Genomic DNA, 115,343 nt, shown 5'->3' with positions numbered 1-115,343 from the left:
GGCAGACGAGAATGTTCGGGGTGATCCCGATCGAGCGCAGTTCCTTGACGGAGTGCTGCGTCGGCTTCGTCTTCATCTCGCCCGCTTTGCCCAAGTACGGAATCAACGTCACATGGATGTACATGACGTTCGCGCTCCCCAGATCGAATCGAATCTGACGAATCGCTTCCAAGAACGGCAACGACTCGATGTCCCCGACCGTTCCGCCGATCTCCGTGATCACCACATCTGCGTTGGTATCACGACCCCCGCGGAAAATTCGTTCCTTGATCTCATTGGTCACATGCGGAATGACCTGCACCGTGCCGCCGAGGTAGTCGCCGCGGCGTTCCTTGGTGATGACCGAAGAGTAGACTTTCCCCGACGAAATCGAGTTGTTCTTCGACAAGTTGATGTCGATGAAACGCTCGTAGTGTCCGAGGTCGAGGTCCGTCTCCGCCCCATCGTCCGTGACGAAGACCTCACCGTGTTGATACGGACTCATCGTGCCCGGGTCCACGTTGATGTATGGGTCGAATTTTTGAATGGTGACTTTCAGTCCGCGATTCTTCAGCAGTCGCCCGAGCGATGCAGCCGTAATGCCTTTGCCGAGAGAGGATACGACGCCACCTGTTACAAAAATGTATTTTGCCATGCCTTGCTGTGCCCCCTATGTACGCTTCTTGTCCTTAGTTTCCCTTATCCGTTACGAAAAACACCTTTGCTATCGTAACTTTGTACTCGAACGTTGTCAATAGGAGGCCAGCGAAAAGAGCCGCACCCCGGTGGCCCGGTTTGCGGCTGGAACGTTGCGTATTGCTTTTTTAGAAGTCGTCTTCTTCCTCGTAGGAGTCGAAGTCTTCCTCTTCGGTTTCTTCTGCTTCGCCTTCTTCAGCGGCGCCCTCTTCTTCTTCTTCTTCGAAGTCTTCTTCGCCCGCTTCGACTTCTTCTTCATCAGCGTCGTCATACTCCGCTGCGAAGGCATCGTCTTCGGTCTCTTCTTCGTCGAAGGAGTCTTCCTCTTCGTCGTAGAAGTCGTCGTCGTCCTCGTCGAGGTCTTTGCGCACGAACTTCTTGCCGCCGCCGGCGACTTTTTCCTTGTCCGTCGGGTACCAGCGTTTCAGGCCCCAGACGTTGCTGCCGATGCAGAGAAAGCGTCCGTCGATGTTGATTTCCGTATAGAGACGCGCGATCACTCCGTTGACCTGTTCCTTGGTCAAGCCCTTCAAGCGAGCAACTTCCGCCATCAGATCTGGGAAATTGAACGGTTTGTTGGTTTGTTTCAAGATCATGTACGCCAGGTCAACCAAGGACAATTCGCTAACTTGCTCGGGACTAAGCTTGATTGCGTGAGCTTCTGCCAAAGTCAGCACTTCCTTTCTATGTACCCCAGAAACTGCCACATGATAGTCTAGCCAGCTTCAGGAAGAATCATTCAATCCGTATAGAGAGCAAAAGCAATTATACCATACAGAATTTCGATGGGAAAGTGTGAAAGTCTCATTTTTTCAAAATCTGCATCACATCCTGCACGAAGACCGACTCCTGAAACTCCCACGCAATCCGAGTCCCGCTTTCCTTAGCCCCCGGACGAAAATCTGCGATCGTCTGCCCCCGGCACCGTCCGTTCTCCGTCACCACATCCACTTCACGCCGAATGAACCGCACCGCCTCCTCCCGATGCAGAGCAAACACCGGCAGAAGGTCGTGCAGCGGCGCACCGGAGCGCTTCGGGTCTCGTCCTTGGTAATACTTGAAGTACGGCTCGAAAACAGGCACCAGCGGCGTCTGTGCCACCATCTCCGGCGTGAGCACCGCCTTCTGCGTCACGTTCAGGGGAAAAAGTGTGACATTCGCGTTGCTCGTCAACACCAATCGTGCCGCGACAGGGTCTCCGAACATATTCGCCTCTGCCACCTCGGAGACGTTGCCCACGCCAAACGCACCGCCCATCGCAAAGACTTGCATCCCCCGCCATCTCTCTCCGTACAGAAGCTTCAAAACCGCAAGCGACGTCATCCGCCCCAATTCCACCACGACGACCTCCGGGGTCAGAATCTTCATCAACTCCGGCAACTCGGCCGCCTGCTCCACCACCAACGGCAACTCCAACAACCCAAGTCCTTGCGAACCGTGAATCTCCGGATAAAATTTCGGATTCTCGCCCGTCATCCCCCGCTCACAGCCCGCAAACACCGGGATGTCCTCCCGTCCCAATTGTCGCAACAACCATTTGACATTGCGCACCGTGATGTCCCTCGGCATATTGCCATACCCGCCGACGATCCCGACCACCTCTACCCGCGGGTCGCGCACCGCATACCACAGGGCGAAGACATCATCCACTCCGCCGTCCACGAACAGCACCGCTTTTTTTCTCATACTCCACGCCCCCTTTCCTTTGGATGAGTGTCCCTCGTTTCGGTAAAACTAACCAAAAAAGGGTGAGGCACTTCCCATGACCAACCAGCCCCTCCCGGCATCACTGAAAGCCGCCGTCACATTCGTCCAAGATTCGATGCCCGTCACCGCCGACCTCGTCGTGCGCACGCTGCACGGGCACAGTCTCGGGGTGCTGTTCGTCAACTCGCTGGTCGATTCCGACACCCTGCAACGGGCGATTCTCGCCCCTCTGCAACGACTGGCCGGCCGTTCCAACACCCTGCCGGAGCTGATGGAACTCCTACCGCTTGGCAATCTGCTTCTGACCCGCAACGCAAGCGAAGTCCTCGACTATCTCTTGCGCGGCTGGGTGTACCTCCATCTGCACGGCCACGCCCAAGCCTTGCTCGTGCAAGCAGACATCACTCCGGAAAAATCGGACCCGCAGCGCGAATATGCAGTGATCGGACAGCAGGCCGCCTTCACAGAGAACCTCGACAACAACGTGACGTTGATCCGCAAATTGCTTCCTGACACCAGTCTATGCCACGAATCCCTGACGATAGGCACGCGCAGCAAGACTCGTGTAGGCATGATGTACATCGGAGACGTCGCCAACGAGCAGAACCTCAACACTCTGCGCCAACGGCTTCAGGAGTTGGAAATCGACAGCGTCATCTCCTCCTCCGTTCTCTCGCAATTGATCGACGACAATTCGACGTCCGTATTCGCGCAGATGCTCCTCACCGAGCGACCCGATTTCGTCGCCTACGCCATGAACGAGGGCAAAATCGTCCTGCTCCTCGACGGCAGTTCGCTGGCAGTTCTCGCTCCCTGCACACTCTGGGATTTCATGAAAACGGCTGAGGACTACAACACGCGCTGGAACCTCGGGATGTTCATCCGAGGCTTGCGAATTCTCGCCATGCTCTCTTCGACACAAATTACCGCTCTCTATGTGGCAGCGCTGACGTTCCACTACCAAGTCATCCCCGTCAATTTGCTGGACTCGCTGATCGAGTCGCGGTTGCGCGTGCCGTTTCCTCCGCTCTACGAAGCGTTGTTGCTGGAATTCATCATCGAACTTCTGCGCGAAGCCGGGGCGCGCTTGCCTTCCAAAGTCGGGCAAACGATGGGCATCGTCGGCGGTATCGTCATCGGGGAAGCCGCCGTGCAAGCCGGCTTCACCTCGAACATCTTGATTATGTTGGTTGCGCTCGGAGCCCTCGCGTCGTTCACATCGCCGAATTACATTTTCGGCATGGTCATCCGCGTGTTGCGCTTCCCGATGATCATCCTCGCCGGATGGTTCGGTGCGCTTGGCATCGCGTTGGGCGGTGCGTTTCTCCTGCTCCATCTCTTGCGCATGAGTTCGCTCGGGCACCCGTATCTCTGGCCGATGTACCCCTTGCGTCTGCGAAATTGGCGCGAAGCTCTCTTGCGCATGCGCGCTCCCGCCTATGCCAACCGCTCCGACTACGCACAAGGCGCGGACAAAAGCCGATTCTCCGCCGCCAAAGCCAAACAAAAGCGCGACATCGACGAATGAAAGGAGACCCCGCCTTGGACGTTCCCGCTCACGTACCCAAACGATTGATGGTCAACGCCTATCTGCTTTTTTTCGTCGTCCATACCAACCAAGTCGGTGTCGGCGTGCTCGGCTTTCACCGTCTGATCGCCAAGTACGTGCGCCAAGACGCGTGGATCGCCGTGCTGCTGGCGGGGTTGTTCGTCCATCTCGTGTTTTGGGTAATGGTTCGCACGCTGCGCTTGTTTGAACCGACCGACCTCTACGGACTCCACCGCGCCGTCTGGGGCAAGTGGCTGGGCACCGGGCTCAATGTCTTTTACCTGCTCTTGATGGCCGCTCCGACGCTCGTCATCATCCAGACGTACACCGAAGTTTTGCAGACGTGGATCTCGCCCAACCTCTCGTCTTGGTTTATCTCCCTCGCGCTGCTCGGGTTGGTGGTCTACGGCTTGCTCGGCGGTCTGCGGGTGATCGTCGGGTTTTGCGTACTCAGCCTCTTCCTCACGGTCTGGATGGCGTTGCTCGCCTACTATCCCTTGCAATATGCCGTCTGGACCCACCTGCAACCGGTGTTGGAAGCAAACGCATCCGACATGATGACCGCCGTGCAAAAAATGAGCCTCACACTCTCCGGCTTCGAAATCATCTACTTCGTCTACCCCTACGTCCGTGAACCGAGACAAGTCATGCGCTACGGACAATTGGGCGTTCTCTTCACCAACCTGCTCTATTTGATCGCGATGTTGACGGCGACCGTGTATTTCTCACACGACCAACTGATGCGCAACATCTGGGCGCAACTCTCGATTCTCAAGATCATTCAAGTCCCGTTCTTGGAGCGTTTTGAATACGTGGTCATCCCCCTGTGGGTATTCGTGGTCTTGCCCAACATGCTTCTCTACACATGGGCCTCCACACGGGGCCTCAAACGCGTGTTTCGCCTGCAACAAAAAAAGGGCGTCTACGTCGTCGCCCTCCTGCTCTTCGGCCTTGGCTTCCTGTTCAAAACGCGACAGCAAGTCAACCACCTCAACGACCTGTTCAACGACCTGTATCTCTACGCCGCGTTTCTCTACCCGCTCGTGCTCTACCCGGCTGCGCTGATCCGGAAAAAATGGCAACAACGTCGGGAGGTGCGCTCCTCATGAAGTCTCGGCACTTTCTCTCGCTCACGCTCGCCCTGAGTTTGCTCACAACCGGCTGCATGCGCACCAACATCCTCGAACAGACGGGTCTGATCGTCATGGTCGGCTACGACGAGGCCGGCGACGGCAAGATTCGGGGCACGTCCTTGCTCTACCAAGTCGACCCGCACGCCAAGGAAAAAACGCAGGTCATCGCCTCCGTCGCCTCTTCCAGCAAAGGCTCCCGCGACGTCAACAACCTCGGCATGGCGAAGAAAATGGTCTCCGGTCAGTTGCGCGTCGCCCTCTACAGCGACGAACTCGCCCGCAAAAGCGGGATGCTGGAACTTGCCGACACGCTCTCCCGCGATGCCAACGTCGGGCGGATGCTCTATGTCGCGGTCTGCAAAGGCAAAGCAATGGACCTCATGTCGTTTCGCTATCCCGAGACCGCCAACTTGGGGACGTTTCTCTACCAAGACATCAAGCAAAACACACACGAAGGCATCATCCCGTCCTCCACGCTTCATGAGTTCATCCGCGATTCCTACGAGCACGGGCGAGACCCGGTCGTCCCCATTATCGAGAAGCAGGAGAAAAAAATCACCATCTCCGGCATCGCCCTGTTTCAAGACGACCGCATGGTGGGAGAGACCCCCGCGCACAACGGCTTCTACATCAAAGCGTTCCGCGACTCCTCCCGCCCGTCCTACCTCGAGGTGAAGATGAAAAACGCACCGCTCCGGCCGCTTTTCAGAACCACGCCGAAAAAGGAAGAAACCACCGTGGTTTTCGCCACCCTCAACCAAAAAGGCGAGATCAAGTTGACCGACCCGGCGAATTTGAAGTTCCAGATTTCGTTGCACGTTCGAGCGGAGATGTTGGAGATCTCGGAGCAAGTGGACCTCTCCAAACCGGACACCGAAGCCAAAATTGCCGACGCGCTCTCTCAGCAGATGACGCAAGAACTGCAACAACTCCTCACCCACCTGCAAACGTTAAAAAGCGACCCGATCGGCCTCGGCGAAATCTACCGCAGCACCGTCCGCCACAGCAACCTCAACCGAGACAAGTGGCACACCATGCTCGCCAAAGCCCACCTCACCCCAAAAGTGGACGTCACCCTCGTCCGCTCCGGCGTCGTCGAGTAAGCCCCCGCGTCAGTCGCGAAAAAAACCGCTCGGCACGTGTGCCCGAGCGGTTTTTTCTCTATCCCAGCAGTTTTTTCAGTCCGTCGAGGATCGTTTCGCCCCAGCAGGGGTAGTCGTGTCCTCCTTTGAAGATCGTACGGGTGAAGTCGTAGCCTTTTTGTTCGAGGACAGAGGTGAATCGGTCGAAGCCGTCGTGCATCTTGGCCGCTTCAAAAGCACCCATGTTGGCGTAGATGGAGAGCGGCGCTTTTTCAGACGCGGCGAACTGCGCCGTCAACCATTCCGGGTGCTCCTCATCCGGTCCCCACCAGTACGAGCCGGACAGCGCGATCACGTTCCCATACAACTCCGGATTGCGATGCGCCATATAGAGCGACATCAACCCGCCGAGGCTCGACCCTGCGATGACCACACGCTTCGGATCGGACGTCACATGAAACTGCTCCCGAAGCCACGGCACCAATTCCTCCGCGAACGCACCGGCATACGTCTCCGAACACGTCAACTCCGCCATGCGCTTGTGCGTCGTGTTCACATACGCGACCACCATCGGCGGCAGTTCCCCGTCTGCAATCAAGTTGTCGAACGCCAGCGGCGTCTGCACCGTGTCGATGTACGCAATTCCATCGTGCAAGATCACCAACGGGTACTTCTCTCCGTCCACGTCATACCCCGCCGGCGTGTACACATACACACTGCGCTCGCTTCCGTGAATCTCGCTCTTGAAGCGGTGCTCCACCACTCTACCCTTCGCCACCTGCTCCCGCTCCCCATAACAGGGTGAGATCGGCTTCGACGGAAACACGACGAGCGAGTACGTTTTCCCTTTGAAACCCTCATAATCTCGATACGGGTTCAGACGAGACGTGTGCGGATTCAACGGGTCGGTCACGAACACCTCGTTGCGCGCCGCCCAATCGCCCCCGAACGTATCGTTCAACGAAACCAGATACGTCGTCGGCAAACACGGCTCCGACTCCACCGTCCGGTACCAAATATCGGTCCCCGGCACGAGAGTCAGCTTGCAAGTTTCCGGATGTACGCCAGCAGGACCCCCCGCCACGAACACGACGCCCTCTTCCTCGGCCGCTCGTCGCACCACAAACGTCACCAGCGCAACGTCCTCCGTGACATCCTCCAGCAACGGCGTACCTCGTTCCTTCATCTCCTCCCAGAACGCTTCCACCACGCCGGGCTGACCGGATGCCAAGTCCTCCGTCAAACGCGCCATGCGCGGGCTGCGCATCGTCTCCACCATACATTCTCATCCCCTTTTAGGAGATATCTTCCATCTTGCCGTATAAAATTCCTTTCCCCTGCAAAAAATGACACCAGCAACCTCACACCAAGAGGGGGTACGAACTTGAACCCATACGTTTACTCCTACACCGGCATCGCGATCGCCGTCGTCGTCCTCGTGGGTCTGACCATCTGGTGGACGTACGCCAAGTACAAACGCAAAGCCTGACCCCACGCAGCAAAAAAACCGCCTCTTCCTCACCGGAACGGGCGGTTTTTTCCTGTTCACGACTCTACCAGAGCCAATGACCGACACGACTCCAAAACGACTCGATGTCACGGACGACGAACTCTTGCACTTTGGTCACCCAAAATTCATGATACATCTCTGCTTCCCTCCAACTTCTCTCTGAACTCACGCTACTCAGGATATTGTCGAAAGGTCGCAGAGGTGCACGAAAAATAAAAACAAATAAAAAAGCCCAACTCTCCATTTAGAGAGCTAGGCTTTTTCTTCGACAGTTGACCTTAGGCAGCCGAGACGGTCGAAGAGACGTACGCGCAAGCAAGCATGACGACGACCGACAGGAACATGAAACCTGCCAGACCCTTGCGGCGTTGCTTGACCATGGACATCATGGTGAAGAAGGACAGAATCGCGAGCAGAACGAAGCATACCGCGACGGAGATCGGGTGAAGAGTCATCCCTTCGTGGAGCAACATAGATAGTCACCTCTTTTTCAAGATCATATGTCATCGAGAACGATAAGACCGTACTACAGACTATTTTATTATAAAGAACAAGATCAGGTTGTGTCAAAAGCGGGAACTTTATTCCTGCAAAAAAGACACCCCGTTACAGGGTGCCTCGATATCACAACGACTAGCTGCGACGACCGCCACGGCCACCGCGCTTCGACTCGTTGCGTTTAAGGGCAGACAGACGATCTTCGCTTTCCTTGAGGAAACGGGTCAACTTGTCTTCGAATTGCAACGGGCGCTCGGGGCGATTGCCGCCACCACGACCACCACGGTTGCCGCCGCCCATCGGACGACCTCCACCACGCGGACCACCACCGCCGCCAGCACCAGGCGGACGATCTTCGCGCGGACGGAACTCACGCTTCGGCGGAGCTTCTTGGCCCGGAACCGGTTCTTTGGCTTGGCGGATCGAGAGACCGATCTTGCCATCCTTGTCGACATTGATTACTTTGACGGTCACTTCGTCATTGACTTTCAGGTGTTCATTGATGTCCTTGACGTAAGTGTCCGCGATCTCGGAGATGTGAACCAGACCCGTCACGTTACCTGGAAGCAACACGAACGCACCAAAGTGCGTGATACCGGTTACTTTCCCTTGCAGTTTGCTGCCCAATTCAATGGCCATGTAGAAAAAGCTCCTCCTTAAGGAATAACGAACATATTTCTAATCAAATTATACCGATAGACGGGGAAAAAGACAAGAAGCGGCTCAGGGTTTGGTCGCTTCTTGCTTCGGTTCTACAAATAAAGTTTCCCCGTCCTTCACCATCATAAACTTCGAACGCGCAAGTTGTGCGATATAGTCGGGGTCCTGCAACAGCTCCACACGCTTCTGCAAATCGGCGTTGGTCTGCTGTGCCTGAGACATATCGTGGTTCAGCGCCGTCTGTTGCTGATCCAGACGCTTCAAATCGGGCGACTGGACAAAGAAAAACACGTAGACCGCCCAGGCCATCATCCCAAGCAACAAGATGCGGCGCGGTTTCAACTTCATCCGGCGTTTCGCGGCGGTGTTGCGGGCAGCGGCAGGCGAGGCGGCTCCCAGCTTGGTCTCCTGGTCTTGTGTCATGCTGTATACGTTGGTCCGTCCCTTGCTCATCTCCTGCACAGCCTCCCGTTCTACTTCTTGGTTTCGTCGTCATCCTCTTCTTTGTCGACTAACCAATTCGCCACGGCTTTCAGAAATCCTTTCCATTTTCGCCTTCCGCGCTCTATTAATTTTTGAATGGGTTTGAATACCGGCTCGATCAACGGCTGGACCGTCCATTTGTACAGCGTGCGTCCGCTCCACTCCAGCAGGGTGAGCAACGGGCCGAACGGCCAGAGGATCACTTTTTCCAGCATGGAGGCGAGTCGGTCGATGCCCCGAACGACGGCGAGAACCAGCGACCACAGCCATAGCAGCGGCGTGATGACCGTCAGGAACAAGAATCGTCCGATCACTTGCAAGATGTACGTAATCGTCTTGATGACGCCGACCGTCGAGCCGACGACGAGTTTGCGCAGCAGCAGGCGGTAGAGGCCGAAGCCGATCAACATCACCAAGAACACGTACAGACGCACATCGCCGTCGTTCGCCCAGTGGATCGCCCAGAGCACGAGCAGCAGGGCGAAGATCCAGAACGCAAAGTCGAGGATCGGACCCAAGAAACGCAGGTACTTCCACTCTTTGAGCACGGTTCGGTACACATCATAAGCGGCACCGAGCACGGCGCCGCTGGTACTCATCGCAAAGACGGTCAGGTATTGCGTCCAGAGGCTCATGCGACGCGCCCCCTACCGGAACAGTTTGCTGAAAAACCCCTTGGCCTTCTCCGCCGGCGTCACGCCTTCGTCGAAGTAGCCGATGTCGTAGATCAAGCCCTCGATCGCGACAAAGCCATTTTCCAAGTTCAGCGTTTTGATATGCAAGTTCTCGCCGCGCACCGCCACGAACCCGTATTGGGTCGCCAGCACGAATTCGTGCGCGTCGAAACTCTCGACGTTCATGACCCCGTTGACCTCCAGGCTCTGCCGGTTGCGAAGGACCAGCTCGTGTTGTTGATAGAGTTTGTTTCGAGGGTTGTTGCGTTCTTCTGCCATCATTCCAATCCTCCCCACAGGCTCTTGATATGTACAAGATATGGCCCCGGAAACAAAAAAAGACCAAGCCTGTGACAGGCTTGGTCTCTTTTCTAGTCTTCATCGTCAACGAATTCCGGTTCCACGACTTCGCGGCGGGTTTCGGAAACGATCGTGTACATCTGAGCTGCGAGGTCTTTCTTGGCGGACTCTTGGAGCATCTCCACTCGGGCTTCCACGATCTTCTGCCCGAACTTGATCGTCAAGGTGTCACCGGCTGCGACCGAGGTGCTCGCTTTGGCGGGACGACCGTTGATGGTGATGCGGCCTTGGTCGCACACTTCCTTCGCCAAGGTGCGGCGCTTGATGAGGCGCGAGACCTTGAGGTATTTATCGAGACGCATCGACTACTTCGTCGCTTCTTTGAGCTTGTTGCCCGGTTTGAATGCCGGGATCACAGATTCCGGGATCGTGATTTCTTGGCCCGTTTGCGGGTTGCGGCCGGTGCGAGCTGCACGCTTGCGGGTTTCGAAGGTGCCAAAGCCGATCAGTTGGACTTTGTCGCCGGCAGCGAGTGCCTCTTCGATGGATTCGAGAAAGCTGTTAACCGCGAGTTCCGCGTCTTTTTTCTTCAGGCCGGATTTCTCGGCAACCGCCGAGATGAGTTCCACTTTGTTCATGGTACGTATGTGCCCCTTTCGCAATAACACTCATGGTATGTGTGTGGCAAAATTAACAAGTTGTGAATTCCATGCTTCTTGCGGAATTCCTGCAAAGCGACGTTATTTTGCGTGTTTTTTTGCCTCGTTCCAGAGAGCATCCATCTCATCCAAGGTGCTTTCTTGCGGGGTTTTGCCTTTTTCTCGCAGGGCGTTCTCGATGTATGCGAATCGTTCGCGGAACTTGCGGTTGGTTCGCGACAGGGCTTCTTCCGGGTCGACTTTCAAGAAACGGGCGAGGTTCACGAGGGCGAACAGGAGGTCTCCGAGCTCGCCTGCGTGGTCGTCCGTCGTCTCTTGTAATTCAGTTATTTCTTCTTTGACCTTTTGGTATACGTCCGAGAGATTATCCCAGTCAAAACCTACATCGGCGGCCTTTTTTTGGATCTTGTACGCCATTGAGATCGCTGGTAGAGAACTAGGGATGGAGTCGAGGAGATGCTCGATCACTTCGCCCTTGTCCGCTTTTTCTTGCGCTTTGATCTCCGCCCAGTTCGCGACGACGTCCTCGGGAGTTTCCGCTTCGGCGGCGTTGAAGACGTGCGGGTGTCGGCGGATCATTTTTTCGCTGGCGAGGCGGATGACTTCGTGGATGTCGAACGTGCCTTCCTCGCTGCCGATTTGGGCGTGCAGGACGATTTGCAACAGGATGTCGCCCAACTCGTCGGCGAGGTCGAACGGGTCGTCGCGGTCGATCGCATCGGCGACTTCGTACGCTTCTTCGAGGACGTAGGGTCGAAGCGTTTGGTGCGTTTGTTTGAGGTCCCACGGGCAGCCGGTTTCCGGATGGCGCAGGGCGGCGATGATGTCGACGTACCGCCAGAGTTGGCGGTTGATCACGTTTTCTTCAAGCGTGGCGGACAGGTAGACCGTCGTCATGTGGTCGATCCAATCGAGACGGTCGATTTCGTAGAGCGGCATCGTTTCGACGCGTTCCAAGCCTTCGACACCGACGGCGCGGGCGACGGTGACCGGATAGTCGTCCGGATATTGGGTCATGAGCGTGAGTTTGACGTCGGAAGCGACATCGCGAGAGTAGACTTGCGCGATGACGGTGTGCAGGCTCGGGTTGAGTTGGCGCGGGAGCAGAGCTGTGCCGTCGAGGAACAAGAGCCCGTCTGTCGGGTCGACGCCGACGTTTACGAGCAGGTCGTCAAGGAACGAGTGTCCCGGCCCGATGACGATCTCCACGCCGTGCTGCGGAGCTTGTCGGCGCAAGTTCTGCACGGTGATTTCGGCAACGCCCGGATGACCGGGCACGGCGTAGACGATGTGGCCGTTTTTTTGTGCGTGGTCGAAGAGATGGTTCGCGATGTTTTGGTAGACCTCGGCGAATTCCTCCGCCTCTTCGTAAAACGAATCAAGCGCAACAAAGACGATCCCCTTCTCACGGAGATCGTCTACAACCGGATGGCGTTCCGTGCGCAGAAAAATCGCGCCGTTCGCCGCTTGTTGCGTTTCGAGAATTTGAAAGGAGCCAAGCGGAAGCCCGGTCCAAGAACCGGGCCCGAGGCCCACGATGGTGATCTGTGCCATTGTGTGTGTTCACTCCAAGTCGTGAAATCTATGTCAGCGAAGCAAGCCGAGCCTGGTGAAGAATCCTGCGAGTTTCGGCCCGAATTTTGGCACCGCCGTGATGTCGGTGCGGGTGACGGAGCCTGTGACCATGAGGGCGACGACGTAGACGAGGCCGGCCGTTGTCATGGCGGTGAAAGCGGTCAGAGCGGCGATCATTCGGCCGTCTGAAGTGAATTGTCGGAAGTACGGTGCCAGATGTTCCACCACTCCATACGCGGCGACGGCGAGGAAAAACGTGGCAAGCAGCGGGCGGAACAGCATCGTCCGCAAGTTGAACACGACGCCGGTGTGCTTGTAGAGCGCGAACATGTTGAGGAACGTCGCGATCAGGTAGGAGATGACCGTCGCGAGAGCCGCGCCGTTAATCCCTAGTATGGGTACGAGCAAGAAGTTGAATCCAAGTTTCGCAAGCGCTCCGATGAACAGGTTGCGAACGGGTATGTAGACTTTGCCGACGCCTTGCAGAATGGCGGAAGACGTGAGCTGAATGCTGGAAAAAAGCGTGGCGGCGGCGATGGCGATGATCGCTTGGGTGCCTTCGTTGTTTTTGAACAGCATGATGTCGATCGGTTCGGCCAGCAACGCAAGTCCGACCGAGGACGGCAGAGCGACGAGCATGGTCAGACGCATCGCCATGTCCATGCGGTAGGAGACCAGTCGTTTGTCGCGCAGAGCAATCGCCGCCGAGATCGCCGGCATCAGAGCGGTTCCGATGGCAGACGCGAACGTGGTCGGCAAGAGCATCAATTTAAACGCACGGCCCGTGAGCAAGCCGAACATTTCGGTGGCTTGCGCTTGGGAGAATCCGCATTTTTTGAGCAGGTTGACGACGGTGATGACGTCCACGTTGTTCATCAGCGGCACGACGAGAGCGCCGAGCGAAACGGGGAGTGCGTACCAGCAGAGCTTTTTCACAACTGTCCACGTGGGTTGGGCAGGGACTTTGTTTTTGAAGCGGGCATCGTGGCGGAAATAGTGGCGGCGTGTCCACATGAAGACGAGAATCGTCAGGAACCCCGCCAACCCTCCGGTAAAAGCGCCGAAGGCCGCACCGGCTGCGGCGAACGCTTCTCCGTAGCCCCATTGGAGGATCAAGGTGGCGAGTGCCAGAATCGTGCCGACGCGCACGAACTGTTCGACGAGCTGCGAAGTGGCGGTCGGCTCCATGCGTTGCCAGCCTTGGAAGTATCCGCGCACGGCGGACATCAGCGGGACGACGAGCAGGGCGGGGGCGATCATTTTGATGGCGTAGACCGCTTCGTGATCGCCGAACCAATCGGCAAATTGACCTGCGCCGAAGTAGAGCACGAGGAAAAACAGAACCCCCGTGATCGAGAGGAGCACGCTTGAGACGCGGAATACTTTTTTTGCACCAGCATAATCCCCGAGGGCGATGTGTTCGGCGACGAACTTCGAGACCGCGACCGGAAAGCCCGCCGTCGAGAGGATGAGCAGGGTCGAGTAAATCGGATAAGCCATTTGATACAGCCCGATCCCCCGGTCGCCGATGATGTTTTGCAAGAAAATCGTATAGACAGACCCGAGCAGCTTGGATAGAATCCCCGCAATGCCCAGAATCAAGGCCCCGCGTAAGAACAAATTGCGCTCTGACATTGTGCCGTCCCCTCCCAGTATACCATCTCTTCCCATGATATGAGGACAGGTCGGGAGTTAGGACTGGCTTTCGAAATGGAGTCGCCGCAAGCCCAGCCTCTTTACCATAAAAAGGGCACTTTCCGGGAACTCTACTTTTATCCTTGGCACGTCGAAAGCAACAGGAGTGGTTGTTTCTATGGAAGAGATGGTTCTGCGGACGATTGAACACTATGGGTATTTTGCGCTGTTCGGCACGTTGGTGATGGGGTTGATCGGGTTGCCGGTGCCGGATGAGTTTTTGTTGACGTTTTCGGGGTTTTTGGTTTCGATGGGTCGGATGAATTGGATCGTGGCGGTGCTTGTCGCGAGTGCAGGCAGTGCCATTGGGATGACGGTGAGTTTTTGGATCGGGCATCGCTTTGGGCTTCCGTTACTTGAAAACTATGGACGCAAAATTCACATGACCCCGGAGCGGGTGATGCGTGTGGAGCTGTGGTTCACCCGCTTTGGTAGATTCGCCGTGCCCATCGGCTATTTCATCCCGGGCGTTCGGCATCTGACCGCCTACTTCACCGGCCTCTCGAAGTGGAGCTATCGGACGTTCTTGCTCTACGCTTCCCTCGGAGCGCTGGCGTGGTCGACCGCTTTCATCTCCATCGGTGTCCTCGTCGGGCATCGTTGGCGGGAAGTCACCCTGTACCTTCATAAGTACATGCTCGCAGCCCTCGTCCTGCTGGTCCTCGGTGCCGGTGTGTGGTGGATCGTTCACCGCCGTAGTAAGATAAAAGCAGAAAGGGAGTGAACCTCAACCATGCAACTCAAACAACTGGGCCACACAGGTCTGCACGTATCCCGTTTGTGCTTGGGCACGATGTCATTTGGCCGTTGGATTGACGAGGCGGCGTCTGTGGCGTTGTTGGATCGGGCCCTCGAACTCGGAATCAACTTCATCGACACGGCGAACTTCTACGGCAAAGGGCAAGACGAGCCCGTCGCATACGGCACCGGAGCTTCGGAGGAAATCCTTGGCCGCGCTCTGAAAAAACGCCGTCACGACGTCGTACTCGCCACCAAAGTCGGTCTGTCCATGGGCCACGGTCCGAACTCTTCGGGGCTTTCCCGCGTTCACATCCTGCGCGAAGTGGAGCAATCGCTGCAACGTCTGCAAACCGATTACATAGACCTCTACCAAGTCCACCGCTTTGACCCGAACACGCCGCTTGAGGAAACTCTGCGTGCTTTGGATGATCTGGTCCGCCAAGGAAAGGTCCGTTACATCGGTTGTTCCAACTACGCCGCGTGGCAGATCGCGAAGTCGCACGGGATCAGCGAACGGCACAACCTCGCGAAGTTCATCTCCGTGCAACCGCAGTACAGCTTGCTGGCACGAGATGTGGAACGTGAGATTCTGCCGTTTGCCGAGTCGGAGGGTGTCGGTGTGATCGTGTACAGCCCGATGGCGCGGGGGATGCTTTCGGGCAAGTATGCCTCTGCGACCGACGTCGTTCCGGAGAGCCGTGCCGCGCATGGAGAGCGCATGTTGCAAACTCTGTTCTCCGCACGCAACTTCACGCTCGTCGAAAAACTCAAACCCCTCGCGGAAAAAACCGAACTGCCTCTCGCGCAGTTCGCTCTCGCTTGGGTGCTCAACAACCGGACCGTCACCTCCGCGATCATCGGAGCCACCAAAATGCACCACATCGACGACGCCGTCAAAGCCCACGACGTGAAGCTCCCTCCCGAAATCCTCGAAGCCATCGAGCAAGCCATCAACGAAATCAACGCCTAAGACCCTCACCTCTCGAAAAAAAAGCAGCCTGCCGGACTGATCCGGCAGGCTGCTTTTTTCATACGCGGCTATTGTTCGAGGTCTTCTTCTACGGCTTCGAAGTGGCCGGATTTCTCGACTTTGGTTTTGAGATAGTGTTCGTTGAATTCGGAGACATCGCCCCACAGCGGCTTGCGTTCCGAGACGTTCAATCCGGCACTCAGGAGCGCTTCCAACTTGCGCGGGTTGTTCGTCATCAGCGTGACCGGTTTCTGCCGCAACGCCTTCAACACCGAAATCGCGTCTTCGTAGTTGCGAGCATCGTCCACAAACCCCAGCGCGAGGTTCGCCTCCACCGTGTCATACCCCTGCTCTTGCAGAATGTACGCCATCGCTTTGGCGTACAGTCCGATCCCCCGCCCTTCATGGTTCGCGAGGTAGAACAACGCCCCGCACCCATGTTCGACGATTTCCTTCATCGACTGCTTGAGCTGATACCCGCAATCACAGCGCTTGCTCCCGAAGATATCCCCCGTGTGGCAGATGCTGTGGAAGCGAATCAACGCGTCCTCCGCGTGCTCAAAGTCCCCATACACCAACACGCTCGACTGCTGATGCTCCGCCAATTTCGCATCGGACAACTTCTCGATCATCGCCGTTGGATCAAGCGTCAACTCCGTGCAGTTCAACCAGCAATACCACTGGAAAACCACCGTCTCTTCAAACAAATTCACAGGCAGCCGAATCGGCCCGACCAAGTACGTGACGGCTTCATTTCCTTGGAGCACTTGGATTTTGTCGCGAAGCAGCTCTAACGCATGAGGATCGATCATCTGGAGACCCCTTTTTTGCTGTTAGTATATCCAACTCGCGTGCTATCTGCTTTTGACAAGCATTTCCACCGCTTCTTTGATCACTTTGTCGGCCGGACTGCCCTTCTCCATCTCTTCGCGAATGCAGGCTTCCAAGTTGGTGCCGATCACATACCCCACCGCGCGGTCAATCGCCGAACGAATGGCGGTGAGCTGGGTGACGACGTCGCGGCAGTCTTTCTCCTGTTCCATCATGCTCAGCACCCCGCGGACTTGTCCTTCGATGCGGCGCAGGCGGTTTTTGATGGAATCGTTGTATTCCACAGGGACTTCCTCCTCAAAGTTACGAATGATGAACCGCGCAACGGTTCGGGCCGATCTCCAAATCGGTGGCAACTTCCGTCGTGACGTGGATCTCGCCGCGGTTGATGCCGACGATTTGCTCATAGTTCGGCGGCGTTGCGCCGGACGCACCCGCCACTTTTTCGGTAAACGCGTCACGGTCCGCCGTGCGCATGACTTCATTGCTGGCACGGATGGCACCGAGAGTCGCGCCGACGTAGCCTTGCTCGTTGATTTCTTTGAGATCGGCAAAGTGTGTCGGGAGCACGACGATCTCGTCCGACAGGTTGGCAATCTGGTTGAACACCGTGTCGTAGAGCGATTGCGCCCACTCGCGAGCTTTGCCTCCCAAGTCGGGACGGCCCAGACCCCCGACGAAGATCGTGTCGCCGGAGAGCAGGAATCGGTCGTTGACCAGCACCGATGTAGAGCCCGGCGTGTGGCCCGGTGTCGGGATCGCGAGGACTTTCGCTTCAACGGTGCCGATGTGCAGAGTCGCGTGTTGTTCGAGAGCTTCGTATTGCAAGGACGACGAGCCTTGCAGTTCGCTCGACGAGATGTAATACTTCGCACCTGTCGCGAGGGCGAGTTCGTGACCGCCCGAGATGTGGTCGGCGTGCAAGTGCGTGTCGAGGACGTGGCGAATCCGGACGTTCTGACTTTCGGCGAGTTGCTTGTATTCGTGGACGTGACGGCCGGCGTCGACCACCAAGGCTTCATTGCCCGAGATGACCATGTAGGACAGGCACCCTTTTCCCAAACGGTTGAGTTGGATGAGCTTCATGTCTTGGTCTTCGTGGACGGTCACTTGGTGGTAGAACTGGCTCCATGCGAGCATTCCTTCTACTAAATAGCTGACATGGAAGCCTGCTTCGTCGAGCTGCTCGGCGACGAGTCGGGCGCTGTTGCCCTTGTTGCAGATGATGACGATTTCGGTGTCTCGCGGGAGGTTTGCCGCCGCTTTTTCATGATCTGCGAGGAAGTCGGCGTACGGGATGTTCACCGATTGGAGGTGCTGCCCTTCGATCTTCCAGTTGAGATAGTCGGCTGACGTTCTCACGTCGAGGAGGAGCATCGACACTCCGGCGTTGATTTTTTGGTGCAGGTCTTTCGCTTGGATGGTTTGTACGGTCATTTGGTTCACCCTCTATTGAATAAGATATCCCGCCAATGCCAGGAAAGATGTGTCTTGCCTGCAAACAACTTTCTACATACCCCTACAGGTATAATGATGATTTTATTTTACGTCGACGTTTCAAAAAGTCAACCCCGCCTCCCCTGCTTACAAAAAAAGCGAGCCTGTGCAAACTCCACAGACTCGCATCCATTTGGAGAGGCTTGAGAGTTCCTTTGAATTCTCTTCCTCAGACCATCCATCTCCCATTGTATCAAACGATTGTGATGGAACTGTGAAGATTTACTCCATTTTCATACCGACCCGTCTAATTTTCACGTCATAGTGAATTTCGATCTTGGCTTTGGGAAACTCGTCGAGCCAGTTGATTTTCTTGAACTGCTCGTGGTACCGGGCCCGCACTTTGTTGCCGAGTCCGAAGACATCGACGCCGTACTTGCCTTGGGTGTCTGCGATCAACTTGGCGGCGCGGGCGTTGAGTTCTGCACTCAGCGCTTTTTCAATTTCGGTGAAGGACTCGTCGTTTTTGAAGTTCATCTCGCAATTCGATTCGATGATGTCCACTTCAACCTGAATTTGTTGGCTCATCTTGTATGACTTTCCGTACGGTTCGACTTGGGTGTTGACGTGAATTTTTTTCGGATGGGCGGTGGTGTATTCGGTCCAGGTACTTCCGTTGGACTTCTTGGGACAGGGGACCGTGATGTTCCCCCCGATTTTCTCATCTTTGCTTTGGAGGAGAATCCACGCCTCTTTTTCTTCAATCTGACCTACCATGCGATCGTCTCGGAACAGGGCAAGACCACGCCAGTTGACATCGTTCTTGGTGGGAAGGATGTAGTTCGATGTGGCTTCGATTCCTGACGACGAACGATCCACAAACCAACTCCCCAGCGTGATGTCGGGAATCCGCCCGGACTTCGCCCCGTTTTCCAGCATGTCCATCACATACACGATTGGGATTTGCTCCAGTTTCGGATCGGACTCCAAGAGTTGCTTTGCGTCCCCCTTGGTGATGACCATCCAGAGCAGACGGCGCATCTGCGGGTTGCGTCGCAAGGAGTCCACGATCCCCGCCATGTCCGACGTCCGTGCCACTTTTTCACTGATCGCGATGACGCGGGTGTGACCGTAAAAAAGCTCTTGGTTGAGCCTCGATTGCACCACCCGCATCGCATCGGCCATCGACGCGCCGGTCGCCGACATCACTTTGACCGCCCGCTTCCCGCCTTCGCCGCCCGATCCCCCGCCCGACCCTGCAATTCTGTTGGCAATGGGAATTTGGAACGAGACTTTAATCAACGGCTGGCCCCCCGCCTCGCGCTCTTCGCTGTCGATCCCGAGCGCCACAACCGAGGTGCGCTCTTCCAGTTCTCGGCGGTCCCAACATCCGACCAACAGAACCGAGGTCAACACCGCAATCAGCAGGCACGCGAACCATGTCCTACCCCGCTGCACGGTCCTGCACCTCCTGCGGCTTGTCGGTTTCCCGCTCGTCCAATTTTCGGATCATGGCGATGAGGAGGAGGCACAGGGGCAAGAGACAGGCGATCACGAGCCCGAAGTACCCGACCCAATCCAAGACCATGAACAACTGCTTGATGTTGCGCGGTCTCATCGCAATGAAATAGAGCGCAACGCCGAGGACCAACGCCGTCCACTTATGGTTGCGAATTCGAAACAACTGCGAGAAGGACCACACCGCGCAAAAATTCCAGTTGCCGGCCGTCGTGAACACGGCCGCGACCCACACGCCCAAGAAGATCGCTTCCAACCGCTCCAAGATCAGCCCCGGTGCTTTGACAGACTTCACCAGTTCCAGTGTGGGCCACGCTTGTTTCGCCAGCTCCTCAAACCCAAATGCCATGATGCCCGCGATGACGATCAGCGTGTAGAGAACGCCGGGGATCGCCACTCCGAACGCCTGGTAGCGCAGAATTTTTTTCTCTCGCTTGAGATGACTGTTGAACATCGTCATAACGTCAAACCCCAACAAGCTCGTCAGGGCGGGAACGATCCCGAACGAAACCCCTTTCCAATCGGAGGGAGAAGGGAGAATCGGCATGATGTACTCGAACCGCGCTTTTTGATACGCCAGCAACGAGATGATCAAAACCGGAAATACGATGATCGGCAGCAACACCTCGTTCACGCGGGCCACCAGTTCCACGTCGTAGATCACCATGAAAAAACACAAGATCAGCATCGAACTCACCGTCACTTCCAGCGGTGTGTTGGTGAGAACGGCGCTCACAACCACTTCGCCGAAGATCCGAACCACCATCGCGGTCACGACAGACCAATACACGACGTAGAGCATCACCACGGGAAAACTCAAGATGTTCCCGACCCATTTGTTGCGTTTGCTGCCCAAAATGACGCGACTGTACCCGACGATGGTTTTGTCGGGAAACCGTTGCCCCAACTTGTAGATGATGACCACGGACAGAAACGCGATCATCAGGCCGATGACGACCGATAACCAAGCCAAGTGTTCCGCACTGTCGGCGGTGGATCTGGGCAGGGACAGAACGCCTACGCCGATGATCGTGCTCGCGTTTAGGCCAAGCGCTTGTGCCGGCGTAATGGTATAGGGGGCATCAATTTTGTTGCCCTTGGTTGTCCGGCTCATTGGGTTTTTTCACTCCCTCCGCTGATGTCGCAAGCGTTCTCGTCAGTTCCGCTTTTCGTGTGAATACGTTCGGTCGTTTCCACATCCTGTACAGAGGGATTCGAATGAAGCTGTCCCCCATCGCCAACAAATTGCCCGGGGTGAACGGAGCCAGATAGGGCACGCCAAACGATTTCAGCGTACAGAGATGAATGATGATCAAGATCAGATATTGCATGATCCCATAGAGACCGAACGTCGCGGCAAAGATCATGGCGGGGAATCGAAGCATGCGCAGGGCGATGGCGGCGTTGTAACTCGGTGCGGCAAAGGAACCGATCGTGGTCAGCGCGACGACGATGACCATAATCGGAGAGACGATCCCCGCCCGAACCGCCGATTCCCCGACGATGAGCGCTCCGACGATGCCGATGGTCGGACCGATCGGACCGGGGAGTCGGACGCTCGCTTCCCGCAGAATCTCGATGGAAATCTCCATGATAAACGCCTCCACAAAGGAGGGAAAAGGCACCGTCGCCCGCCCCGCCGCCATCGCGATGACGAGTTTGGACGGAATCATCTCCGGGTGGTACGACGAGAACGCAATGTACAGAGAGGGCAGCAACAACGCAAGCGTCATCCCGCCCGCTCGAATCAACCGCAGCATCGTGGCGATCAAGAACCGCTCATAGTAGTCTTCCGGGGAGTGGTAGAACTGCGTCAACACCGCCGGCGCGATCAGGACGAACGGAGAACCGTCCACGATGATGACCACTTTGCCCTCCAAGAGATTCGCCGCCGCTTTGTCGGGACGTTCCGTATTCTGAATCAAGGGAAACGGCGACCAATGATTGTCCTCGATGAACTGCTCGATGTTGCCTCCGTCCAAGATGCCGTCCACTTCGATTTTTTGGATGCGTTCCCCGACTTCACGGACAACCCCTTCATCGGCCACCCCGTCGATGTACACGAGGCAGACGTCCGTGTTGCTCCGCACGCCCACGGTATACGTGACGACCCGCAGGTCGGGGTCTTTGATTCGGCGTCGAAGCAGGGCGGAATTGACACGCAACGTTTCGGTAAACGAGTCTCGCGGACCGCGCACCACGTTCTCCGACATCGGTTCTTGGACGCCGCGTTTTTCCCACCCTTTGGTGTTCAGCAGCAGCATCTCTTCGCAGGAATCGACGAGGAGTGCAGAGTCTCCGGCGAGCACGATCTTGACCACGTCGCGCATCCGGGCGGTTTTTTTCGCTTCCCCGATCGGCAGAACTTGTTCCAAAAGCAGGTCGATGAGGTTCGTCGAGGTGCTGAGGAAGTCTCGTTGCTCCATGCCGCTCATCAAGGACTTGAGAATGTGTTCGTCGATGATGCGAGCGGAAATCAAGCCGTCGAAATACACGAGGGCCGCTCGGTGCTCTTGGTTGTTCCCGAAGGTAAATTCTCGGATCACCAGATCGTTGCTCGATCCGAGAATGTTGCGAATCTGGGCGAGGGAATCGTTTAGTGACGTTGACGTTTCAGGTTCGGGGAGGGTCTCCATTTTTTCTAAAAAGCGATCGTTTTGCAGTTTTTCCTTGCGATAGTCCTTGGTTTTCCGAGGGCGTACAAAACGAGTCATGTGTGGACGTCTCCTTACCAATCAATGGGTATCCATATCGATTAACATGATCTTCCTGCCCGCGGGTTATGTACCCACGCCAAAAAAGACCCCCTTCTCCACGAGATGGGGGTCTTTTTTACGATGAGGTAGTAATTATTGCTCCATTTGTTTGGCGAGGAAGCCGGCTGCCGTTTCGGCGAGTTTGACTTCGAGTTCGCTCATTTTGATGTTGTCTTCACGAGAGAGGATGATGACGGAGCCGATCGGGTCGCCGCCGGCGATGATCGGCGCGATGACTTGGGCGGAGAAGGGTTCGGCTTTTTCACGGGTGATGGTGAACTCGCCTGCGGTGAAGTTGGAGACCGTTTTGCGATCTTCCATCGATTTTTCGACGTCGTTGCCAATCGGCTTTTCGAGGAAGTCGCGCTTGGAAGCGCCGGCTACCGCGATGATGACGTCACGGTCGGTGATCAAAGTGATGTGACCGAGGGTTTCGCTCAGGGATTCTGCATATTCCTTCGCAAAGTCACCCAGTTCGCCGATCGGCGAGTATTTCTTGAGGATGACTTCCCCGTCGCGGTCTACAAAGATTTCAAGCGGGTCACCCTCTCGGATGCGGAGCGTTCTACGGATTTCCTTCGGAATTACGACACGGCCCAAATCGTCGATTCTGCGTACAATACCGGTTGCTTTCATTTCTTCGATTCGACCTCACTTTCCGTTGGGAAGGTTATGTTTTTCGGTGATAGGTTGGCGTATGTGTTTTCTACTAAATTACTATCATCGTTGGCATTATCTTGTCCATTTGTCAGCGATTTTACCAAGGGTCTGCGGTTGGAAACTGTTGGTTGATTGTGGGAGCCTCCTTTCATTTCGGCCTCTTTTTCGAGGGGAAAGTGAGGATAGTATGGAGCGGAAGCAGGTCGTTTATACACGAATTGCCAAGACATAAAAAATCCACCCTCTCAGGTGGATTTCGGAGTTTACTTGGGTAATGTGATCTGAATTCCAGCATTTTGCTCCGTTTGTTCATAGTAGGCTTGCCATGCGGCGTTCTGTTTGTCGGCCAGCGCTTTTTGCTCCGCATCCTTCTGCACGTCGGCAAGCGTTGGACTGTTTCGCTTGTCCACACGCAAGATGTGCCACCCGTAGGCGGTATGAACCGGATCGGTGATCTGCCCCACCGTCGCTTTGCCCGCCGCTTGGCGGAAGTCGTCTTCGAACGAGTCGAACGTCACGTCGGCCATCGTGCCGCCGTTGAGTTTGGCGGTCGGGTCGAGCGACGAAGCTTTGGCGATGGTGGCGAAGTCTTCGCCTTTGGCGAGACGGTCTTTGATTTGTTTCGCTTGCTCAACGGTTGCGACGAGGATGTGCGAGACGGTGCCCGTCATGAACAGGGACGGGTCGTGCTCGAAGTACGCTTTCACTTCGTCGGGGGTGACGTGGACGTCCTTGGTTTTCACTTGCTTGTACTCGCGCAGGTAGTAGTCGTCGAGGACGAGTTGCTTGATGTCGTCGTCGGTGAGTTTGTACTGTTTCATCTCCGCGTCGAACTTCGTGCGGTCGCCGTTGAAGACCATGTCGGTCACTTGGTCTTTGTATTGCTCGATGTCGCCGGAGACGGAGCTTTCGTCGATTTTGACGCCCGCTTTTTTCGCTTCGTCGACGAGGATTTTGTGCAGGGTGATGTACTCGGTGAGGAAGCTTTTTTTGTTGTCGTCCGATTCTTGGTAGGTCGGGAGCAACAGCGAGCGTTGGAAATGGAACTGCTTTTCAAACTCCGACTGTAGGACTTGTCCGCCGCTGTACGTGGCGACGACGCCGGAATCGGTGTTGCAGCCCGTCGCCGGGAGCAACGCGGCGACGAGCAACAGCACGGTGGGGATGGCAAGCCAGAGGCGTTTTTTTCGACGGGTGGGTTGTTTGGGTTGTTTAGGGCGAGACATTTTCCAAGTCCTCCTGACGTTTTGGAACGACCTTGTACAGTTCCATGAACTTCAAGAGCATGGTGAGGATCTCTTCGTCTTTGAGCCCCTTGGATTTCAGGGTGACGATGATCTGCTGTTGCGCGGTGAGCTTCATGCGGTTCGGGAACTCGCGGGTCATCGCGAACAGCTTCTCGCCGTCGATTTCCTTGTTCTGCGATTCGTGGAGCTTGAGCAGGATGTCGCCCTGCGGCGTCTGCTTGATCTCGGTGAAGCGGTACTTGATCGCGTACGCTTTGAGCAGCGAGACGCTCAGCAAGTTGCGGACTTCCAGCGGAATGTCTCCGAAGCGGTCCTCGACTTCCTCTTCGAGATCGCGCACTTCGTCGAGGGTGCGCGCGCCCACGAATTTTTTATAGATTTCGATCTTTTGCATCGAGTCTTCAATGTAGGTGGTCGGCAAGTAGGCGTCGACGGACAGTTCAACGGTCGGGTCCGGCCACTTCTCTTCTTTGACCCCACCTTGCTTCAGTTCTTCAATCGCCTCGGCGAGCATCTGGCTGTAGAGGTCGAAGCCGACCGACGCGATGAAGCCGTGCTGTTGCGCACCGAGCAAGTTGCCCGCCCCGCGAATCGAGAGGTCGCGCATGGCGATCTTGAACCCGGAACCGAGCTCCGTGAATTCCTTGATCGCTTGCAGGCGTTTCTCTGCGGTTTCGTTCAGCACTTTGTTGCGTTGGTAGGTGAAGTAGGCGTAGGCGATTCGGTTCGAGCGCCCGACACGGCCGCGCAACTGGTAGAGCTGCGAGAGGCCCAGATGGTCGGCATCCTGCACGATCAGGGTGTTGACGTTGGGCACGTCGAGCCCGGTCTCAATGATCGTGGTGGAGACGAGGACGTCCGCGTCGCCGCTCAGGAAGTCGAGCATCGTTTTTTCCAGTTCGTCTTCGGCCATCTGCCCGTGTCCGACGAGGACTTTGGCGTCCGGCACCAACTGTTGGATGTGGTTGGCGGTCTCTTGAATCCCGTTGATCTTGTTGAAGAGGAAGTACACTTGCCCGCCGCGCCCCATCTCGCGCTCGATCGCTTCTCGGATGATGCCGTCGTTGTGCTCCACGACGTACGTTTGGACAGGAAAACGGTTCTCCGGCGGCGTCTCGATGACGGAGAGGTCGCGCACCCCGATCATCGACATGTGCAGAGTTCGCGGGATCGGCGTTGCCGTCAGGGTCAAGCAGTCCACGTTGGTCTTGAGCTGCTTGAGTTTCTCCTTGTGCGTGACGCCGAAGCGTTGCTCTTCGTCGATGATCAGCAGGCCGAGGTCTTTGAACTGCATCGTCTTGGAAAGCAGACGGTGCGTGCCGATGACGATGTCGACCGAGCCTTCCTTCATGCCTTTGGTCACTTCGGTGATCTGCGCTTTCGAACGGAAGCGCGAGATCAATTCCACACGGACCGGGAAGCCGGACATCCGCTCGCTGAACGTTTGGAAATGCTGTTGCGCGAGGATGGTCGTCGGGACGAGGATCGCGACTTGCTTGCCGTCCATCACCGACTTGAAGGCGGCGCGAATCGCGACTTCCGTTTTGCCGTAGCCGACGTCGCCGCACAGCAAGCGGTCCATCGGGCGGGTGCGCTGCATGTCTTTTTTGATTTCTTCGATGCATCGGATTTGGTCTTCCGTTTCGCTGTACGGGAACATCGCTTCAAACTCGCGCTGCCACGCCGTGTCGGTGGAGAACGCATGGCCTTTGGTCGCTTCGCGTTCGGCGTAGAGTTTGATCAGGTCTTGCGCGATGTCTTGGACGGCCGATTGGACTTTGGTGCGCACGCGCTGCCAATCGGAGCCCCCGAGGGCGTAAATTTTCGGTTCCTTCTCTTCGGAGCCCACATATTTCTGCACAAGGTCGATTTGTTCGACAGGGACGAACAGCTCGTCCTTGCCTTTGTATTTAATATGCAGATAATCCTTGTGTATTCCGAGAATATCCTTGGTCTGGATGCCCATGTACTTCCCGATGCCGTGGTTGATATGCACCACATAGTCCCCGACTTTGAGGTCTTGGTAGGACTTGATCTTCTGCGCGTCGGAGAGCGTTTTCATCTTGCGCGACTTTTTCTTGGTTGTAAAAACTTCGGTCTCGGTGATCACCGCGAGTTTGAGCGTTGTCAGTTCAAAGCCGGTCGCAAGGTTCCCGATCAGAATCAAAGGCCGCGTGTGGGTGCCGTCCCATTGGGTGACGATGTCCGCTTGCATCAGGTAGTCTTCGAGCACGCGATGCAGTCGCTCCGCACGCTCTGGGTTGGCGGCGAGGAACACGACTTGGAAGCCGGTTTTCGTCCAGCGGTCGACTTCCGTTTTGAGGACGGTCATCTGCCCGTGGAAGTTCTGCATGGAGCGCGTCTGCGTGTTGATGACCGCTTGCACGTTCAACCCCGGAATGGCGCGCGTGAACAGGGAGAAAAAGAGCTTCTGCAATCTCCGGTCGCTGAACAGCAAGTTGCGGTTGTTCTCCGTCAGCAAACCCGGCAACATCTCGCCGTGTTCGAGCGCGGAGAGATACCACTCCTGCTCTTCGCGTTCGATGACTTTGATCGTCTCGCGCAGGCGGGCCGGTTCGTCGAACACCCACAGAGTATGCGGGGAGAGATAGTCCATCACCGTCGGCTTCTGCGGGTCGAGCAGTTCAATGTAGCGAACGAGGTTCGGCGTCGGGATGCCTTCGAGCATCGCTTCGATGTCGACGCCGATGTTCTCGCGGAGTTTTTCGAGGATGCTCTCGTCTTTGACTTTGTTCATCTGCTCGTGGAGGCGAATCTGGAGCGCCCCCGCCGCCGCGCGAATTCGCATCGGTTCGGCGATGAACTCGCGGATCGGGTAGAGGACGACTTCGGCCATTTTCTCCGACGAGCGTTGGGTCGAGGCGTCAAAACTCCGGATGGAGTCGATCTCCACGTCAAAAAATTCGATCCGCACCGCTTCGTCTCGTGTCAGCGGGAACAGGTCGAGGATGCCGCCGCGAACGGAAAACTCCCCCTTGGACTCGACCATCTCGGCGCGTTCATAGCCGAGGTAGACGAGATGTTCCAAGAGTTCGTCGAGGTTCACTTCGTCGCCGACACGAAGGGTCCGCGACGCTTTTGCAAAATTCTCGGGGCCGACGAGCGGTTGGTGAAGGGCGGCCATCGGCGCGATGATGACGGGAGCTTCGCCTCGTACAAGCGCTTCCAAAACGGAAAGTCGGTTCGACGCGAGCTCCGGCGAATACGCCATGACGTCGGCAAAGCCCATCTCCCGGTCGGGAAACAGGCGCACGACATCGTCGGGCAGCAGTTCCAGCATGTCTTCGTACATTTGCTGGGCGCGGCCCATGTTGTGGGTGACAATCAAGAGCGGGCGCGCCAAAGAACCTCGCAATCCCGCGAGGCAAAGATGTTGGGCCGACCCGGTCAGCCCTGTGATCAGTTGTTCCTTGAGCCCTTCCAGACAACCGTTCAGAACTCGCTGAAAGTCCTGGTCGGTGCGCATGACTTGTACAAGAGATTGCACGTTGTTCCCCCTCCAGCAAGCAAAAAAAGCCTTGAGCATCGCCAAGGCTTATAGGTTCTCTCCGTTACTGCAACGGGTTGCTGAGCAGGTTCAACTCCGGATTGGCTTCCAGAGCTTCCTGACAATGTTCGCAAACCGTCTTCACGTAGGTTGAATCTTGAATCGAATTATAAGAAATTATATCGGCGGCTTCATCGGGCGTCAAGGAATGCAACCCGAGGCGCACATCGTGGACGTGCGAATTCGGCAGTTCGCCGACTTGATGTTGGCAATGACGGCAATAGTAGATGATGCTCATACGGTCCACCTCCTCCGTAAAAGCATACCCACTTTTTGCCGTGTTTAGCCGCGCCTACCCGTTGTAGCGGTTCATGGCGATGGTGAAGTTTTGGTCGATGATACAGTCTATGACGTCCGGAATTTTTGAGACCGCTTCGTTAATCAAAATTTGTTCCTCTTGGCGGAAATTCATAAGGACGTGCTTGATGGCGTCGCTGCCCGGTGCCGGGCGACCGATCCCCATGCGAATGCGTTGGAACTCTTGGGTGCCGAGGTGTTGGATGATCGACTTGACGCCGTTCTGTCCCCCCGCCGACCCCTTGGTGCGCAGACGCAGTTTGCCGACCTGTGTGTCCATGTCGTCGTAGATGACGACGATGTCTTCGAGGGCGGGCTTGTACCAACTCATCGCTTCGCGCAGGGCGTTGCCGGAGAGATTCATGTAGGTCATCGGCTTGAGCAGGACGATCTTCTCGCCTTTGTGGTTGCCTTCGCCGTAAAGTGCTTGGAATTTGCTTTTGGTGACGTCGATTCGATAGGCTTCGGCGAGTTTGTCGATCGCCATGAAGCCGATGTTGTGCCGGGTCTTCGCATATTCGGAGCCCGGATTGCCCAGTCCAATGATCAGTTTCATATCAGAGAAGTACCTCCTCCTCGTATCTCTTTACATTAACAAAAAAAGAGACCCCGCCGCAAGCGGCTGGGGGACTTTTTTCGTGTGTTACTGAGAATTGTTGCCGTTGATTGTGACGTACTTCAGGTCGAATGCGGGCAGAGTCGGGTACTAGGTGAGCCCGATTATCGAACCCGAATAAATGGCAAGTAAAAAAGGCATGACCCCTTCCGCAGAAGGGTCATGCCTCTTTTTTTCAAATCGTTCCTAGCCCAAGACTTTCTCAAAGCGGTTGTGTACCTTCACCGGACGCATGCCCGCTCGTTCGTAGAGAGAAGTCGCGCCGGTCGAGTTCTCCGAGTCGACCGCAAGCCATGCGCGGGTGATGCCTCGGCGGTAGTAGACGCCGAAGATGTAGTGCAAGATCGCCAGCCCCAGTCCCTTGCCGCGCAGGTCCGGATGAACAGACACGGAGGTGATCCAGGCGCTGCCCATCGAAGGACGGCTCTTGATCCCGGCGACGAAACGGCCCGTCTCATCCTCGGCCACCATCCAGTCGTCCGGTTGCGTGTAGATGCGGTGCGGAGAGAGAAAGCTCTCCAGCGTAATCTCTTCGTGATCCCAGTGATCTGCGAACGTGATGTTCATCATGTCGATGAAGCGCTGGTCGTCCTCGCCCGGCACGTAAGTCCGAAGCGTAATGCCTTCGGGAAGTTGCGGTTGAGGCGGGGCTTCCTGCATCTCGATCTGCATCCGCCAGAACGTGCGGATCACGTCATACCCGCGCCCTGCAAAAAGCTCCTGCTCACGCGGATTCTGTCCGTTCGTCCAATAGCGGATCGTAATCGCGGACTCCACATCTTGCTCAGCGGCCACTTCGAGTCGGCGAGCTTCCATCCTGTCGAGCAAGTGTTCCAGCAGGCCGAGATCACGAAAGTTCGGGTGCTCAAACGCAGTGGCGGAGTTGCCGTCGAGCATCGCGTAGGCGGCGATCTGTCCGTCAGCCGTCTCGACGAACCACGCGTTGCGGTTCAGATCGAGTTTCGACCAGTCCTGCTCGACGTCCTCCAACTCATAGTCGGGTTCGCCGTACTCGGCTACGTCGTAGGCGACGATGACGTCCAGAGCTTTTGCAGCTTCGTCCGTGCGCGGTGCGCGGACAGTAAATCCGGGGGCAAGCGTAGTGGTGCTATGTCGGGTCATGGGTCCAACAGTCCTTCCAATCTGAAATTAGGCTCTCTCTTGTGCGTTCATTGACAAGGGATTCACCCTCCTCCTGTTTGATAAGACTGCTGTCCATGACTGGAAATTCAAATGATTTTAACCAATATATCACAGAGTAACGCCCGCGTAAACAAAAAAAACACACCGCCCCGCAGGACGATGTGTTTCTCTCAGATGGACAAGTATTAGACTTTGGCTTCTTTGCCCTTGCCTTCGGTGTCGTGAACGAGTTCCGGTTCTTTCGGTTCGATCTCCGTTTCCGGCTCCGGGTTTTTCGCTTCCATCGCCATCGCGATGACGTCGGTCGCTTCGTTTTGCAGCGTGACGTTTTTCGGCAGTTGCAGGTCGGCGCAGGTGGAGTTCTCGCCTACTTCTAGCATCGCGATGTTGTGCAGGATGTACTCCGGCACCTCGGTCGGCAGGCAACGAACGGTGACTTCGCGGAGGTTTTGTTGGATGACGGCACCGCGTTTTTCGACCGCTTCGAGGCCGTCGAGGATGATCTGGACATCGACGTTGATCGGTTCGAGCAGGTTGACCGCGTAGAGGTCGATGTGCATCGGCTTGCGGTTGAGCATGTCGCGCTCGATTTCGTTGACCATCGCGGACACGGTGCCGGTCCCGTCGATGGAGACGTCGACGAGAATTTTGCCGTGGTGGCGGAGTTGCTTGAACGACTCGCCCTTGATGTAAATCGGGGTCGGCTCCTGTTCCTTGCCATAGACGATCCCCGGAATGTCGCCCGCGGCGCGAATGCGGTTGCGTTCGCCCTTCGACAACGCGGTGCGTTTGTGTGCTTCCAATGTGATACGGTCTGCCATAAGTGAGGGTCCCTCCCGTAGTGCGTTCTGTGTGCTCATACTTGGTCAGGATACCCAAAATTGTGGTTTTTACACCAAGAGGGTGAAAAAAAGCATGCACCCGCTCATGGCGTGTGCATGCTCTTTTTCAAACTATTCCTTGTCAAACAGGGTGGAGACCGACTCTTCTTCGTGGATGCGGATGATCGCGTCCCCGATCAGCGGAGCGATGGAGAGCGTGGTGAGTTTCGTGCAGCCCTCACGCTTTTCATCGTCGACTTTGATCGAGTTGGTGACGACGACTTCCTTGATCACGGAGTCTTGCAGACGGGTCATCGCCGGGCCGGAGAGCACCGGATGGGTGCAGCAAGCGTACACTTCGGTGCAACCGTTCTCGATGAGGTACTTCGCGCCTTGGACGATCGTACCGCCGGTGTCGATCATGTCGTCGATCATGATCGCGGTTTTGCCGCGAATCTTGCCGATGACGTTCATGACTTCGGAGACGTTCGGTTCCGGACGACGCTTGTCGATGATCGCAATCGTTGCGCCCAGACGTTCCGCCATGCCGCGAGCGCGCGAGACGCCGCCCATGTCCGGGGAGACGATGACGATGTCTTCCAAGCCTTTGTGTGCAAAGTAGTCGGAGAGAATCTTCTCCCCGAGCAAGTGATCAACCGGGATGTTGAAAAAGCCCTGAATTTGACCTGCGTGCAGGTCCATCGTAATCACACGGCCGGCACCTGCGGTGGAGAGCAGGTCTGCCACCAATTTCGCGGTGATCGGTTCGCGTGCGCGGGCTTTGCGGTCTTGGCGTGCATAGCCGTAGTACGGAATCACCACGTTGATCGACTTCGCCGACGCGCGTTTGAGAGCGTCGATCATGATCAAGAGCTCCATCAGGTGTTCATTGGCGGGGTTCGAGGTCGGTTGAACGACGTAGACGTCGCAGCCACGAACGCTTTCGGTGATCTTGATGCGAATTTCGCCGTCGCTAAAACGAATCACGCTTGCGTTGCCAAGCGGCACACCTACGTGGTCGGCGATTTCTTTTGCCAGTTCCGGGTTCGCATTGCCAGAGAAGATCTTCAACTTCGCGTCGCTGTATCCCATTTTCGCTGCAAGCTCCTTACTACTCTTTTTGATCCCGCAAGCGGGTTTTCAATTTTTCGGTATAGCCTTCCTTGGTCGTCTGGCGCTCACGGGCTACTGCCAGTGCGCCGTCCGGGACGTTGTCGGTGACGGTGGAACCGGCAGCAACATACGCATCGCTTCCGATGGTGATCGGAGCCACGAGGTTCGAGTTGCAGCCGACAAACGTGTTGTCGCCGACGATGGTCTTGTGTTTGTGGAAGCCGTCGTAGTTGACGGTGATCGTGCCGCATCCGACGTTGATGTTCTCGCCAAACTCGGCGTCGCCGATGTAGGACAGATGCGAGACTTTGGTGCCGGCGCCGATCTTGGCGTTTTTGATCTCGACGAAGTCGCCGATTTTCGCGCCTGCGCCGATATGAGCTTTCGGGCGGAGGTACGCAAACGGGCCGACGGTGGCACCCGTTTCGACGATGCAGTCGGAGAGAACCGAATGCTTGATCTCGACATCGTCGCCGACGACTGCGTTGGACAAGTGCGAGTTCGGGCCGACCACACAGCCGGAGCCGATGACGGTCTTGCCTTCGAGCACGGTGCCCGGCAGGAGGACGGTGTCGTTGCCGATGACAACATCTACATCAATGTAGGTGTTGTTCGGGTCGATCATCGTGACGCCGTTCATCATGTGCTTCTCGGCGATGCGTTCGCGAATGATCGCGTTTGCAACCGCGAGTTGCGCACGGTTGTTGATGCCTTGGATTTCCTTGGGTTCGCCGGTGATAAACGCCGTGACTTTGTGTCCGGCACCGCGGAGAACTTCGAGGCAATCTGTCAGGTAGTATTCACCTTGGGCATTGTTGTTATCAATCTTGGACAGCGCATCCCAGAGGAGAGCGTTGTCGAAGAGGTAGACGGAGGAATTGATTTCGCGGATTTGACGCTCGTCTGCACTGGCGTCCTTCTCCTCGACGATGCGCAGGACGTTGCCCGCTTCGTCGCGAACGATCCGGCCGAGGCCAAACGGGTTGTCGACAACCGCTGTGAGAACGGTGACGGCCGCGCCCTGTGCGATGTGGTGTTCTTGCATCGCGCGAAGAGTTTCGCTTCGAATGATCGGAGTGTCACCTGCGCAGATCAGCGTGGTGCCCTCCAAGCCTTGAAGTTGCGAAGACGCCATCATCACGGCGTGTGCCGTGCCAAGTTGTTCGTCCTGCACCGCGTATTCGAGATCGCCGAGGGCGGTCATGACTTGCTCGCGAAGTTTGCCGACGACGACGATCTGCCGGTCGACGCCGGTCTCGGTCAGCGTGTCCAGAATGTGCTGGATCATCGGCTTCCCGCAGATCTCGTGCAGAATCTTGTGCGTGTTGGATTTCATCCGAGTGCCCTGACCAGCTGCCAGAACAACCGCAAAGGTCCCTGCCATAATCATCCTCCTGTCCAGTTTCCTTCATCTATAGGAAGAAAGTATACAGTTTTGAGTAGTTTCCCTATCACACTATATCTTAAAGGAATAGTCATTTCAACCGATGTCACAGGAATGTGAAAAAGATGTGAGAAATCAGGAGATTTATGCAAAAAAACGAGCCGAGGCGGGGTGCCGAGGGCTCGTTTTTTGGGGGAAATTAGGGGTAGGGCAGGGGGCGGAGGGTGGGGTCGCCTTCACGGTTCCAACATTCGGAGGAATTTCCGTAGTAGAGTTGGTAGGCCCAGTAGTCTGTGTCTTCGTGGTAGCGGAGGTCGAGTTCCTCTACAAAAGGTCCTCGTGACCAAGCTCGATTGACTCGGCCCAAGGCTTCCTCTTGAGAGATTCCGAAGGAAGTGACCATTTCCATGACGATCTCCACGCAGAATTCATGGGATCGCTCGTTTGTTTTGAATGTGAAGTTCATGTGGGTGCCATGGTAAGGTACCGGCTTGAGAGTGGGGTCTCCTTCACGTCTCCACCATAATGAGTTATGCCCATAATAAATCAAGTGAGCCCAATACTTATCTGACTCATGGAACCGAAGATCATCTTCGTCAATGAAATCATTGTTCATGAATTCTTCATTGATTCTACCCACACTTTCTTCCTTGGTAATTCCAAACTTTCTGATCATATACTCGACGATTTCCTTGCAAAATTCATAAGCTTCATCGCTGGTCTCGAATGAAAAGGCGATGTCTTTCATCCTACATTCCTCCTCTCAATCCTGACCTGCCAAAAACTTGGGACGATCCGTCCCCGTGAAAGATTCTTAGTTATTTCATGAGACTCCCCTATCTTCCGGGAACCCCGGACAAATCGACCGTCAACAACAAGATGACGAAGAGTACCCCGAACAAGTAAGGACGTACTTTTTTCGGCACCAGCTTTTCTCGTAAAATAAAAATGACACCGCACAACACGATCACCAAACACCGCCATAGATGGTCCAAGGTCGGCATGATACAAAAGAGTAACACAAGGGCAGTCATCGAGACTTCGAACAACTTTCTCTGCCCTGTGAGATGCAGACGCTTGCGATGGTGGAAATCGGGATACAATCTCATGAAGGTATGAGCCGCTTTGTTTTTCGAGTCGTACGCCAGAAGTCGATTCAATGCTTCCACTGCTTCCTCTCGGGAAACGAGCGAGCCGGGCACTTGATAGAGCATCAACATCATTTCGTTGTTCGTTCCGTCGACAGGGTCGAGTTCTATCGCTTTTTTCGCATGGTAGTACGCCTTCAAATAAGCGTCCTCCGTATGGTTCAAGCCACAGACCAACAACGTCCACGCCACAATGTGCAAGTCGCTGCTCTCTTGCTTTTGCTTCGCGATGAGATAGCAAACAAACCCGTAAGGATCCAACCACTCCAGATCGAAAGCAATTCGTTGCAATTCCTCCGTTAATTCCTCAGTCCCCATCTGTAACGCAATCTCGCGGGCCCTCTCATACTCCTTCTCCCGCAAGCAACTCTCCAAAGCAGCCAAACAAGTATCCCCTCCTCGCTAACACGCTTCGACACTATCAAATTATATACAAATAAATTCCAATCAAAAAGACTCCGCTCAACGAGTGAGCGAAGCGTTTCTCTCTTCGCTTCATGGAGAGGATTAGTTCGCTCAGGGGTAGGGAAGTGGTCGGAGGGTGGGGTCGCCTTCACGGTTCCACCATTCGGAGTGAGTTCCGTAGTACAGTTCGTATGCCCAGTACTCTGTGTCTTCGTGGTAGCGAAGGTCGAGTGGTTCTACAAACTTGTCTCGTGACCAAGCCCCATTGACTCGGCCAAGGGCTTCTACTTGGGAGATTCCGAAGTATTTGATCATCTTCTCAACGATAAGCAAGCAGAAGTTGTGAGATCTCTCGTTTGTCTCAAATGTGAAGTTCATGTAGTTCCGTCCTTTTTCTGTACGAAAAAACGACCTTCTACAACCATTGAATGGACGCTTTTCTACAGCCCTTACTTTAACTCTTCCTTGTGCTTTATCTCCCGTAAAATATACAAAAAACCGAGACCAAACAGGGTGCCGCCAGGCTCGGTTTTATTAATAGGGCTTAGGGGTACAGCAGTGGGTGGAGGGTCGGGTCGCCTTCTCGGTTCCACCATTGGGATTGACTTCCGTAGTAGATGTCATACGCCAATTCGTCGGTGTCCTGATGGTACCGGAGGTCAAGTTCCTCTACAAACGGTAAACTTACCCATGCCCGATTCAGTCGTCCCAATGCTTCCTCTTGGGAGATTCCAAAAGAAGTTATCATTTCCTCAACGATTTTTAGACAGAAACGATAGGATCTCTCATTTGTTTCAAATACGAATTTCAAGACGCTTCTTCCTTTCCTGTTTAGTCTTGTCCCACGAACCCATCCGACCAAGCAAAACCATCGATATGCATAAACAGCCAGTTTGCCATGCGTTGCGATCGGATTGCCATCTGATGGCCTGAAGCAACCATGGAGGCGCCATCTCTCCATTCCGACAGATACATCAACATATATTGGACCTTCATAGTAATCAAACCCTGGGAAAGTGCTGTACATATCACCAACACGGCTACTTGCCACGAATTGTTCCCATTCACCGGTTGGCCCCATGAAGTATTTACCCTTGAACTGCATTAGCTCCTTTTCACTTTTCCGTAACTGTAAACTTCAGAATAACCCCGAATGGCTGTCCGTCTTCCTTGCCTTTTCTTTGTGCCCAAACCACAGCTTGTGAGAGAGGTCGTTTGTTACATAGAATCCCTTCCCGAAGTCAGGTCTTTTTTTTGCCAATGAGAACATCGATACCTGACTTAAGAATACTCTGTGCACCATCATCTACATACTGTATGGCACTATTATTCATAAAGTCAAAAAGTCGCTCCAAGTGCTTCTTGTCTTTCTCACCCGCGAGCGGCAGTCGGAACTCCTCAAGAGCTTCCGTAGTAACGAGGTCTTGTAAAAGAGCCTTTTGTAAAAGGGCGTACCCTCGTACCTGTAGAAGTTTTTGGACGTCCTCTCGGGTGAGGGGGTTTTTCTGATTCACGTTTTCCCCCATGTGCAGGAGGAGCAGTTGTTTTTGAATCTCACGGCTGTCTGTGGTCTTTTGTTGTAGTTCTTGAAGCTGGTCTTGGTTCAAACGGTTCTGCTTGAGCAGTTGCACCCAGACCGCTTCCAAGACGATGCTTTTTTCCCGACAGTAGCACTCTAAAAGCTCCGAAAATTCATCTGTCTTCAAGGGAGCTCCGCCAGACAAAATCCCCGTTGCGTAGGACCGCCAAACCTCATGCTCATCTGGCTGCTTCACGTGCGATGTACCCCCTCATAAGTCCCTATTCCCTCGTCAGCTCGACAAAATACTCTGCCGCATCGATAATCAACGAATTTTTGTCGCGCACGTAAAAGTCACTTCCGACTGCCAGGGCTATGACCCCTCGTTTCCATCATTCACTCACCCTATCGCACCCCAAAACCAATTTCCACCAATTATATTCAATCCCACCCAAATAAAAAAGACCACCGGCGCCCAAGCCGGTGGTCTTCACTCTGAACTCGTTCAAGCGGGGGGGCATGTCCGAGTTCAGATGTAGCATACGTATTTAAGTTACGCGATGGTTGCTTCTTCCTCTTCTACGTCTTCGGTTTTGTTGAAGACGTCGAGGACCGCGTCTTGGATCTTCTGACGGGTTTCGGACGAGATCGGGTGCGCGATGTCGCGGAACTCGCCGTCCGGAGTGCGTTTGCTCGGCATTGCAACAAACATCCCGTTGTTGCCGTCGATGACGCGAATGTCATGAACGACGAACTCATTGTCGATCGTGATCGAAGCGATTGCTTTCATACGACCTTCAGTATTCATTTTACGAAGTCTAACATCTGTGATTTGCATCACGATTCACCTCTTCACCCATTTATGTTTGTACGTGTTGCCTAACTTAATCTTATAATAGCACAATTCAGCACTTAATGTCAGCATATTCAGCATAATTTGATAAAATTTTTTTCGCATTCACTGTAGCGCGGTAATAAAAAAAGACGCGGCCCTTATCAGGGCCGCGTCTTCGCGATTACTTCGTGACTGCTACGAGGTCGATCTCGACGCCGACATCTTTCGGCAGACGAGCGACTTGCACGGTGGAACGCGCCGGGCGGTGATCGCCGAAGTACTGTGCGTACACTTCGTTGATCTCGCCGAATTGGTTCATGTCCGCGATGAACACGGTCGCTTTGACCACGTCGTTCAGCGAGGAACCCGCTTCGGCCAGCACCGCTTGCAGGTTTTTGAACACTTGGTGGGTTTGCTCTTGGATCGAGCCGGTCAGCAGCTCGCCGTTCGGCAAGAGCGGGATCTGACCCGAGGTGAAGATCATGTTGCCCGCTTTGATGGCTTGGCTGTACGGACCGATTGCGGCCGGTGCGTTGGTGGTGGCGATGATTTGCTTTTCCATTTTACAAAAACCTCCTATGCAAAGTACGTCCCGGGCTCGATGGCCACTTGGCGGGTCGCTTCGTTCATCTCGGTGAGCGTCGCCAGCGAGACGTAGTTGTCAATCATCTTGTCTTCCGGATCAACGGTGGACATGAACACGCCCACGCCGACCACTTCAACCTGAAACTCGCGCATGAGGTCGGCGAGTGCTTTCGCGGTGCCGCCGGCCTTCATGAAATCGTCGACGATCAGGACTTTGGTTTTCTCCGGCAACGAACGGCGGGAGAGCGACATCGTCTGGATGCGTCTCGACCCCGACACGTAGTTGATGGAAACCGCCGAACCTTCCGTGACTTTGTGGTCACGGCGCACGACGACCATCGGCACATTGAGGTACTTCGCCGTCGAAACGGCCAGCGGAATCCCCTTGGTCTCCACGGTCACGACGTACTCGGCGCCCGATTCTCTGAACCGGGACGCAAACATCTTGCCCGCCATGTCCAACACATGAGGCCGCAACAACACGTCCGACATATAAAGGAAGCCGCCCGGCAAAATGCGATCCCCCGCACTCAGGTTCTGCGCCACGTCTTGGAGAAATTCCTCCGCCAAGTCGTCTCGCAACCCCGGCACGTAACGCACGCCGCCGGACGCGCCTGCCTGAGTCTCCAACGTCCCGAGTCCCTCCGCTTCCATCACTTCGCGGATGATCGCCAAGTCTTCACTCAGCGAGGACTTGGCGGACGCGAGCTTGTCCGCCATCTCGGTCAACGACAACACACGATGAGGTTGTTCCAGGAGGATCTGCGTCAGCCGGACGATGCGTTCACTGCGTCGCATTTTACTCACAACCCTATCCCCTTCCAAAACACGAACATTAATACGATGAATATATCATTTGATTCGTGTTTGTGGCAACCTTTCTAGAAAAAGCGGCAGAGGTACACTTCCCGTGAGAAGCCTCGCAGGGCGTTGCAGATGCGCAGCGCTTTCTGCTCGCGCTCGACGAGGGCGAATAGGGTCGGACCGCTGCCCGACATCAGCGCCCCTTGCGCGCCGAACTTCAAAAGTTGTTGCTTCAATCGTTCCACTTCCGGGTACATCGCAAATGTCACGCCTTCGAGCACGTTGCCGAGCTGCGACGAAATGACTTTGACATCTCCCGTTTGGAGAGCTTCGACCATCGCTTCTGTGCTCGGATGGTGTTCGATCTCATCGGCACGCAAACGTCCGTACACATCTGCGGTGGAGACGGCAATCGGCGGTTTGACGAGCACGACCCAGGTTGGGGAGACGCTTGGCAGACGCTCGATTTTCTCTCCACGGCCCCGCGCGATGGCGGTGCCGCCGTAGATGCAAAACGGCACATCGGAGCCGATCTTGGCCCCGAGTTCGGCGAGTTGGTCCAACGTGAGCCCCAAACTCCACAGACGGTTCAGACCGCGCAGGGTCGCCGCCGCATCGCTGGAGCCGCCGGCCAGACCTGCCGCGACCGGGATTCGTTTCTCGATATGAATATGAAGACCCTTGGTGATCCCATACGTCTCCCGCATCAATTGCGCCGCTTGGTAGACGAGGTTTCGTTGGTCGAGCGGTATGTACGGTGCGGTGCAGGTCAGCACGATCTCCCCGTCCGACCGCTCCTGAAATTGGAGGTGGTCGGACAGATCGACGGTCTGCATCACCATCTCCACTTCGTGGTAGCCGTCAGGACGCTTGTGGAGGACGTCGAGGGTCAGGTTGATTTTCGCTTGGGCTTTTTCCGTCAACATGGGCTTGCATGACCTACCTTTGAGTAGCGTTCGTTCATTTGGCATTTCGTACAACTTCAATAGGTAAGGCCAATTTCCTGCTCAGAACATGAAAAAAAGCGTGGTACACGCTTTTTTTCACGCCTTTAGCGACATGTGGGAGACGGAAACAGCCTCATGCTTCCTCAGGACGTCCATCACGGGAGCCAGTTTTTCGTAGAAGACGACTACCAATTCCCCGTCTTGCAGATCGGAGAGCGCCGCTTCCAGCGCCTGCACTTCGTTGTGAATCACACGGCACTCCTTGTCCGGAGACACGCTGTGAATCGCTTGTTCCAAAAGCGTCGCCACTTCGCCCGGTCTGCGCCCGCGCAGGTCGACGTCTTCCTTGACAAAAAGTCGATGGAAGCCCTGTGCCGCCGCGCGGCCCGATTCGCTGACGATGTCGTCGTTGCGATCTCCCGGTACGCCGACGACGCCTGTGACGCGCACATTCGGCATCCGACCCGCCATTTCGCAGATCGCTTGGAACGCGTGCGGGTTGTGCCCGTAGTCGACCATCACGTAGGCGTTGCGCACTTGGTAGAGGTTGACGCGGCCGGGGTTGTGAACATCGCTTCGGAACTCGCGGAGTGCCGAGGCGATTTTTTCCTTCGACATGCCGTATGCGCGGCAAGCGGCGATGGCGCACATCGCGTTCTGGACGTGGAAGTGTGCCGCGCCAAGCATCGTCACGGGAATGTCAGACGCGCGCATGACATGGCGTGCATGTTCTCCGCGAGCTTCGATGATCCAACCGTCTTTGAAAAAGTAGCCTGTGCCGCCCTCCGAGAGATGGCGACGCAACACGCGGGAGTTCGGGTTGAGCGAGAAGAACACAAATTTGCGTCCGCTGCGGTGGCGGGACTTCATTTTTTTCGGAAGCTCGGCGAGATGCGGGTCGTCGGCGTTGAGAATCACGACGCCGCCGGGACGCACGCGTTCGACGACGAGGGACTTCACTTGAATCAAGTCCTCGACCGTTTCGATGCCGTCACAGCCGATGTGGTCAGGTTGGATGTTGGTGATGATGCCGACGTCCGCCCAGTCAAAGCCAAGACCTGCACGCACCATGCCGCCACGTGCCGTTTCCAGAACAGCGACGTCTACGCCCGGATCGCTCAAAATCGCTCGTGCCGAGCGCGGGCCGGTCGTGTCGCCCTTGGCGATGCACTTGCCGTTGATGTAGATGCCGTCCGTCGAGGTCATGCCCACAGTGCGGCCTGTCGTTTGAATGACGTGGCCGATCATGCGAGTGGTCGTGGTTTTTCCGTTGGTGCCTGTGATGGAGAGCACCGGAATTCGCGAGGGCTGGCCCGGCGGGTAGAGCATGTCGACGATCGCTTCGCCCACAGAGCGCGGGTCGCCGATCGACGGCGTTTCATGCATCCGAATGCCGGGGGCTGCGTTGACTTCGATGACGTAACTGGATGCTTCGTCGAACGGCTCTGCGATGTTCGGGCAGACGAGGTCGATCCCGCAGACGTCCAGTCCAACGATGCGCGCCGTACGCACGCAGACTTCGGCGATGGTTGGGTGAACGTCTCCCGTTACGTCGATGGCGATGCCGCCGGTGGAGAGGTTGGCATTCTCCCGCAAGACCACGACTTCGCCCTCATGCGGGATGTCGTCGAGATTCCGACCAACGCGCGCAAGTACATTGTGCATGACATCGTCGATTTTGATCTTGGTCAGCGGCGCTTCGTGTCCATCGCCCCTGCGGGGGTCAAGATTTGCCTCCACGATCAGTTCGCGTATCATGCTTTTCCCGTTGCCGATGACGTTGGCCGGCATCCGCTCTGCGGCGGCTACGACTTGTTCGCCTACGACGAGCACGCGATAGTGACGGCCTTCGAGATAGCTCTCCACGATGACAGCTTCAGAGAAGCCCTGTGCAATGCGAAACGCATCGCGCACTTCTTGCTCGGTGACGAGATTGAGGGAAACGCCCTTGCCTTGGTTTCCGTCGAGCGGCTTGACGACGACCGCGCGTTCGATGTCGCGAAACTGTTCCACCGCTTCGTCCTCCGTGTACGCAACTCCGCCGTACGGTACGGGAATCGCGGCGAGATCAAGCATCTGCTTGGTCAATTCCTTGTCGCAGGCGATGTCCACGCCGATGCAGGACGTGCGCTCGGTGATCGTCGCTTGAATTCGCTTCAAGTGCCGGCCGGTGCCGAGTTGGATCAGAGAGCCAGTGTTCAAGCGGTAGTAGGGGATGTCGCGTTTCTGGGCGGCTTCCACCAGCGCTTTGGTCGACTGGCCGAGCCCGGTGCGGGCCGCTAGTTTTTTCGCTTCCTCGATGTGAGGCTGCCAGTCGTAGCTCTCCCCGCGTGTGAGCGCGTCTACGAGCGCGAAAGAAGTTCGCAGGAGATGGCCCATGCCCGCTTCGTTTTTGCATTCGACAAAAACATCATAGACACCCTCCGCCGCGTAGGTCGTCTTGCCGCGGGAGGCGCCGATGCCTGCGAGTTCCGCCAGTTCAATGGCGACGTGCTCGATGACGTGTCCCAGATAGGTGCCTTCGTCAAGTCGCTCGACAAAACCGCCCGGTTCTCCCTTGGCGCAGTGATGGTCACGCAGGCCTGGGAAGAAGTCGAGCAGTTTTTGGTTGAGGTTCGGGAATTCGTACGATTCCTTGCCTGCGCACTCTTGCAAATCTATGCGCATCACCATGGCAGGTTGATGCGAGTAGAGATTCGGTCCTGAGATGTACCGAATATCCTCGATTTTCATTCGTTGTCCACTCCTCGTTGTCTTGCAATCGTAGTCCGATCGCGCAAGTGAAAGCCGTAGCCGCTCGGCAAGATATGCACTTTGATGCCGCATAGGGCCAAGTCGTCCCCTTTGCTGACATCTTCGATGTTGGAATGCGTAAGAGCGCCTGCATCAATCACATTGACGGCTCCGGCTCCGATGACGGTGAACTCAAGACCGTCGACGATCATCGCGGTGTTCTCGTCAATGCCAAGCCCCATGTGGTGCGGGTACTGCGCTACGGCAGAGAACAAACGTCCGAAGCGCCCCCGTTGGGCAAAGTGTTGGTCGATGACGACGCCGGAGATGAATTCCATGCCCGGTGCCATCTCGACGATGCCGATTTTGGGGTTGGTCTCCGAGATGCCGGAGACGATCATGGTGCTTGACATCATCGAAGCACCGGCGGAGGTGCCGGCCAGCAACAGGCCGGATTCGTGACGTTCGTGGAGTGCCGCGTCCATTTTGGTGCCCCCGAGGAGCTTGGTGACGCGAACCTGATCTCCGCCTGTAAAAAAGACGCACGTTGCGTCTTCGATCGCCTTGATCGCACTCTTGGCGTTGGCTGCTTCACGGGTCGAGACGTCGAACATGCGGACGTCCGCGACGCCGATCGTATCGAACACTTCGATGTAGTCGGCCCCGACTTCGATGGGAAGTTCGGTCGCAACCGTCATCACCACGATGCGGGCGTGTTTGCCGCCTGCGAGGCGAACGACTTCGCGGAGGATGGTCATGTCGTTTTTCTTATCCTCTGCCCCGCCGATGATGACCAATTTACCAGATCGAGTACTCAATCCGTTTGCCTCCTCGCTTTGGGTACGTAGACATGTTCAGGATGTAAGTCTGCCCTTTTTTGCGGGGCGATTATTCATGAGGTCGATCAGGTTGTAGAGAAAGACCAGAGCCACAGCTCTGGCCCGGGGAGATCATCGCTCTTGGTTCGCCATCGCCCGTTCCGCGATTTGCAGGGCTCGTTTGACGATGTTGCCCGCATCTTTCGCCGTGATGCCGCCCCAGCCTTCCTGTTGCACCGTGTCGTAGATGCCCAATTCCTTGGCGGCTTCGATCTTCAGGTGTTCCGACATAACGCCGCGACGCTTGCGTCCCATGATGAATTCCCTCCTTTTTGTCTCTCAAGATACATGGGTAGTATGTCCAGACAAAACAAAAAGCGTCCGCAAGCAGGGAAACCTGCTCGAAGACGCTTTTTTCTTAGGATGATTTGGTGTATCGACGTAGCAAAAGCAAGCTGCCGGCCAAGAGGACGACCGCCCATCCAACCCACGGCAGAATCGGTTCCCGCTCCCCTGTTTGCGGGAGCAGTTGGTGTCCGGTCTGCTTGGCGGGAACGGCAGGAGTCTGCTCGTTGACCGGGTCGGGTGTTTTCGGATTGTCAACAGGAGTAGGAACCGGGATTGGAAGAGTTGCTTCGTCCGTTTTGACAACCCCTGCGTCCACTGTGAGATTGGATTCTCCAGCGCCCAAGTGGATCACCTTCGTCCAGCCCTCAGCGTCCGCGTTGGAGTCCAAGAGACCATCACCGCTCGCGGCAACCGATGTGAACTTGTACCCTTCAGGAGCCGTAAATTTCAAACGGTACTCGCCCTCGGGCAAGTCGGAGAACAGGTACGATCCCGGTTTGCCCGAATCCCCGCTTGTCTTTGCCGTGCTCACCAGATGTCCGGCCTTGTCGTACAACTGAACGCTCACCCCGTTCAGGCCGGGCTCGTCCGCATCTTGAATTCCGTTTGCATGGAGGTCAAGCCATACGAAGTCACCGATCTGACCGCGTGCCGCAGTAGGCTCGGTCAGGAGCAAACCGGCATCAACGGTGGCATTGTTCTCTCCGATGCCCAGTGCAATCACACTCGTGCGACCCGTAAACGGATCGGCATCTGAATCCAATGCCAAAGACTTGCCTTGGTGAAGACCCGTAAACCACAGGCCCGCAGGCAATCGGAATCGGACTTGGTAGTTCCCCGGTTCCAGTTGGTCGAAGAGATACGAACCCGCTTTTCCATCTCGATCTGCCGTTACGACAGAGGAGACGAGCTCGTTTTTGGCGTTGTACAGCTCCACGGATATCCCATTTCGCCCTGTCTCATCGGCGTCCTGAACACCGTTTGCGTTGGCATCGATCCAAACACGATCCCCAATACTTCCTTTGGGAGACGCGGGTGGATTGCTGCCTGCGTCGGGGATGACAACCCCCGCATCGATCGTATCGAGGTTCTGACCCGGCAGCAGGGTGAAGACGTCTGTTTGTCCCTGTGCATTTGCATCAGAGTCTTTGTCCGTCAGAATCCCTGCGTGTTTGGTCGTGATCGCGTACGGCACGACGAATTTGACATAGTAGTTGCCGGTCGTCAAATTGTCGAACGCGTAATAGCCGGGCTTTCCGGCATGGTCGGCGGTGACCGTTTGCGCGAGAAGTACATTTTGATCGTTATAGAGTTGAACCTTCACTTGGTTCAAGCCTGTTTCGGTCAGGTCTTGGATTCCGTTGCGGTTCGCGTCCACCCAGACAAAGTCCCCAACCGACCCGACCGGCAAGAGAACGATCCCGGCATCGACCGTCATGTTCTCTTCGCCCTGCGCCAAGTTGATCAGATTGCTTTTCCCGGTGTTGAGGTCGATGTCCGAATCGAGGCTCGTGTCCGATCCTTGGTTTTCTTTCGCAAACCGGTACGCGCCGGACGGGAGACTCACTTTGACTTGGTACGTACCCGGTTCGAGCTTTCGGAACTCGTAGTAACCGTCCTTGCCGTTGTTCGCGGCGGTCGTGGTGCTGGACAGCAACTGACCCACCCCGTTGTACAATTCAACTTTCAGTCCGTTTTTGCCGGCTTCACCGGGGTCCTGTTGCCCGTTGTCATTGACATCGAGCCATACATAGTCGCCCAGAACCGCCTTTTTCAAAACCAGACCTGCGTCGACGGAGTGGTTTTTCTCCCCGTCTCCAAGTGTGATCAAAGCGGTTGAACCGGTTGCGGGGTCGGCATCTGAATCAAGGCCCCTGTCTGATCCACGACCGGCCAACGTCGCGCCTTCATAGGTGGCCGAAGGACGGAAGGTGAGAGAATACTTCCCGGGATCGAGGTTCGGGAACAAAAAGTACCCCGGATTCCCCCCAAAGTCATTCCCGGTGAGCGTTTCGGCAAGCTTCGTGCCCGCTTCGTTGTACAACTCCACCTTGACGCCGTTTACACCGGATTCAGAAGCGTCTTGGATGCCGTTCTCATTTTGATCCAGCCAGACAAAGTCACCGATTTCGGCCTTCGCACTCGCTTGTATTTTGATGCCGATTTTGAGCGGTTCGGACGGCAGAACCGAGCCGCCGTTCGCTTTGTTCATTTTGTACCCGTAGGAATTCCACGCAATTTCACCGCCGGTCGGGGCACCCACAGGGGCCACCATCGGCCATTCAAACGTCATGCTGTCGAGCGGATTGATGACAAAGTCGTCATCGAAGACAAATTTGACGGCGGTGACCGACGTCAGATCCTCCGGCGGATGCTCTGCCCAGAGACCGTTGTCTGTGCCCGTCGTGGCGTTCATGGTGACTCCGGGTGTCGTGGAGTAGTACGCTTTCACGTAACTCGGCACGACGACCGGCCCCGTCAAGAGCGGTCCCCACTGACTGCCGCGTCCGACCGAACCGTTCAAGACCGCGCGGTCCCCAATTCGAGCAAACGTGTTGACGATGGTCAACTTGTTGGTGGCAACATTGCCGACATTGCGAATTTTCAACTGGTAGAGCGAGCTTCCTCCCGGCGCGGTCACCCCGCTGTTCGGATATTTGCTCCACTCGGTGTCGAGTTCCCCCTTCACGAACATTTCCGATTGAAGGGCCACATCTTCGTTGACCAGCACGTCCACCACTTGTTGCAAGGAGTAGACGCCGTCGCTCGGGATGCAGGCCGGGCATTTTTTGTTGCTGAATTTGGTATCGTTCAAGTACTTCGAAGAGAGGACTTGGAACCGGTTCGCGATCGATTGCTGTTGCGTTCCGGCTTTGACTTTGGCATCGAACGTGATCGTCACGGTCTTGCCGATTTGCAGATTCGCCGCAGCAGCGTCTGCCCAAGACCAGGTTAATTTGGTGGTGCCGTCCGCTTGGGGCACCGCCGTAAATGTCGGGTCGTCGACTATGCCCGCCGGCTTGGTGACCTTCCACGTGTCAGGGAGGTATTCAAGTTCTGCGGGAAGTTGGTCGACGATGACCGGATTCTCCAATTGGGCACTGCTGGAGTACGTGTCGTTCGTCACTTTGAGCGTGTACGTGGTGACTTCCGTAGGAATCAAGGACGATTTCGAGCTGGTTTTTTCAAGTTTGAGCAGAGGACGATCGCTGACGATATCAACCGTCGAATAGCTCGTGGCCGATTTGCCGACGCCGTTAAATACATAGTTCAACTTGACGTTGTTTTTCACCGTTTCCGCAGAGTCGGGCGGAAGCACAAAGTCTACAGGTACCTTGTACGTCAGTTCAAACGGTTCGTTTTGGACGAAATTGATCGGGAGCGTTCCCAATCGGAATTGAACACCCTTGACGCTGCCAAGCGCTGTGGCATTCAACGAGGTGGGCGTCGAGGCGCTCACCTGTTGCCAGAGGTTCCAATCGGAATCGGTCGGGTTCTCCACGAGGGTGTAGTACACGTCGTAGGCGTCGATCCCCGCAAACACAGCCGTTTTAACCGTTTGCAAATCAAAATTGATCGGCGTGCCGCCCATGGTGTGCGTCGGCGTCATGTCTTCGATGACGCCCGATGTCAGCGACATGTTCGAGTTGTTCGCGACGCCGTTCAAGTAAAACTTGACGGTCTGCCCCGGGGAGATTTCTCTCTGGCCGGAATTCGTCCCTTTGGAAATGGGAGAGCCCATGTCCATCGGCGTTGTTTCAAATCCGTGACTCACTTGAGCGCTCACGCTGCTCTCAGGCTTCCCAATCGGCGTGAAGTGCGCTTCCGCTTGGTTGGTCACCTCCGTGGCGGTCATGGAGTCCGGATAATTCACGATCAACGTCAAGCGTTTGCTGTCCCGCAGGTCGTCTTCCAGATTCCAGAATACGGTGTTGTCCGGGCCAAGCGTTCCGCCATTGTCGGCGGAGACGAAAACAGCCCCCTCCGGCAATTTGTCGGTGATCACGATGTTCTTGAGGTTCAGATTGCCATACGAACCGGCCGCAGTGTCGCGGAACATGATCTCGTACTGGACGTCGGCGCCTTTGAAGGGCTCGGGAACCGGGCGAATTTTTTTCTTGGCAAGCGTCCACTTTGCGTCTGCGGTCGCCGTCACCGTCACGTCGTTGGATTCCACGACGACGGGAGAGCCGTCCACGAACGCTTCATAGCTGCTGTTCGCCGTCGCAGTGGTTCCATCGGGCGTCACGTAGTTTTCGAATTTGCCTCGCACCACGAGTTTGCCAGCGGAACCTGCCGGCAAAACGCCGTCCTTGAAGGCGAACGTTACTTCCTTTCGATCTGGAAAAGCAACGCTGTCCTCCACGCTGCTCGTCGTATTGCCATTGTCCGTTTTGCCGGTGTAGGTGACCCCTTCCGGCAACGTAAACTTGATTTTCGGGTCTGTAAAATTACTGACCGTACTCGAGGCGCTGTAATTGATGATGTAGCTGAATTCTTCCCCGGCTGCCACCACGCTTTTGCTTGCTTCAAATGTCAAGATCAGCCCGTCTGCTCCGCTGTCGGCGGCATTGGCACGAAACGGTGCGAGCAGTTGCACCACGAGCATGATGATGAAGAACCATACTGCGGGTTTACTTTTTGACTTCCACTGCAACTTGATTTCCCCTCTCTTGGTTGAGCGTTGCTTTGACGATGAGTCGATGGGTTGGATTGCGCATCGGATGACAGGTGATCAATGTCAATTCCGCTTCACCGGGATGAGAATCCAGAACGCGGAGATCATCCGGGTCCACCAGATAGGACGTTTGAACGGAATAGGTAAACACTCCGTTTGCAGATTCGATCTTGATGAGGTCCCCCGGTTCCAATTCATCCAGACGGTTGAAATGTTTGCCGTACTTCAAGCTTCGATGTCCCGCCAACACAAAATTAACGGGTTCACCCGGAAGCCTGTCCTCCTCCACGACGCCGATGCCGTACTGCAAAGGACGTGCATCGGCCCCTTTTATCAAAGGTTCGTGCAAGCCCAATTTGTCCACGGTGATCGTTCCCAGAACGGGAATTCCGTCGATCTCCTGCCACACCGTGTCCGTTTGCTGCGGCGTGGTTGGGTGAGACGGCGGATCGGTGGAAGCAAAACGGCTCTGCGTCGACCAATCGGTCAAGAGCGCATCTTGCTTTTTCTCCTGTATGAAGTCGTCGATGCGAGGCCAAGCGATCATCAAGGCACCGGACGCGATCAGAAACCAAAGGATGATGTGAACGGTGCGGCTACGTTGCCAGACAGCCCTCGGCACAAATCTTCCTCCCTCTTTGTGACTCTAGGACTTTTATCCTACCGATAGAATTGTATATAATGAATCTGTACAAAAATTGAACAGCTCTTTTTACTTTTACGACATTTTATCTTCATATAAGTGCAGGTGATTAAATGCGAGTGATGATTGTGGAAAATGAACTGTTGGCGCTCCTGCACATGCAGCAGGCGTTGGAGGAGTATGAGGGGATTCGGGTGGTGGGAGCCTTTCAGAATCCGGTGCAGGCGTTGAAGCAATTTGCCGACTTGCAACCGGACGTGGTGTTTCTGGAGATTCATTTGCCGGAGGTCTCCGGGTTTGAAGCGGTGGAACGGATGAGGAGCTTATGCCCCGACACGGAGATCGTATTTGTAACCACGGATGACAGACATGCCCTGCAAGCTTTTGAATGGAACGCCGTAGATTATTTGCTCAAGCCCGTCTTGCAACCGCGTCTGGAGAAGACGGTGCGACGGTTGCTCAGCTTGCGTGGGAAGCAAGTTCAGCACACGCATTCGTCCGAAGGGACGACCCGCGTCCTCTGCTTCCACTCCCTGCGGTTCCAGCCTGTCGGAATGCCGCCGCAAGTGCCGAAATGGCGCACCTCGAAGGCACAGGAGCTGTTCGCCTACTTGCTTCACCGTCGCGGTGAGCTCGTGCGCAAAGGAACGCTGATGGAGGTGCTTTGGCCGGAACTGGACGAGAAGAGAGCCATGACGCAACTGTATTCGACCGTCTATCAAATTCGTAAGGGTCTTGGCAAAATGGAGATCGACATCCAAATCAAGAATTCAAGCATCCAGGAAGGGTATGTCCTAGACGCAAGCCGCGTGTCGATCGATACGGAGGAATGGGAGCGCTCGCTCAAGCAGCTCAGCGGCAGCCGGTTCGACATGTCGGAGAAATTGGGTCAATTGCTCGCGTTCTATGAAGGAGATTACTTGCACGACCATATGTATGTATGGGCGGAGAACGAACGGGAGCGCCTGCGCAAACTGTGGGTCCAGCATGCCCGAATGCTTGCCCGGCACTATATCGAAGCGGACGGCAGGCAGGCAGAGGCCGCCGAACTGTACGAACGAATTCAAGCGGTCGATCCGTATGACGCGGAGGAAGGCCTGACGTTGCTGAAACTGTACGACGAGAATGGACGCACGCACAAAGTGAAGGATTGCTACCACAGAATCACCAATGCGTATACGCAAGAGCTCGGCCTCGAATTGCCCGCCCCCCTCGTCACGTGGTACGCGCAATGGATTCATCGACAAAAAGAAAACCACCTAGCGCCGTAGCCTAGGTGGTTTGGTTTGTATCGACTCACGAAAAAAACTTCTACCACACGCTCGGCGCACGGAGAAGTTTTTCGTGGTTCATTTATGCATCGTGCCCTTGCGAGAGGGTTACACGTACTTGACCCTCGTCCTTGCAGACCATCAGTTCGACCGTCTCGGTGAGGATGTCTGCGTAGCTGTAGGAGACGCGCTTGAAGGAGTTCTCCTGGTCCAGCTTGATCACAAATACAGAAGGGTATGTCTCTTCGAGAACGCCAGTGCGCTCGATGGTCTTTCGGCGTCCACCGTTTGCTCTCAACAAAATTTTCTCACCAACGTGGCGATCCAGGTTGCGTTTGATTTCGTTCAGTGCGTTTTTCGCTGTCATCGACACCACCTCTTTCCAACACTGAGTGTAGCACGAATGACGAACTTTGTCAAATGAGGTTAATTATTATATCAGTGTCCCGAAAATACTGTCAATGGGCTTTATTTGCCTCTTTTGGCCATTAATATGGATTACGAAGTCAGAATCTTCGCTCAAGCTCCATAATACGCTTCATTTTACCTTATGGATTAATAAGGCGATCGGGGCAGTCCGATGCGGTATTTTCCCCTTGTTTCAAGCCCTCCGAGGCCGTCTGTGCCGGTGATGGTCGCTTTGACGACGTCGAAGATGTTCACCGTTTGGTTAATCGGCGTGTAGGCGATTTTTTCGGCGATGAACACGGGGTCGAGCGCGTGGATCAAGATGCGGTGCGGCGACGAAGCGAAATTGGCACCGGAATCGAGCAGCGCTTCATAGTGCGATTGGCAGGCGCCGGCGAAGATGATCAGGTCGTCGAAACTGCGCTCGTACTTGCGGGCGGCTTTGACCGCTTTTATAAAGTTTTCCGAGTTTCGGTAGTTGTAGACGTTGGAGAGGTCTTGACCTTTGCGCAAGAGGCCGTCATGGCCGGTCAGGACCAAGATGTCCGGGTGGTATTGGTGCAGGAAGTGCGGCAACACTTCTGCCATGCGGGCTTCCGCGACGTGGTGGCCGATGGCCGGGATGCGCAGTTCTTCGTAGAAGAGCAAGCACTTTTCCAGGTACGACCCGTCCCCGTCCAAGTGCAGAACCCGCCCCGGTTTTTCAAAAAAATCATGACTCGCTCGAAATTTCGCGTCGGAGCGCAGCGAGCGTTTTTCTTCCTCGATCAGTCGACGCATGCGAATGAGGCGCAGGGCGTCGTCTTCTTCGCGACGGTAGCCAGCGGTATAGTCGCGCAGCTCGTTGTCGGTCACGCGCTCGAGGTCTGTCAGCGGTGCATCGGCGAGCAGGCGGACCTCCATGCCTTTTAGGACCGCGAGATTTTGGCTGCGGTCGATTTCTACGATGTGAAAACAGATGTCTTTTCCGTACGACTTGCGGGAGACCAGCTCCCCGACCTTCCACATCCGACTCCCTCCTCTTTTGTGCGTGATATTGTATGACACCTCGCGCGAGATGGTCACATGCCGCATATCTTGGAGGAAAGAGGAGGTGATGTCTCGTGTTTGCCGTGATCCCGGCCCGCAATGAAGCGTCCCGCATCGCGTCTGCCATCCGCAACGTGCGCCTCGCCGGGGTACCCAAAATCGTCGTGGTGGTCAACGGATGTCACGACGGCACGAGAGAGGTCGTTTCGCAAATGCAAGAGGGCGATCTGACTCTGCTCACCTTTCGCGACGCACTTGGCGTCGACATCCCCCGCGCGATTGGAGCCGCCTATGCGTACAGCCGCGGTGCCGAGTCTGTGTTGTTTTACGACGGCGATTTGATTGGACATCATCGCGATGAGCTGGGCAACTTGGTGAAGTCCGCCTCGCGATTTGCAGTCGACCTCGCGCTGACCGACACGTATGGAACCGCACACGACGCCGTGAGCGCCCGTGATACGCTGATTCGGTTGCGCTACGACGTAAACCATAAGCTGGGCCTCGCAGCCCGCCTCGGTCTCTCCAACCCCGCTCACGGCCCGCATCTGGTTTCCCGCCGACTGCTTCGTGAAATTCCGCTGGCCTATCTGGGCAAACCCCCGCTCCTGCTCGCGTATGCGGCCAAGCGGGGATTTCACGTCGATACGCTCGCCCACATCCCGAACGCAAGGCTCGGTTCCGCCCACAAAGGCCCGACGCATTCGGAACGCATCCGCGAGACGATCATCGGAGATTTGTTGGAAGCGCTCTGTTTGGTGGAGGGCAAACCGCTGTCCCGCGAGTTCCGCGGGCTCGTGTTCGACGGCTACGATTCGGAGCGAAGATTCGACCTGCTCGCCAAATTCGCCGAGTCGTTGCAAAAAAAAACCGACTGAGCCGGGGCTCGGTCGGTTTTCTTTTTCGTTAGGCGCGCAGTCTTGCTTCAAATGCCTTGACGATGTTGCCCAGCAGGGTCTTGAGATCGCCCTTGGCCCGGTAGCCGGCGAACAGCGAATAGCCCCAAGCACTGCCCTTCTCCATCCCCGGCACGTTGCGGAATACTTCTGCCGCGTCGAGTTTGTGGTTGGCAGAGAGCTCTTGGCGGATGTACATGCGGATCTCGACTTCCTCCCCGCGCGTGTAGCCGACCACCGAAACGTCCGCCCCCAAGTCAAACAGCGCCCGGGCCGCAAACGTCGGGATGTTCTCGCAGATCGTCGCCACCAACACATGGTAGCCGCCGAACTCGTACTGCTCCGCCCCGATCGCCGCTTGGCAGATCGCTCCGCGGTCTTTGCGCTCATCCGACATGTAGAGCCGCTGAATCGCTTCGTACGTAAGCCCCGTGCGTTCGAGAATTTCCCCAAAGGAGCGGAACGCTTCTGCATCTCCCTTGTGGAAGTTGATCGTATCGGTCATGATCCCCGCCGCCAGCGCAATCCCGGTCTTGCGGTCGATCTCCACATTCAATTCTTTCAACAACCGGTAGACCAACTGGCAGGTCGAAGAAACGGGGTCGTAGAGCCCGCCGAGTGCCAAGTGCTGCAAGTCGTTCTCCGGGTGATGGTCGACAAACCAAAACTTCGTCGGAAGCGATTCTCGCAACTGAATCGGTGAAGCCGCATCCACGACCACGACATGCTGATACGAAGCGGTGTCCGGCGCGATGATCACGCGAACTTCCAACTCTTCGATCAACCGATGGGTATGGGTGGCCACCGCCTTCGGAACGCCGACGTCTCCCCCGATGTACTGGGCGAGCGCATACGCCGCTCCGATCGCATCGCTATCCGCTTGATCATGACAGAGCACCAGCGTGTGCTCACCCTTTATTTTCGCGATCGTCTCAGAAAACTTCATGAAACCGTTGCACCATCCTATACGTTCAAATGCCGAATCCGGTAGTTTATAATGTCTTATTATATAGGATATGAGTCCACTAGCAAATGCGTTCTTTCTTGTCTTACCTCCTAGCCTTGCCGAAAACCCCGCTTGGGATTCAAAAAAAGAGCCCGTTCTCCTCCGAGACCGGGCTCTTTCGTCTGCCTTCCAAGCTTATTTCACAGAGCCGCTTTCGTCCGTCACGGCGAAGTTGTAGTTCACGGAACGTGTGAACTCTTCGCCGTTGTCCTTGACTCCGGTGACATCGAAGGAGACGTTGTACACGCCGGGCGTTGTCGGTGTGGCAAAGACCGCGTTGTACGCGCCCGACGCGTCTTGCTTGATTTCGACGTTGCTGAGGATGGAGTTGTGCCCGCCCTGTTTTTTCGCGGCGACGAGTTTTCCGTTGGTGACCAGGGTCTTGCCTTTGCCTCCCTCAAGGTTCAGGGTGAACGAGGTGGTGAGGTCTTTTTTCGCGTTGAGTTGTTTTTTCTTGGTCGTGACTTTCGCTTGCGGCCCTCCGTCCAGTTGGGCGAGCAGGAAGTAGGCGTCGTCGGTGCCCGCAGCGCGCATCGTCCACGTGCCTTTCTCCGGTTTGGAGATGTTGAAGACGTTGTGAGAAGCTTTGTCGAACATCATTGCCGTTTCGCCCACAGACTGGGCTTTGGACGGCTTGTACACGTTGCCCGACGGTGCGACCAGTTCCACATCGGTGGCGGAGGACGCCGTCATGACGTCAACCGTCGTCGAGTTCAAGCCGGATTCAAGCGAGAACGTATTCGACGTGAGACCGTTGATCGTGCCTCCGAGCATGAGATTCGACGAATATTCCGGCGGGATGACGATGGAGCCGCCCTCCAATTGGGTTTTGTTCGCCGAAGCGGACAACGACGGGGTCGGCAGCGCTGCGAAGGTCGTCGAGGTCAACTTCGGACGCACTTGCCACCACGTTTTGGACGCATAGCGCATGGCGGTGTGCGACAATTTTTCCGAGCCGTTGTCGGTGAAGCTGTAGATGCCGTTCGGGAGCCCCAGTGCGGAGTATTGCGCCACCGCCCCGTCGTCGCTGCCCGGCAGTACGGCATGTGCGTACCAGTACGCCGAGAACCAGCCGTCATCGCCCGTTCCGTTGGACATGTAGGTCCGCGTGTAGTTGTTTTCCGTCAAACCGTCCGTCCACGAGCGGAAGTTGCTCATATAGGAAGTCTGCAAGGAATAGACCGCATCGTCCTGTTGGCCCATGATCCAACCGAGCCACCACGTCCACGAGCCGTAGGAGAGGTCGGCGAGTTCAGAGCCTCGGTTCGGGGTCGAGAGCTGGTGAACCACGTTGACGTACGGATAGGCACCGTAATAATCCAACGCGGTCTGCGTGTCGATCCCGCCCTTGGAGTGGGCGATGATGTTGATTTTCGCTCCGCCGTAATACGCGGAGACTTTGCGAATGACATCGGCGAGCGCGGAGCCGTTCGTCCACATGTCGCCGCCGCCGCCGTCTGCGTCTTTTAATTGTACAAAAGCGGTGCGATAGCCCGCGTTAAACGCTGCGTCATAATAATCGTCTCCGGAGTTGTACCAAGTCGTATAATCGGAGTGCAACCCTTGTACAAACAAAATGACAGGCTTGGAGGTGTCCGCATTCGCAGGCACTGCCCCCGTGTACCAATCTCCAAACTTGCCCGAGGGATTGTCATCATGAAGTGAGGGAGCCGGAGCCGCTGCAAACGCAGCTTGCGGGATGACCAAAGCTCCGAGAAGTGCAGCCGAGGCCGCCAGTTTCAAGAAATACCGTTTCACAGATGTTACCTCCCTTTTAAAATTACTCATGCATTTTTCGTTACACTTACAATGTACCACCTTTTTCTCGTATGTAAATGAAATCTTTACAAATATTTTTATGAGTAAATCCCTGTACACGGAACGAAAAAAAACACCCTGACCGGAAGGCCGAGGGTGTTTTTTCGTGAGCAGTTCTCGCAGATTAGTTGAGTTGGTTTTTGTCGTCGAGCACTGCGAAGTTGTAGTTGACGGAACGGGTGAACTCTTCGCCCTTCGCGTTGACCGCGGTGACGTCCATGGAGACGTTGTACACGCCCGCTTCGGTCGGGGTTGCGATAGATGCGGTGACGTTGCCCGCTGCGTCGGTGTTCAGCGCTACGTCTTGAACGACGTTGGACTTGCCTTGCTTGTTCGCTTTGACCATTTTCGCGTTTTTCACTTTGCCGATTGCTTTCGCGCCGTCGAGGGTTACGTTGAAGGAAACGTTTTTCTCGGATTTGGCGAGGACTTTTTTGTTCGCGTTGACTTTCGCTTTGGAGCCGCCGTCAAGCGTCGCCATCATGAAGTACGCGTCGAGATCGCCTTCTGCTTGCAGGGTCCAGGTGCCCTTCTCCGGCTTGTCGATGGAGAAGATGTTGTGAACTGCGGTGTTGAAGATGATCGTCTCATCGGTGCCTTGGGTTTTGGAGTCTGCGGTGTAGACTTTGCCGGACGGGGAAACCAATTTCACGTTGGTTGCGTCAGACGAGGTCATGATGTCCACGTTCGCGCTCTTGATGCCGCTCTCTAATTGGAAGGAGTCGGTCGCAGAACCGTTGATTGCGCCGCCGCGCATGATGTTGTTGGAGAACTCGTCCACCGGAGAGAGTGCGCCTTCCAGGCCGGTTTTGTTCGCCGAAGCGGTCAAGCCTGCTGCCGGGATCGCTGCGAAGGATGCAGTCGTCAGGCGCGGCTTTACTTGCCACCAGGTTTTGGAAGCGTAGTGCATCTTGGTGTGCGAGAGGCGTTCCGAACCGTTGTCGGTGAAGCCGGAGTAGCCGTTCGGCAGACCGAATGCGGAGTAGATCGCTACAGCGCCGTCGTCTTCGCCCGGCAGGAACGCGCGGGAGTAGTAGGTGGAAGAGAAGAAGCCGTCATCGCCGGTACCGCCCGACATGTAGGTACGGGTGTAGTTGTTTTCCGAACGACCGTCCGTTTGAGCGCGGAAGTTCGCCATCCAAGCGGTTTGCAGCGAGTAGACGGCATCGTCCTTTTGACCCATGATCGCAGCGATCCAAGAGGTCCAGGTCGAGTACGCCATGTCTGCGATCTCCGAGCCTTTGTTCGGGGTGGAGAGTTGGTGAACGAGGTTTACGTACGGATACGCGCCGTAGTAAACGAGTGCGGTTTGGGTGTCGATGCCGCCCTTGGAGTGCGCGATGATGTTGATTTTCGAACCGCCGTAGTAGGCGGATACTTTTTTGATCAGGTCTGCGAGTACCGGACCGTTGGTCCACGGGTTGCCGCCGTTGCCGTCTGCGTCACGAAGTTGAACGAAAGCGGTGCGATAGCCCGCGTTGTAAGCTGCATCGTAGTACGGATCGGTTGCCGTCCAGGTGGTGTAGTCGGAGTGCAGACCTTGTACGAAGAGAATAACCGGCTTGCTGTAATCCACGTTCGACGGAATTGCACCCGTGTACCAGTCGCCGAAGTTTGCCGTCGCGTTGTCGTTGTGCAGCGCCGGTGCCGGTGCTGCTGCTTGTGCTGCTTGCGGGAGGTTGAGGGCTGCACCGAGGAGAAGTGCCGCTGTTGCCAATTTTACGAATTTTTTCGCCATGTTGAACGCCTCCATCATATTTATTTGTTGAAGTTTGGCTATCATGTATCTATTTTACCAGAAAAACCTGAATGGTAAGTCTATATTTTAATAATAGCATGTAAAATTTTATTTGTCTGACTGGTCAGCACTAAATTTTTCACTCTAGATCATCCAAGCGTCCTGCATTTATAATAGGAAAAGAGAGAAAAAAGAAAATCCATTACTGGGGGAACCAAGTGAGATGAAAAAAGCCGGGTCGGTACTTTTGATGGTCGTAATGGCATTGGGGATGACCATTTCGGGCTGCAAGGAGGGGCGGACGGTGACCGAAACCTCCGCGTCAAACAACCCGCAGTCAGAAAAGTCGACCGCGGAAGTAAGCGTGACGGCCGTCGCCCCGCAAGACGAAGACGCGTGGTTGTTTCGCAAGCGTCTCGCCAAGGCAGACGTTCCCGAGGGAATCAAAGCGGCGTTGCAAAAGGGGCAACCCGCCGATGCGAAGTTTCTCCGCAAGTTTCCGTACCCGTACCGCTCGATGGTGGCGATCTCGTCCGATATCGACGACACGACGCCGGATGAGTTTGCCGAGTACCACCGCTTTTTGAATACCAAAGAAGAGACACCGCACGGGCAAGGCTTGGGCTTGGATGTCGGGGATTCGTTCTGGATGTACATGGCGAACAACCAACCCAACCGCACCGACAACCTCAATCACGGGTTGGACGGAGTCTTGACCTACTTCCAAGGCACCGATCCGACGAAGAAACACTTCGACCACGAGATCAAGCATTATTGGAAGGCCGGGTGGCTGGATTCGATGCATACGTTCGGCGACTTCTCCCGCAAAAACCACAGCGACGCCGTGTTCAAGCGCGACTATGCGGTGGCGGCGTGGGATGCGCTCCGAAAGGACGGCATCAACCTCGAAGTTTGGATCAACCACGGCAATGAAGCGAACGTCGATGCGTTCGGCGCGTACGATCCGCATCGTTTTTCCGTGTATCAGTCCGGGGACGATCCGAAGTCTCCGAATTACCACACCGATTTGACGATCAAAAACGGCGTCCACTTCGTCTGGAACTCCGTCGGCGAAACGCAAGTCGGCTGGGACTCGCCGCTGTTTGAGATCAAATTGCGCGACGGGCAGAAAGTCTGGGGCTTCCACCGCTACACGCAGGACAAGGGAGCGAACGGCATCGATTGGAACTGGGTGCCGCGCGAGATTCACCGCCAGATCAACCAGGGCAATTTGGACTCGCTCGTCGAGCACCAGCAATATGCGGTGTTCGCCCAACATCTCGGCGGGTACGACATCGGATTCCCGTTTGATGAAAAAGGGGTGAATTCCCTGCGCTTGCTCGCCAAATACCAAGACGACGGCAAAACGCTGGTCGCCCGCACGTCGCGCCTGTTGAAATACGAACTCGCCCGCAAGTACGTGCAGGTCGCACAGGCGGACGCGGACGGCGAGACGTGGCTGAATGTCACAGGGGTTGCCGATCCGATCTTCGGGGCGCAACCGCTCTCCGTCGATGCGGTGCGCGGCTTGACGTTCTACGTGAAGACCCCGCAGAAAACCCACCTCTTGGTCAACATGAAACCGATTCGCCCGGAGGACTATCAGTTCAATGCGGCCGATGCGACCGGCAAGGAAAGCATCGGAATCAAGTGGTTCAAGCCGGACTTTACCGACTACACGTTCACTTCAACGGACACCGATCTATAAAACGATGTAAGAAAAAAGAACTAGACCCGCAGCGAGGTCTAGTTCTTTTTTACATAGAATTTCCATGATTTTTTCTCCTGATTTCCATATCTTCCCGCTAGAATGAATCTTGTAACCACTACATAGACCGGGAGAGATTGCAGATGAAAAAACGCATGGGTACGATGTGGATCGCCACGATGATGTTGTCCACGATGGCGGTGCCGAGTCTCGCTTCGGCGGCGACGCCGTTTACCGACCTTGGGACGGCCGATTCGTGGGCGCAAAACGCCATTGCGCAAGCGCAGACGGCCGGGTTGTTCGCCGGAGATCCTGATGGAGCTTTCCGCCCGTTGGATTTCATTTCTCGTGAAGAGATGGCGGCGGTGTTCACGCGCGTGTTGGGGGCGGCTCCGATGAGCGATGCACCGAGTTCCTATACAGATGTGACCAGTGCGGAGTGGGCGCATGGCTATATTGAAACGATGAAAACGCGCGGACTGCTGGTGGGAGACGCCAACGGGTCGTTCCGTCCGGGCGACAACATCACCCGCGAAGAACTGGCCTCTCTCGCCGTTCGTGCGGCAGGCAAAACGCAAACCGACATCTCCGGCAAGGGTGCCAATCTGACGGTCGGTGACAAAGATTTCATCAGCGACTGGGCGAAAGACTACGTGCAAGTCGCACTCGACCTCGGGCTGGTGAAAGCGGACGGCACCAACTTCGATCCGCAAAAACCGGCCACTCGCGAAGAAGTCGCGGTGACCGCAGTCGCTGTGATGGGCTTGCAGCAGCAAGGCGGCGGTTCTACCCCGGAACCGACGCCTGCCCCGACTCCAGACCCGGTTTCGCAAGCCAGCATTCAGTCCTCCGTCAACGAGATCAACAATGCGTTCAACGCCGATCAATTGCAAACTGCACTGGAAGGCAATGCAGCCGTGCTCAACTTGGACATGTCGCAAAGCTCCGACTACATGGCGCTCACCGACAAAGCGGCGGTCGCCAACACGATGCTTAACGCTCGTGCAACCGGGTTCGGAGACGCTGCAGAAATCAAAAAATCATTCGACACCGCCGTCCAAGCAGAGAAAAACATCGAAGCCATCCACGCACAGCAAGAAGCCGTCCGAAACGCCATCACTGCGATCATGAACACCGTGACGCCCGCAGACCTGCAAGCACTTCTTGAGCAAAACGCCACCCTCCTCGGTCTCCACACCGAAGAAGGCTCCGACTACGCGAAACTTTCCAACAAACTCGCCGTCGCGCAGTCGCTGTTCGCCAAGCGCGGTGCCGACCTCTACGAAGTGGAAGCGCTGAGACAAGCCTTCACGTTCGGCGTGGATGCTGAGACTGCGGCAGAAGGACTCTAAGAACCACAAACTTCCCCCCTCCACTACACGCCACTACAAAAAAAGCTCCCCGGGTTCCCTGGCCCGAGGAGCTTTTTTTGCTTACTTGAACAGTTTGCGGAAGTACGTGAGTGCCGGTTCCGAGCAGATCTTCTCCAGATGTGCGAAGAGATGCGTCTTGGCTTCCTCGCGGGAGAGGGTCAGCGCTTGAGACCCTTTTTGCTCCAACCAGCGGTCGGAAAGTTCGAAGCAGGTGGAGTTCCAGCCGCTTTTCTGGCCTTGGTCGTTGAGGCGGTCGGAGATGCCCGCGATGACGAGGTCGCCGGTCTCTTGGAGTTCGATCAGGGCTTTGTCGTAGTCGTTCTTGGAGTCTTTGTCCTGCATCCCGACGTCCCGGCGCAGGGCTTTGGTGTCGATGCCGCCGTTTGCTTCCACGACTTCGTAGACGCGTTTCGCCGCGTGGGAGAGCTTGCCGTCCTCATAGCGCTCCTCCACGCCTTGCTCGTCACGCAGAATCGCTTGCAAGTACGGGAACAGTTCGAGGGAGACGAGGATCGGCTTTTTTTTGAAAAAGCGTCCGTACGCCGCCACGCCGTCGCCCGCTACACGGTCCCGCCAAAGCCAGGGGTCGGTGTCGGCGCCTGTGTGCCATGCGTCCTTGTGCGTACTCGATTCAAGCGAGGGATGTTCGGGGATGAACGAGGACATCGGGAGGATGCCGATCTCGCGAATTTTGTCGCACGCCTGCTCATATGTATCTACAACGGTCGTACCCAAAGAAGTGCCTCCTCTGACTGTTTTCACTATTTTCTAACAATCAGTATAACCGAGAACACAGGAAAAAAGCACCCGGCGGGGTGCTCTTTTAGACTCGTGTGTATCGGTCTGCCACTTTGGAAGCGACATAGGAGTCCGGTTTGATCTTGGCTTCATAGCCGCTGCCTTCGACCCAGCTCGTCAGTTCTTTGATCAAGGCTTGGGTGGCTCCGTTGCGACCGACATCGAGATGAACTTCGAGGTTGCGCTTCTGCTCGCGGTTGAGCAGTGCGAGTTGTTCGCGCAGTTCGCCGCAGACGAGGAGCGACAGAGACGCTTCGGTGAAGATGCGTTGGCGCATGTTTTTGATCAGGGGACGGGAGCGGCGGTGGAAGTAGTAGCGGGCTCCTTTGCCGATACGGTGGACGATGATCGCCGTCACGAACGTTGTTCGGTGGCGAGATTCTTTGTTTTGCGAGTCGGAGCCGATGATGATGCGGTACTCACTCTCCGGCGCTTCTCCGATAAAATCCAACATGTCGCGCACAACGAGAGGGAGCGAGAGATTGCCTCGGGTCGGGTTGACAAAGTCCATGAGATCACCACCCTTTGCCAGTAGTGTATTCGGACGGTGATCGAATCATGTAGGTTGTCAGCCTAAATGGGCTTTGAGGAGGGCGTCTGCCGTGTCGCGGAGCAGGCCCGGTTTGTCTTCGAGACGTACTTTGTCGACGTGCGCCTGATTGAGAGAGCCGTCGTCCAAGCAGTCGGCGTCAAAGTTGGCGATCGGGTGGTAGGCGAAGTGCAAGATCTTGTCGATTTGCTCCAGCGAGTCGCCCAGTTGGCCCGGATTGAGCAGGATGACTTGCCCTGCGTGCTTGAGCATGCGGTTGTCCCCGACGAAGATGTCGCCCGACTGGACGTAGTTCGTGATCAATTGGTCATAGTCCCCGCGCAGGAATTTCATGTGCTCGTCAAACGTCGCGGCATGCATCGCGCCGGGGCCGTTGAACGTGTAGGTTTGGATGTCGTAGGTCATCGCTGCTTTTTGCGCCAGACCGCCGCCCAGCGAGTGGCCGGTGATCGTGAGGGTGGCGGTCGGGAATTGGGCTTGGACGGTGGCGAACAGGTCGAGCGCGTCTTTCATCTGCGGGTTCATGCGTTCCAGCAGTCGAGAGCCGAACGCGGCGTCCGCCATCCAGTCTCCGAATACATTGGGCTCCGTGCCTCGGTAGGCGACGACGACCTCGGTTCCTTTTTGAAACGCAGCTCCGAAAAAGCCGGATACCGGCTTGTCCAGCGTGGCGACGAGGGTCCAGTCGCCCACGACTTCGACGTCGACACCGTCCCGCCAGACGGAGAGGGTGTTTTTTAATTCGGAGATGGTCTGGCCTAGTGGAGCGTCTTTTAGATTTGCGGTATAGACGAAATTGCTCAGTTGCGCGTAGTCACGGAATGTTGCCATTGCAAGTCACCTCTGCTGGAAATTATCAAATAAGTACGACTTCATTATAAACGAAAAAAAGCCACCTGACAGGTTGGCGGCTTTTCAGAGGGGGTTCGCTTCTATCGGAAATTGAATGGATTCTGCGTGGTCATACTTGGCTTGCATGTCCTTCGTCCAAACACCGTATTGAATTCCCATTTCCCTGATTTCTTGGAAGGGCGAAAAATGTACAAGTTCTGTTGCATATACGGCGGAATAGGCGGAAAGTTTTGATGTTTTATCGAGCAAGCCGTTCATTTGTCGTTGAACTTTATCTTGATAGGCCGCGCTCTGTTGTGCAAGTTCTGCTTCTCTTGCCCGCATCTCATCCAAAACATCATCTACGGTCTGTTTCATTTCCACGACAATGCTTTTTCTCTTTTTGATCATTCGTTCCATATCGTTCAGTTTCAGAACCTTGATCGTTTGTTTTCCTAGACCATCGACTCCTTTGATCATATAGGTGTTTGCCACATAGGACAGATGATCATTTGGTTTCTGCTTCGAAGGGTTGATGATCGGGAGTGCCTTGACGTCATGCGTGCCTTTGCCTGCCTTGGAATTGCATTTTTTACAGGAAGGGAGAAAGTTTTTCCAAGAAACCACTGAGGTTGGAAACCATTCTTTTGTATAAAAATGGTCAGGTTCCATGTAGCTTCCTCCCTCGAACTTACTCTCGCAGTAGGCACACTTATCAGATGACAACTTGATCAGGGCAGGTTTGAGAGAATCACCTATTTCTGTGTACTTCCAGACCTCTCGTCGCTCTTGAATAAACTTCCTGACCAGTTCCCGCTTTCTTTTTTTGGTGAGTCTGTACGGTGATGGAGATCTATTCAAGAAGATCATGAATGTCCACCCCGATTCCAATCAATCGAAACTGAAACAATTCTAACAGTTCATTCGCAGGGTGAATCATCTCTCGAAGCTTGCGGTACAACTCTTTTGCCCGCTCGCCGTCCTCTTCGTCCACAGCCTCTTCAAACGCAACTTTGAGATTCTCGTACTCTTCCGTTTTCGCGAACTCGACCCCCATCTCATACTCTTGGATTTCGGAGAGCGACCATCCTTTGAAGGCTCCTGAGCGTTCACGATCCACGTCCTCCAAATTGATCACTTGGTCCGCACTCAGGGATTGAACGATCGACTCCGAATGCGTAGAGACGATGAATTGACAGTGGGGAAACGTGTTGCGAAGGTCTCGGGCAATTCGCTTCTGCCATTTGGGATGGAGGTGCAAATCCAACTCGTCAATTAAGATCAGGGCCTGACCTTCCAATGGATTTTCCAACTGCGGGTTTGCTTGCGCCAAACGACTCGCGATATCTGCCACCATCGAAAACACCACTTTGTACCCGCCGCTCAGTTGTTCCACGCGCAGCTCCTGGTCTTGGTCATCAACGAGTACCATCCGAACTGGGTTGGCTTTTATTTTTACGTTTCGGTAATTGGTCATCATCCGTCCAATCGCCGTTCGTACCGCTGTAAGAGACCTTGATTGGTACTCGGGGCCTTGGTCTCTTTGCTCACGCAGCTCGCTCTCTTCTTCTGCCTTAAACCACTCGAAAAACCTTCGGAAATCACTTTTGACATCCAAACAATGCGTCAAGGCTTGCAACGGTCCGCTCTCTTTTACTTTTCGGCTTTTCATCGGTACTTCAATCCCGATTCGCAAGATGCTGTAATACAGCAACAGTGGAACTTCCTCAATCGGCCGTTCCGTGAAAAAAGTCTCGGAGAGATATTCCTTGACCTCTTTTTGCGTGGTGGCCGGAGAACCGGGCCAGTCCTGAACCATAATGGATTCTCGTTTGGAATTTTTCCATTGGAAGTGCCGATTCTGAATGATGGTGTCTACCGTTACGGAGGTCCATCTTTTATCATTTCGAATATCTTCCTTAATGAAATCTATCTTATCCCCTGCCTCCGTGTTCATCGCTTTAAAAATGGGAGCCAGACCTCGCACGATTCCCTCTAAAACGGTCGTCTTGCCCTTCCCGTTGTCCCCTACTAAAACGGTAAAGGGTTTGACCTGACCCGATTCGGCAACAAATGAGAATTCCTGATCCGTAAAACTTCGAAAGTTTTGGAGTCTTACTTTTTCTAGTTTCATGAGTACCTCCGGCTATCGAGAATTCCGTCAACGTTTCCCTCTACATTCAATCTGCACCGAATTATTTCCTTCCAACCTGTCTACCAGATACACAAATCCAGCAAAAAAAACGCCATGCAAATCCTGAACGGTCTGCATGGCGTTTTCATTCAGTTTACCAACTCATCCGCCAGCTTCGCGTATTCCTCAAGCGAGAGCGTTTCCCCACGGCGGGTGGGGTCGATGCCCGCGCGGTCGAGGGCGGCGAGGATGACGTCTTTTTCCCGTTTGGGTTGGAGGTTGCTTTGCAGGTTGTTGAGCAGGGTCTTGCGTCGTTGCGCGAACGAGGCTTTGACGAGGTGGAAGAACAGGTTGACGTCCTTCACCTGCACCGGCGGTTCCTTGCGCACTTTGAGCTTGATGACCGTGGACTCGACATTCGGGGCCGGCATGAACGCCGACTCCGGCACGCGGGTCACAATCGACGGCTCCGTCCAATACTGCACAGCAATCGACAGCGTCCCGTACTCCTTGCCGCCCGGTTTCGCCGCCATCCGATCCGCGACTTCCCGTTGCACCATCACCACGATGTTGCGCAGCGGCAGACGCTCTTCCAACAGCTTCATGACGATCGGCGTCGTCACGTAATACGGCAGATTCGCCACGACCGACACTTCCGAAGTCTCCGAGAAGTGCTCGGCGAAGATCGCGTGCAAGTCTGCTTCCAACACGTCGTTGTGCTCGATATGTACATTGCCATACTCGGACAGCGTCTCGCGCAACACGCCGAGCAAGCGTCCGTCTTTTTCCACGGCGACGACTTGCTTCGCCTCTTCACACAGTTCTTGGGTCAGCGTCCCGATGCCGGGGCCGATCTCCAATGCTCCGGCATTCTCATCGAGTTCTGCAGCTTCGACGATTTTGTCGAGGATGTTGCCGTCGATCAGAAAGTTCTGCCCAAGCGATTTCTTGAATTGGAATCCATGCCGGGTCACCACATCGCGGGTGACGGACGGCGAAACGAGTCGTTTCTGCGTCATGGGGTGCTCTCCTCCTTGATCTCGGTGAAACACGCTTCGAACTCCTCACGGGAGACACCGAGCATGTTGAGTTTTTTCCACATCGCTTTGGCATTGCCATAGCCGATGCCCAGCTTCTCCCCCAACACTTCCCGTCGGCGCGAAGCATCCGCATGGGCGGTCAATCCGTAGTCCACCATCTCTTGCCACGAGAACTCCGGCTCCGAACCGCTCCAATCGGTGCGCACACTCTCAAGCGCCCGACGAATCGACTCCGGCTTCGCGTTCTCAATGCCCAAGTCGCCGTTCGCCAGCGCCTCGTGCTTCGGCAAAAACGCGTGCTTGCACCCCGGCACGCGACGCGCCACCAACCGTCGAATTCGCTCTCCCGGTCGGTCCGGGTCGGTGAACACGATGACGCCGCGCTCCTTCGCCGCACGCTCGACTTGTTTTAAGAAGGTTTCGCTGACAGCCGAGCCGTTGGACAACAAACAGTCCGCCTCCACCGCCGCGTCGATCGCCTGCTTGTCGTGGTACCCCTCGACGACGATCACTTCCTTGATTTTCATAAGAATCCTTCACCTCATGTTTGGAAAAAAAGCGAGGACCGTGACCGGCACTCGCTTTGCGTGTCTTGCTGGTGTTTTTTACGAAACGAAACTCAACTTGCGACGTCGAAGTCCGATGTTCAGGACGATGCCGATCAAGATGAAGTTCGTCAAAACGGACGAACCGCCGTACGAGATGAACGGCAGCGTAACGCCCGTCATCGGCATCAACTGCAACGACATCCCGATATTCTCAAAAATCTGCAACGTGAACATCCCGCCGACCATCGCACAGATGTACATGCCCGTGCGGTCACCGGCTTGCAAACCGTTTGCCACGATGCGGTAGATCATGAGGAAGAACAGGAAGATCACCGCCACAGACCCGACGAAACCGAGTTCTTCGCCGATGACGGTGAAGATGAAGTCGGTCTGCTGCTCCGGCACCCAAGACCCTTGCGTCTGCGAGCCTTGGTAGAGGCCCTTGCCGAACAACTGGCCGGAGCCAATCGCGACTTTCGCTTGGTAGACTTGGTAGCCGAGTCCGCCGAGGTCACGTTCCGGGTAGATGAACGTCTCAAAGCGGTCGTACTGATGCTGTTCGAGAATTCCCTTGTGAACGAGCACGTCGAGGAACGTCAAGAACTGATCCGGGTAGAGAAAAATCGCCGTGACAACGAGCCCGATAACCAGGACGGCCACCGCCGCAATCGACCAAAAGATTCGTGGCGGCAAGTGAACGAACATCGCGGTTCCGACGATCGCCATGAGGATCATCGTCTGCCCAAGGTCAGGCTCGATGACGATCAAGCCAATCGCGAGCACGGCATACACCGCGAGGAACAGGTAGTTGCGCACAGGGTCGGCCCGGCGTCCCTCCTCATCCTCTTGCTCGTTGGCGAGATACTTCGCCATCATGAGAATGAACACGACTTTGAAAAACTCGGACGGCTGCAACGCAAACCCGCCGAGCGGGATCCAGCCATGCGCGCCCTTGATCGGTGCAAAGAAAAACACGGCGATCAGCAGGACGATGGAAACCCAATACCCGATCTCCACATAGCGGGTCAAACTTCGATAGTCGGTGCGAATCAGCCAGATCATGACGCCAAAGCCGACCACACACCAGATCAATTGCTTGATCACGTAAGAATTACTGCCGCCATCCGCACTGTGCGTCGCACTGGAGATGGCCAGGAAACTGGCTACACAGAGGGCGAGAACCACGAGGATCAAAAACAGATCGAGGTCCTTAAACCAACGTACTTTGTAGCTACTCATAGGTTGTTCGACTCCTACTTGTAGTCTGTACTGCGAGAGTACCGTACTATTATAACAAAGCAGACTGAGAAAGAGGAGAAGAAATGCAACCTTATTTCTCTAGATTTCCCAGACTAAAACGAGGACATGCACATCGGCTTCTCGTCTGTCAAAAACGCACGATGCAACGCGTCGAGGATGGAGATGTCGCTCAGTTGTGCGCTTCCGTAGCGGTAGAGGCTCTTCAACGTGGCCGTGCCCATCAGCAGGGACGAGAAATCCGCAATGGAGAGGCGCAGAGTCGGGACGGATTCGGAGTTGAAGCCTGTAGAGGCGGCGATTGTTCCCGCGTCGGCAACGGGTCCCCCTGCGTTAGAGGAGTTCAGAGACGTATGCGTATGCTCCACGACGGTGAGGGTTCCTTTTTCGATCCGAAGTTGCAGGTGGGTTTGTTCGTTCATGAAGCTGTCCTCGACGTTCAAGTGGAACGCGCAGGTTTGCCCGCCGAAGTTGTGGGCGTGGAGTTTTTGCAGCGTGTCCGGGAGGTTCAAGATGCGGTACATGATGCCGACTCCCTGCGTGTTGCTCTCGTGGTAGACGGGCGCCAACATGCGGTTGGTGCCGTAGCGCGGGTCTTCGAGGAGGTGATGGAACTCCTCGTCCTGCGTGAGAAACACCACCCGATGAAACTGGTCGCTCTGGCTGCGCAAGAACGTCATCATCTCAAGCATCGCATCCGGCGTCTCGTACACAAATTCCCGCACGACCAAGTTGTGCAGAATGAAGTTGCTCTCTTCGACCTTCTCGTAGTAAAAGACCATGTATCCGCGCAGCTCGTCTCCGTCCTGCACGCCCATGCGAACCAATTGCGACCCCGCCGGGAACAGACGAGACGCTTCATCGTCGGTGCGCAACATCAAGCCGTGACGGGAGCGGGCGAATCGGTCGTAGCAGGCACGAAGGGATTCTTGGTGCTGTTCGGCGTTCAGATAGACGACGCGGTCCTTGCTCGGGCCTTGCGGGAGGGTGCCGGGCGAGACTTCGTAGCGGTTCAATTTGGTGCCGAGGCCAAAGCCCATTTTTTTATAGAAGTCGGGGCGGAACGGGTAGAGCAGCGCCATGGAGGCTCCTTGCTCGCGGAAGTGGTTCAGGTAAAATTGGAGCAGGTCGTACGCGATGCGCTCCTTTTTGTGCAAGAGGTCCACGGCGACCATGCCCACGCCGCCGGCGGGCAAGACCGTCTCGCCAAACCAACTCATCTGAAAGTCGTGCATCGCCATCCCGCCCAGCATCTCGCCGTCGCGGAAGTACCCGTAGAGATGGTACTCCTCAAACTCCGCATGCCGTTTGCGCATGTTCTCCGCATACCCCGCACGCTTATCCGTCGGCACGATGCCCATAAACGGATACGCATTCGCCAAGATGTCGGTCATTCGATCAAACTCGCGATCCTCCACCAACTTACGAATTTCCCCCATTGCCTGACTCCTCCTCTGCTTGTTCGTTCTACTTCTCAATATACAGAATTGCCCGATGAAAATATACAAAAAAATCCAGTCCACTTGGACATGAAGCAACCCCTCCAACGGTTGGTCCATCGAGGGGTTTTTGGGTAAAGAAAAACCATCACCAATTCTGAACTTGGTGATGGTTCGTTCTGTTGATTGAAGTTCTAGCAGTCGAATTTTGAGTCGCAAGTCATACAGGTGGTATTCAAAGTGGCGGGAGCGAGGCTTGCGTTAAGTTCCGTTCCAGCAGTCACTTGAATGTCGAGGTCGAACATGTTTTCCATTAGAATCATTCCTCCTTTACATAGAATGTACTAGGAAGTATGTCTAAGAAGTGGTATGAGTGAAGTTCCGGAAATATTTTTGCGGATTTCACTTCACAAATAAACTATATCATATTTTGTTTTGTTTTTCTATATTTATAAAGTCATATTTATATACACCTGTTTGGATTATCAAAACACTAACTCTGCGTTAATGTCATCGCTAACAGTCACAGGGGTGGCTCAGTTGCGGTGATCTACGCCGTCTAATGCAAAGTCAGGTATTTCCAAGTCCTTGTCGATCTGTTAGTGACATTGGAGCTTCCCTCCTACGAGATGAAGGGAAGTCACAGCGGTTTCAGCTTTCAGCGCATATGCTCTGGACAAAAAATGATGCGTGTCAGAGAAGGTTACGAAAATCTGTTCGGTTCACTGGCAGCGGTGAAAGCTATTGGCGAAGCCCAGGAAATGGAGGGCAGCGAGTGCATAAAAAAGGCTTCCCGTCACTTGCTCCCATCTCTAAAAGGCTCATTACTTCAGATGGGCTGGTCGTCCGCTATTGGTTTGCGTTGAACCTTCCTACTTTGACATACTACGCATGTCGGCTCCCGCCGGAGTGTTTCAACGCCGTGCTGAAAGACTTTTTGCAGCTCACCATCGGCTAGGCAAAAAAAGCACCCGACGGCCCTCGCCGTACGGGTGCCTTTTTGGGGCTACAATCATCAGACGTTGCTCGTCAACAAGTCTCCCAAGACAATTCCCGCTCCGATCAGCACCAGCAGTCCAAGCACGCTCCAGAAGACCTTGCGATTGGCTTTGAAATACAAGACCACCAACAAGAAATACGAGATGACCAGGGGGATGCCAATCATCAGGTAGAGTTGAAGCAATACAGTCATTTCGTCTTTGAGTGTGAATTTTAAGTACGCAGCAAATGCGAGGTAGATCAGCGTTAAAATCGAAGCGTTAATTAATTGGACTCCCATCTATCACCCTCCTCGTGAATCAGCAAGAAGGCAATGCGTAGATTGCCTTCTCATATTATATGATTGTTGGAACAAACTAGATATTTAATCTTTTTGCTCGTAGTCGTACGCTCCTTGCAGTGAGCTTACTGCATACTGAACGAGAGCCGGATATTTGCGCATCATACTGTGGTTTCCGTAGACTTCATCCCAGATCATAAAGCGCTTGTTCATCTTCACGCTCGGTTTATTGTAGTCTGGGTTTTTGTCTGCGCCCCACGCCGAGTCGATGCGAACCCAATCATCATTTATGTTTACGGAGATGTTATAGCCTGTCCGCGTCATGTAAGCATTTCGGCAGTATTGGTCCCAACTTGTGATGTAGACGCCGTTTCCACTAGTGTGTGGAATGCCAAGCGCAGTGTCATAGAAGCCGTGGACGTTTACACCGTTCCAGTTCAGATATTGTGCCTGCGGGTTCCAGCCAGCGAACCCGATGTATGGGATATAGGCATTGTTTTTGAGCGAGGTGCTGGTGCTACCCCACAGTTGAGAATCTTCACGATCCAAGTCACCGCCGGTAGCGATGTAGCTGCCGTAATGTGGGGTACCCAACGTGACAACGCGCGAAACATAAGGGGAGTTTATGTTCTCCACCACATAGCGACTGACCAAACCGCCCATACTGTGACCGACTAGATTAAACTGGGAGATCCAGCTTTTGCGCGTCTTCAAATTCGCCATAAACCCATTAAGCTCATAGGCCGCATTGAGCACGGTGTTGTCATACAGCGGCGCGTAGTAGTCAAAGATGAACAAGTCGGTACCCAATGTGTAACCATACTGACTGATCATTTTCGGACCCATCTCCGCCGAGTCGATTGTCCCAGTCACATAGGAGACGTCGATGTTCTGATATTGCGAGGTGGTTCCTTGACTGTAGGAGCTCTGGGTGTAGGTGTCATAGCTGGAGACGTAAGAATTGGCTTTCGGAGTGGCATCCGAGTTGCTCCACAGGGTGGAGAAGCCCCACGTGCCCGCGCCACCATTCAGACCATGGACGAGGATGGTCGGGTTTTTCCCGGAGGCGGCTGTGATCGCGTTCGCACTAACATACATCGTACCGTCCTCCGCTGTATACACGTCGCTCACCTTGAGTTTCGCCGTGGCTGTCGTTTCTGCCGGTGAGGCTTTGGCGGCAAGCGGACTGCCATCGAGCGAGATAGACGTGTACGTAGATTGCGCGAGTTTTTTTGTGATTTCGAATTCGCCGTCCACGTTGATCTGGTCGCCGTCCAGTTCCAATCCGGGGAGTCCGATGACTTTGGTTTTTCCTTTAAACTTTTTGAAGGAGCTTTTCTTGGCTTTCTCCGGCTTTACCGACTTTTGATAGTCCGATTTTGAGAGCACGACGAACGTGCCTCCACCTTGGAATTCCGCTTCGATGCTGTGCGCTTTTTTGTTTAGTTTCTGGTCCTCGACGCTCACGAGTTGAGTAGTCACATCATCATACTTGAAGAGTTCGAGATCGTTTTTCTCTTGCAGGAGGTCATAGGGGATCATCAATTGGAATTTGAGATTCGGATCAAACGCTACGATATCAAACGACTTGACCGTTTTCATTTGCTGAACGAAAAGGTTTGGTGTTTCGCGAATCATCACACGTTTCAAAACATCCGAAGTCCCAGTTGTGGTGCCGTTAATGTTGAAATCGTTAATCGGGAACGCGTAGGACCGTGATTCATCCCCGTCAAGCACTCCGTTGTTGTTGAGGTCCGGGTTACGCGGGTCAAGAGACAGCGCAAGTTCGCTTCCGTCATCGAGATGGTCGTTATCCATATCGGCTATCATAGGGTCGGTATTATAAATCCTCACTTCATCCAGATCCTTGAGGCCGTCTCCGTCTGAGTCATCGATCGTAAGATTTGTACCCAACTGTTGCTCTTCCAGGTTGGTCAGCCCATCAAAATCGGCATCTTCATTTCCATCCAGCACACCATCCCCATCGGTGTCCTGCACTTGACCGTTGGAGACTTCAACCTCATTGCGATCAAGCAGTCCATCTCCATCACTGTCCTGAGTCATTTGCACGCTGGCGTTGCTGGATATGAGCGGATTAGCAGCCATCGTTTCAGTGGGCATGAATGTAGTGGTGAGCATTAAGGTGGCAAGTAAAGTCGCAGAAAGTAAGACCGATCTAGTTTTCTTCATTTTTGTCACTCCAATTTTATCCGTTGTAATTACATAAAGAAATATCCCACAAATTATGAATTATGTCTATAATTTAAATATTTTATGTTTATAAATATAAAAAATCGAATACTACAAAAAAGGCCCCGTGTTGGCTTGGCAACACGGGGTCTTTTTTTACTCCGTTACTTGCTTACACATACACCACGCTTGGCAGCAGGTCGTACAAGCCCGTCTCTTCCCGGAGTTGGTGGAGCCACTCGGATTGCTCCTGTTCGGGGAGGCGTTTGGTGCGGAGGATTTGTTTGAGGAGGTCGTAGGCGACGAGGAGTTCGGATTCGGTCGGCGTACGGTCGGTTTTTTCTACCTCCGCTTGGAGCGATTCGAGTCGGCGGTACGGTTGTATGACTCCCGCTTCGTACTCGTCTCGGTTTGGGTTTGCGTTCGGCGTCGAGACCGCAATCGCGAGGCAGCGGCCCAGGAATTGCGGGCGGTGCGATTGTTCGGGGCTGCCGTCGAAGAGGGCGTGCAGTTTTTTGCGGTCTTCGCGCTGGTCGAAGGCGAACGATTCCACCTGTGGCGTGTTGCGGGTGACGAGGGAGGCAAGCACGTTTTTCGGGCCGATTTCAATCGCTTTGGTCACACCTTGGCGCGCGAGGTAGGCGAGCGTTTTTTGCCAGTGGACGGGGGTTTGGATTTGTTGGGTCAGCAGGCTGACGAACGACTCCAAACCCGGATACGGCTTGGCGGTGACGTTGGAGATCACCGGCCAACGCAACGGGAAGTAGGTGTGTCGCGCCAATTCTTCGCGCAACTCCTCCGCCGCGTCTGCCATCAACGGGCTGTGGAACGGCGGGCTGAGCGGCAACGGATGAATGGAGCCGCCAAGTTCGAGGACGCGCTGTTCCAACGCTCCCATCTCGGCGAGATGTCCGGAGACCGCCACTTGGCGCTCGGAGTTGTAGCAGGAGACCATAACGAGGGCATCGCCCTGTGAAAGTTGACGGCATTCGTTTTCCACGAGCCGACTCTCTACGTTGCGCACAATTGCCATCGAAGCATGGCCGAGCGATGCGACCTGCTCAGACAGACGACCCCGCAAGCGGACGATCTGCACGGCGTCGGCGAAACGAATTCCGCCGGAGCACGTCAGCGCCGCGTACTCCCCTAAGCTGTGCCCGGCGGCAAACTCGGGCAGTACGCCGAGCTCTTGCTGAAACACGCGATACGCCGCCACGCTGGCGGTGAGTATCGCCGGTTGCAACTGCTCCGGCTTGTTCAAGTCGCTCAACTCGCCCTCTTGGCACAGCGCGGCGAGGTTGTAGCCGAGGATGTCGCTCGCCTCTTCCAATGTGCGGCGGGCAACGGGATATTGGTCGGTGAAGGTTTTCGTCATTCCGATGTATTGGGAACCTTGACCGGGGAAAAGCAGTGCGATTTTTTCCATATTAGCTCACCTCTTTGCGGAGCGATTCGAGATAGCGGGCGAAGCTTTCGATGGTTAAATGGTTGAGATATTCACGGGCCGGCAGTTCGAGACCCGTCACTTCGTTGATGCGATGGATGATGCGGATGCCCATCACCGAGTCGCCGCCGAGTTCGTAGTAGTTGTCTTGGACGTCGAATTCATCGATGCCAAGCGCTTCCCCCCAAATGCGGGCGACGAGAAGCTCCATTTCGGTCGGCGTGCTCTCCGAGGAGGCTTGCAGGCGAATTTCCTTTTCAGGCTGAGACGTTTCGACGGCTGACGAGGAGAGCGTGCGCGTCTGACCTCCTTGATCGGGGATTTGCACCCAACAGCGTTGGCGAGCAAAGGGGTAGAGCGGCAGGCTGACTTTGGAGGGGACAGTACTGTACAAGTCCTTCCACTGCACGTCCAAGCCCTCTGTGTAGGACTTCGCCAATTGAAGTTCCTGCTCGTCTGCCTCGCCGTACACTTGGCCTGCCGCCATCTCTTGCTCGAAAAGCGCTTTCAACTGCTCACGATTGCGAAATACGAGCGCAACCCGATGTTCATAATGCCCTCGCCCCGTCTGTGCCGTATAGCAGAGATCGCGGAGAGGGTGGTTTTTTTGCAAAACGTCGCGGTACGCGGCCAGCAGTTTTTGCAGGGCGGATTGGGTTTTCGCCGAGATCGGGAGGACAAAGGAACCCGCGTGCTCGCTCGACTCTGCGACCACCGGCGGCTCTTCCAACACGACATGGCAATTCGTCCCGCTGAAGCCAAACGAAGAGATGCCCATCCTCCGCGGAGCACCCGTTTCAAAAGCAGGCTCCCACGGACGCAACTTCGTGTTCAGGTAAAAAGGCGAGTCCACGAAATCGATGTGCCGATTCGGACGCCCGACATGTTGCGTCGGCAGCAGCTCGCGGTTTTTGAACATCAACACCGCTTTGACCACGCTCGCAAGCCCCGCCGCTTCGTAGAGATGCCCGATGTTCGGCTTCACCGACCCGATCCCGCAGAACTGCACACGCTCCGTAAACCGTGAAAAAGCGCCCCGCAGGGCGTTGATCTCAATCGGGTCGCCGAGCTCCGTGCCCGTTCCGTGCGCCTCGATGTACGACAAACTCTCCGGATGAATCCCCGCCGCTTCCCACGCTTTCACCAACACCTGAGTCTGGGAAGCGGGGTTCGGCGCAGTGATGCTCATCGAAGCTCCGTCTTGGTTGATCGCCGAGCCTTTGATGACTCCATAAATCTGATCTCGATCACGTAGAGCTGCACGCAACGGCTTCAAAACCACTGCGATCGACCCTTCGCCGATCCCCGTCCCGTCCGAACCGTCGTGGAACGCGCGAGTCCGCTCATCGCTCGACTCCATGCCGAGCTTGAAGTTCCCGCTCGCCAGCGGCACCGTATGCAATTTGATCGAACCTGCCAACGCCAGGTCGCAATCTCCGTTGCGAAGTCCCTGACACGCCAGATGCAACGCCACCAAACTCGCCGAACATGCGGTGTCCACGACCATCGTCGGGCCTTTCAAGTTCAGTGCATAAGACAAACGAGTCGGCAGAATCGAAGACAGATTGCCCGCAATCGACTGCGGCACGGAATTCGGCTCGGCGTCCAGGACCATCCTCTGGTAACTGTCCTTCACATTATCGGAAAAGCCGACGTACACGCCGGTCGAACTTCCTGAAAGTTGCTCGCCGCCATACCCCGCGTCTTCCAACGCATGCCACGCCGTCTGCAAAAACAACCGCTGGTTCGGGTCCATGAGGCTTGCTTCCTTGGGCGACAGTCGGAAAAACGCCGGATCAAACTCGTCGATGCGCGGCAAATACGCGCCGTCGGTGTACCGCATCTCCTCTTGAGACGTTCCCAAAAAACGCAGATAGCGGTCGATGTCCGCCCGTCGCTCCTCGGGGAACGAACGCACAGCATCGAGCCCGCTCCGAAGATTCTCATAAAAATCGTCCAACGACTCCGCACCGGGCAAGTCGGCCGCAAGTCCGATGATCGCGATATCACGGTCTTGGTCGCGGTCCTCGCGCGAGGTCGAGGTCGCTTTTTCCCCTTGGCGTAGAAGTTGGAGAGCTTGAACGGCCGCGTCACGATCCATTTTTCCGGTCGTGGCGCTTTCAAGGATGAGTCTTAGAAGCTGTTCCATGACGACCCTCCTTTCAAAAACTCCAGCGCTTGGTCGATGGTGAGAGAGCCGTTTTGAATTTCGTCGAGCAGGTGGTGCAAGTCGGGTTCGTCCTTCGGGCTGCTTGTGTCAGAGAGGAAATGGGCCAGTTGCGAGATGGAGGGATGAGCGAACAGGTCGGTCAAGAGCACTTGATGGGGGAACAACGTCTGCAAGTGTCCGTGAATCGCTTGCAGGAGGATCGAGTTGCCGCCGAGTTCGTAGAGCGAGTCGTGGATGTTGATCTCCTCGACCCCGAGTACGTGGCGGATGACGCCGGCGAGTTTTCGTTCGACGTCGGTGTAGCTTCCCGCTTCGCGGCCTTCCAGTTTGACCGGTTGCAAGGTGAGAGCCGTCGGGCGCGGGTTGTCAGACGTCGGACGCAGGTCGACGTTTTTTCGCGCCGTGCGGGCGGTCGGCGTGGGAAGCCAGCAAGTTTTGCGGTCAAACGGAGTGGTCGGCAGATGTACAAATTGGAACCGTTTACGCGGATACAATCGCGAAAACTCAAGGTGTGCACCGCTCATGTACAAGTCGGCGAGGGCTTGGAGAACTTCGGCGTTTTCGTAGCCTTCCGCTTGCCATTCGTAGAGGTAGTGCTTCACGGATTGAGCAAGTTCTGTGTCCGGCACGGAATTTTTTTCTGCATCGGCAAACTCCCAAGATTTCAGGCGAGACAGCGCCTCCGACTTGTCCCTCGCCACAACGGCGATGCGATGAGAAAAATGGCCTCGGCCGACGCCCGCCGAATAGCAGATTTCCTCCCAGCTCGCGTCCGTCTCCGGCAGAAATTCGAGATAACGCTCGACCAGTTCGCGCAACGAGTTCGGAGAGGTCGCGGAGAGCACGAGCATCTGCGGGTTGCCGCTTTCCATCGCACGTTCCCGCTCCACAGTCGGAGCTTCCTCCAACACCGCATGCGCGTTCGTCCCGCTGAATCCAAACGAGGAGATCCCGCACCGGCGCGGGGTCGTTCCCCCCGTCCAACGACGCAGACGACTGTTGACATAAAACGGCGTGTCCGTAAACTTCACGCGCCGATTCGGTTCTTGAAAATGCAAACTCGGCGGCAGTTCCCGGTGGCGAAGTGCCAGCACCGCTTTGATCAACCCAGCGACACCCGCCGATTGGTAGGAGTGCCCGATGTTCGATTTGACGGAGCCGATGGCGACGAATTGCTTTTGTTCGGTAAAGCGTTCAAACGCAGCGGTCAGGCCGTCGAGTTCAATCGGGTCGCCGATTTTGGTGCCCGTTCCGTGCGCTTCGATCAGTCCAATTGTGGAGGGGTCGATATCGGCGTCCTTCCAAGCTCGCAGCAGAACGTCCGTCTGGGCTTGTCCGTTCGGGAATGTGATCCCCGCCGAGAGACCGTCTTGGTTGATCGCCGTGCCTTTGACCACCGCATAGATCGGGTCGCCGTCTTGCTGCGCCTGCGCAAGTGGTTTCAGCAACACAACGCCGACTCCCTCGCCCATCGCCGTGCCGTCCGACGTCTGGTCGAACGTCCTCGTCTTGCCATCTGAGGATTCCATCCCTACACGGTCTTCCGGTTTGTCCACGGGGATCAAATTCAAGCGAATACCCCCCGCCAACGCCATCTCGCAATCTCCGTTTCGCAGAGCGAGACAAGCTTGGTGAACGGCGACGAGCGACGACGAACACGCCGTGTCGATCAGCATCGCCGGACCTTTCAGATCCAGCAGATAAGAGATGCGAGACGAGATGATCGACGCCAAATTGCCCGGCACCGACGCCGGTCGCAACGCGGGGTCGATCTCCAACTCATCGATCAACTGCCGGTAATTGAAACCTCCAAGGTCGCCGATATGTCCGGCAAAAACGCCCGTGCGCGATCCAACTGCACGCGAACCGCCGTACCCTGCGTCCTCCAACGCCTCCCATGCACATTCCAAAAACAAACGCTGCTCCGGGCTCATCAAGTTCGCTTCTCCCGGCGTCATCTTGAAAAACTTCGCATCAAACTCCTGAATGCCGTCCACATACCCGCCATCCAGATACGCAATTCCCTCTTGCGCGTTCAACCCCATGCGTTCCAAAAAAGCGTCGGCAAACGCCTTGCGCTCCTCCGGGAATCGGCGTGTGCAATCGACGCCGTTGCGGATGTTCTCCCAGTAGGCGCGGAGCGTGTCGGCCAGCGGCATCCGCAACGCCATCCCGATGATGGCAATCTCCCGGTTGTTGCTCTCTTCCGACGAGCTTGGCTCCTCCTCTTCGAAGCCAAACTCGGGGAGTTCATCTAAATTCAAGTCAGACAGTCGGAGCATGATGTTCTCTCCCGCTCGAATATTTGCCCGCCAGATGTTGCAAGAGTCTGACGTACAGCGTCAGCAGTTCTTTTACTTTTTCCTTGCGCAAGCGTCGCCCGTCGAACAGGCACGCCAGATTCAGTCCGTCCTCATACGCTTCCACTTGCAAGACGAGATCGTACGCTTGCAACCACTCGACGTTGCCGTTCCAGAGTTCGCGGTTGTGGAAGCACGGCAGAATTCCGTGCTCCGTGCGCGATCTCGTCATCCGGCTCAACTCGGCAAACGAATAGGCGTCCGGGCTGTCCGGACCATCCTGCACGAGTTTCATCGCATCGGACAGCGTGGCGTCCATTTTCAGACGCAGGGGGGCGATGCGTTTCACATCGTCGACCACCTGCACTTCGACTTGTTGAAGACCCGCCACCTGTCCGAGCAAGTTGGCGTAGAGCACGGCGAGCAGATCGTGCAGAGTGCCGCCGTTTTCTTCGGAGGCGCGACGCAACGCGGTCGCGAGCGCCGCGCCTGTGCGCAGATGCACGCTTTCTTCCCCGCCGCCCCCACGGGCGTAGAAGGACGAAGGCATCGTAATCTGCGACAACTCCAACACGCGCGGCACGCTCAAGATGTGATCCGCCATCGCTCGAATCGTCGGCAGCGAATACGGGTCGCTGATCTTCACACGGTCCGGGTAGAGCTGTTCCAAGCGGGTGACGATCTGCGCCACCAACGTCGACGTGCCACCCAGTTCAAAAAAGTTCTCGTCCACGGAGATCGAATCTCGTTGCAGCACTTCCTGCCACAGCTTCAAGATCACGTCCTCGACCTCGTTTTGCGGCGGGACGATTTTCTCTTGCAGGCGCAAGTCCAGCAAGCAGCTCTGCAATTCGTTTACGATCTCGGAGAACTCGCCCTCTTGGAAGCGTTCGCCCAACTTGTAGCGCTGCAACTTGCCGCTCGTGGTCTTCGGCAGGGAGCGAATCGGCAGGACATGGTCGACTCGCAGGCCCATTTTTCGCGAGAGGCAGCGTTGGACGTTCCACGCAATCGGGGCGAAGTCGGGGACTTTGTGTTTGAACGTGACGAACACGAGGACGACGTCCCGTTGCAGGGCGGGGTCGTGCAAGCCGGTCACGGCGACTTTTCCAAGTTCGACGCCTTCGACTTCCTCGGCGACGCGCTCAATGTCGTGCGGGTAGAGATTCTGGCCGTTGACGAACAGGACGTCTTTGGCGCGTCCGGTGACGACCAGACGACCGTCGCGCAGAAAACCGAGGTCGCCGGTGTTCAGCCAGCCGTCTGCCGTCTTCGCTTTGGCGGTCGCTACCGGGTTGTTGTAGTACCCGCTCGTCACGCACGCCCCGCTGATTTGGATGTAGCCGACGAAGCGGTCGGCAAGTTCCCGGTTCTCCTCATCACAGATGCGCAGGTTCACATCGGAAACCGGCTTGCCGTGATCGAGGAAGCTCACCGCATACGGCTTGTCCCGTTCGGATTCGGCGAGCTCGACCACTTCTTGCCCCGTCACCAACGAGCGTCGGTCAAGCAGTACGGGACGCATCGGAGTACCCGGCTCCGGGAACACCGAACCCACCGTCGATTCGGCAAGTCCGTAGACGGTGAACATCGTCTCGCGAGACAGCCCGTACGCCGCCATCTCGTCCAGAAATCGGTTGCACAGCTCATGTGAAATCGGCTCTGCACCATTAAAGATGAGGCGAAGGCACGACAAGTTCCACTCCGTTGCAACTTTTTGTTTAAACGTAGTCAAAAAAAGTTTGTAACCGAAGTTTGGCGAGGACGTCATCGTCACGCGGTGCTCGTTGATCTTGGTCAACCACAGGGCCGGACGGCGCATGAACGTCTCCGTCGAGATCAGGAAAAACGGGATGCCTCCGCACAGCGACATCAAGTGCATGCCAATCAGACCCATGTCATGCGTGAGCGGCATCCAGCTGAGGCAGGAGTCGTTCGCGCTGACTTGCGCCCCTTGGAGGATGGCATGCAAATTGTGGACGACGTTGGCATGGGTCAACACGACCCCCTTGGGGTCGCCGGTCGAGCCCGACGAAAACTGGATGAACGCGATGTCGTCGGCCGACGCCTCGTACACCGTGCCAAGCGGCGCGTCGTCCTGATCCGCGACTTCCATCAAGCTCTCTACGGACAGCATGTGTTCTTGCATGTCCGCAACGAGCGGGTTGTCGCCCATGATGTCTGCAAATCGCGCCCAGATGTTCGCTTCGATCGCCAAGACCGGCTCGTGGAGGACGTCCCAGATCTTGAGCAGTTTCAAGCGGTGCTCGTCATTGGCGCCCACCGTGCAAGGAACCGGCACGAACCCGCCGAGCACACACGCCCAGAAGAGATGCAGAAAAACGCCTTCGTCGTTGATTTGCAAAACCACTTCCTGTTTCGGTCGAACGCCTTTTTGTTGAAGCAGATGCAACACCCGCAAGCAGCGCGTGTAAAAGTCGTTGTAGCTGCAGAACAACTCCTCCTGACTGCCCCGGATCAGCGTCCAACCTGTATCCACTTGTAACCGTACCCGCTGTAAGGTTCCGATCAAGGTCGTGTCAAGTACCACGGTACCGCCTCCCTATTCGAGTCAAACCTCTATTAGAATCGACAGAATTGCCCGTTCGAACGGTTCACATAAAAAGTTGTTTCTTAGTTCATTAATGATTCCCTGATGGTATTGAATGAGAAATGATGAATTAACCAAGCGCGACTTATCAGTATTATATAGCCTCCCTATTCAAAAATCTAGGTCATATCAAGTGTACCTTGATTCTGACCGTCATGCCATTGATAATCATGAAAAAACCCTGCACTCGTTGGAGTGCAGGGTTACTTTTTTAAAACTTGAAGATCTCGTGTGCGTTTCGGGTCGTCTGGATCGCGATTTCTTCGTAGGAAAGTTCACGGAGAGCGGCGATTTTTTCTGCGACGTGGCGGACGTACGCCGGCTCGTTGCGTTTGCCGCGGTGCGGCTCCGGCGTGAGGTACGGGGCGTCCGTTTCGACCAGCAGACGATCCATTGGAATTTTCGCGGCGACTTCTTGCGGGCGTTTGCCGTTTTTGAACGTCACCGGGCCGCCGAAGGAGATGTAGAAGTTCAGCTTCATGCATTCTTGGGCGAACTCCCACGAGCCGGAGAAGCAGTGCATGATCCCGCCGATCTGCGCGGCGTTTTCCTCTTTGAGAATCTTGAGGATGTCGCCGTGCGCTTCTCGGTCGTGGATGATGATCGGACGATGAAGTTCCTTGGCGATGGCAATCTGCTTGCGGAACATCTCGTCTTGCAACTCCGGCGTCGTCGTGTCCCAATGGTAGTCGAGACCGATCTCGCCGATGGCGACGACTTTCTCGTGCTTCGACCAGTCGTAGAGTTTCTGGTAGTGCTCGTCGTTCAGGTCGTTGAGATCGCACGGATGATAGCCGACTTGGGCGTAGACGCCTTCGTATTGCTCGGCGATCTCGATGGCACGCAGGTTGGAATCGTAGTCGTAGCTCGGGATTACGATCTTGCCCACGCCGTTTTCGCGGGCGGAGGCGACCAGTTCGTCAAGTTCGTCGGCAAACTGGGGCGAGTTGAGGTGCGAGTGCGTGTCGACGAGGTAGATCTCCGACATCTTACTTCACCACGGCGCCGGCCGGAATCGGGCCGGAGACGGTCGCAAGCACGAGGTCGTCGCCTGCAGACGCAGCGAGGATCATGCCGTGCGATTCGACGCCGCGCAGTTTGACCGGCTTGAGGTTGGCGACGAGGATGACTTTTTGGCCGACGAGCGCTTCCGGCTCGTAGTATTTCGCGATGCCGGAGACGACTTGGCGTTTTTCTTCGCCGAGCGAGAGTTGCAGTTTGAGCAGTTTGTCTGCTTTCGGGACGCGTTCGCACTCGATGACTTCGGCGACGCGCAGTTCGACTTTCATGAAATCGTCGATGCCGATGAGGGCGATGCCTTCGGGAGCTTGCGTTTCGGCTTGGGCAGCCGGAGCCTTTGCTTCGGTTTTGGTTTCGGTGGTTTGTGCTTCGGTGGTTTGTGCTTCGGTGGTCTTGGTTTCGGTTGCTTGGTTTTCAGACACGGTGTTGCCTCCTAACATTTCTTCGATGAGGTTGACTTCTACTTTTACGTCGAGGCGCTGGAACAGGGCATCGCCTTTTTTCACGTTCAAACCGCTTGGCAAGTTGCCGAATGCGCGGGTGGAGTCCCATGTGGTCGCAGGACCTGCGGAGAGGCCGAGTTGCTCCCAGATCACGCCCGGAGACTTGATCAGGAACGGTTGGACGAGAATCGAGGAGATGCGCAGGGACTCCGCGAGGTTGTAGAGCACGGTGTTCAGGCGGGACTTCTGCGCTTCGTCCTTCGCCAGCGTCCACGGAGCGGTTTCGTCGATGTACTTGTTCGTGCGGGACACGAGGTCCCAGATCGCGCCGAGGGCGAGGGAGAACTGCATTTTGTCGAGTGCGTCTTCGGCGCGTTTGACCGCGTCGGCCGCGACTGCATAGAGCGTTTCATCGAACTCGGTGGCGTCGCCGCGCTCCGGGATGATGCCGTCGTTGTATTTCTCGATCATCGCGACGGTGCGGGACAGCAAGTTGCCGAGGTCGTTGGCGAGGTCGGAGTTCAGACGGGTGACGAACGCTTCCGGCGTGAACTGGCCGTCTTGGCCGAACGGCACTTCGCGCATCATGAAGTAGCGCAGGGCATCGAGGCCGTAGCGGTCGATCAGCGGCACCGGGTCGACGACGTTGCCTTTGGACTTCGACATTTTGTCCCCGCCGGAGAGGAAGAATCCGTGCCCGAACACTTTTTTCGGCAGCGGCTCGCCGAGCGCCATGAGGAAAATCGGCCAGTAGATCGTGTGGAAACGCACGATGTCTTTGCCGATGACGTGGACGTCTGCCGGCCAGTATTTTTGGTATTTCGCTTGCAGTTCCGGGTCTTGCGAGCCGTAGCCGATCGCCGTGATGTAGTTCGTCAACGCATCCAGCCAGACGTACACGACGTGCTTCGGGTCGGACGAAACTTTGATGCCCCAGTCAAACGTCGTGCGGGACACGCAGAGGTCTTGCAGGCCCGGTTTGAGGAAGTTGTTGAGCATCTCTTGCTTGCGGGATTCCGGCTCGATGAACTCCGGATGTTCTTCGTAATACTGGATGAGACGATCCGCGTACTTGCTCATGCGGAAGAAATACGATTTCTCGCTGGTTTCGATCACGTCGCGCGAGCAGTCCGGGCATTTGCCGTTTGCGGTCTTGACTTGGGTTTCCGTCCAGAACGATTCGCACGGGGTGCAGTACAGCCCGGTGTATTCGGCGAGGTAGATGTCGTCTTGCTCGAGCAGTCGTTGGAAGATCTGCTGAACGACTTTCGTGTGACGCTCTTCGGTGGTGCGGATGAAGTCGTCGTAGGAGATGTCGAGTTTTTTCCAGAGGTCTTGGATGCCGTCGACGATGCGGTCCACGAACGGCAGGGGTGCCAAGCCCGCTTTTTCCGCGCGCTCTTGGATTTTCTGGCCGTGCTCGTCGGTGCCGGTCAAGAACATGACATCATAACCGCGCAGACGCTTGTACCGCGCCATCGCGTCGCACGCCGTCGTGGTGTAGGCGTGTCCGATGTGCAGCTTGTCGGACGGGTAGTAGATCGGAGTGGTGATGTAGAACGAAGGATTTGCCATTGAAGTGTTCGCCTCCTGAGTGAAATAAAAAAAGCTCTGCGTCCCTTGCCGGGACGAGAGCTGTCTCTCGCGGTACCACCTGGCTTCACGTTCCCCTCACGAAGGAACGCCTCCACGGGTCTTTTCTTATCTAAAAAGACCGCAGGGCTGTATCGGGCCCTCCCGTCAAAGCCTCAAGTGGGTTTCTAATAGGAAAAAACGCACTCTCGACTCCGATGGCTCCGGAACCATCTTCTCCGCGCGTGGCCTGTCGGTTTCCACCCTCCCGACTCTCTGGTTGGTTCGCTTGCGGGTACTCATTCCTTCATCGCCTTATTTTTGGAAGATCGCTTACAAAAACATATCTTTTCCACACGCTAACATATTATGCAGCAAGCGTCAACCATTGCAAAAAACACTTTCTGGTGAGACACTGATTTTACACCATTTTCGAAAAAAGTGGGGTTCCCAGAAAATTTTTTATCCAAAAGCTTCTATTTGCCTCCCAACCCTATTGACTATTATGGGAGTAATTGGTACGCTAAGGATGTCGAAAGTTTGTCGAACTATGTAGAATCAAAAACAGATAAAAAAACAGTACATTTGGGAGAGTGTTGACAATGAAATCTACGGGGATCGTACGTAAAGTTGACGAGCTGGGCCGTGTTGTAATTCCGATCGAACTGCGCCGCACCTTGGGAATTGGCGAGAAAGACGCTCTGGAAATCTACGTGGACGGCGAGCGCATCGTCCTGAAAAAATACGAGCCGGCTTGCGTATTCTGCGGGTCTGCTGATGAAATCATCCACTTCCGCGGCAAGAACATCTGCTCCGTTTGCATTGGCGAGATGAGCCGCTAACATAGAGAGAAAAAGCCCCGGGCCTGCGAAGGCCGGGGCTTTTTTTGCGTAGCTGCTTGGTTTTGCTAGTCTACCATCACTTCGTTGTAGACTTCTCGTTTTTGGAGGCCGCGTTCTTTGGCGACTTGTTTGACGGCGTCTTTTTTGGAGAGGCCGGATTCGACAAGTTTTTCGACATGCTCCGACAAATTGAGCTCTTCCCAGTACGGTTTTTCGACAAACTCATTTGCCAGTTCTTTTGCCAATCCTTCCAGCACGAGGACGTATTCTCCGCGAGGCTCATTTTCCGAAAGCCAGAAAATGACCTCACTGATTTTCCCACGAGAAAATTGCTCGTACCGCTTCGTCAATTCCTTCGCCAGCACGATCTCCCGGTCGCCCAGTACGTCCAGCATGGCTTTCAGCGTTTCTTCCAACCGATGCGGCGCTTCATAAAAAATCAACGTCTCCATCCGCGCGCGAAGCTGGGTCAACTCCTCGACCCTCTTTTTCTTCTCCCTCGGCAAGAACCCGATGAACGTGAAACGGTCTGTCGGCAGCCCCGACGCAATCAACGCCGTCACTCCTGCCACGCAGCCCGGAATCGGCACCACGGTTAGACGTTCTTCGACAGCGGCGCGAACGATGTCGGCTCCCGGATCAGAGATGCCGGGCGTTCCCGCATCGGTGACGAGCGCGACCGACTGGCCCTCGCGCAGGAGGGAGAGAATCGCTTCTTCCTTGCTGTGCTTGTTGTGTTCATGGTAGGAAATCAAGCGCACGCCTTCGATGCCGAAGTGCGTGAGCAGTTTGCGCGATTGGCGGGTGTCTTCGGCGGCGACGACTTCGACGCTTTTGAGAATTTCGACGGCGCGGTAGGTCATGTCGTCGAGGTTTCCAATCGGGGTGGCAACCAAGTAAAGCGTGCCGGTTTCTTGCTGGTCTTGAAAACTGTAACGGGTCTGGAACGTCATCGGGCAAATTCTCCTCGTCCGGCGTAGATGTCGAGGATGGCTTGCGTATAGCCGCCATCGTCGGTATGTACAAACAGCGGCGGGTCGATACGCAGTTCGGGCTTGCCGCCTTTGATTGCTTCAATCAGTAGGATGTTGGGTCGCAGATGCGCCCGTGGATGCACGAGCAAGAGACGCTTGGGCTCCAACTTGTGCAATTTCATCAACGCGATGATGTCCGCCAGTCGATCCGGGCGGTGGACCATCGCAAACTTTCCTTGGTACTTCAACAATTTGGCGGCCGCCGTGACGACGTCCTCCAACTTCGCCGTGATCTCATGCTTGGCGATGGCGACATGCGGATTCAAGCTCGCGTCCCCGATGCCTGCAGGGCGGTAGGGCGGGTTGCAGGTGACCACGTCGAAGCTCTCGTGCCCGAAGTGGCGGACGGCTTCTCGCAGATCCCCGTTGACGATCTCGATCGTTTCCTGAAGCTGATTGCCGCTGACGTTGCGCTGTGCCATGTCGGCGAGGCGTTCTTGGATTTCCAAGCCCACGATCCCCGCACGGCGCGGCAACTCGCTGCGCGAGGCGAGCAAGAGCGGGATGACCCCGTTGCCCGTGCCCATGTCCAGCACGCGGTCCCGATTTCGAAGCGTTACATAATGAGCGAGCAACACGGCGTCCAGCGAGAAGGAAAACACTTCGTCGCTTTGGATGATCCGCAGGTCTTTGGTTTGCAGATCATCGAGCCGCTCGCCCGGTTTCAAGTCAAATTCCATGAGGTCTTCACTCACTTCCGGACAATCTTGCTATCCCCTTCGACAGATGGAAAGGTATCCCTGCCTAGGTTTCCCCAAAACGACCTGCACCCACTACTTGGTACTGCCCGAGATTGGAAAAAAAACGAGCCATCCGTCGCGTGACGGATGGCTCGTCTTTTATCTACCTAAAATCTAAAACTTGGTCAGCGTAATCGAGTTGGTGCCGCCGTTCCAATCCACGTTCCAGCCGAGTTGTTCGGCGATGAAGCGCAGCGGAATCTGCGTTCTGTCGTTGACGATGAACGCCGGGGTGCCGATTTGGCGGGTCTGGCCGTTGAAGGTCATGTAGTCTTTGCCGATCCAGAATTTCAGCACATCGCTGCCCGCCGTCACTGTGACCGTGCCGGTTTCGCCTGCCCAATCCACTTTCGCTCCAACGGTCTCGCTCAGTGCGCGCAGGGAGACGAAGGTGCGGTCGCCTTGAACGAACGGCGCGACGTCGAACCATTTTTCCGTACCGTTGACGGTGAATTTGGTGTTGTCGACCCAGAGGTTCGCCACGGTGCCGCCAAAGTTCGCCGGGTATTGCGCGACGATGGCCGTCGAGAGCGATTGCCCGGTCATGAACATGTGGTCGTACGCGGTTTGGTAGTTTTCATACGTGCCTTTGTAGTCTTTGTTCACGTAGTCGTTGAAAGCGTTCAGCAGTTCTTGGACGTGAACGTTCAGGGCCTCTCGGATCGCCGTTTCGTTCATGTACGGGTCGGCTCCGGCGAAGAATTTGGCTTGTTCCGTGCGGTATTCGTCGAGGTTGGCGACCGCTTTTTGTTGGCCGGCGCTGTCTTTGGCAGCCGTTGCTTTCACGTAGTCGACGAAGTAGCCGATGTGAGAGCTCCAGATCTTCTTGAACTGTGCCCCCGCATCTGCTCCGTAGACGGAACCGACCGCTGCGCTCAGGTCGTCGGTGTTGGCGTTGAGAGTGGCTGCGACCGTGCCGAAGTCCTGCTTGCCGTCGATGCCTTTTTGCATCGCGAGGATCGCGAGGCTTGCGTGTTCCGAAAGCAGGCGGTCGAGCACGACGCGCAGGTCAACGGACGGCGAAGCGGTCATCGTGTTGTTGAACTTCTCCGGAAACTGCTTGACGATTGCAGTCGAAATCCCGTCGCCGGTCATAAACATGTGCTCGTGGGCCATGCGCAAGTTCGCTTGTTCCGCGGCGGCGTCTTGGTTCACATAAGCGTTGAAGGCGGCGAGCAGGCCGTCGATGTGCATTTGCAGGCCGTCGGCGACCGCTTTTTCGTTGAGGTTCGGGTTGGCGTCGGCGAGGAATTTCGCTTGCTCGTCGCGGTATTCGGCGAGGTCGCGGATCGCTTGTTGCTTGCCGGCGTCGTCTTTTTTGACCGTGGCGGTTACGTAGTTGACGAAGTAGCCGATGTGGGAGCTCCAGATCGTTTTGAATTGGGCGCCTGCCGCGTCTCCGTAGACGGAAGCGATTGCAGAGGAGAGGTCGTCGGTGTTCTTATTGAGAGCGGCGGCCGCATCTGCGAAGTCCGGTGCGCCGTCGTAGCCTTTTTGCATGGCGATGATCGCGAGGTTGGCGTGTTCGCTGAACAGTTCGTCGAGCGCAACGCGCAAGTTGGCGGCCGGCGTGGTCGAAACGGCCGTTGCTTGTGCCAAGACGCCGGTCGGCATCATCGAATTGCCCATGTGCATGTCGGAATCGTGAGCGAAAGCAGACGCCGGGGAGAGCGTTGCACACATCGTAAGGGTGGTGAGAATACCTGCTGCAAGTTTGGAATTCAGTTTCATAGGGGAAGACCTCCTCGTTGTTTTTCACTTTTCACAGAATGAAACGACAACGAGAGAGATTTGGATCACATCATCCGAAAAAAAGTTTTTGGCGTAGTGTTATAATGAAGTGGCACTTTTTTGAATCCGGATGAGAAAAGGAGTCCTTCCCAGACATGACCGAGATCATCTCAGACTTGGAGCTTTTGCGGCAGGTGGCCGGGGGCGACCGGGAGGCGTTGGGAATGCTCTACGACCGCTATGAGCGGTTGGTGTATTCGTTGGCGTACCGCGTCGTGCAGGACCCGCAAACCGCCGAAGAAGTCGTGCAGGATGTCTTCACCCGCGTCTGGCAGAAGCATGCGCTGTACGACCCCGCTCTTGCGAAGTTCAGCACGTGGCTCCTGCAAGTTGCCCGCAACCGCGCGATTGATGTGCTCAAGTCTCGCCGCCGTCAGCAAGAAAGCGTGTCGGACGATACGCTTCTCCAGACGGTCGCGGACGCATCTCCGCAAACGGAAGAGCAAGTTCTGCAAGCGATCGAGCAAGAAGAAATCCGCGATGCCATGCGGGAGTTGAACCCGGAGCAACGCGATGTGATTCATTGGATGTACTTTGACGGATGGACCCAGCAGGAAATTTCCAACCGGCAAGACATCCCGCTTGGCACTGTAAAAAGCCGCGTTCGCCTCGCCCTGAACCGATTGAGGCAGACGCTCGGCAAGCGAAAGGAGGGAAGAGCCGATGAACCCCTACACACCCACCCCTTGTGACGATGTCGAACTGTACGCCCTCGACGGGCTGGACGATGCAGAACGCAGCCGGTTCCAAGAACATCTCGCCACCTGTGCCGACTGCCAAGCGCGACTGGCCGAGTTGCAAGATGTGACCGACGCGTTGCTGTTCGTGCCGGACGACGTAGAACCGCCGCAAGGAATGCGGGAGCGAGTGCTGTCTGCTGTGACGGCACTGCCGCAAGCGGACGTTCAAACGAAAACTCATGTTGAGGAAAAAATCGTACAGATGCCCGCCGCCACCCGCAAGTCTTGGCAACAGAGACTCTTCCCGTACGTCTCCGCTGTTGCCGTGCTCGCCGTGGCGTTCCTCGGTTGGCAGAACGTGACGCTCCACCGCCAAAACGCGGCGCAATCGCAACAGATCGAGCAACTCGGCCAACTGGTCGCAACGGCGAATCTGACTCCGGCCGAACCGTTCCAAGGTGCAGGCGGGCAAGCGATGCTCTTGCAGGAAGGCGCACAAAAAATCGTCATGATCAAAACCTCCAACCTGCCCAAACCGACAGACCGCGAGCAATACACGCTCTGGGTCATGAACCACGGCAAAACCCAAGTCCTCAACGGCGGCACGTTCGTCCCCACCGGAAGCAACGGAGTCGGGATGGTGGTGTTCCCCGTGCAAATGCAAGACTTCGACACCGTCGCCATCTCTCTGGAACCGGATGCCTACAGCGGCAACACCCCCAGAGGCGTACCAGTGATGACCGCACAGTTCAATTTGTAAGAAAAAAAGGACTCCTCCCCCACGCGGGAGAGGAGTCCTTTTTTTCTACCCCTGCTCGGCACACACCACGCGATTGCGGCCTTCCTGCTTCGCTTGGTACATGGCGGTGTCGGCGAGATGGACGAGGTCGTGGGCGTGCATGCCCGGTTTCCAGTCGGCGATGCCGGAGGAGAACGTGATTTGGAAGTTGTGGTTCGGCGTGCGGGCGATCACTTCTCTGCGCACGATGTCGAGCACGCGTTCCAGCGCCAATTTCGCGGTGAGGGCATTCGTTCTCGGCATCAGCACGACGAATTCCTCGCCGCCGTAGCGGGCAAGCAGATCGGTGGCGCGCAAGTTTTGTTGGAGCAATGCTGCCAGTCCTTGCAACACCAAGTCCCCGCAATGGTGCCCGTGGGTGTCGTTGACGCTTTTAAATTTGTCGATGTCGAGAAACGCCAAGGCAATCGGCTCTTCGTCCCGCTTCGCCCATTCGACTTCAATCAGCAGTTGGTGGTCAAAGTACCGACGGTTGTACGCGCCTGTCAGCCCGTCTCGGAACGCCACTTGATCGAACTGCCGGTTGCGCATGATGACGTTGTTCACTCGCGCTTCCAACTCTTCGAATTGGAACGGCTTCGTCACGTAGTCTTCCGCTCCGGCACGCAGGCAACGGACTTTGTCTTGCACATCCGTCCGCCCGGACAACACGATCAAGGGAATCCACTTCATCGCCGGGTCTTCCTTGAGAAACTTGAACATCTCATACCCCGACTGCGGGTACATCATCAGGTCGAGCAACATCAGATCGTAGCGGTTTTCGTACAGTTTGCGCTTCGCCGTCTGCACGTCGGCCGCTTCGTCCACTTCGTACCCGCACATCGCGAACTCCTCCGCCAGATACGAGCGCAAGATGTCGTCGTCGTCGATCAAAAGCAACCGCCCAAGTCCGCCCTGCGGGATCGGCTCGCAGACGATTTCCTTGCCGAGCAGTTCCGATTGGGTCTTGGCAATCTCATGCTCGATCTTCAAACGAATCAGGTGGTTGTGCGTCTCTTTGAGGATCGGCACCAGGCTTTCCGTCCTGTCGTCCTGCGAGACTCCATTCGTCCAGTCCCACAGCGCACACAAGTGTTCCGCAATCTCTCCCACGCGGTTCAAACCGAACGTCGGAGCACTTCCCTTCAGACGATGGGCACTGCGGTAGATGTCTTGGCCGAGCGACTGTTCAAACTCTGTCTTCAGCCGTTCGAGCGTGCCTTCCAGCATTTCAATCTGGCGGTCCAATTCCACGATATACTTTTTACGGCCCGTTTCCACGAGCTGTTGGATTCTCTCTATTTTGCTCATCCTCGACTCACCCTTGGTCATGATCTTCTTGCTCGGGGAACATGATGACACCGTTTCTTTTACGATGCAAAAGCGTCTGTAGAATCACGTTGGAGAGCTTGCTCGGTTGGTACGGCTTGGTGAGGAAGTCGGTCGCTCCCTTGGAGAGTCCGAGTTCTTTTTCATCAAGCGCAGTCGCGATAAAAATCGGGATGTGCGCGGTTGCCTTGGATGCTTTCAGGCGGTCGATGACCTCCCAGCCGGAGATCGAGTCTTTGAGCATGATGTCGAGGACGACCGCGTCCGGGAGGTGCACTTCGATCTGCTTCACCGCTTCTTCCCCGTCGCGCAAATGGGTGACGTCGAATCCGTTGTCCCGCATCTCTTCCTGCAAAAGCAACGCGAGCGAGTCGTCATCCTCGATGATGAACAGGCGCGGTTGTTCAGACGTCGCCGCCGCTTCGGCAAGGGCCGGTTCCAAGATGCGTTTCTCCTCACGCGGCAGGTGGATCGAGAACGTCGAGCCGACGCCGAGTTCCGATTGGACGGTAATCTCGCCGTCGTGCGCTTTGACGATCTCCTTGCAGATCGCAAGTCCCAGACCCGTGCCGCCGATCTTGCGACGGTCGGAGTTGTCGATGCGGTAGAATTTCGAGAACAACTTGCTCAGAGCGTCCTTCGGGATGCCTAAGCCTTGGTCGGTGATGTCCACCACCAAGTGTTTCGGCGTCGCACGGAAGCCGATGGTGACGGTGCCGCCCTCCGGTGAATACTTGACCGCGTTGCCGATCAAATTCATCAGCACTTGCTTGAGTTTGTCCGAGTCTCCGCGAGCCAGTGTGGACGGGACGTGGGTCTCGATCTGAAGATCGTGCTTCGTCGTGCCGACGGCGAACGTTTCCACAACCTCTTGCACGAGCGGGAGGAGATCGACGTCTGCCATCTCGTACGATTGACGGCCGGACTCCATGCGCTGGATGTCGAGGAAGTCGTTGATCAACTGCGTGAGACGCTTCGCTTCCTTGTGAATCGTCGTCAGGTATTTCAGTTGGCGCTCCGGTTTCAGTTCCTTGTTCAGCATCAATTCGGTGAAGCCGAGCACGGAGGAAAGCGGCGTGCGCAATTCGTGAGAGACGGTGGAGACGAACTCCGACTTCATCTGGTCCACTTCGTACTCGCGGGTGATGTCGCGGTGCACGAGCATCGTGGCGACGATCTCGCCTTCTGCATTGCGGATTTTTTCGAAGTAGACTTGGATGACTTTGGTGTTTTCGTTCTGTTGCAGTTGGTAGATCAAGCGCGCTTCCTCGGGAAGTCGTCCGTCGAGCGCGTCTTTGACGAACAGGCAGAGTTCGTCGGAGTTGTCCACGAGTTGTTCGAATAGATCGTAGAGGCGATGCGTCACTTCGCGATTTTCGCGGTCGAGGATGCACTCGCCGATCCACGACGTCCACGTCTCGTTAACTTGCACGAGCGTTCCCTGCACGTCAAAGAGCTGGATGCCTTCGCGGATCGAGTCGATGATCTCTTGGTTCAGTTGACGTTCGCGCTCCGTGGCTTCGTAGGTGTGAAGTTTCTCAATGGAGAGCGCAATCTGGTTGGCGAGGGCGTGCGATTGTTCCAACTCCGCCTCGGTGAAGCTCCTGCTCATGCGGGTCAGGACGACGACGGCGATCACGTTGCCCGTCGAGGCGTGGATCGGCAGGTAGAGATCGGCGAGTTCGAATCGTTCGTCATGGTAGCCTTTTTCCGTGGGCAACGCTTCTCGGGAAACGATGAAACCGCGGCCCTCCGTTTGCAGGCGGGCGAACATGCCGTCCTCGCCCGCTTGGAGGAAGGATTTCATCTGCTGGTTCGAAATGCCGACCGACGCGTGCGGGCGGTCTTTTTCCAAGAGCACGATCGCGCCTTTGTCCGCGTGTTGGATCACTTGCAGGTTTTGAATGATGCTTGTCAAAAGCGTTTGGCGGTCCAGCGTGTTGACGAGCGAGGCGTTGAGGGCATTCTGCGCTTGCAGGATGGCCTCTTTTTGCTGCATCTTGATCAGCGTCGTGTTCAGCTCGTCTTGGGAGTAGAGCAGTTCTTCCTGTTGGGCGAGCACTTCTTCGTTCTGCTCGATCAGGTCTTGCTCGGAAATTTGAATGCGTTCGATCATGCCGTGCAGCGAGCGGGTCAGGAAGCCGATCTCGTCCTCTCGATTCCCGTACGGCAACTCCAACAGTTTGCCGTCCTCATGTTGCTGGGAGGAGAGGGCGAGGATGTGCAGCGGACGGCCGATGTCCTTGGCCAGTCGGATCGCAAGCACCCCGACGATGACGGCGATCAAGATCAGATAGAGCGCGAACAGCAACGCCATCAAGTCGAGGTTCCGGCTGTACTCCACTTGCAAATCGACCATATGGGTATGCAGAATCCTCATGTAGTCGAGGTTTTGTTGACGCAGTGCGTCGAGGCTCTGCGTGTAGTTTTTGCTTTGCGAGAGCTTCCAGAGGTCTTCACGGGACGAAGACTGCTGGAACATCTGCGTCGTGGAAGGCATGATGTCGTTAAAAAACTGATCGTACCCGCCTGTGACGGTCTTGAGGTAGTTCTGGTCCTCGGGAGTCAAGTCGAGGGCTTTGAAGCTTTGAATCGAGGAGTCCCAGTCTTGCCGGTCCTTGTTCAACTTGTCGAGGAACGCCGGAGCTCCGACCGCCAAGTAGCCGCGCAATTCGGCGATGGACGAGATCGTGTCCTGCTGAATTCGCGCAGACAGGCTGGATTTCTGATCCAACACCTGCACCTGTTGGTCGAAGTTGGTTTGCAAGCTGCGTTCGAAGACATACATCGTACCGCCGCCGATCGTGATCAAGAGAATCAGCACGAGCATGTAGGTCGTGAGGCGGCGGGCGATGCCTTTGCGAAGCGCTTTATTTGTCATGCAGGATGTCCTCGACCAAGTTGACGAGCTCAAGCGGAGAGAACGGCTTGGCCAGGAAATAGTTCACGCCGGTTTGACGAGCGAGGTCTTGGTCCGCTTTTTGACTCTTGGCGGTCAGCATCATGATCTTGACGTCCGACTTGCCCGCCACGGCGAGCTGTCGGGTTTTTTCCACCACTTCAAGGCCGGTCATGCCCGGCATCATGTAGTCCAGCAGGACGAGGTCGTAGTCATTCGCTTGAATTTTCTCAAACGCTTCCACGCCGTCGACCGCTTCGTCGATCTCGAACCCGCAGTCTTCCAGCGAGTCGACGACGAGCATTCTCAACACATCTTCATCTTCGGCCAACAGAATTCTGGCTGCCATTGGTCACAACCCCCATTGTGATTTGATTCGATTACTTCGAGACGCCTTTGCGTTTCATCTCGCCCCAGCCCTGCTGTTTGCGCAGGAACTGCCACGTGCCTTCCAACCGCCAGAACGTGTTCATCGGGCGGTACCAGAACGTCTCCGTCAGGGCGTAGAGGCAGAGCTTGGTCAAGTCGGACACCCGCGGGTATTTGCGCAGGCTCCATTCTTCCAGCAGGACGGCACCTGCGGAGAGCAGGGACCCATTTAAAATCGACAGTAGTAAAAGCGACGCTGCAAACGGCCAGTAGGTCTGCCCGATCGCAAGTCCGATGAGGATCGCGAGGTAGCCGAACGCTTCGATGATCGGCCCCAGCATCTCCACGAAGAAAAAGTACGGGAAGGAGACCAGCCCCACCAAGCCGTAGCGCGGGTTGAGGAACATCCGCTTGTGCAAGCGCAGGGAATCCATGAGGCCCCGGTGCCAGCGAGAGCGTTGTTTGCGCAAGATCGAGGCGTCCTCCGGGGCTTCCGTCCAGCAGACGGGGTCGGGGACGTAGATGATCGTGCGTTTTTTCATCTTGTGTTCCCGGGTGTAGCGGTGCAGGCGGACGATCAGCTCCATGTCCTCGCCGACCGTGTCGTGTCGGTAGCCGCCGGCGCGGACCACGATGTCTTTGTTGAACACGCCGAACGCGCCGGAGATGATCAAGAGCATGTTGTGCCGCGAGAGACCGATGCGGCCCATGAGGAACGCCCGCATGTACTCGATGACTTGCATGATCGCGTATTTGTTCGACGGCAAGTTGATGTCGAGCACTTCGCCGCGTTCGATGCGGCACCCGTTGGCGATGCGCACCGAACCGCCGGAGCAGATCACTTCGCCGTCCGAATCGATGATCGGCTTCATGACTTTGAGAAAAGCGTCTCGCTCCAAGACCGAGTCTGCATCCAACGAGCAGAAGTACGGGTATTGCGAGACGTTGATGCCGGCGTTGAGCGCGTCTGCTTTGCCGCCGTTTTCTTTGTCGAGCAGCCAGAGGTCGGGGTAGACTTCCGAGACGTAGACGTCGCGGATGCGTTTGGTTTCGACCGACTTGCGGACCGCTTTTTGTACCTTTTTCATCGAAAACGCTTCCAGCATCGTCGCAAGCGTCCGGTCCTTGGAACCGTCGTTGACGACGATGATTTCAAAAGTCGGGTAGTTGGTGGCGAGCAGAGAGCGGACGCTTGCCACGATGCCCGCCTCTTCGTTGTACGCCGGCACGAGGATCGAGACCGGCGGCGTGAACGAGGATTCGAGCAATTCGGCGTACGGGCTCTTGTCCTCCAAGCCGTACATCTTGCGCAATTGCAACGCCGAGACGATGAACAACAGGAAGTAAAACAGCGAAACGAACAGCACATAGAGAAAAATTAACGTGTTGACAACGGTAAAAACGGTATGCAGGATCTCCATGAACTTTGCGATCATATCTGTTTCGCCTCCAGCCATTCACGCGCCATATCACGGGCGTAGCGGTCCTCGTCACTCTCTGCGATCTGGCGGAGAATTTCCTGTCCGCGCGGGTAGCGGAGCAACGACTGCGCCGATTCTTTGCGCACCCACCACGAGGAATCGCGGAGCATTTTTTTCAACACGTCCACGAATTCGTCCTTGGCGACGGCTCCCATCGCCCGCGACGCCATCAAACGTTCCTGCCACGTCTCTGCTTCCGATTTGTCGACGAGCGTGGAACCGCGCTTCACGTAGCCGAACTTGGTGATCGCTTTCAGTGCGCGGATGCGTTCTTCGACGGAGCGGGAGTAGGTCAGTTCTTCGATGGCGGTCAAGTAGCTGTAGTCGCCCTTGTTGCCGATGATGTCGATCAGGCAGTAGCGAAGCGCCGTCGGGAGGGTGTAGATTTGGTTGAACAGCCGGTTGAACAGGCTGTCCTCCATCTTGAGAAGCAGTTCGCGGTACACGAAGTCCGGCAGGGGCTCCTGCGCACTGTCGGTGAGGAACCCAAGCAGAGCATCGTCCTGCAAACCGGCGAGGATCGCGTACAGTTGGTAGCGTTCGACGGTGCCCATCTTGCGTTTGCGCCGGAGCCGTTCGACGACGTCCTCGCGCAAACTCTCCATCCGAAATTCCTCGATGGCATAGAGCGCGTTCAAGCGGTTCGCGTAGTTGCGCGAGTTCATGTCACGACGGAAGTGCTCCGTGAACACCAACTGGGCCAACGCCTGCAACCTCTCCCGCTGCTCCACGCCGCGCAACACTTGGTTGTACTCCAGCAAGAGATCCTTCAACACCACGAGATCCGCTTCATTCAAATGTTGCAAGCCCCGTGACTCCTCCCCTTCGAGGAGAAACTTCTGCACCATCGGTTTCAAGCGTTCCCGGCGCAACTTGAGTTTGGAATGCCAGCGCACGTCGAACGATTTCTGCACCACGAGGTAGAGATAGAGGAGCAACAAAAGTCCGATGGCGCCGAGGATCGCCCACAGCACCCAGAGCAGGGCCGAGTTGATCATCGTTCCAACCTCTTGAACAGGCGTTTCACGCGGGCTTCCAGTTCGCGGATGCCAAACGGCTTCGTGATGTAATCGTCCACGCCGAGTTCGAGGGCGCGCACGATGTCTTTTTCACTTTTGCGTCCGGTCAGCATGAGGATGCTGTATTTGTCGGCATCGTATTGCGTGCGGACTTTGTACACCACTTCAAAACCGTCCATGCGCGGCAACATCCCGTCGATGATCAGCAGGTACTGGCCGTCTTGCTTGTGCCACGCGTCATCGAAAAAGCTCTCGCCTTCGCGATAGCTCATAATGTTCAGGTTGGGCAAGAGTTTGAATTGCTCAGACAACAGCGACCGCACGATCTCGTCGTCGTCGATGATCGCGAGGTACTGCGTCTGCACGATCTCCGCGGTCGCCGCCATCTCGGCGTGTGCCGCAAACAAATTCCCGTCCCGCAGTCTGCGAAGCGCCAGCGAGATCTCCTCGTTCGGCAAAACCGGCATCACCCGCACGTTGATCGTCAGCCACGGGAGCGCACGGCACGCTTGCAAGAGGTCTTCTTGCACCTGCTGCGGCGAATCCGCTTGCAAGAGGAGGTAGAATTCATCCTCCGAGCCGTGGTAGACGCCCGCTTCCGGGAAGCGTTCGCGCAACAGACTTGCCAGTTTCTCCATCTCTTCGTCGCCCGCGGCATACCCGCGTAGTTCGTTGATCTCCCGCAAGCGCTCGATGTCGAGGTAGGCAAGCACCGCTCGCTCGCCGAGCCAGTTTTTCACATGAGGCCATTGTTGTTCCAGTATTTGAATCGAGAGCGAAGATTCGCGCATCCGCTGACGTGCGAGGTCTCGTCGGCGCACCAAGCGTTTGCAGGTACCCATCCAGGACACCCAAGCCAGCGGACGCTCAAACACCGCGTCCCATTGCTCGGTCGCGCTGTCGGGCACTTGTTCCCCGATCAGTACGCGGCCGATGCCGTGCTCTTCGACTTTTTGCAAGAGATATCGTCCCTCAGAAGTTTGGTCGAGGGCGAGTTTGTCATCCACAATCAGCAAATCCGGTTTGTATCGAAAAAAGGAACGGGTCGCACGCGCCGCCGAATCCATCGCGATGACCGACCAGCCAAGGCCTTCGAGCTCCGCCTTCACTTCGGTCACGACCGCAGCTTGTTGCGTAACCAAGAGAACGAAAACGTTTTCCGTCATAAGCGAACCCGTTGCTGTCTCTGCCGGTTGTCCGTCTCCCTCCACCGCCACTTGCAACAGCGGATTGAGAAACGCGAACAACTCCTCCCGCGCCCACTGCTTGCGGTTGTGTTCACCGCCTGCGCGGTGCAGGTCATCGAGCAACAACTCCGCTTGCAAAGACCACAGCGGCAATCCAATCGACGCCCCCGAGCCTTTCACACGGTGCAAAAATTGATACAGGTCTTCCGTGGAAACGGACTCCGCCGTGCGCCAACTCTCGAATTGCTTCGTCGACTGTTCCTTAAATAGCTGTTGGTACTTGATCATCTTTGAAATTTTCATTTCCCCCATAACTCAGTACCCCATAAACGCTAGATTTTCGTACGGATTTGTACACTTACATTTTACCATCTCGCGGTGACGACTCCTATCAATATTTTACGAATACCGACAAAATTTGACTTTATGTAACAAAAAAACGCCCGGCATCTGCGCCGAGCGTTGCTTTTGAACGTATGATGTGTTTATTTGTGCAGAAACGAGAGACAGAACAAGCAATCGCCCTCGGTCCGCAGGCTGCCGTAGTGCAGGTTGCAGATGTGGAACCCCTCTTGGTACAGCCGTGCGAGGTTGTCATATCCCTCGCCCAGCATGGGAGCGGGTTCCCCAGACTTGGTGGTGGTTTTGTCCAACCGCTTCCGCAGGTTTTCGTTCTCCATGGTGAGCTTTTGGTTTTCTTCCAACAGCTCGACGATCTTCTGTTTCAGCGAGCCCAGTTCCCGGTAGAGTTCGCCGATGCGTTCCTCCACGTTGGCAACCTGAGCAAAAACGGCCTGTTTGTCCACACGCGCTCACCCCGCTTGCAAATCAAGTCTAGTGATCGGAAACCTCGCGCTGATGCTTGCCCTTGCCATGCGGCTTGCCTCCAGCGTTGCCCCCCGCGGCCACTTCGACTTTGGAGCTCTCCGCCTCTTCGTAGCTGTCCGTTTCAAACTTCAAACAGCACATGAGACGACCGCACAGCCCGGAAATTTTCGCCGGGTTCAGCGAGAGATTCTGGTCTTTCGCCATGCGGATCGAGACCGGGTCGAAATCTCCGAGCCAACTCGAACAGCAGAGGATGCGCCCGCACGGCCCGATGCCGCCGAGCAGTTTCGCTTCGTCGCGCACGCCGATTTGGCGCAGCTCGATGCGTGTGCGGAACACAGACGCGAGGTCCTTCACGAGTTCACGGAAGTCCACTCGACCGTCCGCTGTAAAGTAGAAGATGATCTTGTTGCGATCAAACGTGTACTCGACATCGACCAGCTTCATTTCCATTTTGTGATCGATGATTTTCTGTTGGCAAATATGAAACGCCTTCTTCGCGGCGACCTTGTTCTCTTCCACCTGTTGGGCGTCACGGGCATCTGCTACGCGCAGGACCCGCTTCAGCGGCAACACTACGTCTCCTTCGGAGACCATTTTCTTACCGATGACCACTTCTCCGTATTCCACGCCGCGCGCGGTTTCCACGATTGCAAAGTGTGCCTTCTCGATGGGGAGGTCAGCCGGGTCGAAGTAGTAGATCTTGCCCGCTTTTTTAAAACGGATTCCGACGACGGCAAACATGCTAGTTCTAAACCCCCTGCAGCCGCAAGATCATCTGCTCAAGCGTCAATTGAACGTTGGCATTGCCTTGCAAGCGTTTTTTGGTCATCAGGATCGTATCAATCATCCCGACGAGTTGATCCGTGCGATACTGCGCGGCCTGGGAGCGGTATTTGTCTAGTTGTCCATCTGCTGCCACGGCTGTCTCTCGTCCAAGGCTTACGTGCAAGACATCGCGATACCACCAAGCGAGGCATTCGAGCAGATCGTCGATCTCTCCGGACGCCCAACTTGGCTTGATCACTTTCTCCTGTATCGTGAAGAGGGGATTCCCTCTACGTGTTGCTAGTTCTTCACTCAATTGTACCATTAGCGTCAAGATGTCCGCAAATCTCTCCTGCGAAGCAAATTCCTTGGCCGCTCCGTAACTTTGCTTGAGATGGGCGAGGAACTTCGCGCGGGACGAGGTCATGCCTTCCTGTTGAAGCAATTGTTCCACTTGCGAGACGGGTCGGCGCTCGAAGGCGATCAGCTGGCATCGTGAAATCACGGTGGGCAGCAGTTTCGACTTCGATTCTGCGAGCAAGATCGCCACGACCGGCGACGTCGGCTCTTCCAAGAATTTCAGCAGGGCGTTGGCCGCTTCAACGGTCATTTTCTCCGCTTGGTGGACGATGTACACTTTGGTGGCGTTCTCCATCGATTTCATGGAGAACGCTTTTTGCAACTCCCGCACTTGGTCGATCTTGATCCGGTTTCCGTCCGGTTGGATCAAGATGACGTCCGGGTGGTTGCCCGACTCAAACAGCCGGCATTGGATGCAAACCCCGCAGGGCCGCTCTCCTTCGCCTTGGCAGAGGATCGACTTGGCAAAGTGGTTGGCCGTCTCTACTTGGCCCGAGCCTTCGGTGCCGAGAAAGAGATAGGCATGCGCCAATCGCCCGGTTTGGAGACTCCGGGCCAACATGTCGGCCGCGGGTCCCGGTACTGGCCAGGTCATCGCGACCCCTCCTCTAAAAGTACAGATTCAACAACAGCCCGCGAATGTCCCCGATTTTGTCGAGGATTTCGAGGTTGTCTTTTTCATCGGCGACGACTTTTTCGGCGAGTTCGGCCATGAGGTCGTCGATTTGGGAGATGATTTTGTACAGACGCATGCGTCCGCGTTTGTCAAAGCCTTGCTTTTCTTTGGAAGAAAAGCTGCCTTTGACGACTTGTTCGAGAAAGCGGCGGACGCGTTCCTTGTAGTCCTGCAGGGATTTCCAGGTCATCGACTTGGAAAGCAGTTTCCCCATGTCGTCGATTTGGCGCATGAGGTTGTCCAACTCCGCCTTGGTCAATTTCATGTTGGCTTGTTGGAACAGGTCTTGAAAAGCGGGAGACTTCACATCTCCCGCCACTTTATCGTCGCGCAGACCGAGTGTTTCCACGAACGGTCTGGAGTTGCCGCCAATTTTCATCGAAACCGCTCCTTATTAAAAATGAGCGAATGTCTCCACGTCGAGCACGAATACGGTCGCACCGCCGACTTGGACTTTGACGGGGTAGGGAACCATCGGTTCCACGCCGTTGCCAAGCGGGTTCATGGGGTTGAGCATCTGTTCTCGCGCTTGGCACGATTCGCGGATGACGCCCATGACGTCCTCGACTTGGGTTTGATCCACCCCGATGAGAAACGTCGTGTTGCCTGCTTTTAAAAAGCCGCCTGTCGAGGCGAGTTTGGTGGCGCGAAAGCCCCGTTCTACCAGATGGTCGGAAAGTTTTTGCGAGTCTTGGTCCTGTACGACGGCGATAACTAAGCGCATCATGATGTGTCGCCTCCTCAAAGAGTTACAGGTACCGGCGGATGTCCTGCCAGATCGCTTCGGTGACGGCTTCGACAGATTGAGTTCCGTCGATGACGACGATGCGGTCCGGCTCCTCCTTGGCGATTTGCAGGAACTGTTCACGAACGCGACGGTGGTATTCGAGGTCGCGCTGTTCAATCCGGTCGAGGCATTTGCCACGGCCCGCGAAGGCCCGTTGAAGTCCAAGTTCGCTTGGAACGTCGATTAGGTACGTGCGGGTCGGCCAGAGGCCGTCGGTTGCGTGTTGGTTGATGCTGCGAACTTCTTCAAGCGGGATGCCAAGGCCGGTTGCTTGGTAGGCGAGGCTCGCGTCGATGTAGCGGTCGCAGAGGATGACGCGGCCCTGTTCGAGAGCGGGGCGGATCACTTCGGCGACGTGTTGAGCGCGCGAGGCGGCGTAGAGCAACATCTCGGTCTTGGCGGTCATGGCGCGGTTTTCCGGATTGAGCAGCATCGAGCGAATTTGGTCGCTGATCGGAGTGCCGCCGGGTTCCCGGGTGGTGTGAACTTCTATTCCAGAATGGCCCAAGAGTTCGGACAGGCGGCGAATCTGTGTGGATTTGCCGCTGCCGTCCGGGCCTTCGAGTGTGATGAAAAGACCCACTGCTTGCTAGACTCCCTTCTGCTGTTGGGGCAGAACCCGTACTTCTTGCATTCGACTGTCCTCCACACCTTGAAAACGAACTCCTGCGTCGCGCAGAGTTTGAACGTGAGAGATGAGCTCCTCCGTCCAGACTTCGCCGGGTACGATGAGCGGAATGCCCGGAGGATACGGAATCACCATCTCCCCCGCGCAACAGCCCGCCGCACCTTGTAAGGGTACACGTTCCGTGTCCATCTCAAACGCTTCGTGGGGGAGAAGTTTGGCTTCCAGAGCTGTATACAACATCTTAGGAAGTAAAACTTCGTGCTCACGCGCTTCCTTTGCGGCAGGTTCTAAGGCTTGGAGGGCCTTGACGAGCCGGTCCACTTGGCGGTCGCCGTCGGTGTAGGTGAACACGGCGAGGACGTTTTGCGGGTCGGAGAGTTCGAGAGTCAGGCGGTTTTGGAGGTGCAGGTGTTCATAAACCTGCGAGCCGGTTTTGTGAAGCCCGGTCACCCCGATCGTCCATTTGAGCGGATCGACTCGGAAATTCCCGGGCGTATTGTTTTCATCCAACAAATTCAGGTGCGGCGACGTCGCGAGACGGCCCGCGCCTTTTTTGACAGCTTCGATTGCTTGGGACATCATCGCGTGGCCCTCGGTCTGCATCTGATGACGCGCAACATCGAGCGAAGCCAGCAAGAGATACGACGGCGACGTGCTCTGCACCAACTGCAGCCGCTTGCGAAGACGCGCGCGATCAACTTGCGGACCCCGGACATGCAACATCGACGCCTGCGTTAAGGCCCCCAATGTCTTGTGCGTACTCTGCACCGCCATGTCCGCTCCCGACTCCATCGCCGTCTCCGGCAAACTCTCATGAAACGCAAAATGAGCCCCGTGCGCCTCGTCCACAAGCAACATCATCCCCGCCTCATGCACGATCTCCGCGATTTTTTTCAAATCCGAGCAGATCCCATGATACGTCGGACTCACGATCAGCAAAGCTTTGGCCTCGCGATGGCTCTGTACGATCTCCCGCACCGTCTCCACCGCGACACCCGACGCAATGCCATACTCCTCATGTACTTCCGGGTGATAAAAAACGGGCTGTGCTTTCGCCAGCACGAGTCCGTTCAACACCGACTTATGCAAATTGCGCGGCACGAGAATCTTCTCCCCCGGCCGGACCGCCGTCAGGATCATAGCAAGATTCCCCGCCGTACTGCCATTTACCAAAAAATACGTCTCTTCTGCACCAAAAGCGTCCGCCGCCAAGCTCTGTGCTTCGCGAATCGCACCTTCGGGCGCATGCAGGTCGTCCAATCCCGGAATCTCCGTGAGATCCAGTCTCCCTGCTTGAGACAACCAAGCGCCGAGCGCTCCGTCCAACCCTCTGCCCATTTTATGCCCCGGCACATGGTAGCTGCCCGGACTGTGCTGCAAATGCGAGAGGATTGCATTCATAATGGGAATAGTAGAGATACCCACTGGTCCATTCCCCCAAGTATGTAGTTCGCTCCACCGAGCTGTGAATCCTTTTTCCTATTATAGTCTGGGGGCTTTGGAGCAAACAAGTTCGGGGTTTTGTTCATAAAAATTAGTCTGGGTAGTCTATTGATTGCATCCGTAAGAGTGATAAAATAGACTTTATATTTTTCGGAACTCTAGGAGGACTTATTTATGGCAACGGAACGTACCGCCGGTCTGTCTCTGATCTACCGGCTTGAACTTAAGAACAGTTCGCACATCTTTGGACTTGTCGCTCACCACATCGGCGAAGGCGACGGCGACATCATCGGCGTCGACGTTGTTACCGTCTCCAAGGACGTCGTCATTCGCGACGTCAACGTAAACGTTTTCGACCGTGAACACGGCAACCGCATTCGTGAACGTCTCGACGCAGAAGACGGCATCAAAGTCATCAACGTGTCCGACCGCACCTATCTCATGCACTTGGGCGGCAAAATTGAAATGCGCTCGAAAATTGCCGTTCGCAACCGCGATGAACTGTCCCGCGTCTACACCCCGCACGTGGCGGACATCTGCCGCACGATTGCAGAAGACCCGAAGCAAGCCTTCAAATTGACGATCAAGAAAAACACCGTCGCCGTCGTCTCTGACGGAACCGCCGTTCTCGGCCTCGGCGACATCGGTCCGTACGGCGCAATGCCGGTCATGGAAGGCAAAGCGATGCTCTTCAAGCAGTTCGCCAACGTCGATGCGTTCCCGATCTGCCTCGACACCAAAGACACCGAAGAGATCATCGCGCACGTCAAAGCGATTGCGCCGGCGTTTGGCGGGATCAACTTGGAGGACATTTCGTCCCCGCGTTGCTTCGAGATTGAAGCACGACTGAAACAGGAACTCGACATCCCGGTCTTCCACGACGACCAGCACGGAACGGCCGTCGTTCTGCTTGCAGGTCTGATGAACGCATGCAAACTGGTGGACAAGACCCTCGATTCGCTCAAGATCGTCGTCGTCGGGATCGGCGCGGCAGGGATTGCGATCACCAAAATGCTCACGCTTGCCGGCGTGAAAAACATCGTCGGCGTCGACCGCGCCGGGATTATCTCCCGCCACGAGTCGTACGAAAACCCGATGTGGCAATGGTACTCCGAGAACACCAACCCGGAGAATGTAAAAGGTTCTCTGGACGATGCGATCACGGGAGCGGACGTCTTCATCGGCGTATCGGGCCCGGGCGTGTTGAAAGTCGAGCATCTGCAAAAGATGGCGAAAGACCCGATCGTCTTCGCGATGGCGAACCCGAACCCGGAGATCGATCCGGAAGTCGCAGCTCCGTATGTGCGCGTCATGGCAACCGGGCGTTCCGACTACCCGAACCAGATCAACAACCTGCTCTGCTTCCCGGGCATCTTCAAAGGCGCTCTGGACTGCCGCGCATCCGATATCAATGAAGAGATGAAACTCGCAGCTTCCTACGCGATCGCGTCGGTCGTCAACGAGGAAGAACTCTCCGAGCAATACATCATCCCGTCCGTCTTCAACAAAAAAGTCGTCGAAGCCGTCCGCCTCGCCGTCATCGAAGCGGCCTACGAAACCGGCGTTGCACGTCGTCGCTACCGCAACTACAAAGACGTGAAGTAACACACAGCTGTACAAAAAGAGAGTGCATCCGCTCGGGCGGGTGCACTCTTTTTTATGTAAGAGGCGATACTTCAATTTCCCGTGTCGATTTGTTTTTCTCCTTGTCAGCATCTACCTTCTCAGGCATAGTGAAGCTATTGAGAGAGGAGAGATGCGCGGTGACGCAAGTTTTGCTTGTGATCGATGTGCAACACGGGATGTTTACGATGGACGAGCCGGTATATCGGGGCGCGGAGTTGCTGCAGACGTTGCAGAACTTGATCGGACGAGCTCGAACGGCGGGTGTTGAGGTCATCTATGTTCGACATGAGGGTGGACCGGGGCATTTGTTGGAACGCGGCAAGCCCGAATGGGAGATTCATCCGGAGATCGCACCGCTTGCGGGCGAATTGGTCGTGGACAAGAATCGGCCCGATTCGTTTTTCGAGACGGTGTTGCAAGAGGAATTGCAAGCGCGGGGCGTGACAGACTTGGTAATCTGCGGAATTCAGACGGATGTCTGCGTGGATACGACGACGCGGCGGGCGTTTTCGTTGGGGTATGACGTGACGTTCGTGGCAGACGGGCACAGTACGTGGGACAGTGAATTCGTGACCGCACAGCAAAAAATTGATCATCATACAGACCTCATGCTTCGTTTTGCAGATGTGAAGCGGGCGGAGGAGATTGAGTTTTTCGGGGAATAATACTGGTACAACCAACTGATGGAGGACATTTCATGACGACTTTTTCCCAACTGGGCGTACGCCCGGAGCTGGTGAATCTTTTACAGAGACACGGCGTATTAGAACCGACGCCGGTACAGGAACAGAGCATTCCGGCCCTCATGGACGGGCGGGATGTGATTGCGCAGGCACAGACGGGCACAGGCAAGACCTTGGCGTTCCTGCTGCCGATTCTGGAGACGTTGGATGTGGAATCCGAGCATGTGCAAGCGCTGGTTGTAACACCGACGCGTGAGTTGGCGCTTCAGATCACAGACGAGGTAAAAAAGCTCGCTCCCGCCGTCGGCGCTCGCGTGCTCGCCGCGTATGGCGGGCAGGATGTCGATGCGCAAGTTCATAAGCTGCGCGGGGCGATTCATCTGATCATCGCGACGCCGGGGCGTTTGCTGGATCACCTGCGTCGCGAAACGGTGGACCTCGGGAATTTGAAGATGCTGATCTTGGATGAAGCGGATCAGATGTTGCATATCGGGTTCTTAAATGAAGTGCAACAGATTATGGACCATGCGCCGGCAGATCGGCAGATGATGCTGTTCTCCGCGACGATGCCGAAGAACGTGCAAGACTTGGCGAAGCGGTATATGCATGATCCGGTGAGCGTGCATGTGCAGAGCAAGCGTGTGACGTTGGATGAGATCGAGCAGGTTGTCATTGAGACGACGGATCGTGACAAGTCGACGGCGTTGATTGGGTCGATTCGGAAGTACAACCCCTACCTCGCCGTGATCTTCTGCCGGACAAAGCGTCGGGCGAAGAAGTTGACGGAGGAATTGGTGGCAGAGGGTTTTGAAGCCGATGAGTTGCACGGCGATCTGTCGCAGGCGAAACGCGAGCAGGTGATGAAGCGGTTCCGGGATGCGAAAATTCAACTGCTGGTTGCGACGGACGTTGCGGCGCGGGGGTTGGATGTTGAGGGCGTGACGCACGTGTTCAACTATGACATTCCGTTTGATACGGAGAGTTACATCCATCGAATTGGCCGAACGGGTCGTGCGGGACAGCGTGGGGTTGCGGTGACGTATGTGACTCCGCGAGATCGCGGGACGTTGGGAGCGATTGAGGAAGGCATTGAGAGTTCGATTCACAAGCAAGTGACCCTGCCCAAACGTAGCGGGGAGAAAAAGGAGTTCGGCGGCCGCGGCGGAGACCGTGACCGTGGACCTAAGCGTTCCGGCGGGTACGGAGACCGCGATAAAAACCGTGGTGGCCGCTCCGGCGACCGAGAAAAACCACGCGGAGGCCGTGGGGACAGAGATCAACAGCAACGCGGCGGTCGTTCTGGCGGTGGTTATGGTGATCGTGACCAGCAACAACGCGGTGGTCGCACTGGCGGTGGCTATGGTGATCGCGATCAACAACAACGCGGTGGTCGCACTGGCGGTGGCTACGCAGATCGTGACCAGCAACAACGCGGCGGACGTTCGGCTGGTGGCTATGGTGATCGTGATCAGCAACAACGCGGTGGTCGCTCTGGCGGTGGTTACGCAGATCGTGATCAACAACAACGCGGTGGTCGCACTGGCGGTGGCTACGCAGATCGTGACCAGCAACAACGCGGCGGCCGTTCGGCTGGTGGCTACGCAGATCGTGACCAGCAACAACGCGGTGGTCGCTCTGGCGGTGGCTACGCAGATCGTGACCAGCAACAACGCGGCGGTGGCTATGCTGACCGCGACCAACGTGGCGGTCATGAATCGACTACTGAAATGCAATCCCCGTACGGAAACGGCGGAGTTCGTGCTCGAAATACCGGCAGTCGTTCCGGTGGACGTCCTCCCCAAACTTCAGGTGGCGGTCGCGGCGGTCGTCGCGGACGATAAATGTTTGAAAAAAATAAGACCTCAGCCCAATCGCGGGCTGGGTCTCTTTTTTTTGACGCATTCACTGAATTGCCTTATGATTTGAATAACTAAAAAACGTATCCAGGAGGATGGACGAACATGCATCGAATCAGCAAAGACAACATGATCTACGCCATGTCCAAAGACCACGCCCCCGTACTCACCGTCGAAAACGGTGCCCACGTCACATTCGAAACCTGCGACTGCTTCGAAAACCAAATCACCGCCGTCGACACCCCGTTTGCCGAGTTGGACTGGAACCGCATCAACCCCGCAACCGGCCCCGTATTTGTAGAAGGTGCAGAGCCCGGCGATGTCCTTGCCGTTCGCATCGAGCGCATTCAACTCGCCTCTCGCGGCGTCATGGTCACGGGCCCCGGACTTGGCGTCATCGGCGACGACCTCCAAGAAAACGTCATTCGCCTCCTCCCCATCGAGAACGGCGAAGTGGTCTTCTCCGAAAAAGTACGCCTCCCGCTGAACCCGATGATCGGCGTCATCGGCACCGCTCCGGCAGGCGATGCCATCTCCTGCGGCACCCCCGATGCACACGGCGGCAACATGGACTGCAAGATCATCACCGAAGGCACGACTCTCTACCTGCCCGTCAACGTCCCCGGTGCCCTGTTCGCCCTCGGAGACCTCCACGCCGCCATGGGCGACGGTGAAGTTGCTGTCTGCGGTGTCGAAATCGCGGGCGAAGTCACCGTCCACCTCTCCGTCCTCAAAAACAAAGACTGGCAGCTCCCGATGGCCGAAACCGCCGATGCCGTCTACGCCATCGGATCAAAACCGCTCCTCGACGACGCCGCCACGCTCGCGACGAAAAACATGGTCCACTACCTCGAAACGGAACACGGTCTGCCCAAACACGAAGCCATCGCCCTCCTCTCCCTCGCCGGCAACCTCCAAATCTGCCAAGTCGTCGACCCCCTGAAAACCTGCCGCTTCGAGCTGAAAAAGTCGGTCTTGAAGCAACTATGAAAAAAAAAGAGACCCCCAACCGGGAGTCTCTTTTTTTCTTACGCTTCTACAGCTTTCACCTTCGCCTTCTCCTTGCGCTTGCCAAACAGGGCGAAGCGGATGTTGTCCAGGATCGTGTAGGCGATCGGGACGACGAGGAGGGTCAGGAGAGTGGACGTGGTCAAGCCGGAGATGACGACAATCGCCAGCGAGCGGGAAATCAGCCCGCCGTCGGACGAGATCGCCAGCGGGACCAAAGCCCCGATGGTCGCAACGGCCGTCATCAGGATCGGGCGAATCCGCGTCGAGCCTGCTTCCAGCAGGGAGTCGTGCGTGTTCATGCCTTTCGCGCGGTTTTGCATCACGCGGTCGATCAGGACGATGGCGTTGGTGACGACGATCCCGATCAGCATCAGAATCCCGACCATTGCCGGCATGCCGAGCGATTCGTTCGTCAAGTACAGACCCGCAATCGAGCCCACGAAGATGAACGGAAGCGAGAACAGAATCGCCAGCGGAGCCAGCATCTCGCCAAACGCCACCATCATAACCATGTAAACCAAGGCAATCGAAACGCCAATCGCCAACGCCATGTTGGTGAAGCCGTCCGCCATCGCTTTCGACTCGCCTTCGAAGTAGTACGTCACACCCGCCGGAACGTTCAATTTCGCCAGTTCCGCTTCGACGTTCGCTTGAACCCCCGACGTGTTGCTGTCGGTGATCTTGCCGGAGATGGAGACGTACTCTTGCTGGTTCAGGCGCTGGATCGAGGACGCGCCGTTTTTCTGCTCCACTTTGGCGACGTCGCCGATCTTGACTTCCTCGCCGGCCATGTTGGTGAGCAACTGCGCGGCGATTTTGTCGGTGTTGTCCAGACCGTCGACTTTCAGGCCGAGGTTGAGTTCGGTCGTCTTGCCGTCAATCGTGACGTTCGTGACCGAGGAACCGGAGAGCATGTCGCGCACCGCGCCCATGATCATGACCGGGTTGATGCCTTTTTCCGCCGCTTTGGCGTCGTCGACGGTGATCGAGACTTGCGGACGGCCGCCTTCGAGGTTGGTTTTTACATCGGCGACGTTGGCAACGCCTTCGACCGTTTTTTTCATCTCGTCGGCCGCTTTTTTGATCGTGTCGAGGTCGGGGCCGTTGACGACGAGGAACAGGTCGCCGCCTCCGGTGATGCCGCTCTTGCCGGAGATCGCCGTGTTGATGCCGTCGCCGAAATTATTCGCCGCCTTGGTCTTCTCACGAACCGCACTTTCAAAAGCGTCACCGTCGGTGTCTTCCTTCAACGTCGCCCGTACGCGCACGCTGCCGGCATGGACGGTGGTTTGGTAATCGGTGACCGCTTTCGTGTCTTGCACGATCTGCTCCATCTCAAGCGCTACTTTATTGGTAGCATCCAGAGAAGCACCGACCGGCAAGTCGGCGGTGTAGTTGTAGTACACCGCTTTTTCCGCGGGGAAGAAGTTCTTCGGAATCTGCGTGCTGAGAAGTCCTGTGCCTCCAAGCAGGGCAAGGCAGAGGATGATGATCAGGGTCTTGTGCCCCAGCGACCAGTGCAAGAGCTTCTGATAGCCGCGTTGCAGCGGCCCTTCGCGATGCTCAACCGGCTTCAAGTTCAGCAGGAAGAGTCGCGACATCAACGGCACGACCGTGACCGCGATCAGCAGAGAGAACGCCAACGCGATGACGACCGACCAAGCAAACGGGGCAAAAAACTTGCCGACGATGCCCGGCACGAACGCCAGCGGGCCGAATACCGCAATCGTCGTCACCGTCGAAGAAGTAATCGCCGACGACACTTCGCCCGTCGCTTGCATGACGAGAGAAGCGTTGCGGTCTTCCTTGCTCGACGTCTGGATTCGGCGGTAGATGTTTTCAATGACGACGATGGAGTCGTCCACGACACGCCCGACGGCGACCGCTACGCCGGCGAGAGTCATCATGTTCAAGGAGTAATCCATGTACTTCATCACGATCATCGTCACGAGAATCGACAGCGGAATCGAAAGCAACGCCACGATGGTCGAACGCAAGTTGCGCAAGAACGCAAGCGTCACGAGCGCTGCCAAGAGCGCACCGAAAATCGCTTCGCGCAGCATCGAGTCCACCGATTTTTTCACCTCGACGGAGTTGTCGCGGAGTTTGGTGATCGAGTAGCCGTCCGGAAGCGTCAAGGCGTCGAGTTTGTCTTGCACGCCTTTGACCACGTCGACGGTGTTCGCTCCAATCGCCGGGTACACGCCTGCGACGACCGCCGGTTTGGAATTCAGACGGGTGTAGGAGCCTGCGTCCCCGACTTCATACGTTACGTCGGCGATGTCGGAGAGCTTCAACGAGCTGAGCGAGACGCCCGCTTTGGCGGAGTTTGCGTCAGGTGCGGACGCTTTTTGCCCGGAGGAGGACTTCATGCCTTCCATGAGCTTCTGCGAAGACTCGCCCGTTGCTTTCAGCGCGTCTTGAATTTTGGTGAGGTTGCCTTGCAGTTCGGTGATCTTGGCTTGCTCCCCTGCGAGTTTCGCTTGCAGAGGTTGTTGTTCTTGCGGCGTGGCCGCTTTTTGCAGAGCGGCTTGGTCCTGCAACATCTGCGCAGACAGTTGGTTGATGCCGCCCATGATCTGAATTTCCTGTTGCATCAAGGCTTGTCCCTGTGCGAGACTCCCCATACCTTGGCCCATCGTGCCGACGGCGGAACCGAGTTGGCCCATGCCGTCCCCGATCGATTTGAACGCGTCGGTGATGCCGTTCATGTTCTGCTCGACGAGGATGAGGTTGACGTTTTTCACATCGTCAATCGAGGTGAGTTGCTTGCCGACTTGTACGTTCATCGATTTGCCGTCGATGGTGACGGAACCGGTCGGAGCGGACACGTTGTTGGCAAGCAGGGCTTGTTTGACTTTATCGAGTGTCAGGTTGTGCTCTTTGAGCTTGTCCGGGTCGATTTTGACGAACATTTTCTTGTCCGCAGACCCGTCGACTTCGATCTTGGAGACCCCGTTGACCGCTTGGAGCGACGGTTGCAATTTCTGTTCAATAAACTGCTGGACGGTCGCTTGGTCCGCACCGCCTCCATCGACCGCAAACGTGTAGATCGCGTCTGAAGTCGGACCTTGCTTGGCGACTTCCGGTTTTTTCACACCGTCCGGGAATTGGACTTTGGAAAGTGCCGTGTTGACGTCCTTCTCCGCGTCGTCCATCGATTTGGACATCTCGAACTCAAGCGTCACATACGCGGCGTTGGCCATCGACGTGACATAGAGGTTCTTGACGCCGCTGACGGTCGCCAATTGGGTTTCCATCGGCTTCGCGACGTCCTCCAGCACTTGCTCCGGCGTTGCGCCCGGATACACGGCGGTCGCGGAGAGATACGGGATGTCGACGTTTGGCAACTGCTCCATTTTCATCGTTTTGACGGAGTACAGCCCTCCGCCGAAAATCAAAAGGATCACCATGAAGATCAAGCCTGCGTTCTTCATGGAGAACCATGTTAATTTCTTCATTTATACTCTTGCCCCTTTCCCACTGCTCTCTCCCTTACATTTTACTGACTCACGGGTCATAAAGATAGCGGGAAAACTTGCAGTCACAAAAAAGTCAGCAATCCCCTAGGAGATTGCTGACATCCAGATCTGTTTCATGCGGTCGATGTAATACGGGTACTTCTCGTCTTGGGCGTCGGTCTGCACAATCTCTCGTTCGCACTCTGTGCAGAGGAACGACTGAAAGATTCGAATCCCCAACTCCTTCTGCTGCGAACAAACAATGCACGTGCCTCCGGTCTCGTTACAGTTCCGTTCTTCCATCCTCGCACATCCTCTCGAAAAATTGCGTCTACTATCAACCCAGTATAGCAGGATCGAAGTTTTTTATACGTTATGAAAAAAAGCCGTTCCCTGTGCGTGTCTTCCAATTACACGCAGATAAAGAGTTGTAGTTTGCCAAAACATCGGTCATACTAAATACTGGCATCCGACTATTCTAGTAGAAAAGGCGAGGAATTCATGAACGAGACTCCAAAAGTTCTGGTGATCATCCCGGCCTACAACGAAGAGGGCAGCATCGCCCACGTCATCCAACGAATCCAATCGGTTTCCGATGACATCGACGTCGTCGTCATCAACGACGGCTCGCGAGACGCCACGGTGGAAGTAGCCCGTGCTGCGGGAGCGACCGCCGTCATCGATTTGCCGTTCAACCTCGGCATCGGCGGTGCGATGCAAACCGGGTATCTCTATGCACATAAAAACGACTACGACATCGCCTTGCAAATTGATGCGGACGGTCAGCACGACCCGTTTGACATCCCCAAGGTGATCGAGCCGATCCTGCGCGGAGAAGTGAACTTCACCGTCGGCTCTCGATGGGTGGAGAAGACCGCGTACAAATCGTCTGCGGCGCGCCGGGTCGGCATGGTCATCTTTTCCCGCTTGATCAAGTGGGTGACGGGTCAAGTTTGCAAAGACCCGACCTCCGGCTTCCGAGCGGCCGACAAACGCGTCATCGAGATGTTTGCGAACTACTACCCCGTGGACTACCCCGAAGTGGAAGTGCTCGTCCACATCTCGCGCCGCGGTTTGAAATTCCGTGAGATCGCCGTGGAGATGAGCGAGCGCCAAGCGGGCTCCTCGTCGATCACGCCGATCAAATCGATCTACTACATGGTCAAGGTCGGCCTCGCCGTCCTGATCAGCGCCACGCGCAAGGAGGGGGCTCTGTGACCGTGTTCAACACCCCTGCGATCTACGTGCTTTCAATTTTGTTCTCCTTGTTTTTTGTCCTCTTCGTACTCTCCTTAGTTCGCCGCCGCCGGTTGCGCGAACAATATTCGATCATGTGGATCGTGCTCGGCGTCGTCATCGTTATCGTCTCCGTGAAATCGGACTGGCTGGTGGAGCTCGCGACCTGGCTTGACGTCGTCTACGCGCCGTCGCTTTTGTTCCTCATCGCGCTCCTGTTTTGCTTCGCGTATCTGCTGCATCTCACCGTGGTCATCTCCAAGCTCTCCGACCGCGTCGTGAAACTGACGCAAGAACTGGCGATCTACCAACACCGCGAACGAGAAGCCGCTTTGAAAAAGGAAGGTGCCCTGCATGAGTAAGCTCGTCCTCTATGCTCTCCTGCTCGGCAACATCCTCTTGCTGTCCGGCGGTCAGATCGTTTGGAAAAACGCCCTCTCGAACATGAGCGGCGGTTTGACGATCTCAAACGTCCTGACCTCGCCCGGCGTCTACATCGGGGGCTTCATGTACGTCATTGCGACCGGACTGTGGTTCGTGATCCTCAACAACATGAAACTCTCCGTCGCCTATCCGCTGCAAAGTTTCGCGTACGTGATCGGAATTTTCTCCGCGTGGTTGGTGTTTGGCGAGAACATCCCGCTCACACGATGGATCGGCGGCGCGGTGATTCTGGTCGGCGTCTTCCTCATCTCATTGAAATCGTAACGAAAAAAGCCCGTGTCCCGCACGTCTGAAACGTCTGCGGAGCACAGGCTTTTTTTTTTTCGATCCAAACGGTCAGATCAACCAGAGGTGGATGATGACCAGTGCAGCGACACCCGGCAGGCCAAGCAAACCTGCTGTCAACGCCGTCGCCGGGTTCAGGCCGATATGGAACCCGAAGTATCCGCCCGCCAAATTGACGAGCACCAACGCCACCACGCCGACGATCAAGCCGCGCACGAGATTCATCAGCGCCGTGCCCGGTTCGCGTACAAATTGGGTGACGAGGTAGAGCACTACAACTGCACCGATCATCAGCCCGATCACTTGCCAAGCTGTCATATTTGCCTCATTCCCTTCCCCTTGTCCTCCTTCCTACTCTATGCACAACCGAGGAAAGAGATGATAGGAGGGCAAAAAAAAAACGGCGACACCGCAATTGCGGGTCACCGTCTCAATGGAGCGGTTGGCGGCGTACGCCAACGCCCTGGGAGGCCATCCAAAATGTTAAACTTTGGTTGGTTACTTCTTAGTATAGCAGAGTTTGCGGGAAATATGCATCTTTTTTTGTTTCCAAATTGTGAAAAACAAAATGAAAATCAAGATGATGTTCTGACTTTCCATCGTTTAACCTTTAGGCAAGTGAGGAAAACACCAAGAACCGCCCCTCATCGGGACGGTTCCGGGACAGGCGTTTCCCCAGTGTTGTAGCGCTTTTTTGCTTCCCTAAGTAAGTACCCGTACTTGCGTTCGGCGGCCTCCAGATAGTAAATGGCGTGGTCGATCAACTCCGGTTCAGACACATGGTCGATGTGCTGTTGGGCGATGGCCCACTCCTTGCGAGCTGCGTCAATTTCTTGACGAAGCTTCTCAAATTCGGAGGGTTCCTCCTCCATCGGGCCGCGACCGCGCAGCCAGTTCGTGACGCGTTGCCAACGACTCTTGTGGGGTTGGCGCGCTTTTTTTTGCGTATCCACGAGTTTGCCCCCTTCTCGTACCTCTCGTTTCACAGGTAGTAGAAGTATAGTCGGGCCCTCTGCAGGTTATGACAACGACACACCGAAATTCCTAGGCTATGAAAACATTTCAGATCTACTACGGGCCTGTTACGACGGAGATTTCGTTATGGGGCTATGACATGGTGATTGTGGAACCGCGGCATGTGAACGTGGAGCAAGTGCGCGCGTGGAAAGCGGCGGGGACGGTTGTGATCGGGTATTTGAGCGTGCTGGAGACTCCGACGTGGAATGAGGCGCGGTACGTGAAGACGCGGGGACTGCGGAGTTACAGACACTTCCCGGAGTGGGACTCGTACCTGATGGACATCCGCGATTTGACGTATCAAGGGATTCTGTTGCAAGAAGTGTTGGACGTCATCCTCGTGAAGGAGATGGACGGCGTTTTTCTGGATACGGTGGGGGACATGGAGGAGTATGTGGCGGAGACGCGCTTGCGAGAGGAGATGTTCGCGGCGTATCGGGACTTTTTGCA

At 55.8% G+C, this 115,343-nt stretch carries 103 protein-coding genes and 1 pseudogene (2 of these 104 cut by a window edge); 20 read left to right on the top strand and 84 right to left on the bottom strand.

Annotation, left to right across the window (positions count from 1 at the left end):
- The 3 genes from pyrG to JJB07_RS21260 all read right to left on the bottom strand — a co-directional run.
- Positions 1–634 carry the 5' end (the start) of a CTP synthase gene (gene pyrG / locus JJB07_RS21270; protein WP_201638122.1) on the bottom strand. It extends 974 nt beyond the left edge of the window, so the window shows 634 of its 1,608 coding nt (coding positions 1–634); its start codon is at positions 632–634; its stop codon lies off the left edge, out of view.
- A gap of 169 nt (positions 635–803) precedes the next feature.
- A complete protein-coding gene (gene rpoE, locus JJB07_RS21265) occupies positions 804–1,343 on the bottom strand; it encodes a DNA-directed RNA polymerase subunit delta (RefSeq protein WP_201638121.1) in 540 nt (179 codons plus the stop codon).
- Between the two features lie 136 nt (positions 1,344–1,479).
- Positions 1,480–2,361: a nucleoside hydrolase gene (locus JJB07_RS21260; protein ID WP_201638120.1), complete on the bottom strand. Its 882-nt coding sequence runs from the start codon at positions 2,359–2,361 to the stop codon at positions 1,480–1,482.
- A gap of 76 nt (positions 2,362–2,437) precedes the next feature.
- On the opposite strand from JJB07_RS21260, the gene JJB07_RS21255 reads away from it, so the two are divergent.
- The 3 genes from JJB07_RS21255 to JJB07_RS21245 are packed head-to-tail and all read left to right on the top strand — an operon-like array spanning position 2,438 to position 6,167.
- A complete protein-coding gene (locus JJB07_RS21255) occupies positions 2,438–3,910 on the top strand; it encodes a spore germination protein (RefSeq protein ID WP_201638119.1) in 1,473 nt (490 codons plus the stop codon).
- A gap of 14 nt (positions 3,911–3,924) precedes the next feature.
- Positions 3,925–5,040: a GerAB/ArcD/ProY family transporter gene (locus JJB07_RS21250; RefSeq protein ID WP_201638118.1), complete on the top strand. Its 1,116-nt coding sequence runs from the start codon at positions 3,925–3,927 to the stop codon at positions 5,038–5,040.
- Positions 5,037–6,167 (top strand): Ger(x)C family spore germination protein, encoded by a 1,131-nt coding sequence (locus tag JJB07_RS21245; protein ID WP_201638117.1) that lies wholly within the window; start codon positions 5,037–5,039, stop codon positions 6,165–6,167. The genes JJB07_RS21250 and JJB07_RS21245 overlap by 4 nt, the downstream gene beginning before the upstream one ends.
- A 58-nt stretch (positions 6,168–6,225) precedes the next feature.
- Here JJB07_RS21245 and JJB07_RS21240 read toward each other — a convergent pair whose 3' ends face one another.
- The 10 genes from JJB07_RS21240 to JJB07_RS21195 all read right to left on the bottom strand — a co-directional run bounded on the left by JJB07_RS21240 (position 6,226) and on the right by JJB07_RS21195 (position 14,140).
- Positions 6,226–7,425: an alpha/beta hydrolase-fold protein gene (locus tag JJB07_RS21240; protein ID WP_201638116.1), complete on the bottom strand. Its 1,200-nt coding sequence runs from the start codon at positions 7,423–7,425 to the stop codon at positions 6,226–6,228.
- A gap of 509 nt (positions 7,426–7,934) precedes the next feature.
- On the bottom strand, positions 7,935–8,129 hold the full coding sequence (locus tag JJB07_RS21235) for a hypothetical protein (RefSeq protein ID WP_201638115.1): 195 nt from the start codon (positions 8,127–8,129) through the stop codon (positions 7,935–7,937).
- 160 nt (positions 8,130–8,289) lie between these two features.
- Entirely contained in the window at positions 8,290–8,793 is a 504-nt protein-coding gene (locus tag JJB07_RS21230) for a S1 domain-containing RNA-binding protein (RefSeq protein ID WP_201638114.1), read from the bottom strand.
- Positions 8,794–8,877: 84 nt separating this feature from the next.
- On the bottom strand, positions 8,878–9,267 hold the full coding sequence (locus JJB07_RS21225; protein WP_201638113.1) for an FtsB family cell division protein: 390 nt from the start codon (positions 9,265–9,267) through the stop codon (positions 8,878–8,880).
- A 20-nt stretch (positions 9,268–9,287) separates the two neighbouring features.
- Entirely contained in the window at positions 9,288–9,932 is a 645-nt protein-coding gene (gene yabQ, locus JJB07_RS21220) for a spore cortex biosynthesis protein YabQ (protein ID WP_201638112.1), read from the bottom strand.
- 12 nt (positions 9,933–9,944) lie between these two features.
- Positions 9,945–10,250 (bottom strand): sporulation protein YabP, encoded by a 306-nt coding sequence (yabP, locus tag JJB07_RS21215; protein WP_201638111.1) that lies wholly within the window; start codon positions 10,248–10,250, stop codon positions 9,945–9,947.
- A gap of 92 nt (positions 10,251–10,342) precedes the next feature.
- Complete coding sequence (locus JJB07_RS21210) at positions 10,343–10,633, bottom strand: RNA-binding S4 domain-containing protein (protein WP_201638110.1); 291 nt, start codon at positions 10,631–10,633, stop codon at positions 10,343–10,345.
- A gap of 3 nt (positions 10,634–10,636) precedes the next feature.
- The gene (locus JJB07_RS21205; RefSeq protein ID WP_201638109.1) at positions 10,637–10,909 is read right to left on the bottom strand and encodes an HU family DNA-binding protein; all 273 of its coding nucleotides are present in this window, start codon (positions 10,907–10,909) and stop codon (positions 10,637–10,639) included.
- Between the two features lie 102 nt (positions 10,910–11,011).
- The gene (gene yabN, locus JJB07_RS21200; protein WP_201638108.1) at positions 11,012–12,484 is read right to left on the bottom strand and encodes a bifunctional methyltransferase/pyrophosphohydrolase YabN; all 1,473 of its coding nucleotides are present in this window, start codon (positions 12,482–12,484) and stop codon (positions 11,012–11,014) included.
- Positions 12,485–12,517: 33 nt separating this feature from the next.
- Positions 12,518–14,140: a putative polysaccharide biosynthesis protein gene (locus JJB07_RS21195; protein WP_201638107.1), complete on the bottom strand. Its 1,623-nt coding sequence runs from the start codon at positions 14,138–14,140 to the stop codon at positions 12,518–12,520.
- Positions 14,141–14,318: 178 nt separating this feature from the next.
- Here JJB07_RS21195 and JJB07_RS21190 point away from each other — a divergent pair, with 178 nt between their 5' ends.
- Positions 14,319–14,924: a DedA family protein gene (locus tag JJB07_RS21190; RefSeq protein WP_201638106.1), complete on the top strand. Its 606-nt coding sequence runs from the start codon at positions 14,319–14,321 to the stop codon at positions 14,922–14,924.
- A 9-nt stretch (positions 14,925–14,933) separates the two neighbouring features.
- Positions 14,934–15,911 (top strand): aldo/keto reductase, encoded by a 978-nt coding sequence (locus JJB07_RS21185; RefSeq protein ID WP_201638105.1) that lies wholly within the window; start codon positions 14,934–14,936, stop codon positions 15,909–15,911.
- 68 nt (positions 15,912–15,979) lie between these two features.
- On the opposite strand, the gene JJB07_RS21180 is transcribed toward JJB07_RS21185, so the two are convergent.
- The 28 genes from JJB07_RS21180 to JJB07_RS21045 all read right to left on the bottom strand — a co-directional run bounded on the left by JJB07_RS21180 (position 15,980) and on the right by JJB07_RS21045 (position 48,744).
- Positions 15,980–16,723 carry a GTP cyclohydrolase II gene (locus tag JJB07_RS21180; protein WP_201638104.1) on the bottom strand — a complete coding sequence of 248 codons (744 nt, stop codon included), beginning with the start codon at positions 16,721–16,723 and terminating at the stop codon, positions 15,980–15,982.
- 42 nt (positions 16,724–16,765) lie between these two features.
- Entirely contained in the window at positions 16,766–17,026 is a 261-nt protein-coding gene (locus JJB07_RS21175) for a metal-sensing transcriptional repressor (protein WP_201638103.1), read from the bottom strand.
- A 19-nt stretch (positions 17,027–17,045) separates the two neighbouring features.
- The gene (locus tag JJB07_RS21170) at positions 17,046–18,179 is read right to left on the bottom strand and encodes an MBL fold metallo-hydrolase (protein WP_201638102.1); all 1,134 of its coding nucleotides are present in this window, start codon (positions 18,177–18,179) and stop codon (positions 17,046–17,048) included.
- A gap of 282 nt (positions 18,180–18,461) precedes the next feature.
- Positions 18,462–19,637, bottom strand: coding sequence for a Ger(x)C family spore germination protein (locus tag JJB07_RS21165; RefSeq protein ID WP_201638101.1), 1,176 nt, complete (start codon positions 19,635–19,637; stop codon positions 18,462–18,464).
- Positions 19,624–20,811, bottom strand: coding sequence for a GerAB/ArcD/ProY family transporter (locus JJB07_RS21160; protein WP_201638100.1), 1,188 nt, complete (start codon positions 20,809–20,811; stop codon positions 19,624–19,626). Before JJB07_RS21160 ends, JJB07_RS21165 begins: the two co-directional genes overlap by 14 nt.
- On the bottom strand, positions 20,780–22,411 hold the full coding sequence (locus tag JJB07_RS21155) for a spore germination protein (protein ID WP_201638099.1): 1,632 nt from the start codon (positions 22,409–22,411) through the stop codon (positions 20,780–20,782). Before JJB07_RS21155 ends, JJB07_RS21160 begins: the two co-directional genes overlap by 32 nt.
- Before the next feature lie 135 nt (positions 22,412–22,546).
- Entirely contained in the window at positions 22,547–23,089 is a 543-nt protein-coding gene (spoVT, locus tag JJB07_RS21150) for a stage V sporulation protein T (RefSeq protein WP_201638098.1), read from the bottom strand.
- Between the two features lie 287 nt (positions 23,090–23,376).
- A complete protein-coding gene (locus JJB07_RS21145) occupies positions 23,377–24,339 on the bottom strand; it encodes a peptidylprolyl isomerase (RefSeq protein WP_201638097.1) in 963 nt (320 codons plus the stop codon).
- Positions 24,326–27,868, bottom strand: coding sequence for a transcription-repair coupling factor (mfd, locus tag JJB07_RS21140; RefSeq protein ID WP_201638096.1), 3,543 nt, complete (start codon positions 27,866–27,868; stop codon positions 24,326–24,328). Before mfd ends, JJB07_RS21145 begins: the two co-directional genes overlap by 14 nt.
- A 64-nt stretch (positions 27,869–27,932) precedes the next feature.
- A complete protein-coding gene (locus JJB07_RS21135; protein WP_201638095.1) occupies positions 27,933–28,166 on the bottom strand; it encodes an anti-sigma-F factor Fin family protein in 234 nt (77 codons plus the stop codon).
- A 54-nt stretch (positions 28,167–28,220) separates the two neighbouring features.
- Positions 28,221–28,781, bottom strand: a complete 561-nt coding sequence (gene pth / locus JJB07_RS21130; RefSeq protein WP_201638094.1) for an aminoacyl-tRNA hydrolase — start codon at positions 28,779–28,781, stop codon at positions 28,221–28,223.
- A gap of 246 nt (positions 28,782–29,027) precedes the next feature.
- Positions 29,028–29,963, bottom strand: a complete 936-nt coding sequence (locus tag JJB07_RS21125) for a GNAT family N-acetyltransferase (protein ID WP_201638093.1) — start codon at positions 29,961–29,963, stop codon at positions 29,028–29,030.
- Between the two features lie 206 nt (positions 29,964–30,169).
- Positions 30,170–30,805 (bottom strand): 50S ribosomal protein L25, encoded by a 636-nt coding sequence (locus tag JJB07_RS21120; protein WP_201638092.1) that lies wholly within the window; start codon positions 30,803–30,805, stop codon positions 30,170–30,172.
- Between the two features lie 132 nt (positions 30,806–30,937).
- The gene (locus JJB07_RS21115; protein ID WP_201638091.1) at positions 30,938–31,897 is read right to left on the bottom strand and encodes a ribose-phosphate diphosphokinase; all 960 of its coding nucleotides are present in this window, start codon (positions 31,895–31,897) and stop codon (positions 30,938–30,940) included.
- 19 nt (positions 31,898–31,916) lie between these two features.
- Positions 31,917–33,302: a bifunctional UDP-N-acetylglucosamine diphosphorylase/glucosamine-1-phosphate N-acetyltransferase GlmU gene (glmU, locus tag JJB07_RS21110; RefSeq protein WP_201638090.1), complete on the bottom strand. Its 1,386-nt coding sequence runs from the start codon at positions 33,300–33,302 to the stop codon at positions 31,917–31,919.
- A gap of 199 nt (positions 33,303–33,501) precedes the next feature.
- Positions 33,502–34,050, bottom strand: a complete 549-nt coding sequence (locus tag JJB07_RS21105; protein ID WP_201638089.1) for a hypothetical protein — start codon at positions 34,048–34,050, stop codon at positions 33,502–33,504.
- 88 nt (positions 34,051–34,138) lie between these two features.
- Positions 34,139–34,834 carry a hypothetical protein gene (locus JJB07_RS21100; RefSeq protein WP_201638088.1) on the bottom strand — a complete coding sequence of 232 codons (696 nt, stop codon included), beginning with the start codon at positions 34,832–34,834 and terminating at the stop codon, positions 34,139–34,141.
- A 565-nt stretch (positions 34,835–35,399) separates the two neighbouring features.
- Positions 35,400–35,567 (bottom strand): hypothetical protein, encoded by a 168-nt coding sequence (locus tag JJB07_RS21095; protein ID WP_201638087.1) that lies wholly within the window; start codon positions 35,565–35,567, stop codon positions 35,400–35,402.
- A gap of 529 nt (positions 35,568–36,096) precedes the next feature.
- Positions 36,097–36,630, bottom strand: coding sequence for a hypothetical protein (locus JJB07_RS21090; RefSeq protein ID WP_201638086.1), 534 nt, complete (start codon positions 36,628–36,630; stop codon positions 36,097–36,099).
- A gap of 297 nt (positions 36,631–36,927) precedes the next feature.
- Positions 36,928–37,212 (bottom strand): septation regulator SpoVG, encoded by a 285-nt coding sequence (gene spoVG, locus JJB07_RS21085; protein WP_201638085.1) that lies wholly within the window; start codon positions 37,210–37,212, stop codon positions 36,928–36,930.
- 178 nt (positions 37,213–37,390) lie between these two features.
- Positions 37,391–37,771, bottom strand: a complete 381-nt coding sequence (locus tag JJB07_RS21080) for a RidA family protein (protein WP_201638084.1) — start codon at positions 37,769–37,771, stop codon at positions 37,391–37,393.
- A 14-nt stretch (positions 37,772–37,785) separates the two neighbouring features.
- A complete protein-coding gene (purR, locus tag JJB07_RS21075; protein WP_201638083.1) occupies positions 37,786–38,601 on the bottom strand; it encodes a pur operon repressor in 816 nt (271 codons plus the stop codon).
- A gap of 74 nt (positions 38,602–38,675) precedes the next feature.
- Positions 38,676–39,524: a 4-(cytidine 5'-diphospho)-2-C-methyl-D-erythritol kinase gene (gene ispE / locus JJB07_RS21070; protein ID WP_201638082.1), complete on the bottom strand. Its 849-nt coding sequence runs from the start codon at positions 39,522–39,524 to the stop codon at positions 38,676–38,678.
- A gap of 117 nt (positions 39,525–39,641) precedes the next feature.
- Complete coding sequence (cphA, locus tag JJB07_RS21065; protein ID WP_201638081.1) at positions 39,642–42,278, bottom strand: cyanophycin synthetase; 2,637 nt, start codon at positions 42,276–42,278, stop codon at positions 39,642–39,644.
- Positions 42,275–43,096, bottom strand: coding sequence for a cyanophycinase (locus tag JJB07_RS21060; protein WP_201638080.1), 822 nt, complete (start codon positions 43,094–43,096; stop codon positions 42,275–42,277). The genes cphA and JJB07_RS21060 overlap by 4 nt, the downstream gene beginning before the upstream one ends.
- Positions 43,097–43,228: 132 nt before the next feature.
- Positions 43,229–43,411, bottom strand: coding sequence for a small, acid-soluble spore protein, alpha/beta type (locus tag JJB07_RS21055; RefSeq protein ID WP_201638079.1), 183 nt, complete (start codon positions 43,409–43,411; stop codon positions 43,229–43,231).
- Between the two features lie 103 nt (positions 43,412–43,514).
- Entirely contained in the window at positions 43,515–48,101 is a 4,587-nt protein-coding gene (locus tag JJB07_RS21050; protein ID WP_201638078.1) for an SdrD B-like domain-containing protein, read from the bottom strand.
- Positions 48,079–48,744: a sortase gene (locus JJB07_RS21045; protein WP_201638077.1), complete on the bottom strand. Its 666-nt coding sequence runs from the start codon at positions 48,742–48,744 to the stop codon at positions 48,079–48,081. Before JJB07_RS21045 ends, JJB07_RS21050 begins: the two co-directional genes overlap by 23 nt.
- A gap of 143 nt (positions 48,745–48,887) precedes the next feature.
- On the opposite strand from JJB07_RS21045, the gene JJB07_RS21040 reads away from it, so the two are divergent.
- Positions 48,888–50,036 carry a response regulator gene (locus tag JJB07_RS21040; protein WP_236588292.1) on the top strand — a complete coding sequence of 383 codons (1,149 nt, stop codon included), beginning with the start codon at positions 48,888–48,890 and terminating at the stop codon, positions 50,034–50,036.
- Positions 50,037–50,118: 82 nt separating this feature from the next.
- Here the strand turns inward: JJB07_RS21040 and veg are convergent, their stop codons facing one another.
- Together veg and yabG are read right to left on the bottom strand one after the other, a co-directional pair.
- Positions 50,119–50,403 (bottom strand): biofilm formation stimulator Veg, encoded by a 285-nt coding sequence (gene veg / locus JJB07_RS21035; RefSeq protein WP_038088330.1) that lies wholly within the window; start codon positions 50,401–50,403, stop codon positions 50,119–50,121.
- 188 nt (positions 50,404–50,591) lie between these two features.
- The gene (gene yabG / locus JJB07_RS21030) at positions 50,592–51,452 is read right to left on the bottom strand and encodes a sporulation peptidase YabG (protein ID WP_201638075.1); all 861 of its coding nucleotides are present in this window, start codon (positions 51,450–51,452) and stop codon (positions 50,592–50,594) included.
- Positions 51,453–51,547: 95 nt separating this feature from the next.
- On the opposite strand from yabG, the gene JJB07_RS21025 reads away from it, so the two are divergent.
- The gene (locus JJB07_RS21025; RefSeq protein ID WP_201638074.1) at positions 51,548–52,348 is read left to right on the top strand and encodes a glycosyltransferase; all 801 of its coding nucleotides are present in this window, start codon (positions 51,548–51,550) and stop codon (positions 52,346–52,348) included.
- A gap of 28 nt (positions 52,349–52,376) precedes the next feature.
- Here JJB07_RS21025 and JJB07_RS21020 read toward each other — a convergent pair whose 3' ends face one another.
- From JJB07_RS21020 to JJB07_RS21010, 3 genes are all read right to left on the bottom strand, one after another.
- Positions 52,377–53,312 (bottom strand): DHH family phosphoesterase, encoded by a 936-nt coding sequence (locus JJB07_RS21020; RefSeq protein WP_201638073.1) that lies wholly within the window; start codon positions 53,310–53,312, stop codon positions 52,377–52,379.
- Positions 53,313–53,507: 195 nt separating this feature from the next.
- The gene (locus tag JJB07_RS21015; protein ID WP_347338383.1) at positions 53,508–55,130 is read right to left on the bottom strand and encodes an esterase/lipase family protein; all 1,623 of its coding nucleotides are present in this window, start codon (positions 55,128–55,130) and stop codon (positions 53,508–53,510) included.
- Between the two features lie 184 nt (positions 55,131–55,314).
- Complete coding sequence (locus JJB07_RS21010; protein WP_201638071.1) at positions 55,315–56,928, bottom strand: esterase/lipase family protein; 1,614 nt, start codon at positions 56,926–56,928, stop codon at positions 55,315–55,317.
- A gap of 304 nt (positions 56,929–57,232) precedes the next feature.
- On the opposite strand from JJB07_RS21010, the gene JJB07_RS21005 reads away from it, so the two are divergent.
- Positions 57,233–58,636, top strand: coding sequence for a hypothetical protein (locus JJB07_RS21005; protein WP_201638070.1), 1,404 nt, complete (start codon positions 57,233–57,235; stop codon positions 58,634–58,636).
- Positions 58,637–58,779: 143 nt separating this feature from the next.
- Positions 58,780–59,988, top strand: a complete 1,209-nt coding sequence (locus JJB07_RS21000) for an S-layer homology domain-containing protein (protein WP_201638069.1) — start codon at positions 58,780–58,782, stop codon at positions 59,986–59,988.
- A gap of 81 nt (positions 59,989–60,069) precedes the next feature.
- Here the strand turns inward: JJB07_RS21000 and JJB07_RS20995 are convergent, their stop codons facing one another.
- The 18 genes and pseudogenes from JJB07_RS20995 to metG all read right to left on the bottom strand — a co-directional run.
- Positions 60,070–60,744, bottom strand: coding sequence for an AlkZ-related protein (locus tag JJB07_RS20995; RefSeq protein ID WP_201638068.1), 675 nt, complete (start codon positions 60,742–60,744; stop codon positions 60,070–60,072).
- An 88-nt stretch (positions 60,745–60,832) separates the two neighbouring features.
- A complete protein-coding gene (locus JJB07_RS20990; RefSeq protein ID WP_201638067.1) occupies positions 60,833–61,318 on the bottom strand; it encodes a ribonuclease H-like YkuK family protein in 486 nt (161 codons plus the stop codon).
- Between the two features lie 57 nt (positions 61,319–61,375).
- Positions 61,376–62,188: a Tle-like phospholipase domain-containing protein gene (locus JJB07_RS20985; protein WP_201638066.1), complete on the bottom strand. Its 813-nt coding sequence runs from the start codon at positions 62,186–62,188 to the stop codon at positions 61,376–61,378.
- 84 nt (positions 62,189–62,272) lie between these two features.
- Positions 62,273–62,860: a hypothetical protein gene (locus JJB07_RS20980; protein WP_201638065.1), complete on the bottom strand. Its 588-nt coding sequence runs from the start codon at positions 62,858–62,860 to the stop codon at positions 62,273–62,275.
- Positions 62,861–63,041: 181 nt separating this feature from the next.
- Positions 63,042–64,322, bottom strand: coding sequence for an AAA family ATPase (locus JJB07_RS20975; protein ID WP_201638064.1), 1,281 nt, complete (start codon positions 64,320–64,322; stop codon positions 63,042–63,044).
- A gap of 149 nt (positions 64,323–64,471) precedes the next feature.
- On the bottom strand, positions 64,472–65,341 hold the full coding sequence (gene rsmA / locus JJB07_RS20970; protein WP_201638063.1) for a 16S rRNA (adenine(1518)-N(6)/adenine(1519)-N(6))-dimethyltransferase RsmA: 870 nt from the start codon (positions 65,339–65,341) through the stop codon (positions 64,472–64,474).
- Complete coding sequence (rnmV, locus tag JJB07_RS20965; protein ID WP_201638062.1) at positions 65,338–65,889, bottom strand: ribonuclease M5; 552 nt, start codon at positions 65,887–65,889, stop codon at positions 65,338–65,340. The genes rsmA and rnmV overlap by 4 nt, the downstream gene beginning before the upstream one ends.
- Positions 65,890–65,967: 78 nt before the next feature.
- The gene (locus JJB07_RS20960) at positions 65,968–67,149 is read right to left on the bottom strand and encodes an FtsW/RodA/SpoVE family cell cycle protein (RefSeq protein ID WP_201638061.1); all 1,182 of its coding nucleotides are present in this window, start codon (positions 67,147–67,149) and stop codon (positions 65,968–65,970) included.
- A 113-nt stretch (positions 67,150–67,262) separates the two neighbouring features.
- Positions 67,263–68,606 (bottom strand): GNAT family N-acetyltransferase, encoded by a 1,344-nt coding sequence (locus JJB07_RS20955; protein WP_201638060.1) that lies wholly within the window; start codon positions 68,604–68,606, stop codon positions 67,263–67,265.
- Positions 68,607–68,800: 194 nt separating this feature from the next.
- Positions 68,801–68,911 (bottom strand): FDLD family class I lanthipeptide, encoded by a 111-nt coding sequence (locus JJB07_RS24545; protein WP_430727239.1) that lies wholly within the window; start codon positions 68,909–68,911, stop codon positions 68,801–68,803.
- Between the two features lie 710 nt (positions 68,912–69,621).
- Positions 69,622–69,885, bottom strand: coding sequence for a hypothetical protein (locus JJB07_RS20945; protein ID WP_201638058.1), 264 nt, complete (start codon positions 69,883–69,885; stop codon positions 69,622–69,624).
- Positions 69,886–69,969: 84 nt separating this feature from the next.
- Complete coding sequence (locus JJB07_RS20940) at positions 69,970–72,075, bottom strand: esterase/lipase family protein (protein WP_201638057.1); 2,106 nt, start codon at positions 72,073–72,075, stop codon at positions 69,970–69,972.
- 172 nt (positions 72,076–72,247) lie between these two features.
- Positions 72,248–73,501: an ACP S-malonyltransferase gene (gene fabD / locus JJB07_RS20935; RefSeq protein ID WP_201638056.1), complete on the bottom strand. Its 1,254-nt coding sequence runs from the start codon at positions 73,499–73,501 to the stop codon at positions 72,248–72,250.
- A gap of 1 nt (position 73,502) precedes the next feature.
- On the bottom strand, positions 73,503–75,668 hold the full coding sequence (locus JJB07_RS20930; protein WP_201638055.1) for a type I polyketide synthase: 2,166 nt from the start codon (positions 75,666–75,668) through the stop codon (positions 73,503–73,505).
- Entirely contained in the window at positions 75,653–77,971 is a 2,319-nt protein-coding gene (locus JJB07_RS20925) for a type I polyketide synthase (RefSeq protein ID WP_201638054.1), read from the bottom strand. The genes JJB07_RS20930 and JJB07_RS20925 overlap by 16 nt, the downstream gene beginning before the upstream one ends.
- Complete coding sequence (locus JJB07_RS20920; RefSeq protein WP_201638053.1) at positions 77,955–80,540, bottom strand: AMP-binding protein; 2,586 nt, start codon at positions 80,538–80,540, stop codon at positions 77,955–77,957. Before JJB07_RS20920 ends, JJB07_RS20925 begins: the two co-directional genes overlap by 17 nt.
- Positions 80,541–80,811: 271 nt before the next feature.
- Complete coding sequence (locus tag JJB07_RS20915) at positions 80,812–81,588, bottom strand: TatD family hydrolase (protein WP_201638052.1); 777 nt, start codon at positions 81,586–81,588, stop codon at positions 80,812–80,814.
- A 1-nt stretch (position 81,589) separates the two neighbouring features.
- Positions 81,590–83,662, bottom strand: a pseudogene (metG, locus tag JJB07_RS20910) (methionine--tRNA ligase); the annotation flags it as partial.
- Positions 83,663–84,231: 569 nt separating this feature from the next.
- Between metG and JJB07_RS20905 the strand changes: the two are divergent.
- Positions 84,232–84,477 (top strand): AbrB/MazE/SpoVT family DNA-binding domain-containing protein, encoded by a 246-nt coding sequence (locus tag JJB07_RS20905; protein ID WP_236588289.1) that lies wholly within the window; start codon positions 84,232–84,234, stop codon positions 84,475–84,477.
- A 65-nt stretch (positions 84,478–84,542) separates the two neighbouring features.
- Here the strand turns inward: JJB07_RS20905 and rsmI are convergent, their stop codons facing one another.
- From rsmI to JJB07_RS20890, 3 genes are all read right to left on the bottom strand, one after another.
- A complete protein-coding gene (gene rsmI / locus JJB07_RS20900; protein WP_201638049.1) occupies positions 84,543–85,430 on the bottom strand; it encodes a 16S rRNA (cytidine(1402)-2'-O)-methyltransferase in 888 nt (295 codons plus the stop codon).
- Positions 85,427–86,191, bottom strand: coding sequence for a tRNA1(Val) (adenine(37)-N6)-methyltransferase (locus JJB07_RS20895; protein ID WP_201638048.1), 765 nt, complete (start codon positions 86,189–86,191; stop codon positions 85,427–85,429). The genes rsmI and JJB07_RS20895 overlap by 4 nt, the downstream gene beginning before the upstream one ends.
- A gap of 174 nt (positions 86,192–86,365) precedes the next feature.
- On the bottom strand, positions 86,366–87,982 hold the full coding sequence (locus tag JJB07_RS20890; RefSeq protein ID WP_201638047.1) for a copper amine oxidase N-terminal domain-containing protein: 1,617 nt from the start codon (positions 87,980–87,982) through the stop codon (positions 86,366–86,368).
- A gap of 155 nt (positions 87,983–88,137) precedes the next feature.
- Between JJB07_RS20890 and JJB07_RS20885 the strand changes: the two genes are divergently transcribed.
- Positions 88,138–88,734 (top strand): RNA polymerase sigma factor, encoded by a 597-nt coding sequence (locus JJB07_RS20885; protein WP_236588276.1) that lies wholly within the window; start codon positions 88,138–88,140, stop codon positions 88,732–88,734.
- Positions 88,706–89,482, top strand: coding sequence for an anti-sigma factor (locus tag JJB07_RS20880; protein ID WP_201638162.1), 777 nt, complete (start codon positions 88,706–88,708; stop codon positions 89,480–89,482). Before JJB07_RS20885 ends, JJB07_RS20880 begins: the two co-directional genes overlap by 29 nt.
- 45 nt (positions 89,483–89,527) lie before the next feature.
- Here the strand turns inward: JJB07_RS20880 and JJB07_RS20875 are convergent, their stop codons facing one another.
- The 13 genes from JJB07_RS20875 to JJB07_RS20815 form a co-directional block, all read right to left on the bottom strand.
- Complete coding sequence (locus JJB07_RS20875; protein ID WP_201638046.1) at positions 89,528–90,811, bottom strand: diguanylate cyclase; 1,284 nt, start codon at positions 90,809–90,811, stop codon at positions 89,528–89,530.
- Between the two features lie 7 nt (positions 90,812–90,818).
- On the bottom strand, positions 90,819–93,710 hold the full coding sequence (locus JJB07_RS20870) for an ATP-binding protein (protein ID WP_201638045.1): 2,892 nt from the start codon (positions 93,708–93,710) through the stop codon (positions 90,819–90,821).
- On the bottom strand, positions 93,700–94,077 hold the full coding sequence (locus JJB07_RS20865) for a response regulator (RefSeq protein WP_201638044.1): 378 nt from the start codon (positions 94,075–94,077) through the stop codon (positions 93,700–93,702). The genes JJB07_RS20870 and JJB07_RS20865 overlap by 11 nt, the downstream gene beginning before the upstream one ends.
- 31 nt (positions 94,078–94,108) lie before the next feature.
- Entirely contained in the window at positions 94,109–95,533 is a 1,425-nt protein-coding gene (locus JJB07_RS20860) for a glycosyltransferase family 2 protein (protein ID WP_236588275.1), read from the bottom strand.
- A complete protein-coding gene (locus JJB07_RS20855) occupies positions 95,530–96,576 on the bottom strand; it encodes a HEAT repeat domain-containing protein (protein ID WP_201638043.1) in 1,047 nt (348 codons plus the stop codon). The genes JJB07_RS20860 and JJB07_RS20855 overlap by 4 nt, the downstream gene beginning before the upstream one ends.
- Entirely contained in the window at positions 96,573–98,087 is a 1,515-nt protein-coding gene (locus tag JJB07_RS20850) for a response regulator (protein WP_201638042.1), read from the bottom strand. The genes JJB07_RS20855 and JJB07_RS20850 overlap by 4 nt, the downstream gene beginning before the upstream one ends.
- Before the next feature lie 182 nt (positions 98,088–98,269).
- On the bottom strand, positions 98,270–98,590 hold the full coding sequence (gene yabA, locus JJB07_RS20845; RefSeq protein ID WP_201638041.1) for a DNA replication initiation control protein YabA: 321 nt from the start codon (positions 98,588–98,590) through the stop codon (positions 98,270–98,272).
- Positions 98,591–98,618: 28 nt separating this feature from the next.
- Positions 98,619–99,356 (bottom strand): PSP1 domain-containing protein, encoded by a 738-nt coding sequence (locus JJB07_RS20840; RefSeq protein ID WP_201638040.1) that lies wholly within the window; start codon positions 99,354–99,356, stop codon positions 98,619–98,621.
- A gap of 7 nt (positions 99,357–99,363) precedes the next feature.
- Positions 99,364–100,335 (bottom strand): DNA polymerase III subunit delta', encoded by a 972-nt coding sequence (gene holB / locus JJB07_RS20835; RefSeq protein ID WP_201638039.1) that lies wholly within the window; start codon positions 100,333–100,335, stop codon positions 99,364–99,366.
- A gap of 13 nt (positions 100,336–100,348) precedes the next feature.
- Positions 100,349–100,795 (bottom strand): YaaR family protein, encoded by a 447-nt coding sequence (locus tag JJB07_RS20830; RefSeq protein WP_201638038.1) that lies wholly within the window; start codon positions 100,793–100,795, stop codon positions 100,349–100,351.
- Between the two features lie 15 nt (positions 100,796–100,810).
- A complete protein-coding gene (locus tag JJB07_RS20825) occupies positions 100,811–101,140 on the bottom strand; it encodes a cyclic-di-AMP receptor (protein ID WP_201638160.1) in 330 nt (109 codons plus the stop codon).
- Between the two features lie 25 nt (positions 101,141–101,165).
- Positions 101,166–101,786, bottom strand: a complete 621-nt coding sequence (tmk, locus tag JJB07_RS20820; protein ID WP_201638037.1) for a dTMP kinase — start codon at positions 101,784–101,786, stop codon at positions 101,166–101,168.
- A 6-nt stretch (positions 101,787–101,792) separates the two neighbouring features.
- Positions 101,793–103,256 carry an aminotransferase class I/II-fold pyridoxal phosphate-dependent enzyme gene (locus JJB07_RS20815; protein WP_201638036.1) on the bottom strand — a complete coding sequence of 488 codons (1,464 nt, stop codon included), beginning with the start codon at positions 103,254–103,256 and terminating at the stop codon, positions 101,793–101,795.
- 192 nt (positions 103,257–103,448) lie between these two features.
- Between JJB07_RS20815 and JJB07_RS20810 the strand changes: the two genes are divergently transcribed.
- The 4 genes from JJB07_RS20810 (at position 103,449) to JJB07_RS20795 (ending at position 108,429) form a co-directional block, all read left to right on the top strand.
- Positions 103,449–104,879, top strand: coding sequence for an NAD-dependent malic enzyme (locus JJB07_RS20810; RefSeq protein WP_201638035.1), 1,431 nt, complete (start codon positions 103,449–103,451; stop codon positions 104,877–104,879).
- Between the two features lie 158 nt (positions 104,880–105,037).
- Positions 105,038–105,565 carry an isochorismatase family protein gene (locus tag JJB07_RS20805; RefSeq protein ID WP_201638034.1) on the top strand — a complete coding sequence of 176 codons (528 nt, stop codon included), beginning with the start codon at positions 105,038–105,040 and terminating at the stop codon, positions 105,563–105,565.
- Between the two features lie 32 nt (positions 105,566–105,597).
- A complete protein-coding gene (locus JJB07_RS20800; RefSeq protein ID WP_201638033.1) occupies positions 105,598–107,424 on the top strand; it encodes a DEAD/DEAH box helicase in 1,827 nt (608 codons plus the stop codon).
- 120 nt (positions 107,425–107,544) lie between these two features.
- Positions 107,545–108,429 carry an acetamidase/formamidase family protein gene (locus JJB07_RS20795; RefSeq protein ID WP_201638032.1) on the top strand — a complete coding sequence of 295 codons (885 nt, stop codon included), beginning with the start codon at positions 107,545–107,547 and terminating at the stop codon, positions 108,427–108,429.
- A gap of 38 nt (positions 108,430–108,467) precedes the next feature.
- On the opposite strand, the gene JJB07_RS20790 is transcribed toward JJB07_RS20795, so the two are convergent.
- Complete coding sequence (locus JJB07_RS20790; protein ID WP_201638031.1) at positions 108,468–111,911, bottom strand: efflux RND transporter permease subunit; 3,444 nt, start codon at positions 111,909–111,911, stop codon at positions 108,468–108,470.
- 105 nt (positions 111,912–112,016) lie between these two features.
- Positions 112,017–112,214, bottom strand: coding sequence for a sigma factor G inhibitor Gin (locus tag JJB07_RS20785; RefSeq protein WP_201638030.1), 198 nt, complete (start codon positions 112,212–112,214; stop codon positions 112,017–112,019).
- Between the two features lie 198 nt (positions 112,215–112,412).
- On the opposite strand from JJB07_RS20785, the gene JJB07_RS20780 reads away from it, so the two are divergent.
- The 3 genes from JJB07_RS20780 to JJB07_RS20770 are packed head-to-tail and all read left to right on the top strand — an operon-like array spanning position 112,413 to position 113,855.
- Entirely contained in the window at positions 112,413–113,129 is a 717-nt protein-coding gene (locus JJB07_RS20780) for a glycosyltransferase family 2 protein (protein ID WP_201638029.1), read from the top strand.
- Positions 113,126–113,509, top strand: coding sequence for a DUF2304 domain-containing protein (locus JJB07_RS20775; protein ID WP_347338382.1), 384 nt, complete (start codon positions 113,126–113,128; stop codon positions 113,507–113,509). Before JJB07_RS20780 ends, JJB07_RS20775 begins: the two co-directional genes overlap by 4 nt.
- The gene (locus JJB07_RS20770; protein WP_201638028.1) at positions 113,502–113,855 is read left to right on the top strand and encodes an EamA family transporter; all 354 of its coding nucleotides are present in this window, start codon (positions 113,502–113,504) and stop codon (positions 113,853–113,855) included. The genes JJB07_RS20775 and JJB07_RS20770 overlap by 8 nt, the downstream gene beginning before the upstream one ends.
- 72 nt (positions 113,856–113,927) lie before the next feature.
- On the opposite strand, the gene JJB07_RS20765 is transcribed toward JJB07_RS20770, so the two are convergent.
- Positions 113,928–114,194 carry a pro-sigmaK processing inhibitor BofA family protein gene (locus tag JJB07_RS20765; protein WP_236588274.1) on the bottom strand — a complete coding sequence of 89 codons (267 nt, stop codon included), beginning with the start codon at positions 114,192–114,194 and terminating at the stop codon, positions 113,928–113,930.
- Between the two features lie 326 nt (positions 114,195–114,520).
- Entirely contained in the window at positions 114,521–114,829 is a 309-nt protein-coding gene (locus JJB07_RS20760) for a DUF2508 family protein (RefSeq protein WP_201638027.1), read from the bottom strand.
- A 98-nt stretch (positions 114,830–114,927) separates the two neighbouring features.
- Here JJB07_RS20760 and JJB07_RS20755 point away from each other — a divergent pair, with 98 nt between their 5' ends.
- Positions 114,928–115,343 carry the 5' portion of a glycoside hydrolase family 191 protein gene (locus JJB07_RS20755; RefSeq protein ID WP_201638026.1) on the top strand. Its footprint extends 277 nt past the window's final position, so 416 of the gene's 693 nt are visible here — the first part of the coding sequence; its start codon is at positions 114,928–114,930; its stop codon lies beyond the right edge, outside the window.

Origin of the sequence: Tumebacillus amylolyticus (assembly GCF_016722965.1) — a bacterium.
Taxonomy (GTDB): domain Bacteria; phylum Bacillota; class Bacilli; order Tumebacillales; family Tumebacillaceae; genus Tumebacillus; species Tumebacillus amylolyticus.
The sequence above is the reverse complement of the archived record's forward strand: the minus strand, read 5'-3'. Positions and strand labels throughout refer to the sequence as shown.

What these genes read in the sequence shown, in the direction of transcription:
- JJB07_RS20800 (WP_201638033.1), top strand. Translation starts at nt 105,598, where the DNA reads ATGACGACTTTTTCCCAACTGGGCGTACGCCCGGAGCTGGTGAATCTT.
- JJB07_RS20980 (WP_201638065.1), bottom strand. Translation starts at nt 62,860, where the DNA reads ATGGAACCTGACCATTTTTATACAAAAGAATGGTTTCCAACCTCAGTG.
- JJB07_RS20840 (WP_201638040.1), bottom strand. Translation starts at nt 99,356, where the DNA reads ATGTTTGCCGTCGTCGGAATCCGTTTTAAAAAAGCGGGCAAGATCTAC.
- JJB07_RS21105 (WP_201638089.1), bottom strand. Translation starts at nt 34,050, where the DNA reads ATGAAAGACATCGCCTTTTCATTCGAGACCAGCGATGAAGCTTATGAA.
- JJB07_RS21195 (WP_201638107.1), bottom strand. Translation starts at nt 14,140, where the DNA reads ATGTCAGAGCGCAATTTGTTCTTACGCGGGGCCTTGATTCTGGGCATT.
- ispE (WP_201638082.1), bottom strand. Translation starts at nt 39,524, where the DNA reads ATGTTGACGGAAAAAGCCCAAGCGAAAATCAACCTGACCCTCGACGTC.
- JJB07_RS20855 (WP_201638043.1), bottom strand. Translation starts at nt 96,576, where the DNA reads ATGATCAACTCGGCCCTGCTCTGGGTGCTGTGGGCGATCCTCGGCGCC.
- JJB07_RS21055 (WP_201638079.1), bottom strand. Translation starts at nt 43,411, where the DNA reads ATGGGACGCAAGCGTCGCGGCGTTATGTCGGAACACCTGAAGATCGAA.
- JJB07_RS20765 (WP_236588274.1), bottom strand. Translation starts at nt 114,194, where the DNA reads ATGACAGCTTGGCAAGTGATCGGGCTGATGATCGGTGCAGTTGTAGTG.
- JJB07_RS20810 (WP_201638035.1), top strand. Translation starts at nt 103,449, where the DNA reads ATGGCAACGGAACGTACCGCCGGTCTGTCTCTGATCTACCGGCTTGAA.
- JJB07_RS21040 (WP_236588292.1), top strand. Translation starts at nt 48,888, where the DNA reads ATGATTGTGGAAAATGAACTGTTGGCGCTCCTGCACATGCAGCAGGCG.
- JJB07_RS20985 (WP_201638066.1), bottom strand. Translation starts at nt 62,188, where the DNA reads ATGGCAACATTCCGTGACTACGCGCAACTGAGCAATTTCGTCTATACC.
- spoVT (WP_201638098.1), bottom strand. Translation starts at nt 23,089, where the DNA reads ATGAAAGCAACCGGTATTGTACGCAGAATCGACGATTTGGGCCGTGTC.
- JJB07_RS21080 (WP_201638084.1), bottom strand. Translation starts at nt 37,771, where the DNA reads ATGGAAAAGCAAATCATCGCCACCACCAACGCACCGGCCGCAATCGGT.
- JJB07_RS20780 (WP_201638029.1), top strand. Translation starts at nt 112,413, where the DNA reads ATGAACGAGACTCCAAAAGTTCTGGTGATCATCCCGGCCTACAACGAA.
- cphA (WP_201638081.1), bottom strand. Translation starts at nt 42,278, where the DNA reads ATGAAAATCGAGGATATTCGGTACATCTCAGGACCGAATCTCTACTCG.
- rsmI (WP_201638049.1), bottom strand. Translation starts at nt 85,430, where the DNA reads ATGACGTTCCAGACCCGTTACAGTTTTCAAGACCAGCAAGAAACCGGC.
- rsmA (WP_201638063.1), bottom strand. Translation starts at nt 65,341, where the DNA reads ATGACGCAGAAACGACTCGTTTCGCCGTCCGTCACCCGCGATGTGGTG.
- JJB07_RS21255 (WP_201638119.1), top strand. Translation starts at nt 2,438, where the DNA reads ATGACCAACCAGCCCCTCCCGGCATCACTGAAAGCCGCCGTCACATTC.
- JJB07_RS20875 (WP_201638046.1), bottom strand. Translation starts at nt 90,811, where the DNA reads ATGAGCAAAATAGAGAGAATCCAACAGCTCGTGGAAACGGGCCGTAAA.
- spoVG (WP_201638085.1), bottom strand. Translation starts at nt 37,212, where the DNA reads ATGCAAATCACAGATGTTAGACTTCGTAAAATGAATACTGAAGGTCGT.
- JJB07_RS20830 (WP_201638038.1), bottom strand. Translation starts at nt 100,795, where the DNA reads ATGAAAATTGGCGGCAACTCCAGACCGTTCGTGGAAACACTCGGTCTG.
- fabD (WP_201638056.1), bottom strand. Translation starts at nt 73,501, where the DNA reads ATGGAAAAAATCGCACTGCTTTTCCCCGGTCAAGGTTCCCAATACATC.
- JJB07_RS20865 (WP_201638044.1), bottom strand. Translation starts at nt 94,077, where the DNA reads ATGGCAGCCAGAATTCTGTTGGCCGAAGATGAAGATGTGTTGAGAATG.
- rnmV (WP_201638062.1), bottom strand. Translation starts at nt 65,889, where the DNA reads ATGAAAATCAAGGAAGTGATCGTCGTCGAGGGGTACCACGACAAGCAG.
- JJB07_RS20870 (WP_201638045.1), bottom strand. Translation starts at nt 93,710, where the DNA reads ATGACAAATAAAGCGCTTCGCAAAGGCATCGCCCGCCGCCTCACGACC.
- JJB07_RS21145 (WP_201638097.1), bottom strand. Translation starts at nt 24,339, where the DNA reads ATGTCTCGCCCTAAACAACCCAAACAACCCACCCGTCGAAAAAAACGC.
- JJB07_RS20790 (WP_201638031.1), bottom strand. Translation starts at nt 111,911, where the DNA reads ATGAAGAAATTAACATGGTTCTCCATGAAGAACGCAGGCTTGATCTTC.
- JJB07_RS20960 (WP_201638061.1), bottom strand. Translation starts at nt 67,149, where the DNA reads ATGAGTAGCTACAAAGTACGTTGGTTTAAGGACCTCGATCTGTTTTTG.
- JJB07_RS21210 (WP_201638110.1), bottom strand. Translation starts at nt 10,633, where the DNA reads ATGCGTCTCGATAAATACCTCAAGGTCTCGCGCCTCATCAAGCGCCGC.
- JJB07_RS21135 (WP_201638095.1), bottom strand. Translation starts at nt 28,166, where the DNA reads ATGAGCATCATCTACTATTGCCGTCATTGCCAACATCAAGTCGGCGAA.
- JJB07_RS21225 (WP_201638113.1), bottom strand. Translation starts at nt 9,267, where the DNA reads ATGAGCAAGGGACGGACCAACGTATACAGCATGACACAAGACCAGGAG.
- JJB07_RS20975 (WP_201638064.1), bottom strand. Translation starts at nt 64,322, where the DNA reads ATGAAACTAGAAAAAGTAAGACTCCAAAACTTTCGAAGTTTTACGGAT.
- JJB07_RS20770 (WP_201638028.1), top strand. Translation starts at nt 113,502, where the DNA reads ATGAGTAAGCTCGTCCTCTATGCTCTCCTGCTCGGCAACATCCTCTTG.
- JJB07_RS20895 (WP_201638048.1), bottom strand. Translation starts at nt 86,191, where the DNA reads ATGGAATTTGACTTGAAACCGGGCGAGCGGCTCGATGATCTGCAAACC.
- JJB07_RS20785 (WP_201638030.1), bottom strand. Translation starts at nt 112,214, where the DNA reads ATGGAAGAACGGAACTGTAACGAGACCGGAGGCACGTGCATTGTTTGT.
- yabQ (WP_201638112.1), bottom strand. Translation starts at nt 9,932, where the DNA reads ATGAGCCTCTGGACGCAATACCTGACCGTCTTTGCGATGAGTACCAGC.
- JJB07_RS21185 (WP_201638105.1), top strand. Translation starts at nt 14,934, where the DNA reads ATGCAACTCAAACAACTGGGCCACACAGGTCTGCACGTATCCCGTTTG.
- JJB07_RS21180 (WP_201638104.1), bottom strand. Translation starts at nt 16,723, where the DNA reads ATGATCGATCCTCATGCGTTAGAGCTGCTTCGCGACAAAATCCAAGTG.
- JJB07_RS21000 (WP_201638069.1), top strand. Translation starts at nt 58,780, where the DNA reads ATGAAAAAACGCATGGGTACGATGTGGATCGCCACGATGATGTTGTCC.
- JJB07_RS20885 (WP_236588276.1), top strand. Translation starts at nt 88,138, where the DNA reads ATGACCGAGATCATCTCAGACTTGGAGCTTTTGCGGCAGGTGGCCGGG.
- JJB07_RS21170 (WP_201638102.1), bottom strand. Translation starts at nt 18,179, where the DNA reads ATGACCGTACAAACCATCCAAGCGAAAGACCTGCACCAAAAAATCAAC.
- JJB07_RS21160 (WP_201638100.1), bottom strand. Translation starts at nt 20,811, where the DNA reads ATGAGCCGGACAACCAAGGGCAACAAAATTGATGCCCCCTATACCATT.
- JJB07_RS24545 (WP_430727239.1), bottom strand. Translation starts at nt 68,911, where the DNA reads ATGTTCGACCTCGACATTCAAGTGACTGCTGGAACGGAACTTAACGCA.
- JJB07_RS20940 (WP_201638057.1), bottom strand. Translation starts at nt 72,075, where the DNA reads ATGAAGAAAACTAGATCGGTCTTACTTTCTGCGACTTTACTTGCCACC.
- JJB07_RS21235 (WP_201638115.1), bottom strand. Translation starts at nt 8,129, where the DNA reads ATGTTGCTCCACGAAGGGATGACTCTTCACCCGATCTCCGTCGCGGTA.
- JJB07_RS21240 (WP_201638116.1), bottom strand. Translation starts at nt 7,425, where the DNA reads ATGGTGGAGACGATGCGCAGCCCGCGCATGGCGCGTTTGACGGAGGAC.
- JJB07_RS21230 (WP_201638114.1), bottom strand. Translation starts at nt 8,793, where the DNA reads ATGGCCATTGAATTGGGCAGCAAACTGCAAGGGAAAGTAACCGGTATC.
- JJB07_RS21245 (WP_201638117.1), top strand. Translation starts at nt 5,037, where the DNA reads ATGAAGTCTCGGCACTTTCTCTCGCTCACGCTCGCCCTGAGTTTGCTC.
- JJB07_RS21120 (WP_201638092.1), bottom strand. Translation starts at nt 30,805, where the DNA reads ATGGCAGACCGTATCACATTGGAAGCACACAAACGCACCGCGTTGTCG.
- glmU (WP_201638090.1), bottom strand. Translation starts at nt 33,302, where the DNA reads ATGGCAGGGACCTTTGCGGTTGTTCTGGCAGCTGGTCAGGGCACTCGG.
- JJB07_RS20825 (WP_201638160.1), bottom strand. Translation starts at nt 101,140, where the DNA reads ATGCGCTTAGTTATCGCCGTCGTACAGGACCAAGACTCGCAAAAACTT.
- JJB07_RS20795 (WP_201638032.1), top strand. Translation starts at nt 107,545, where the DNA reads ATGCATCGAATCAGCAAAGACAACATGATCTACGCCATGTCCAAAGAC.
- JJB07_RS20930 (WP_201638055.1), bottom strand. Translation starts at nt 75,668, where the DNA reads ATGGAACAGCTTCTAAGACTCATCCTTGAAAGCGCCACGACCGGAAAA.
- JJB07_RS20945 (WP_201638058.1), bottom strand. Translation starts at nt 69,885, where the DNA reads ATGGGAGTCCAATTAATTAACGCTTCGATTTTAACGCTGATCTACCTC.
- JJB07_RS21155 (WP_201638099.1), bottom strand. Translation starts at nt 22,411, where the DNA reads ATGACTCGTTTTGTACGCCCTCGGAAAACCAAGGACTATCGCAAGGAA.
- JJB07_RS21190 (WP_201638106.1), top strand. Translation starts at nt 14,319, where the DNA reads ATGGAAGAGATGGTTCTGCGGACGATTGAACACTATGGGTATTTTGCG.
- JJB07_RS20890 (WP_201638047.1), bottom strand. Translation starts at nt 87,982, where the DNA reads ATGAAACTGAATTCCAAACTTGCAGCAGGTATTCTCACCACCCTTACG.
- JJB07_RS20915 (WP_201638052.1), bottom strand. Translation starts at nt 81,588, where the DNA reads ATGTCGGAGATCTACCTCGTCGACACGCACTCGCACCTCAACTCGCCC.
- holB (WP_201638039.1), bottom strand. Translation starts at nt 100,335, where the DNA reads ATGACCTGGCCAGTACCGGGACCCGCGGCCGACATGTTGGCCCGGAGT.
- JJB07_RS21010 (WP_201638071.1), bottom strand. Translation starts at nt 56,928, where the DNA reads ATGGCGAAAAAATTCGTAAAATTGGCAACAGCGGCACTTCTCCTCGGT.
- yabN (WP_201638108.1), bottom strand. Translation starts at nt 12,484, where the DNA reads ATGGCACAGATCACCATCGTGGGCCTCGGGCCCGGTTCTTGGACCGGG.
- pth (WP_201638094.1), bottom strand. Translation starts at nt 28,781, where the DNA reads ATGAAACTGATCATTGGACTGGGCAATCCGGGCTCCGAATATGCGAAG.
- veg (WP_038088330.1), bottom strand. Translation starts at nt 50,403, where the DNA reads ATGACAGCGAAAAACGCACTGAACGAAATCAAACGCAACCTGGATCGC.
- JJB07_RS21020 (WP_201638073.1), bottom strand. Translation starts at nt 53,312, where the DNA reads ATGAAGTTTTCTGAGACGATCGCGAAAATAAAGGGTGAGCACACGCTG.
- yabG (WP_201638075.1), bottom strand. Translation starts at nt 51,452, where the DNA reads ATGTGGAAGGTCGGGGAGCTGGTCTCCCGCAAGTCGTACGGAAAAGAC.
- JJB07_RS21260 (WP_201638120.1), bottom strand. Translation starts at nt 2,361, where the DNA reads ATGAGAAAAAAAGCGGTGCTGTTCGTGGACGGCGGAGTGGATGATGTC.
- JJB07_RS21125 (WP_201638093.1), bottom strand. Translation starts at nt 29,963, where the DNA reads ATGACCCGACATAGCACCACTACGCTTGCCCCCGGATTTACTGTCCGC.
- JJB07_RS20860 (WP_236588275.1), bottom strand. Translation starts at nt 95,533, where the DNA reads ATGATCGCAAAGTTCATGGAGATCCTGCATACCGTTTTTACCGTTGTC.
- JJB07_RS20850 (WP_201638042.1), bottom strand. Translation starts at nt 98,087, where the DNA reads ATGAAAATTTCAAAGATGATCAAGTACCAACAGCTATTTAAGGAACAG.
- JJB07_RS21205 (WP_201638109.1), bottom strand. Translation starts at nt 10,909, where the DNA reads ATGAACAAAGTGGAACTCATCTCGGCGGTTGCCGAGAAATCCGGCCTG.
- JJB07_RS21115 (WP_201638091.1), bottom strand. Translation starts at nt 31,897, where the DNA reads ATGGGATACAGCGACGCGAAGTTGAAGATCTTCTCTGGCAATGCGAAC.
- JJB07_RS20990 (WP_201638067.1), bottom strand. Translation starts at nt 61,318, where the DNA reads ATGGACTTTGTCAACCCGACCCGAGGCAATCTCTCGCTCCCTCTCGTT.
- JJB07_RS20880 (WP_201638162.1), top strand. Translation starts at nt 88,706, where the DNA reads ATGAACCCCTACACACCCACCCCTTGTGACGATGTCGAACTGTACGCC.
- JJB07_RS20925 (WP_201638054.1), bottom strand. Translation starts at nt 77,971, where the DNA reads ATGCTCCGACTGTCTGACTTGAATTTAGATGAACTCCCCGAGTTTGGC.
- yabP (WP_201638111.1), bottom strand. Translation starts at nt 10,250, where the DNA reads ATGGCAGAAGAACGCAACAACCCTCGAAACAAACTCTATCAACAACAC.
- JJB07_RS20955 (WP_201638060.1), bottom strand. Translation starts at nt 68,606, where the DNA reads ATGGGGGAAATTCGTAAGTTGGTGGAGGATCGCGAGTTTGATCGAATG.